General features: G+C 54.8%; 120 protein-coding genes, 1 tRNA gene and 1 pseudogene (1 of these 122 cut by a window edge). 58 read left to right on the top strand and 64 right to left on the bottom strand.

Annotated features, from left to right (window positions below):
- Positions 1-137: 137 nt before the first annotated feature.
- The gene (locus tag DS901_RS00925; protein ID WP_113775061.1) at positions 138-1031 is read right to left on the bottom strand and encodes an AraC family transcriptional regulator; all 894 of its coding nucleotides are present in this window, start codon (positions 1029-1031) and stop codon (positions 138-140) included.
- A 165-nt stretch (positions 1032-1196) separates the two neighbouring features.
- Between DS901_RS00925 and DS901_RS00930 the strand changes: the two genes are divergently transcribed.
- Positions 1197-2144 carry an SDR family oxidoreductase gene (locus DS901_RS00930; protein ID WP_113775062.1) on the top strand — a complete coding sequence of 316 codons (948 nt, stop codon included), beginning with the start codon at positions 1197-1199 and terminating at the stop codon, positions 2142-2144.
- Positions 2145-2335: 191 nt separating this feature from the next.
- On the opposite strand, the gene DS901_RS00935 is transcribed toward DS901_RS00930, so the two are convergent.
- Positions 2336-3088 (bottom strand): SDR family oxidoreductase, encoded by a 753-nt coding sequence (locus DS901_RS00935; RefSeq protein ID WP_181820700.1) that lies wholly within the window; start codon positions 3086-3088, stop codon positions 2336-2338.
- 83 nt (positions 3089-3171) lie between these two features.
- Here DS901_RS00935 and DS901_RS00940 point away from each other — a divergent pair, with 83 nt between their 5' ends.
- A complete protein-coding gene (locus DS901_RS00940) occupies positions 3172-3765 on the top strand; it encodes a TetR/AcrR family transcriptional regulator (RefSeq protein WP_258546630.1) in 594 nt (197 codons plus the stop codon).
- A 370-nt stretch (positions 3766-4135) separates the two neighbouring features.
- On the opposite strand, the gene DS901_RS00945 is transcribed toward DS901_RS00940, so the two are convergent.
- Both DS901_RS00945 and DS901_RS00950 read right to left on the bottom strand, forming a co-directional pair.
- Positions 4136-5551, bottom strand: coding sequence for a site-specific integrase (locus DS901_RS00945; RefSeq protein WP_258546615.1), 1416 nt, complete (start codon positions 5549-5551; stop codon positions 4136-4138).
- 203 nt (positions 5552-5754) lie between these two features.
- A tRNA-Cys gene (locus tag DS901_RS00950) sits at positions 5755-5828 on the bottom strand.
- A 171-nt stretch (positions 5829-5999) separates the two neighbouring features.
- On the opposite strand from DS901_RS00950, the gene neuC reads away from it, so the two are divergent.
- From neuC to DS901_RS00965, 3 genes are read left to right on the top strand one after another with little or no spacing between them, the layout of a single operon-like run.
- Positions 6000-7115, top strand: coding sequence for a UDP-N-acetylglucosamine 2-epimerase (gene neuC / locus DS901_RS00955; protein ID WP_113775065.1), 1116 nt, complete (start codon positions 6000-6002; stop codon positions 7113-7115).
- Positions 7108-8361 (top strand): 3-deoxy-D-manno-octulosonic acid transferase, encoded by a 1254-nt coding sequence (locus tag DS901_RS00960; RefSeq protein ID WP_113775066.1) that lies wholly within the window; start codon positions 7108-7110, stop codon positions 8359-8361. The genes neuC and DS901_RS00960 overlap by 8 nt, the downstream gene beginning before the upstream one ends.
- Complete coding sequence (locus DS901_RS00965) at positions 8354-9637, top strand: 3-deoxy-D-manno-octulosonic acid transferase (protein ID WP_113775067.1); 1284 nt, start codon at positions 8354-8356, stop codon at positions 9635-9637. The genes DS901_RS00960 and DS901_RS00965 overlap by 8 nt, the downstream gene beginning before the upstream one ends.
- Here DS901_RS00965 and modC read toward each other — a convergent pair.
- From modC to DS901_RS00985, 4 genes are read right to left on the bottom strand one after another with little or no spacing between them, the layout of a single operon-like run.
- Positions 9634-10695: a molybdenum ABC transporter ATP-binding protein gene (modC, locus tag DS901_RS00970; protein ID WP_113775319.1), complete on the bottom strand. Its 1062-nt coding sequence runs from the start codon at positions 10693-10695 to the stop codon at positions 9634-9636. The genes DS901_RS00965 and modC overlap by 4 nt on opposite strands.
- A complete protein-coding gene (modB, locus tag DS901_RS00975; RefSeq protein ID WP_113775068.1) occupies positions 10695-11387 on the bottom strand; it encodes a molybdate ABC transporter permease subunit in 693 nt (230 codons plus the stop codon). The genes modC and modB overlap by 1 nt, the downstream gene beginning before the upstream one ends.
- Entirely contained in the window at positions 11387-12115 is a 729-nt protein-coding gene (modA, locus tag DS901_RS00980; RefSeq protein WP_113775069.1) for a molybdate ABC transporter substrate-binding protein, read from the bottom strand. Before modA ends, modB begins: the two co-directional genes overlap by 1 nt.
- Positions 12116-12154: 39 nt before the next feature.
- Positions 12155-13312 carry an acetoin utilization protein AcuC gene (locus tag DS901_RS00985; protein WP_113775070.1) on the bottom strand — a complete coding sequence of 386 codons (1158 nt, stop codon included), beginning with the start codon at positions 13310-13312 and terminating at the stop codon, positions 12155-12157.
- A 35-nt stretch (positions 13313-13347) separates the two neighbouring features.
- Here DS901_RS00985 and DS901_RS00990 point away from each other — a divergent pair, with 35 nt between their 5' ends.
- The 4 genes from DS901_RS00990 to ptsP all read left to right on the top strand — a co-directional run bounded on the left by DS901_RS00990 (position 13348) and on the right by ptsP (position 17885).
- The gene (locus DS901_RS00990) at positions 13348-13821 is read left to right on the top strand and encodes an NUDIX hydrolase (protein WP_113775071.1); all 474 of its coding nucleotides are present in this window, start codon (positions 13348-13350) and stop codon (positions 13819-13821) included.
- 41 nt (positions 13822-13862) lie between these two features.
- Positions 13863-14267, top strand: coding sequence for a DUF1178 family protein (locus tag DS901_RS00995; RefSeq protein WP_113775072.1), 405 nt, complete (start codon positions 13863-13865; stop codon positions 14265-14267).
- A 101-nt stretch (positions 14268-14368) separates the two neighbouring features.
- Positions 14369-15607, top strand: coding sequence for an aspartate kinase (locus tag DS901_RS01000; RefSeq protein WP_113775073.1), 1239 nt, complete (start codon positions 14369-14371; stop codon positions 15605-15607).
- Positions 15608-15641: 34 nt separating this feature from the next.
- Positions 15642-17885: a phosphoenolpyruvate--protein phosphotransferase gene (gene ptsP / locus DS901_RS01005; RefSeq protein ID WP_113775074.1), complete on the top strand. Its 2244-nt coding sequence runs from the start codon at positions 15642-15644 to the stop codon at positions 17883-17885.
- On the opposite strand, the gene DS901_RS01010 is transcribed toward ptsP, so the two are convergent.
- Entirely contained in the window at positions 17876-18667 is a 792-nt protein-coding gene (locus DS901_RS01010) for an EcsC family protein (RefSeq protein ID WP_113775075.1), read from the bottom strand. The genes ptsP and DS901_RS01010 overlap by 10 nt on opposite strands.
- 25 nt (positions 18668-18692) lie before the next feature.
- Positions 18693-19187, bottom strand: coding sequence for a GNAT family N-acetyltransferase (locus DS901_RS01015; RefSeq protein WP_113775076.1), 495 nt, complete (start codon positions 19185-19187; stop codon positions 18693-18695).
- A gap of 69 nt (positions 19188-19256) precedes the next feature.
- On the opposite strand from DS901_RS01015, the gene DS901_RS01020 reads away from it, so the two are divergent.
- Entirely contained in the window at positions 19257-19859 is a 603-nt protein-coding gene (locus DS901_RS01020; protein ID WP_113775077.1) for a flavin reductase family protein, read from the top strand.
- Here DS901_RS01020 and DS901_RS01025 read toward each other — a convergent pair.
- Entirely contained in the window at positions 19856-20104 is a 249-nt protein-coding gene (locus DS901_RS01025; protein ID WP_181820702.1) for a peptidase, read from the bottom strand. The two genes, DS901_RS01020 and DS901_RS01025, sit on opposite strands and share 4 nt — an antisense overlap.
- A gap of 130 nt (positions 20105-20234) precedes the next feature.
- Positions 20235-21851 carry a SulP family inorganic anion transporter gene (locus DS901_RS01030; RefSeq protein WP_113775078.1) on the bottom strand — a complete coding sequence of 539 codons (1617 nt, stop codon included), beginning with the start codon at positions 21849-21851 and terminating at the stop codon, positions 20235-20237.
- A gap of 174 nt (positions 21852-22025) precedes the next feature.
- Between DS901_RS01030 and DS901_RS01035 the strand changes: the two genes are divergently transcribed.
- The 3 genes from DS901_RS01035 (at position 22026) to DS901_RS01045 (ending at position 23967) form a co-directional block, all read left to right on the top strand.
- Entirely contained in the window at positions 22026-22892 is an 867-nt protein-coding gene (locus DS901_RS01035) for an S-methyl-5'-thioadenosine phosphorylase (protein ID WP_113775321.1), read from the top strand.
- Positions 22893-22903: 11 nt separating this feature from the next.
- A complete protein-coding gene (locus DS901_RS01040) occupies positions 22904-23434 on the top strand; it encodes an adenine phosphoribosyltransferase (RefSeq protein ID WP_113775079.1) in 531 nt (176 codons plus the stop codon).
- Between the two features lie 62 nt (positions 23435-23496).
- A complete protein-coding gene (locus DS901_RS01045; protein ID WP_113775080.1) occupies positions 23497-23967 on the top strand; it encodes a hypothetical protein in 471 nt (156 codons plus the stop codon).
- A 75-nt stretch (positions 23968-24042) separates the two neighbouring features.
- Here the strand turns inward: DS901_RS01045 and DS901_RS01050 are convergent, their stop codons facing one another.
- The 10 genes from DS901_RS01050 to coxB all read right to left on the bottom strand — a co-directional run bounded on the left by DS901_RS01050 (position 24043) and on the right by coxB (position 32962).
- Entirely contained in the window at positions 24043-25455 is a 1413-nt protein-coding gene (locus DS901_RS01050) for an FAD-binding oxidoreductase (protein WP_113775081.1), read from the bottom strand.
- A 17-nt stretch (positions 25456-25472) separates the two neighbouring features.
- Complete coding sequence (locus DS901_RS01055) at positions 25473-26057, bottom strand: GNAT family N-acetyltransferase (protein ID WP_113775082.1); 585 nt, start codon at positions 26055-26057, stop codon at positions 25473-25475.
- Positions 26057-27325 (bottom strand): M16 family metallopeptidase, encoded by a 1269-nt coding sequence (locus tag DS901_RS01060; protein WP_113775083.1) that lies wholly within the window; start codon positions 27323-27325, stop codon positions 26057-26059. The genes DS901_RS01055 and DS901_RS01060 overlap by 1 nt, the downstream gene beginning before the upstream one ends.
- Before the next feature lie 2 nt (positions 27326-27327).
- The gene (thrC, locus tag DS901_RS01065) at positions 27328-28707 is read right to left on the bottom strand and encodes a threonine synthase (protein WP_113775084.1); all 1380 of its coding nucleotides are present in this window, start codon (positions 28705-28707) and stop codon (positions 27328-27330) included.
- A gap of 1 nt (position 28708) precedes the next feature.
- Positions 28709-29389 (bottom strand): SURF1 family protein, encoded by a 681-nt coding sequence (locus DS901_RS01070; protein ID WP_113775085.1) that lies wholly within the window; start codon positions 29387-29389, stop codon positions 28709-28711.
- Between the two features lie 94 nt (positions 29390-29483).
- On the bottom strand, positions 29484-30290 hold the full coding sequence (locus tag DS901_RS01075; RefSeq protein WP_113775086.1) for a cytochrome c oxidase subunit 3: 807 nt from the start codon (positions 30288-30290) through the stop codon (positions 29484-29486).
- Between the two features lie 25 nt (positions 30291-30315).
- Entirely contained in the window at positions 30316-30930 is a 615-nt protein-coding gene (locus tag DS901_RS01080; protein WP_113775087.1) for a cytochrome c oxidase assembly protein, read from the bottom strand.
- The gene (locus DS901_RS01085; RefSeq protein ID WP_113775088.1) at positions 30927-31127 is read right to left on the bottom strand and encodes a hypothetical protein; all 201 of its coding nucleotides are present in this window, start codon (positions 31125-31127) and stop codon (positions 30927-30929) included. Before DS901_RS01085 ends, DS901_RS01080 begins: the two co-directional genes overlap by 4 nt.
- On the bottom strand, positions 31127-32059 hold the full coding sequence (cyoE, locus tag DS901_RS01090; RefSeq protein ID WP_113775322.1) for a heme o synthase: 933 nt from the start codon (positions 32057-32059) through the stop codon (positions 31127-31129). The genes DS901_RS01085 and cyoE overlap by 1 nt, the downstream gene beginning before the upstream one ends.
- Positions 32060-32143: 84 nt before the next feature.
- Positions 32144-32962, bottom strand: coding sequence for a cytochrome c oxidase subunit II (gene coxB, locus DS901_RS01095; protein WP_113775089.1), 819 nt, complete (start codon positions 32960-32962; stop codon positions 32144-32146).
- A 169-nt stretch (positions 32963-33131) separates the two neighbouring features.
- On the opposite strand from coxB, the gene tldD reads away from it, so the two are divergent.
- The 7 genes from tldD (at position 33132) to DS901_RS01130 (ending at position 40609) form a co-directional block, all read left to right on the top strand.
- Positions 33132-34553: a metalloprotease TldD gene (tldD, locus tag DS901_RS01100; RefSeq protein WP_113775090.1), complete on the top strand. Its 1422-nt coding sequence runs from the start codon at positions 33132-33134 to the stop codon at positions 34551-34553.
- A gap of 1 nt (position 34554) precedes the next feature.
- The gene (locus DS901_RS01105) at positions 34555-34992 is read left to right on the top strand and encodes a hypothetical protein (protein ID WP_113775091.1); all 438 of its coding nucleotides are present in this window, start codon (positions 34555-34557) and stop codon (positions 34990-34992) included.
- A 78-nt stretch (positions 34993-35070) separates the two neighbouring features.
- Positions 35071-36204, top strand: a complete 1134-nt coding sequence (dprA, locus tag DS901_RS01110) for a DNA-processing protein DprA (RefSeq protein WP_181820704.1) — start codon at positions 35071-35073, stop codon at positions 36202-36204.
- A gap of 123 nt (positions 36205-36327) precedes the next feature.
- Entirely contained in the window at positions 36328-38952 is a 2625-nt protein-coding gene (gene topA / locus DS901_RS01115) for a type I DNA topoisomerase (protein ID WP_113775324.1), read from the top strand.
- 86 nt (positions 38953-39038) lie between these two features.
- Complete coding sequence (locus DS901_RS01120; protein WP_113775092.1) at positions 39039-39737, top strand: CoA transferase subunit A; 699 nt, start codon at positions 39039-39041, stop codon at positions 39735-39737.
- A gap of 9 nt (positions 39738-39746) precedes the next feature.
- The gene (locus tag DS901_RS01125) at positions 39747-39980 is read left to right on the top strand and encodes a hypothetical protein (protein WP_113775093.1); all 234 of its coding nucleotides are present in this window, start codon (positions 39747-39749) and stop codon (positions 39978-39980) included.
- A gap of 2 nt (positions 39981-39982) precedes the next feature.
- Entirely contained in the window at positions 39983-40609 is a 627-nt protein-coding gene (locus DS901_RS01130; protein WP_113775094.1) for a 3-oxoacid CoA-transferase subunit B, read from the top strand.
- A gap of 41 nt (positions 40610-40650) precedes the next feature.
- Here the strand turns inward: DS901_RS01130 and DS901_RS01135 are convergent, their stop codons facing one another.
- Positions 40651-41484 (bottom strand): lytic transglycosylase domain-containing protein, encoded by an 834-nt coding sequence (locus DS901_RS01135; protein ID WP_113775095.1) that lies wholly within the window; start codon positions 41482-41484, stop codon positions 40651-40653.
- Between the two features lie 349 nt (positions 41485-41833).
- Here DS901_RS01135 and DS901_RS01140 point away from each other — a divergent pair, with 349 nt between their 5' ends.
- From DS901_RS01140 to DS901_RS18930, 15 genes are all read left to right on the top strand, one after another.
- Positions 41834-42022, top strand: coding sequence for a Flp family type IVb pilin (locus DS901_RS01140; protein ID WP_113775096.1), 189 nt, complete (start codon positions 41834-41836; stop codon positions 42020-42022).
- A gap of 131 nt (positions 42023-42153) precedes the next feature.
- On the top strand, positions 42154-42330 hold the full coding sequence (locus DS901_RS18625) for a hypothetical protein (protein ID WP_181820705.1): 177 nt from the start codon (positions 42154-42156) through the stop codon (positions 42328-42330).
- 285 nt (positions 42331-42615) lie between these two features.
- Entirely contained in the window at positions 42616-43458 is an 843-nt protein-coding gene (cpaB, locus tag DS901_RS01145; protein WP_113775325.1) for a Flp pilus assembly protein CpaB, read from the top strand.
- 227 nt (positions 43459-43685) lie between these two features.
- Complete coding sequence (locus DS901_RS01150) at positions 43686-45062, top strand: type II and III secretion system protein family protein (protein ID WP_113775097.1); 1377 nt, start codon at positions 43686-43688, stop codon at positions 45060-45062.
- Positions 45063-45078: 16 nt separating this feature from the next.
- On the top strand, positions 45079-45726 hold the full coding sequence (locus DS901_RS01155; RefSeq protein ID WP_113775098.1) for an OmpA family protein: 648 nt from the start codon (positions 45079-45081) through the stop codon (positions 45724-45726).
- Between the two features lie 246 nt (positions 45727-45972).
- Positions 45973-47214: an AAA family ATPase gene (locus DS901_RS01160; RefSeq protein ID WP_113775099.1), complete on the top strand. Its 1242-nt coding sequence runs from the start codon at positions 45973-45975 to the stop codon at positions 47212-47214.
- A gap of 11 nt (positions 47215-47225) precedes the next feature.
- The gene (locus tag DS901_RS01165) at positions 47226-48680 is read left to right on the top strand and encodes a CpaF family protein (protein WP_113775100.1); all 1455 of its coding nucleotides are present in this window, start codon (positions 47226-47228) and stop codon (positions 48678-48680) included.
- 6 nt (positions 48681-48686) lie between these two features.
- Entirely contained in the window at positions 48687-49652 is a 966-nt protein-coding gene (locus DS901_RS01170; RefSeq protein WP_113775101.1) for a type II secretion system F family protein, read from the top strand.
- A gap of 9 nt (positions 49653-49661) precedes the next feature.
- Positions 49662-50624 (top strand): type II secretion system F family protein, encoded by a 963-nt coding sequence (locus tag DS901_RS01175; RefSeq protein ID WP_113775102.1) that lies wholly within the window; start codon positions 49662-49664, stop codon positions 50622-50624.
- 7 nt (positions 50625-50631) lie between these two features.
- The gene (locus tag DS901_RS01180) at positions 50632-51192 is read left to right on the top strand and encodes a tetratricopeptide repeat protein (protein WP_113775326.1); all 561 of its coding nucleotides are present in this window, start codon (positions 50632-50634) and stop codon (positions 51190-51192) included.
- A gap of 25 nt (positions 51193-51217) precedes the next feature.
- The gene (locus DS901_RS01185) at positions 51218-52072 is read left to right on the top strand and encodes a tetratricopeptide repeat protein (protein WP_113775103.1); all 855 of its coding nucleotides are present in this window, start codon (positions 51218-51220) and stop codon (positions 52070-52072) included.
- A gap of 2 nt (positions 52073-52074) precedes the next feature.
- Complete coding sequence (locus tag DS901_RS01190; RefSeq protein ID WP_113775104.1) at positions 52075-52563, top strand: prepilin peptidase; 489 nt, start codon at positions 52075-52077, stop codon at positions 52561-52563.
- A 133-nt stretch (positions 52564-52696) separates the two neighbouring features.
- Positions 52697-54007 (top strand): ATPase, encoded by a 1311-nt coding sequence (locus DS901_RS01195; protein ID WP_113775105.1) that lies wholly within the window; start codon positions 52697-52699, stop codon positions 54005-54007.
- 73 nt (positions 54008-54080) lie between these two features.
- Positions 54081-54569 (top strand): NAD(P)-binding domain-containing protein, encoded by a 489-nt coding sequence (locus tag DS901_RS18925; protein ID WP_258546616.1) that lies wholly within the window; start codon positions 54081-54083, stop codon positions 54567-54569.
- The gene (locus DS901_RS18930) at positions 54547-54867 is read left to right on the top strand and encodes an NAD-binding protein (RefSeq protein ID WP_258546617.1); all 321 of its coding nucleotides are present in this window, start codon (positions 54547-54549) and stop codon (positions 54865-54867) included. Before DS901_RS18925 ends, DS901_RS18930 begins: the two co-directional genes overlap by 23 nt.
- A gap of 27 nt (positions 54868-54894) precedes the next feature.
- On the opposite strand, the gene folD is transcribed toward DS901_RS18930, so the two are convergent.
- The 15 genes from folD to ruvC all read right to left on the bottom strand — a co-directional run bounded on the left by folD (position 54895) and on the right by ruvC (position 68405).
- Positions 54895-55788 (bottom strand): bifunctional methylenetetrahydrofolate dehydrogenase/methenyltetrahydrofolate cyclohydrolase FolD, encoded by an 894-nt coding sequence (gene folD, locus DS901_RS01205; protein ID WP_113775106.1) that lies wholly within the window; start codon positions 55786-55788, stop codon positions 54895-54897.
- Positions 55789-55971: 183 nt separating this feature from the next.
- The gene (locus DS901_RS01210) at positions 55972-56550 is read right to left on the bottom strand and encodes an MOSC domain-containing protein (protein WP_113775327.1); all 579 of its coding nucleotides are present in this window, start codon (positions 56548-56550) and stop codon (positions 55972-55974) included.
- A gap of 103 nt (positions 56551-56653) precedes the next feature.
- Positions 56654-58570: an ATP-dependent zinc metalloprotease FtsH gene (gene ftsH / locus DS901_RS01215; protein ID WP_258546618.1), complete on the bottom strand. Its 1917-nt coding sequence runs from the start codon at positions 58568-58570 to the stop codon at positions 56654-56656.
- 76 nt (positions 58571-58646) lie between these two features.
- On the bottom strand, positions 58647-59927 hold the full coding sequence (gene tilS, locus DS901_RS01220; RefSeq protein WP_113775108.1) for a tRNA lysidine(34) synthetase TilS: 1281 nt from the start codon (positions 59925-59927) through the stop codon (positions 58647-58649).
- Positions 59918-60736 carry a tol-pal system protein YbgF gene (ybgF, locus tag DS901_RS01225; protein ID WP_113775109.1) on the bottom strand — a complete coding sequence of 273 codons (819 nt, stop codon included), beginning with the start codon at positions 60734-60736 and terminating at the stop codon, positions 59918-59920. The genes tilS and ybgF overlap by 10 nt, the downstream gene beginning before the upstream one ends.
- Before the next feature lie 19 nt (positions 60737-60755).
- Entirely contained in the window at positions 60756-61274 is a 519-nt protein-coding gene (gene pal, locus DS901_RS01230; protein WP_113775110.1) for a peptidoglycan-associated lipoprotein Pal, read from the bottom strand.
- 74 nt (positions 61275-61348) lie between these two features.
- Positions 61349-62662 carry a Tol-Pal system beta propeller repeat protein TolB gene (gene tolB, locus DS901_RS01235; RefSeq protein WP_113775111.1) on the bottom strand — a complete coding sequence of 438 codons (1314 nt, stop codon included), beginning with the start codon at positions 62660-62662 and terminating at the stop codon, positions 61349-61351.
- Positions 62663-62767: 105 nt separating this feature from the next.
- Positions 62768-63892, bottom strand: coding sequence for an energy transducer TonB (locus DS901_RS01240; RefSeq protein WP_113775112.1), 1125 nt, complete (start codon positions 63890-63892; stop codon positions 62768-62770).
- Positions 63893-63895: 3 nt separating this feature from the next.
- Positions 63896-64375 (bottom strand): ExbD/TolR family protein, encoded by a 480-nt coding sequence (locus DS901_RS01245; protein WP_113775113.1) that lies wholly within the window; start codon positions 64373-64375, stop codon positions 63896-63898.
- 2 nt (positions 64376-64377) lie between these two features.
- Positions 64378-65052, bottom strand: a complete 675-nt coding sequence (gene tolQ, locus DS901_RS01250) for a protein TolQ (RefSeq protein WP_181820707.1) — start codon at positions 65050-65052, stop codon at positions 64378-64380.
- A 113-nt stretch (positions 65053-65165) separates the two neighbouring features.
- Positions 65166-65552, bottom strand: a complete 387-nt coding sequence (gene ybgC / locus DS901_RS01255) for a tol-pal system-associated acyl-CoA thioesterase (RefSeq protein ID WP_113775115.1) — start codon at positions 65550-65552, stop codon at positions 65166-65168.
- Complete coding sequence (locus DS901_RS01260; RefSeq protein WP_113775116.1) at positions 65549-66157, bottom strand: hypothetical protein; 609 nt, start codon at positions 66155-66157, stop codon at positions 65549-65551. The genes ybgC and DS901_RS01260 overlap by 4 nt, the downstream gene beginning before the upstream one ends.
- A 62-nt stretch (positions 66158-66219) precedes the next feature.
- Positions 66220-67239 carry a Holliday junction branch migration DNA helicase RuvB gene (ruvB, locus tag DS901_RS01265; RefSeq protein WP_113775117.1) on the bottom strand — a complete coding sequence of 340 codons (1020 nt, stop codon included), beginning with the start codon at positions 67237-67239 and terminating at the stop codon, positions 66220-66222.
- A 9-nt stretch (positions 67240-67248) separates the two neighbouring features.
- On the bottom strand, positions 67249-67902 hold the full coding sequence (gene ruvA, locus DS901_RS01270; protein ID WP_113775118.1) for a Holliday junction branch migration protein RuvA: 654 nt from the start codon (positions 67900-67902) through the stop codon (positions 67249-67251).
- Positions 67899-68405 carry a crossover junction endodeoxyribonuclease RuvC gene (gene ruvC, locus DS901_RS01275; protein ID WP_113775119.1) on the bottom strand — a complete coding sequence of 169 codons (507 nt, stop codon included), beginning with the start codon at positions 68403-68405 and terminating at the stop codon, positions 67899-67901. The genes ruvA and ruvC overlap by 4 nt, the downstream gene beginning before the upstream one ends.
- 307 nt (positions 68406-68712) lie before the next feature.
- Here ruvC and DS901_RS01280 point away from each other — a divergent pair, with 307 nt between their 5' ends.
- Positions 68713-68922, top strand: coding sequence for a DUF1127 domain-containing protein (locus tag DS901_RS01280; RefSeq protein WP_113775120.1), 210 nt, complete (start codon positions 68713-68715; stop codon positions 68920-68922).
- A 76-nt stretch (positions 68923-68998) separates the two neighbouring features.
- Here DS901_RS01280 and DS901_RS01285 read toward each other — a convergent pair whose 3' ends face one another.
- From DS901_RS01285 to DS901_RS01300, 4 genes are all read right to left on the bottom strand, one after another.
- Positions 68999-69343, bottom strand: a complete 345-nt coding sequence (locus tag DS901_RS01285) for a hypothetical protein (protein WP_113775121.1) — start codon at positions 69341-69343, stop codon at positions 68999-69001.
- Positions 69344-69440: 97 nt separating this feature from the next.
- Positions 69441-70319 carry a 50S ribosomal protein L11 methyltransferase gene (locus DS901_RS01290; RefSeq protein WP_113775122.1) on the bottom strand — a complete coding sequence of 293 codons (879 nt, stop codon included), beginning with the start codon at positions 70317-70319 and terminating at the stop codon, positions 69441-69443.
- 64 nt (positions 70320-70383) lie between these two features.
- On the bottom strand, positions 70384-71034 hold the full coding sequence (msrA, locus tag DS901_RS01295; protein WP_113775123.1) for a peptide-methionine (S)-S-oxide reductase MsrA: 651 nt from the start codon (positions 71032-71034) through the stop codon (positions 70384-70386).
- 34 nt (positions 71035-71068) lie between these two features.
- Positions 71069-72298 (bottom strand): MFS transporter, encoded by a 1230-nt coding sequence (locus tag DS901_RS01300; protein WP_113775124.1) that lies wholly within the window; start codon positions 72296-72298, stop codon positions 71069-71071.
- Positions 72299-72498: 200 nt separating this feature from the next.
- Here DS901_RS01300 and ccoG point away from each other — a divergent pair, with 200 nt between their 5' ends.
- The 9 genes from ccoG (at position 72499) to DS901_RS01345 (ending at position 81102) form a co-directional block, all read left to right on the top strand.
- Positions 72499-73914 carry a cytochrome c oxidase accessory protein CcoG gene (gene ccoG, locus DS901_RS01305; RefSeq protein WP_113775125.1) on the top strand — a complete coding sequence of 472 codons (1416 nt, stop codon included), beginning with the start codon at positions 72499-72501 and terminating at the stop codon, positions 73912-73914.
- Entirely contained in the window at positions 73911-74363 is a 453-nt protein-coding gene (locus DS901_RS01310) for a FixH family protein (RefSeq protein ID WP_113775126.1), read from the top strand. Before ccoG ends, DS901_RS01310 begins: the two co-directional genes overlap by 4 nt.
- A complete protein-coding gene (locus tag DS901_RS01315) occupies positions 74360-76507 on the top strand; it encodes a heavy metal translocating P-type ATPase (protein WP_113775127.1) in 2148 nt (715 codons plus the stop codon). The genes DS901_RS01310 and DS901_RS01315 overlap by 4 nt, the downstream gene beginning before the upstream one ends.
- Positions 76504-76659: a cbb3-type cytochrome oxidase assembly protein CcoS gene (gene ccoS, locus DS901_RS01320; RefSeq protein ID WP_113775128.1), complete on the top strand. Its 156-nt coding sequence runs from the start codon at positions 76504-76506 to the stop codon at positions 76657-76659. The genes DS901_RS01315 and ccoS overlap by 4 nt, the downstream gene beginning before the upstream one ends.
- Before the next feature lie 154 nt (positions 76660-76813).
- Positions 76814-77098 carry a co-chaperone GroES gene (locus DS901_RS01325; RefSeq protein ID WP_113775129.1) on the top strand — a complete coding sequence of 95 codons (285 nt, stop codon included), beginning with the start codon at positions 76814-76816 and terminating at the stop codon, positions 77096-77098.
- A gap of 71 nt (positions 77099-77169) precedes the next feature.
- Positions 77170-78813, top strand: coding sequence for a chaperonin GroEL (gene groL, locus DS901_RS01330; RefSeq protein ID WP_113775328.1), 1644 nt, complete (start codon positions 77170-77172; stop codon positions 78811-78813).
- 201 nt (positions 78814-79014) lie between these two features.
- Positions 79015-79503, top strand: a complete 489-nt coding sequence (locus DS901_RS01335) for a GNAT family N-acetyltransferase (RefSeq protein ID WP_113775130.1) — start codon at positions 79015-79017, stop codon at positions 79501-79503.
- Entirely contained in the window at positions 79500-80330 is an 831-nt protein-coding gene (locus DS901_RS01340) for a DMT family transporter (protein ID WP_113775131.1), read from the top strand. Before DS901_RS01335 ends, DS901_RS01340 begins: the two co-directional genes overlap by 4 nt.
- A 49-nt stretch (positions 80331-80379) precedes the next feature.
- Entirely contained in the window at positions 80380-81102 is a 723-nt protein-coding gene (locus DS901_RS01345) for an alpha/beta fold hydrolase (protein WP_113775132.1), read from the top strand.
- Here DS901_RS01345 and DS901_RS01350 read toward each other — a convergent pair.
- The 3 genes from DS901_RS01350 to DS901_RS01360 form a co-directional block, all read right to left on the bottom strand.
- Complete coding sequence (locus DS901_RS01350) at positions 81099-82169, bottom strand: 5-(carboxyamino)imidazole ribonucleotide synthase (protein ID WP_113775329.1); 1071 nt, start codon at positions 82167-82169, stop codon at positions 81099-81101. The genes DS901_RS01345 and DS901_RS01350 overlap by 4 nt on opposite strands.
- On the bottom strand, positions 82162-82650 hold the full coding sequence (gene purE, locus DS901_RS01355) for a 5-(carboxyamino)imidazole ribonucleotide mutase (protein WP_113775133.1): 489 nt from the start codon (positions 82648-82650) through the stop codon (positions 82162-82164). The genes DS901_RS01350 and purE overlap by 8 nt, the downstream gene beginning before the upstream one ends.
- A 68-nt stretch (positions 82651-82718) precedes the next feature.
- Positions 82719-82937 (bottom strand): YdcH family protein, encoded by a 219-nt coding sequence (locus tag DS901_RS01360; protein ID WP_113775330.1) that lies wholly within the window; start codon positions 82935-82937, stop codon positions 82719-82721.
- A 167-nt stretch (positions 82938-83104) separates the two neighbouring features.
- Between DS901_RS01360 and DS901_RS01365 the strand changes: the two genes are divergently transcribed.
- On the top strand, positions 83105-83518 hold the full coding sequence (locus tag DS901_RS01365) for an Hsp20 family protein (protein ID WP_113775134.1): 414 nt from the start codon (positions 83105-83107) through the stop codon (positions 83516-83518).
- A 3-nt stretch (positions 83519-83521) separates the two neighbouring features.
- Positions 83522-83746 (top strand): DUF1150 family protein, encoded by a 225-nt coding sequence (locus tag DS901_RS01370; RefSeq protein ID WP_113775135.1) that lies wholly within the window; start codon positions 83522-83524, stop codon positions 83744-83746.
- On the opposite strand, the gene DS901_RS01375 is transcribed toward DS901_RS01370, so the two are convergent.
- The 6 genes and pseudogenes from DS901_RS01375 to trxB all read right to left on the bottom strand — a co-directional run bounded on the left by DS901_RS01375 (position 83743) and on the right by trxB (position 88966).
- Positions 83743-84573 carry a glycosyltransferase family 2 protein gene (locus tag DS901_RS01375; protein WP_113775136.1) on the bottom strand — a complete coding sequence of 277 codons (831 nt, stop codon included), beginning with the start codon at positions 84571-84573 and terminating at the stop codon, positions 83743-83745. The genes DS901_RS01370 and DS901_RS01375 overlap by 4 nt on opposite strands.
- Positions 84574-84645: 72 nt before the next feature.
- Positions 84646-85263, bottom strand: a complete 618-nt coding sequence (locus tag DS901_RS01380; protein WP_113775137.1) for a hypothetical protein — start codon at positions 85261-85263, stop codon at positions 84646-84648.
- Between the two features lie 161 nt (positions 85264-85424).
- Positions 85425-85583 (bottom strand): hypothetical protein, encoded by a 159-nt coding sequence (locus tag DS901_RS18935; RefSeq protein WP_258546619.1) that lies wholly within the window; start codon positions 85581-85583, stop codon positions 85425-85427.
- Positions 85583-85693, bottom strand: a pseudogene (locus tag DS901_RS01390) (transposase domain-containing protein); the annotation flags it as partial. The pseudogene DS901_RS01390 and the gene DS901_RS18935, both read right to left, overlap by 1 nt.
- A 391-nt stretch (positions 85694-86084) precedes the next feature.
- A complete protein-coding gene (locus DS901_RS01395) occupies positions 86085-87794 on the bottom strand; it encodes a bifunctional sulfate adenylyltransferase/adenylylsulfate kinase (protein WP_113775138.1) in 1710 nt (569 codons plus the stop codon).
- A gap of 230 nt (positions 87795-88024) precedes the next feature.
- Positions 88025-88966 carry a thioredoxin-disulfide reductase gene (trxB, locus tag DS901_RS01400; protein WP_113775331.1) on the bottom strand — a complete coding sequence of 314 codons (942 nt, stop codon included), beginning with the start codon at positions 88964-88966 and terminating at the stop codon, positions 88025-88027.
- Between the two features lie 166 nt (positions 88967-89132).
- Between trxB and DS901_RS01405 the strand changes: the two genes are divergently transcribed.
- Together DS901_RS01405 and DS901_RS01410 are read left to right on the top strand one after the other, a co-directional pair.
- Positions 89133-89633, top strand: a complete 501-nt coding sequence (locus DS901_RS01405; protein ID WP_113775139.1) for an Lrp/AsnC family transcriptional regulator — start codon at positions 89133-89135, stop codon at positions 89631-89633.
- 304 nt (positions 89634-89937) lie between these two features.
- Entirely contained in the window at positions 89938-90456 is a 519-nt protein-coding gene (locus tag DS901_RS01410; protein ID WP_113775140.1) for a hypothetical protein, read from the top strand.
- Between the two features lie 196 nt (positions 90457-90652).
- Here DS901_RS01410 and ccoP read toward each other — a convergent pair whose 3' ends face one another.
- From ccoP to ccoN, 4 genes are read right to left on the bottom strand one after another with little or no spacing between them, the layout of a single operon-like run.
- On the bottom strand, positions 90653-91522 hold the full coding sequence (gene ccoP / locus DS901_RS01415) for a cytochrome-c oxidase, cbb3-type subunit III (protein WP_181820708.1): 870 nt from the start codon (positions 91520-91522) through the stop codon (positions 90653-90655).
- Positions 91519-91734 carry a cbb3-type cytochrome c oxidase subunit 3 gene (locus DS901_RS01420; protein WP_113775142.1) on the bottom strand — a complete coding sequence of 72 codons (216 nt, stop codon included), beginning with the start codon at positions 91732-91734 and terminating at the stop codon, positions 91519-91521. The genes ccoP and DS901_RS01420 overlap by 4 nt, the downstream gene beginning before the upstream one ends.
- 12 nt (positions 91735-91746) lie before the next feature.
- Positions 91747-92496 (bottom strand): cytochrome-c oxidase, cbb3-type subunit II, encoded by a 750-nt coding sequence (gene ccoO, locus DS901_RS01425; protein ID WP_113775143.1) that lies wholly within the window; start codon positions 92494-92496, stop codon positions 91747-91749.
- Positions 92497-92507: 11 nt separating this feature from the next.
- Positions 92508-94106: a cytochrome-c oxidase, cbb3-type subunit I gene (gene ccoN, locus DS901_RS01430; protein WP_113775332.1), complete on the bottom strand. Its 1599-nt coding sequence runs from the start codon at positions 94104-94106 to the stop codon at positions 92508-92510.
- Positions 94107-94303: 197 nt separating this feature from the next.
- Between ccoN and DS901_RS01435 the strand changes: the two genes are divergently transcribed.
- A complete protein-coding gene (locus DS901_RS01435) occupies positions 94304-95137 on the top strand; it encodes a universal stress protein (RefSeq protein WP_113775144.1) in 834 nt (277 codons plus the stop codon).
- A gap of 65 nt (positions 95138-95202) precedes the next feature.
- Here DS901_RS01435 and DS901_RS01440 read toward each other — a convergent pair whose 3' ends face one another.
- The 8 genes from DS901_RS01440 to DS901_RS01475 all read right to left on the bottom strand — a co-directional run bounded on the left by DS901_RS01440 (position 95203) and on the right by DS901_RS01475 (position 104350).
- Positions 95203-96471, bottom strand: a complete 1269-nt coding sequence (locus DS901_RS01440; RefSeq protein WP_113775145.1) for a reverse transcriptase family protein — start codon at positions 96469-96471, stop codon at positions 95203-95205.
- A gap of 236 nt (positions 96472-96707) precedes the next feature.
- The gene (gene fnrL, locus DS901_RS01445; RefSeq protein WP_113775146.1) at positions 96708-97427 is read right to left on the bottom strand and encodes a transcriptional regulator FnrL; all 720 of its coding nucleotides are present in this window, start codon (positions 97425-97427) and stop codon (positions 96708-96710) included.
- A gap of 174 nt (positions 97428-97601) precedes the next feature.
- On the bottom strand, positions 97602-98456 hold the full coding sequence (locus tag DS901_RS01450) for a fumarylacetoacetate hydrolase family protein (protein WP_113775147.1): 855 nt from the start codon (positions 98454-98456) through the stop codon (positions 97602-97604).
- 63 nt (positions 98457-98519) lie between these two features.
- Positions 98520-99464: an ABC transporter substrate-binding protein gene (locus DS901_RS01455; protein WP_113775333.1), complete on the bottom strand. Its 945-nt coding sequence runs from the start codon at positions 99462-99464 to the stop codon at positions 98520-98522.
- 43 nt (positions 99465-99507) lie between these two features.
- A complete protein-coding gene (locus DS901_RS01460) occupies positions 99508-100515 on the bottom strand; it encodes an ABC transporter permease (protein ID WP_220150198.1) in 1008 nt (335 codons plus the stop codon).
- A 1-nt stretch (position 100516) separates the two neighbouring features.
- Positions 100517-102031, bottom strand: coding sequence for a sugar ABC transporter ATP-binding protein (locus DS901_RS01465; RefSeq protein ID WP_113775148.1), 1515 nt, complete (start codon positions 102029-102031; stop codon positions 100517-100519).
- A 33-nt stretch (positions 102032-102064) separates the two neighbouring features.
- Positions 102065-102811: an SDR family oxidoreductase gene (locus DS901_RS01470; protein WP_113775149.1), complete on the bottom strand. Its 747-nt coding sequence runs from the start codon at positions 102809-102811 to the stop codon at positions 102065-102067.
- Between the two features lie 24 nt (positions 102812-102835).
- The gene (locus DS901_RS01475; protein WP_113775150.1) at positions 102836-104350 is read right to left on the bottom strand and encodes a UxaA family hydrolase; all 1515 of its coding nucleotides are present in this window, start codon (positions 104348-104350) and stop codon (positions 102836-102838) included.
- 108 nt (positions 104351-104458) lie between these two features.
- On the opposite strand from DS901_RS01475, the gene DS901_RS01480 reads away from it, so the two are divergent.
- The 7 genes from DS901_RS01480 to purU all read left to right on the top strand — a co-directional run bounded on the left by DS901_RS01480 (position 104459) and on the right by purU (position 113178).
- Positions 104459-105166, top strand: coding sequence for a GntR family transcriptional regulator (locus DS901_RS01480; RefSeq protein ID WP_258546620.1), 708 nt, complete (start codon positions 104459-104461; stop codon positions 105164-105166).
- Between the two features lie 19 nt (positions 105167-105185).
- Positions 105186-106214: an aldo/keto reductase gene (locus tag DS901_RS01485; RefSeq protein WP_113775151.1), complete on the top strand. Its 1029-nt coding sequence runs from the start codon at positions 105186-105188 to the stop codon at positions 106212-106214.
- 3 nt (positions 106215-106217) lie between these two features.
- Positions 106218-106634 (top strand): RbsD/FucU family protein, encoded by a 417-nt coding sequence (locus DS901_RS01490; RefSeq protein WP_113775152.1) that lies wholly within the window; start codon positions 106218-106220, stop codon positions 106632-106634.
- On the top strand, positions 106631-107446 hold the full coding sequence (locus DS901_RS01495; protein WP_113775153.1) for an amidohydrolase family protein: 816 nt from the start codon (positions 106631-106633) through the stop codon (positions 107444-107446). Before DS901_RS01490 ends, DS901_RS01495 begins: the two co-directional genes overlap by 4 nt.
- 54 nt (positions 107447-107500) lie before the next feature.
- Positions 107501-108727: a metallophosphoesterase family protein gene (locus DS901_RS01500; RefSeq protein ID WP_113775336.1), complete on the top strand. Its 1227-nt coding sequence runs from the start codon at positions 107501-107503 to the stop codon at positions 108725-108727.
- A complete protein-coding gene (locus DS901_RS01505) occupies positions 108727-112149 on the top strand; it encodes a YhaN family protein (protein ID WP_113775154.1) in 3423 nt (1140 codons plus the stop codon). Before DS901_RS01500 ends, DS901_RS01505 begins: the two co-directional genes overlap by 1 nt.
- A gap of 144 nt (positions 112150-112293) precedes the next feature.
- On the top strand, positions 112294-113178 hold the full coding sequence (gene purU / locus DS901_RS01510) for a formyltetrahydrofolate deformylase (RefSeq protein ID WP_113775155.1): 885 nt from the start codon (positions 112294-112296) through the stop codon (positions 113176-113178).
- On the opposite strand, the gene DS901_RS01515 is transcribed toward purU, so the two are convergent.
- On the bottom strand, positions 113175-113939 hold the full coding sequence (locus DS901_RS01515) for a DeoR/GlpR family DNA-binding transcription regulator (protein WP_113775337.1): 765 nt from the start codon (positions 113937-113939) through the stop codon (positions 113175-113177). The genes purU and DS901_RS01515 overlap by 4 nt on opposite strands.
- 257 nt (positions 113940-114196) lie before the next feature.
- Here DS901_RS01515 and glpD point away from each other — a divergent pair, with 257 nt between their 5' ends.
- On the top strand, positions 114197-114304 hold the start of the coding sequence (gene glpD, locus DS901_RS01520) for a glycerol-3-phosphate dehydrogenase (RefSeq protein ID WP_258546621.1). The gene runs 1482 nt beyond the window's last position; 108 of the gene's 1590 nt are visible here — the first part of the coding sequence; its start codon is at positions 114197-114199; the stop codon falls past the right edge of the window.

Consider the following 114304-nt stretch of genomic DNA (forward strand, 5'->3'; position numbering starts at 1 on the left):
GCATAGGGTAAAGAGGGCTCATAGCCGACTTTCGCTGCACCTGCCTCCAGATCGGGACATAAAAAACACCGTCGATGTCTGCTAAGCGGACTCAGTTAGCTTTCGCTGCGGCTGCGCCGATGTCCGCTGTTCCGGCTTCAAGCACCTCCAGCCAATACCTGATGCCCGTCGCTCCATTCTCGCGGCGACTGCCCATACATTCGTTTGAACTCTCGGCTGAACTGCGATGGGCTGACATATCCAACGTCTATCGCTGCCTCGTTAACGGTCATCCCTCCGGCAATCTTCATCGCAGCGTTGTTGAGACGCATTGATTTCACGAACTGGATTGGGGCCATTGTTGTGACTTGCTTGAACTTGCGATGAAACGCGGCGCGACTCATGCCTGCGCGGGTCGCCATGTCATCAATCGAAATCGGCGCATCCAGATGGGACGATACATGCGCGATAGACCGCGCAATGGCATTGCCAGCACCAAATGCCTGCCGCACGAATATGCCCGCCTCACCTTTCAGGATCGCATAATACAGCTCGCGCACCCGTGCCGTCCCTAGGACAGCCATGTCCGTTGGACTGGCTCCAAGCTGTAGCAGCCTCAGGAGCGCATCGGTGAAGGTCGCATCCCACCCGGTCAACCTGATTCCCGGCTCGCGCAAACCGCCCTTGACCGAAGGTAGGTCACCTCCGGCAGTCTCCATCTCAAGCGCCAGCTCCGTCATCACCCACAAGTCCAGTGAGATGAATACGCCATAGAGAGGGCTCTCGGCGGATGCGGTGGGTGTCCCGGCCTTCACCGGCATGGACATCGGGCAACACAAGTATCGGCTATCGTCATAGACATATCGGTTACCGTCCAGAATGGCCTCCTTGGCCCCGCTCACAATGGCCACGATGCAGGGTTCATACACAGCCGGAACGCAAGGGATCGCCTGTGTCGCCCGGAACAAGCGCACGCCCTCGATGCCGGTTTCTGTCAGACCGTCATGATCAGTGCGGTCTGCTATAAGCTTTTTGATTTGTTCTTTGCTCATGTCGCCAACCTAAAGCACTAAAATCCGCTGCCGCAACCCAACTGATACAATCAGGCAAGTTATTGCGACGATACCGCCTGTTTGTGCGGATCGGTGAGAGCTATCTACAGTTTAAAGATGAAACACGATACGTGCGGCTGCTGTGCCGCCAGAAGGAGCAACAAATTGGCAGATACGACTTTCGGACCCCTTGGCTGGACGCCTGAACGTCTCGGTTCACTCGCGGGCAAAACATTTGTCATCACAGGCGGCAACGCCGGTGCCGGATTTCAAGCCTCGCGCATCTTCCTGTCGAAAGGGGCAAAGGTTGTGATGCTGAACCGCAGCGCAGAAAAATCGACCGCCGCTGTCGAAGAGCTGAAACAGGAGTTTGGCGCGAGTGCCAATGTGAGCTTTGTGCGCATGGATCTGTCCGATCTGGCAAGCGTCCGCACTGCTGCAGATGAGGTGCTGAAAACCGTGCCTCGGATCGACGGGTTGATCTGCAACGCGGCCATCGCTCAGGTACCGACGCAGAAGCTGACCGTTGACGGCTTCGAAAGCCAGCTCGGCACCAACCACTATGGACATTTCCTGCTGTGCGGAATGCTGTTCGATCGGATTGAGGAAAGCAAAGGCCGGATCGTCGTTGTCGCCAGCCTTGGCTACAACATGGGGATAAAGACCATCCAGTTTGATGACATGAACTGGGACAAGAACTATAGCGCCAACCCGGTCTATAGCCAGAGCAAGCTGGCGCAGATGATGTTTGCTTATGAGTTGCAGGATCGACTGAAAGGAACAGAAAAGGACGTTCAGGTTTACGTCTGCCACCCCGGCGCTTCTGCGACCTCGCTCATAAGCACAAGCGGCGGGTTGATGACTCGGTTGACGTGGTGGCTGATGAGCAAAACGCCGATGGTACAGACTGCCGAAAGAGGTGCTTACCCTGAGATCATGTGCGCAACCGAGGACGGGCTGGAACAGCGCGCGCTCTATGGTCCGACCGGACTGATGCAAACCGGGGGGCCGGTTGGCAAAGGTACGTTGAATCCCCACGCGTACGACAAGGCGGTCATGGAAAGGCTGTGGAATGTGTCTGAAGAGGCGACCGGGTTTAACTGGAATATTTGATCGACTGTCGGCGAGCAGTGTTCAGCCGCAACGCGCCGCAGCGGACATTCGAGCCACACGCAGCATCCGTCACTTTGGGCTCATAGCTGACTTTCGCCGCATGTGCATCTACTTGAGCACGTCTGGAAGCGTTACAGATGATCGCTCTGCGGGATTTAGTTACCTTTCTACTAGAGTGTGTGAACGGCTGGTTAACGCAAAATGCGCCGGACAAGCCGTGGGCTAATGCGGGTGAGGAGTGGCAGAAGCGCTGATTTGCCGATCCAGATTTCCGGCTTTCCTGCGCTGGCGCCTTTCAATATGGCCACGGCGGCATCATGGCTCGACATTTTCCTTTTACCTCGACCAGATGTCATGTCTGTATCAACTAGGGTCATGATTGCCTCACTCACTTCAATGTGCGGGGCTGATGTTTGGCATTGGTAGCGAAGTGATTGTGTAAACGATCTTAATCCGGCTTTTGTTGCGCAGTAGACAGGTGATGCCTCCTTCGGCGCGATCGCAAGGCCCGTTGTGATGTTGATGATGAGCGCGTTGCGGTGTGTGCGCAAAACGGGAAGAAGTTGCGCTGTCAAAGTGATCGGAGCCACAAAGTTCAAGGCGACCTCATTGAAAACAGGTTGAGCAATTGAAGCGTAGGGATCGGTGAAAAGGTCCATTTCGACCTGCATACCAGCGTTGTTGATGAGGATCGAAAGCCCGGGGTGATCAGAGGTTACACGCTGGGTGAATTGGGTCACCTCTTCGGGGTGGGTCAGGTCAAGCTGGTACGTCGACACTTGATCGCCAAATTCAGCATGGATTTTGTTGAGGTCCGATTGATTGCGACCAACCGCGATAACGTGGGCACCGTGTGTCACAAGTTGTGACGTAAGTTCATGCCCGATACCACGCGCACCGCCTGTCACGAGGGCTGTTTTCCCCTTAAAGTTAGTCTTTGTCATGGTCGGTTTGTCCATTGCTTGTTTGCCATTTGCGGCAATTTATGAGCTATTGCTCACGTTTAATACTCGCATTGGGATGGAAGATGACGGAAGCAATCAATACGCGGAAAAAACCTCGTCAAATACGCGCTCAGGCCACTGTTGCCGCCATTTTGGAAGCTTCCGCTCACATTTTGGTGGACGACGGACACGATGCGTTGAACACCAACAAAATAGCAGAGCGTGCGGGCGTGAGTATCGGATCGCTTTATCAGTATTTCCCCAATAAAGAGGCGGTTATGACGGAACTCATCCGTCAAAAACGATCACGGATGCTGACAGCGGTGGACATGGCCTTGGATGATACCCGGTCGGATGTTTTTGACACGGCTTTGGATGCGGTTCTGGCCTCGATTATCCAACTGCACCTTAACTGGCCAAGATTGGCGTTGGCCTTGGATCAAGCCGAGGCATTCCTTCCGCTAGATGACGAGACGATACAATTCAAAGTGGCGCTGAATGGTAAGATCAAAGAGGTATTGGGGCGACAGGGATCTAAGGTTTCCGAACAAACCATCCAAGATGTCGTCGCAATCGCCAAGGGGATGATCGAGCAAGCAAGTTTGGCAAGGGAAACGGATGAAGTTGACCTTAGAAGGCGGATCATGAGGGCCGTTATTGGGTATCTTGGCCGTTAGAGACCTTGAAATTGCGCAATCTACGCGACCTCTGCGATTATCAATACTACTCACGCGTACCAGTTTCCGCGAAGCGCCCATTCGACCTCCCCGCAGCATTAGTTGCTCTGGGCTCGTTGCTGCCGAACGTCTGCTTTCTCATGCGGCGAACCTATACTTCGCAAATGCGGCGAACGACCGCTTCCCGCCCTACTCGACACTCACCGCACAGCACGCCTAACGACTTCCATTAGCTACTATTGTCGCTTTGATATTTTCTATGGGGGACGATACTAGGCCGTTATCCGCCACTACGCACCCCACTGTATCGTAGGACCTGTTCAATCGTCGCTAGTCACCACAAACTTAACAAGTGCGTCTGCTAGTTGCTTCAAGGTATATCCCTCTTTATATACACCTCTTGTGTTACACCTGAGCGTGCATGCCCAACTATGCACTGAATAACTGGCTCAGGCACACTTGCTTGACTAAGTCGTGTTACAACCGTGTGTCTGAAACTGTGAAATACTAGGCCCCGTTCCTTGATCCCAAGCTTCGTTAAGAAACTCTCATTACACCAACGGCCTAAGTTGCGGCCATACCCACCATTCTGATTATAATTATAGTCAGGAAACAATCTCGTACTTGCTTTGCGTTTGTTTACGAAGTCGATGAACCCAAGGGTAATTAGGTCTCTGTGCAGTGGAACTTTACGTCTTCCAGATTCCGACTTTATGCTTGTATTTTCGTCACCTTCGTCTGTGATATTCAGGAACCAGATTGCCCCCTCTTGTTGCACATCTGCAGTGTCTAGCTGACATATCTCATTTAGGCGCGCCCCAGTGTATAGACCTAGGAGCATGCCCCACTTGTGACTTTCGTTGCGGACTAAACCGGAAGTATTCTTTACAAGTTCTGTATAGATGAGATTAACCTGTTCTTGTGTGAACGGCTTGCGTGCATCCCCACTCTTTTTTGCCTTAGCGACCTTCATACCAACAAACAGCTTTTCTTTGGCATGGCCGTGGCGCTCTGCCCAGTCGAAGAAACTGGTAAACATCTGAATGTGACTATTGACCGTCCTCGGTGATATCTTCTTGTGTCCTTCGACCTTTATAGCCTCCATCAACGGCAAGTCTTTGAGCGCAGGCTTCGTATTACGCGAAGAAGGCATCGCTTGAAGGACCTTCTTCAGAGCACTTGCGTCCCTCTTAGTAATATCAGTTAGCGGCTTCTCTTTGCCAAAATATTCTAGCATCACGTTGAGATAAGCTTGGTTCTGTTTGGTAGTCTTGGGAGCCCATTGGCGAGACTGCTCAGAAATGAAGTCGGCAACCCCATCGCCCAGCGACGTACTGCCCGTGGGAGCCATACTGGGCGGCGACGGCGGCGTTCCGGCCTGAGAGCCAAAGGAATAACACTCTGACCGCTCAGCGGCCTTTATGACGGCCTTGAGCGAGTCCTTCCTACCTTTCCTCAGCTCCCGTCGAAGGTCAGCCTCGTTCTCAACCCATGACGCCTCATCAAGACCTGCAAATTCTCTAAATTTTCCGATTAGAGGCCCATCAAGATACAAGTCAGACATTTCGTCATCACCTGTTAGCCCATCTTGGTGAATAGCCAGCTCCTCTTTCATCACCTCAATGTTGCGCGGAGGTAAGCCTTTAGAGTTCATGACTTCGCTTAGTCTCTGGTAAGACCTCGCAAAGTAGCCCTGAACATACTCGCGAATTTCATCTTGTCTAAGCCGCGCCAATACTCTGTGATCCTTTAACAATTGCCCACATACTGCTAGATATCTAGCCAAGTCGCCAGCCTTATTGGCGCATTTTGTCCGCAATGACATTCGCACGGTTCTGCGAGGCTCACCCTCAATATAGGGTAACGGCCAGCGGAAATAGTAAACGCCATGTCGGGATACGGTAAGGTAGGATGATAACATCATTGGGTGTGTCTCCCTTTGTGTCGCACTCGACAGCAAAAGCTTTAACCCATTGATTTAGAAGAATATGGAGGCGAGTACCGGAATCGAACCGGTGTACACGGATTTGCAATCCGCTGCATAACCACTCTACCAACTCGCCTACCTGAGGCGGTTCACTAAGGATCGCGGGTGGCGTCGTCAAGCGGATAACGGGATTTGTGTTGAAATCCTGCATTTTTGTAGTGCCGCCGTTCTTGCGACCTTGCCCGTTTCCTTTCAGCCTTTGCACCGATAGTCTGCAAGTCAGGCTTAGATTGATTTGGAATGATACATGTCGCGCTCGCTATTATTTGTTACAGGAACCCGCGCTGATTTTGGCAAGCTGGAACCGCTAGCGATTGCCGCGCGTGACGCTGGTTTCGCGGTATCGTTTTTTGTGACGGGCATGCACATGCTCGACCGCTACGGCCTAACCAAGGTCGAGGTCCACCGCACCCCCGGCGTGCAGGTGCATGAATTTTTGAACCAACGCGCGGGCGACCCCCAAGATATGATCTTGGCCAAAACGGTTATCGGCTTTTCGGATTTCGTCAAAGAACACGCGCCTGATCTGGTTGTGATCCATGGTGACCGGGTTGAGGCCTTGGCTTGCGCCTTGGTTTGCGCCACAAACTACGTGCGTTGCGCCCATATCGAAGGCGGCGAAGTATCTGGCACGATTGATGAAATATACCGCCACTGCAATAGCAAGCTGGCGAGCAGCCATTTTGTTTCGTCGGATGATGCGGCCCGCCGTGTGATGTCGCTCGGTGAGGCAGCCGTGGATATTCACGCCATCGGATCGCCAGAGTTGGATTTTCATGCCGGCCCCTCTGGTGTCACGATCGCCGACGTCAAAGCGCGCTATGGCTTGCCCTTTGATGATTTCGGAATCTGTGTGTTCCATCCGGTCACGTCCGAGGCCGCGACAATGGGTGCGCAGGCGGATGCGCTGTTTGGCGCGCTGGACGCATCTGGCAAGAATTTCGTCGTGATCGCCCCGAATAACGACCCCGGATCTGCTGCGATCTTTGCGGCGATTGATCGGCTTCCTGCGGATCGGTTTCGGGTTCTGCCTTCAATGCGCTTTGCGCATTTTTCGGAACTGATGAAAAATGCCAGCGCGATGGTGGGCAATTCGTCAGCGGGGGTGCGCGAGGCGCCATTTATCGGTATCCCCTCGCTTGATATCGGCACCCGTCAGACCAATCGTGCAAAATCGCCGTCGGTGTTTTTTGCCGATGCCTCCGAGACCGATAAGATCGCAGATTTTCTGACGACTGCCTGGGGCACATCCTACCCACGCCATGATGCATTTGGAGGTGGCAGTGCCGCTGATCGCTTTGCAGCGGTGCTAAACGATGACGCCTTTTGGACCAGCGACCTGCAAAAGACATTCCATGAGTAAGATGCAGCGCGGCGGGCTTTTGCGGGCCTATCTTGCGGCCAGCTATTTGCTTGCTCCGCTGAGCACGCGCGTTTTACGCAAACGTCTGGCGCGCGGCAAAGAACACCCCAGCCGTTGGGTTGAAAAGCAGGCGCGTGGCTTGGCGCCCCGCCCCGATGGGACCTTGATTTGGTTGCACGCTGTCGGCTTGGGCGAGGTCCTGTCTCTGCGCGGCTTGATTGCGCAGATGGCCGCGCAGGCACCAGAGGCGCATTTTTTGGTCACCTCTAGCACCCGCGCATCAACAGAGGTATTCGCTCGCAACATGCCGCCGCGCACAATCCATCAATTTTTGCCGCTGGACGCGCCCCGTTTCCGCCGCATGTTCTTGGATCATTTTCGACCCGATCTGTGCATTTGGGCTGAACAGGATATTTGGCCGGGCTTTGTCAGCGACATGCAAAGGCGGGACATTCCACAAGCAATAATTGCGGCCCGGATGGGCGAAGCATCTTTTCATGCGCACCGTAAAGCCAAGGGGCTTTACCGGGATTTGTATCGCGTTATGAGGCTGATCACAGCACAAGACGAGATCACCGCCACACATTTACGTAGCCTTGGCGCTAAGGTTCGCGTGACCGGTTCGCTCAAACCCAGCGCCCCTGCCCTGATCTGCGATGCAGGCGAGCTTCAAACATTGCGCGCGACACTTGCCGGACGGTTGATTTGGGCCGTCGCCCCGTCTCACCCCGCCGACGAAGGCATTGCAATGGCGGCGCATGAAGTCGTGCGCAAAACGGACCCAAATGCGCTGCTGATCGTCGCGCCACGTTTTCCGGACCGACGCGATACCTTCCCCGCGCATATCCCGCGAAAATCATTAAAACAATCGCCCGGCCAAGATGATGCAATCTGGCTTTGCGATACCTTTGGTGATCTCGGCCTTATCTACCGTCTAGCTGCGTCAGTCATGGTCGGCGGCACAAATGACGCAACCCAAGGACACAGCCCGTGGGAAGCACTGATACTGCATACGGCGGTTTGTCATGGACCGCAGGTCGCCAATTTCGCATCCGATTACGCGCAACTTGCTGAGGCAAGAGCCGCAACAAAGGTTGCAAATGCCGCGCAGCTGGCCGATTTTGTTCTGAGCAACGAATTGGCTGCGCAAACACAGCGTGCCGATACCTGCGTGCAAGCCGCAAATGTGCAGATCGCGCAGTTGGCCATTGATTTGCTGAACCTGCAAGGGGCGTCTCATGTCTGAATTCCCGCCACCCAAACTACGCATTGCGCTCATCCTATACGGGGTGCTTTGGTGGCTGCTTTTGCCATTCGCATTGCTGTACCTGCGCAGGCGCGGCACCAAAGACCCCGACTATGCGCGCCATATCAGTGAACGGTTCGGTCGCTATCAACAGGGCGTCAAACATCCGGTCTGGGTGCATGCCGTATCATTGGGCGAAATGCGGTCAGCGACCCCGTTGATCCGGGCGTTGCTTGCGCGTGGCGAAGTGGTTTTGACGACCCATTTCACCCCCGCCGGGCGGCGCGAAGCCTTGCGGGAATTCGGCCCTGAGATCGCATCGGGTCAGGTGCAAACCGTCTGGGTCCCGTTCGAGCTTGGCTTTGCTTACCGCCGTTTCATCCGCCATTTTACCCCCAAGTATGGGCTCGTGATGGAGATCGAAATATGGCCTCGTATGATCATGGCCTGCCGCAATCACAGCGTACCGCTATTCATGTGCAATGCGCAATATCCACAAAAAAGCTTTGATAAAGACACCAAAGGGCTTGGGTTGCGCGCCGCGCTGTTGGCAGGGTTTGCCGGCGGGTTTGTAAAATCCGATGATCAGCGATCCCGCTTTGCTGCAGCGGGCATGACCAACATTCACATCACCGGTGAATTGCGGTTTGATCAACCTATCCCGCAAGCGCACCTTAACACGGGGAATGCCGCGCGTGCGGCACTGGCCAAAGGGCGGCCCAGCTTTACGCTGACATCGGTGGTTGAAGGCGAAGATGCGATTTACATCGACATGATCCAGCAGACCCCCGGTGTGTTTTTCACATATGTCCCGCGCGCGCCCGAACGGTTTGATGAAGTCGCGCGGATGCTGGACGATGCGGGAATCCGCTTTGCGCGCCGATCAGACATATTGGATGCCGATCTGAACCTGAAAGCTGACACCTCTGATATTGACGTGCTTTTGGGCGATAGCATGGGCGAGATGTATTTTTATCTTTCTCTTGCCGATCGTGCTATCGTCGGCGGTGGTTTTGTGACCAAGGGCGCGCATAATATCATTGAACCGCTCGCGTTGAAAAAGCCTGTCATCGTCGGCCCGCATATCTGGACCATTGCCTATCCCGCGCAAGAGGCGATTGCCGCAGGTGTCTGCGATAACGTTCAGACAGCCGACGATTTGCTCAAAGCCGTGCAGCACCCTGCCCCCGTCAGCGACGCGCAAATAACCCGATTCTATGATGATCACGCAGGTGGCGTCGACCGCACGATTGCCGCAATCGACCGCGCGCTTTAGCTACCAATGTCTTTGGGGCCGACTGCCGTGGCCTTGATGATCGCGAAAATCTGCATCCCCACAGCCAGTTCCATGCGTCCTGCACTGCGTTTGGTGACCCGCGCCAACAGTTGATCATCGCCCGCACGCAGCCCCACGGCCATCCCCGGCCCCCGGCCGGACACAATATCGGTTATGGTCACAGGCAAGACATTTAACGCACTGATCCCCTTGGGTGCTTCACGCGATAAGATCACGTCTTGGGCAGGTATGCGCAGGCGCAGCGCCTGTCCCAATGCGCCCAAATGACCCGGCATCAGCAACCGCCCGCCCGAAAACTGCAGTTCGGTTAAATCATCATCCAACAGCCGTCCGGCCACGCGCGTCTCTATCACCGCGCCCGCAGCGCGGGTCCCCAAAAGCGGCACCAAATCAGGGCGCGAAAGCACCTGTCCGACAGGCCCTGTGACGGCCACGCGCCCTGCCTCAAGCAGCACAACCGTTGTCGCCAAACGCGCGACCTCTGACACGTCGTGACTGACGTAGATGATCGGCACGCGAGTCTCATCACGCAACCGTGCAATATAGGGTAAAATTTCTGCCTTGCGCGGCGCGTCAAGTGCCGCAAGCGGCTCATCCATCAGTAAGATTTGCGGATCACACATCAACGCGCGCCCAAGTGCGACCCGCTGACGTTCCCCACCGGACAACCCCGCAGGGCGACGGTCAAGCAAGTCGCCAAGACCCAACATATCAATGATACGCTTTGCGTCGTAATCACCGCCATAGCTCAGATTGCGCTGCACAGACATATGCGGAAACAAGCGCGCGTCTTGGAACACGTATCCGACGCGCCGCTTGGCCACCGGGATGTTGATCCGCGTAGCATGATCAAAAAGCACCTGACCATGCACTGCAATGCGCCCCGCGTCCGGACGCGCCAGCCCTACAATAGCGTTCACCAATGTCGTCTTACCCGACCCCGATTTGCCAAATATCGCGGTCACGCCATCAGGGGCTTCGAACGTCGCATCGAGATCGAAATCCCCCATCCGCTTTTGCACTGCAATCTCTAGCATCAGCGCCCCACCTTTCGGGCCATCCTCTGTGCCAGCCATTCTGACAGCAGCAAAGCGCCCATCGCCAAAACGATCGACACAGTCACCAAGCCAACCACCGCAGGACCACTATTGGGCACCTGCAATAGACCGTAAATCGCCGATGGGATGGTTTGTGTTTGACCGGGGATCGCAGCGACAAACGTGATGGTCGCACCGAATTCGCCCAGCGCTTTGGCAAAACCAAGCACCACGCCAGCAAGAATGCTCGGAAGCGCAAGCGGCAGCGTCACTGTGCCAAAGACCCGCCAGCGCGACGCGCCCAAGGTTGCCGCGGCGTCTTCTAATCCCGGATCAATGGCTTCAAGCCCCAACCGGATCGCCCGTACCATCAGCGGAAACGCCATAATCGCCGCGGCCAGCGCAGCCCCCGTCCACCGAAATGCAAGGCTGAGGCCCAAGACCTGTTCTAGCACCCGACCAACAGGCCCTTGGGAACCAAAGAGCACAAGCAAGAGATACCCGGTCACAACAGGCGGCATGACCAACGGCAGATGCACCGCAACGTTCAACAATTGCCTCCCGAAAAACTGTTTACGCGCCAAAAGATAGGCAACCCCAATGGCAAAGGGCAATGCACAAATCACGGCGACCAGGGCAACGCGCAGCGACAAGAAAATCGCCGCCCATTCTTGTGGTCCCAAAGCCCCCATTAGTGGGTCACCGGGGGCAGAAAACCAGCTTCGGCAAAGACCGATTGACCATGCGCACCCACCAGCGCATCCAAGAACGCAACAGCATCATCATTCGCCCGCGCAGTAAGTGCACCTGAATAACGGATCGGTGCATGGCTGCCATCTGGGAAAGTCGCGATAATCCATGCTCTATCTGACACACGCGCATCGGTGGCATAGACAATGCCGAGACGCGCCTGCCCCCGGTCAACCAAAGCCAGGGCGGCACGTACGTTGTCGACTTCGGCCAAGCGATCCGCGAAAGCGTCCCAAAGTCCTAAGTGGATCAGCGCTTCCTTGGCGTAAATGCCCGCTGGCACCGCGCTTGTGAGGCCTGTTGCGATACGCCCTTGTCCCAAGAAATCGGAGATCGCCGCCTCAGTCAGCGGAATCTCATCCCCCTTTGCCGCAGTAACCATCACCAGCGTATTGCTCGCAAAATCGACAACTGTTTCAGCCCGCACGAAATCGCCATCGCGCAGGTAATTCATCCAATCTATATGCGCGAGCAGGATCACATCAGCGGGTGCGCCTTGGGCCACATGGCGTGCAAGCGTGCCGCTGGCCGCATAAGACACGACTACATCGGGAAACTCGACCGCGATACGATCCACGGGTTCTTTGAGACTGGCCGAGGCAAAAACCACGACCTGCGCTGACGCCGCCGTCGAAAGCAAAATCCAAATCAGAAAAACCCGTATCATCATACGCCTAGTTATCAACGCGTTCGCAAGGCGGCGCAAGCGTCAGACCCAATGACGCGCGCGTTGTGTCAGGTTTTGGACCCCACTGCGCGTGTCTTCGCTAATCGGACCACCGCGCGGAGCGTCGCGCAAGGTCGTAATCCAATGAGGCTCTGGAAGGCGCATCTTTTGCGGGGTCTCCCATCTTAGCGCGCGCAAAACATCCTGGCCGGCCTTGGGCAAGTCATCCGGAATCTCTGCACCTTGCAACGTCGCCCAAACACCAGTCCACAAACGACCAACCGACCACGGATTATACCCGCCTCCGCCCAACACCAGATAGCGCGGAGAAAGACCGCGCAATGCGGCGACAATCGCCCAATGCGCATTATTCGACAGCGATAGACGCGATTGCGGATCTTCGGTGACGGCGTCAGCACCACATTGCAACACAACTGCGTCTGGGCGAAAATCCGCAACCAACGGCAGGATCAGCGTATCCCGGATCAGCGCCATATCACCATCATGCAACCCTGCTGACACAGGCAGGTTATAGACTTGCCCGACACCGCAATCCGTCAGCGCCCCAGTGCGTGGCCATCGGTTCACCTCGTGCACGGAAATCAACAATGTGTCGGGATCATCGGCGAAGGCATGTTCAACCCCGTCCGCATGATGCGCATCAATATCGACATAGGCGATGCGCTGCGCACCTGCGCGCCGCAGAGATTGGATCGCCAGCACCGGATCATTGAGATAGCAAAACCCATTCGCGCGGTCGGGCATTCCGTGATGGGTGCCGCCTGCCGGGGAATAGATGACGCCACCCCTTGCCAAAAGCTCACCCGCCAGCAGCGACGCACCCGCACCGGTCGCGGGGCGGCGGTACATCTCTGCGAAAATCGGGTTAGACGGGGTGCCAAGCCCGTGCATTTTCCGCACCCCCTCCGACGCTGCTTGGGCGGCTTCAGCTGCCTGTAGTGCAGCAATATAGCGGGGCGTATGAAATCCGGTCAACGCCGCAGGTTTGGCGCGTGGGCTGGTGATATACTGCGCGCTTGGCAACCAGCCGAGCGCACGTGCCAAATCCATAACGGTTGAAACACGCGGCACCCGCAGCGGATGCCAAGGCCCATAACTTGAATGCCGATATATCTCGGATCCAATAAAGCGCGGGAAAGCGCTTGCTTGTGCATCTGCAGCATGGGTATCGTCGGCCATACACAAGGGGGTATCCCCATTTTTAGACCGGAACCATGACAAAAATCGCATTTCAGCAGCTGCCTATTCGCCTGCACGCAGGGAACAAAACTGACGTACGGGTCCAATTCGCAGCGCTTTGCTGGCGCATGCGTAAAGGCAAAGTCGAAATTTGCATTGTGACAACCCGCACGACGGGCCGTTGGATTTTGCCCAGAGGCTGGCCCATGCACAAACATACCCCGGCACAATCTGCGGCTACCGAAGCCTATGAAGAAGCCGGAATCAGGGGCGATGCGATTGATCGCTGTCTTGGCGCCTATAGCTATGTCAAGCCGCTCAAATCTGGCGACGCCCCGATCATCGTTATGGTCTATCCCGTGCGCGTGCGCAAAGAGCTACGCAAATGGCCAGAACACGGCCAGCGCAAACGCAAATGGCTGAGCCCGAAAAAAGCAGCGAAGAAACTGCAAGAGCCGGAGCTCAAGCAAATCGTCGCGACCTTCAAGCCAAAGGCGCTCCTACACTAACCGCTACTTGCAAGCGGCTGGAATTTGCCTATTTACAGCGCATGATCCGTTTTCATCTCAAATGTGACCAAGGCCATGCTTTTGAAAGCTGGTTTCAGTCCGGCGAGGCCTTTGACAAGCTAAGCCGCACGGGGCTGATCACCTGCGAAACATGTGGATCAACTGCAGTGAGAAAATCAATCATGGCCCCTGCCGTCAGCACGTCAGCCGACATTGCAGCCCCCAAACCTGCTGAAAACCCGATCGAAAAACTGCGCGACGAGGTCGAGAGCAAATCTGACTATGTGGGTGACACATTCGTCAAAGAAGCCCGCGACATGCATGATGGCGTCACACCAGAACGCCCGATTTACGGCGAGGCAAAACTGGATGAGGCCAAGAAATTGATCGATGATGGCATTCCAGTGATGCCTTTGCCGTTTATTCCGCGCAAAAAGGCCAATTAACGCAGGTCATTCATGCCCTTTGCGCATTGCCCTTGGCCGCGCGCGCCTTTAAGACACCTGCGGAATTGCTACAGGGGTGTGACACCCTAAGGGATACGACCATGCCAACGTTAGTTATGAAATTTGGCGGCACATCAGTTGCCAATCTAGACCGGATCGCGCGCGCGGCCAAACGCGTCGCCGTCGAGGTTGCCAACGGTTACGACGTTATCGTCATCGTTTCGGCGATGTCAGGCAAGACCAATGAATTGGTCGGCTGGGTGAATGAAACGTCACCACTGTATGACGCGCGCGAATATGACGCGATCGTTTCGTCCGGTGAAAACGTCACCGCCGGGTTGATGGCCTTGCGCTTGCAAGAAATGGAAATCCCTGCGCGCAGTTGGCAAGGCTGGCAGGTTCCTGTCAAAACCACCTCTGCACATTCGAACGCGCGTATCGAAGAAATCCCTACCGACAATATCAATGCCAAGTTTGGTGAAGGTATGAAAGTGGCCGTTGTGGCAGGTTTCCAAGGGGTCAGCCCCGAAGGCCGGATTGCCACATTGGGACGCGGCGGGTCGGATACAACGGCTGTTGCTTTTGCTGCCGCATTTGGCGCGGAACGCTGTGATATTTATACTGATGTTGACGGCGTCTATACCACTGACCCGCGCATCACCGATAAGGCCCGCAAGCTCGACAAAATTTCGTTTGAAGAAATGCTGGAATTGGCATCGCTTGGCGCAAAGGTTTTGCAAACCCGCTCGGTAGAATTAGCGATGCGCTACAAGGTGCGCCTGCGCGTGCTATCATCTTTTGAAGAACCATCAGACGCGGCTGGAACGCTTGTCTGCGATGAGGAAGAAATCATGGAATCCAATGTTGTGGCCGGTGTGGCCTATTCGCGTGACGAAGCAAAAATGACCCTAATCTCTGTCGCGGACCGCCCCGGCATTGCCGCCGCGATCTTTGGACCATTGTCCGAGGCCGGTGTGAATGTCGATATGATCGTGCAAAACATCTCTGAGGAAGGGCGTACTGATATGACCTTCTCTTGCCCGGTGGATCAGGTCGCGCGCGCTGAAAAGGCGATGCAGGACGCCAAAGATAACGGTGACATCAACTACCACGATCTGGTCGCGGACGAAGGTGTCGCAAAAGTCTCTGTGGTTGGAATCGGGATGCGGAGCCATACAGGTGTTGCAGCTAAAATGTTTGCCGTATTATCCGCCGAAAGTGTAAACATTAAGGTCATTACAACCTCAGAGATAAAAATTTCCGTGCTGGTTGACCGAAAATACATGGAACTTGCCGTGCAAGCCTTGCATGATGCATTCGAATTGGAAAAGGCAGGCTGATCAATTTTGATCGGTCCGTCATTTTGGGGGACCAATGCCAGAACGGATTGAAACTGAAAGCCGCAAACTGCTTGGCCGCCTGCGCGAAGCCTTAGCGGAAGATAGCGAAGGCCAAGAGCGGCTTGATGAGGTCGTAGACCTGATCGCCACCTCGATGATGACCGAGGTGTGTTCGATTTATCTATTCCGCGATGCCGAAACCCTAGAGCTTTGCGCGACCAAAGGTTTGCAAGCAGAAGCCGTCCACCAAACACGGATGCGCTTGGGCGAAGGTCTGGTCGGGCGCACCGCCAAAAGCCGTAACGTCATCAATACCGCGGATGCCCCTGCCGCCAAAGGGTTCCGCTATATGCCGGAAACCGGTGAAGAACGGTATTCGTCATTTTGTGGTGTGCCCATCCAACGTCTCGGTGACGCGATGGGCGTGCTTGTCGTGCAGTCAAAAGCCGCACGCGAATTCACCGCTGACGAAGTTTACGCCCTAGAAATTGTCGCCATGGTGCTGGCGGAAATGACCGAGCTAGGTGCATTTGTCGGCGAGGGTGCAGCCCTGTCTGCCCGGCACCAACAGCATGTGCTACTGCGCGGGTCCGTTGCCCAAGAAGGTGCGAGCGAGGGGCTTGTATTCCTGCACGAACCACGCGTGGTTGTGACCAACCCAATCTCAGACGACCCGGACGTCGAACTCGCGCGTCTGCGCGATGGCGTCGAAAACCTGCGTATTTCCGTCGACACTATGCTTTCGGGTGCCCGCTCCAACGACGCCGATCAGGTTGAGGTTCTTGAGGCTTACCGCATGTTCGCGAATTCCACGAGCTGGATGCGCCGGATGGAAGCGGATGTGAACAACGGCCTATCGGCAGAAGCCGCCGTTGAAAAAGAACAATCGCTCGCCCGGACCCGCATGAACCAATCGGGCGATCCATATTTGCGCGAACGGCTGCATGATTTGGATGATCTATCCAACCGATTGCTTCGCATCCTCACCGGCCAGGGTGCCGCCGCACGCGCCGATATGCCCGAAAACCCGATCCTTGTGGCCCGTAATATTGGGCCCGGCGAATTGCTGGAATACGGCAAAGTTCTTAAAGGGATCGTGCTAGAAGAAGGCTCTGTCGGGAGCCACGCCGCAATTGTCGCCCGCGCATGGGCGATCCCGCTGGTGATAAACGCCAAAGGCGTCACCTCTGAGGCGCTGAATGGCGACCCGATCCTTGTAGACGGCGACCAAGGGATCGCGCATTTGCGCCCTGATGAAACCGTGCACAGCGCATTTCGCGATAAGCTTGCGATGCAAACCCGCGCACAAGAACGCTACGCGTCTATCCGCGACCTGCCCGCGATCACAAAATGCGGCACCACTATATCGCTACAAATGAACGCCGGTTTGATCGCCGACCTGCCCTCGCTCGAAGGATCAGGTGCCGAAGGCGTGGGGCTGTTCCGCACCGAATTGCAATTCTTGGTGCGCAATAAAATGCCGCGCCGCGCCGAATTATCCGCGCTTTATTCACGGGTTGTAAAATCGGCTAATGGCAAACGGGTCGCATTCCGGACGCTTGATATCGGGTCGGACAAAGTCCTGCCCTATATGAAGCCCAACGATGAACCCAACCCGGCGATGGGGTGGCGCGCGATCCGAGTTGGGTTGGATAAACCCGGCGTGCTGCGGATGCAGTTACAGGCGCTGATACGCGCGGCTGATGGTGGGCCATTGTCCGTCATGTACCCATTTATCGCCCAACACGACGAATTCCGCACTGCAAAGTCTGAGATGGACAAAGCGATGGCGCGCGAAAAGAAGCTCGGGCATAAATTGCCATCGAGCCTAGAAGTGGGCGCAATGTTGGAAACCCCATCGCTCGCCTATGCGCCCAACGCGTTTTTCCAAGAGGTCGATTTCATCTCGATTGGTGGCAACGACCTAAAACAGTTTTTCTTTGCGGCTGACCGAGAAAATGAACGCGTGCGCAAACGCTATGACACGCTCAATGTAAGTTTTCTGGCCTTCTTGCGCCAAGTGATTGAACGTTGCGACGCCTCAGGCACGCCCGTGTCATTTTGTGGCGAAGACGCAGGCCGCCCGGTCGAGGCATTATGTTTTGCAGCACTTGGCCTGCGCAGTTTGTCGATGCGCCCAGCCTCTGTTGGGCCCGTCAAACATTTATTGCGCCGTGTCGATCTTAACGAGGTGCGCGCAATTATGGACGAATCCATCGCACGCGGTGATCAATCCGTGCGCCGGGCCGTGGCCGATTGGCTGGTCTATCAGGTCTGATCTGCGAGCGCTGCGTGAAACGCCTCTGTCACCTCTGCCTCACCGTGATCACGCGCAAGTTTACGCAGCCCAAAATGCACATGGGCAAGCGCCACGTAATAGTCAACGAACGCATAGTTCGTCCCTGCTCCGGCTGCGGCCCCTAAGATTGGCACGGTTTGTGTGGCCAGTTTCTGCGTCATCACAGCCGCAAACTTTGGCGCGACTTTGCTGATAAGCCCATGCACTGCCGCCCCTGACAGCCCCAAACGCGCACCGATAAATGCGGTATCAACGCCGTCATCTTCGGCCCCCGGACCACCGGCCCCAAAGACCGCCAGGCAAGCCATGCGGGTTTCAACCGAATGCGGGTCTTCGCCATAGTCTTCGGCGACATGTAAAACGGCGCGAAAAATAACGGTCGTCGCAATGGGTAATTCGACCAATGCCGTCGGCAGCCCACCGACCCCGCCCAGCGCGCCAGAAACCGTGCCCAATGCCTTGTGGGCGCGATCAGATCCGATGGATTTTCCTAGCCCACCGCGTGACTTCGCGGCCAGATCAAAGCTGCGCTCAAGCGCCTTGCGCGCGATGTCATCTACTTGGCCACGCACAGGTTTTGGCAGCAATTTCAAGCCGTCTTCGACCTGCCCACCGACAAAGGTGATCGCGGTCATCAAGACGCCGCGCGCCCGTTTTTGCTTGCGTGCCAAGGCCTGCACTTCGGCGCTAGCCGCCGCATCCAACGGAAGCAACGGTTCGGCGGGCAAAGGCGCAAGCAATGGGTCGTCAGATGTGGTCATAGACCTAAGATGGGGGTTCGGGGGGCTATTTACAATCCGAGGCCTTGGTGACAGCGCCCGCGATACCCTCCCAATCCCCAAGGCCAAGCACCCGATCTGGGTTCGTGGGTGGCGGCATTTCAACGCCCGTCAGCTTTTCAAATCCAAAGCGCCCGTAGTAAGGCGCATCGCCGACAAGCATCATGCGCTCCCAGCCATGTTGCTTAGCCAGCGCAAGACACTCACGCATCAGTAGCGCAGCAACCCCTTCACCTTGGCGGGTTGGGTGTACCGCAATCGGCCCCAGAAGCACTGCCATTTGCCCGCCAACACAAACAGGCCAGTTCCGCACGGCCCCAGCTAAAATCCCATCAACATCGCGCGCCGTGATACAAAGTTGCGCAATCGGCGACACCCCGTCACGCAATCGATACGACGATAAGGCCGACCGCCCCGGTGCAAAGCACAGATCGTAAAGGGCTTCGACCTCCCACCAGTCGTGGGCCGTTTCCTCGGCCATTGTTAGTGCGGCTTGTTGCATCGTTCTTTCGTCTGGCCAAGTTGGTCCGCGCAAGTTACCCCTAAGCAAACCTAAGGAAAAGGTAACACGATGTTTTATACCCCAGAAAATGGGCACGGCCTGCCACACAACCCGTTTAACGCTGTTGTCTCACCGCGCCCGATAGGCTGGATTTCAACGCGGGGTGCAAATGGGCAGGATAATCTCGCGCCCTATTCGTTTTTCAATGCTGTCGCCTATGAGCCGCCTCAGGTAATGTTTGCATCTACCAGCACCAAAGCTGACCGTGGCGATACAAAGGATTCGGTTGCGCATATCCGTGAAACTGGTGTGTTTGCAGTGAATATCGTTGATTATGCTTCCAAAGACCTGATGAATCAAACATCTGGCGCATGGGAAAAAGAGACCGATGAGTTTGAGCTCGCACAGATCGCCAAGGCAGAATGCAAAACCATTGCCTGCGCCCGTGTCGCGACAGCACCTGCGACATTGGAATGCAAGCTAACCCAAATCGTGCAGCTGCCCGGCGCGACCAATTTCGCGGTCTTTGGCGAGGTCACAGGCGTGCATCTGCGCGACGATTGCCTTGTCGACGGCAAATTTGATGTGACGCGGTTTGGGATGCTCGCACGGATGGGCTACCAAGATTACGCGGTGGTGCGTGATGTCTTTTCGATCAAACGCCCCGGCTAAGCCCCAATTAGAAAATACCTGCCGATCCCGTAGATATACAGCGCCGTAAACAGCATGTTGATGTATTTTAACTGCGGCTCCCGACGCAACCATGCGCAATACATCCAGATCAGGCAAAACGGTAAGCTGAACAGCATCGCCCCCAGATGATAGCCTTGCACAACGCAAACCGTACTGGCAACGCCCAGCACGAATGCGACCCATTTCAATTGCTGCTCATAGGCGGCAAATGTCATCAATGTCATTTAGATTTTTCTCGGTGGTGTCCGCCGTGGACCCGGCGTGTGACTTCGCATTTCTATCGCAAAAGCACTGCGCGCGCAAACAATAGGTTGCAACGACCGCGCCCGACAAAACCGGGCCCGGTCGTCATATCTAGTGACCGCCAAGAATGCCGGTTTTGACGCTGTAGTTCACAGCCAATGCATAGTCAGGATCATCGTCGCTATCGACAATCAAATGCCCCGCTTTACGCAGCAGTTTATGGCAGTCATGGCTAATATGGCGCAGTTGGATACGTTTGCCAGCAGCCTCGTATTTGCCCGCGATGGCTTCGATGGCTTGCAGCGCCGATTGATCGACCACACGGCTGTCCGCAAAATCGATGATGACCAGCGATGGGTCATTTTCAATGTCGAACAATTCGGTAAACCCATCAGATGATCCAAAGAACAGTGGCCCTTGAACTTGGTACACTTTGGCACCCTCAGGGGTTTCATGGGTCTTGGCATGAATGCGGCTGGCGTTGTTCCATGCATAGGCTAAAGCGGAAACAATCACACCAACAACCACCGCCGTAGCAAGATCAGTGGCCACTGTCACAACAGTCACAAGGATGGTCACAAAGGCATCCGTGCGTGGCACCTTGCGCAGGATCGTGAGCGAGTTCCAAGCAAAGGTCCCGATCACAACCATGAACATCACGCCCACCAGTGCGGCCAACGGAATTTGTTCGATCAAGCCACTTGCGAACAGGATAAACGCCAGCAAAAACAGCGCCGCCGCGATGCCCGCAACGCGGGTCCGCCCGCCGGATTTTACGTTGATCATGGATTGCCCGATCATCGCACAACCACCCATCCCGCCGAAGAAGCCTGTGACCGTGTTTGCTGCGCCTTGCGCGATACATTCCTGGCTCGCGCCACCGCGATTTCCCGTCATTTCCCCCACAAGGTTCAATGTCAGCAGGCTTTCGATCAAACCAATGGCTGCAAGGATCACCGCATATGGCCCAATAATTTCAAGTGTTTCCCAAGTCAGCGGCACCATCGGGATGTGGAATGGTGGCAAGCCACCTTCGATGCTGGCCAAATCGCCAACAACCGGCACATCAAGCCCTAAACCAATCACGATTGCCGCAACAATCCCAATCCCGGCCAAGGGCGCTGGGATCGCGTTGGTCAGGCGCGGAATGAAATAGATGATCGCCATCGTCAGCGCCACCAGCGCCAGCATCAACGCCATTGGGCCACCCGATAGCCATTCGCCGCCGCCGACGCCGTGACCCGATGCTTCAGCGGTACCGGGCACTTTGAACTGACCAAGTTGCGCCAAGAAAATGACAATCGCCAGCCCGTTTACAAAGCCCAGCATAACCGGATGCGGCACCAGCCGGATGAATTTCCCCCAACGCATGATGCCGACAAAAATCTGGATCAGCCCCATTAAAACAACCGTCGCAAAAAGATATTCAACGCCGTGCAACGCAACAAGGCTGACCATCACAACGGCCAATGCGCCCGTCGCCCCGGAAATCATCCCCGGACGCCCGCCAAAAATCGCTGTGATCAAGCCGACGATAAATGCCGCATAAAGCCCCACCAATGGCTGCACCCCAGCGACAAAGGCGAATGCCACCGCTTCGGGCACCAACGCCAGCGCAACCGTGAGGCCAGACAACACATCTATGCGCAGTTGCTTCGGGGTCAATGGTGCGTTTGGGTCGCTGATCGAAAGACTATCTGCGAAACTCGCTAGAAGAGCGCGGGGCATGTCGATTCCTGTCAAGATTGGGATGTTGTGCCTGCCCTAACCGACCTGCGTGCAATTGTCACCCCTCGGGGCGCAAGTGCCTTTTATTGGTGCGGTACGGGCTTTGACGCGGGGTTCACTTTTACGCGGTTCCCGGCCAGTGTAAAGCGAACGGATTCGACGCAGGTGACACATATGCAAACGAAAATCGGAATTATTGGCGGCTCTGGTATCTATGATATGGATGGGCTGGAAAATGCGGAATGGGTTACCGTCGACAGCCCATGGGGCACACCCTCGGACGCAATTTTGACTGGCACGCTCAATGGGGTCGCGATGGCCTTTTTGCCGCGTCATGGGCGCGGCCATGTGCATTCGCCAACAACCGTGCCATATCGCGCGAATATCGATGCACTAAAACGGCTGGGCGTAACCGATATCATCAGCGTCAGCGCCTGCGGGTCATTCCGCGAAGACCGCGCGCCGGGTGATTTTGTGATCGTGGATCAATTCATTGACCGGACTTTCGCGCGCGAAAAATCATTCTTTGGCACGGGCTGTGTGGCGCATGTCAGCGTGGCCCACCCAACCTGTGACCGCCTTTCGGACGCCTGCGAAACCGCCGCGCGCGATGCTGGAATTACCGTCCACCGTGGCGGCACCTATCTTGCTATGGAAGGGCCGCAGTTTTCTTCGGTCGCCGAAAGCAAAATGTATCGGTCTTGGGGGTGCGATGTGATCGGCATGACCAATATGCCCGAAGCCAAGCTCGCCCGCGAAGCTGAAATTTGCTATGCGTCTGTCGCGATGATCACTGATTACGACAGCTGGCACCCGGATCATGGGGCCGTTGATATCACCGAAATTATCGCGACATTGCAGGGAAATGGCACCAAGGCACGCGATCTTGTCGCGCGACTGCCTGCCCTGCTCGGGGCAACACGTGACGCCTGCCCGCACGGCTGTGATCGGGCGCTTGAATACGCGGTCATGACCGCCCCTGACAAACGCGACCCGGCACTGGTTGCCAAATTAGACGCCATCGCTGGCCGTATCCTTTAGAAAGCCCACAAATGAAAACCGTCCAAGACTACATCCGCACGATCCCTGATTTTCCACACGAAGGGATCATGTTCCGCGATGTCACCACATTGTTCAGCGACCCGCGCGGGTTTCGGATAGCAATTGACCAATTGCTTCACCCCTATGCCGGGCTTGATATCGACCGGGTTGTCGGACTTGAGGCGCGCGGGTTCATCCTTGGCGGGGCCATCGCGCATCAGCTGACCAAAGGCTTTGTGCCGATCCGCAAAAAAGGCAAACTGCCCGGTAAAACGATTGAGCAGGCCTATACGCTCGAATACGGCGAAGCCGTGATGGAAGTCCACGACGACGCGCTGCAACCGGGCGAAAAAGTCTTGATCGTTGATGACCTTCTGGCCACAGGCGGCACTGCCGAAGCTGGCATCAAACTGGTTGAACGCATGGGCGCCCAAGTCATCGGCTGCGCCTTTGTCATCGACCTGCCCGATCTTGGAGGACGCAAAAAGCTGGAAACCTTGGGCATGGACGTACACGCGTTGTGTGCGTTTGAAGGGGAATGATTTGAGACTGGATGTCTACTATTTAGGCAAACACAAATCAGCAATCGCAGTGGAGTGACACCATGGGCAACGATTTTGAGAATGCGGTTAAGGCCGAATTTATTGAGTACCGTATAGGAAATCGCAAAGACGAAATTGCAGACGTAGACCTGCATTTTGTGCTACCACTAAAAGTATACGCGAAATACGAAGCCTTGATCGCAAAAATTACAAACGGCGAATTCAAAGTAAACGCAGGGTATAATCTGGCACTGCTATATACCAACCCTCAAGATGCCCGGCGCGCAGGAACGGTGACGTTTAGCAAAGACATAGATTGGCTAATTGTGAATTGGTCAGGACTGTTGGACGAAATCGCAACGGATCCGGACAAATCTTCGCAACTTGATAAATTTAGGGGCCTGCACTCATTTTTTCGTAGCGCCCTATGGTTAGAGGAAAACGCGTCCGACGACCCCTGCGCTGGCGCAAATACGTTAATACTGAAGTCTGCCCGCAAAAAGAAACCGTTTTGGAGGCGAATTTTAAACTAACATATACCCCTCAATAGAGGTCTCCTAGCAGCGCTGGAAAGCATTTATGCCTCCGTGTTTTCGCTATCGTTAACCTTAAGATGACACTATCACCGCGCCCGGGTTCATAATACCTTTTGGATCAAGCGCATCTTTTATGGCGCGCAGCATCGCGAGCTTGGCGGGGTCACCATATTTTTCAAGGTCAGCGACCTTGAGCCGCCCAATTCCGTGTTCCGCGCTGACGGACCCTTCCATTTGCGCGACAATATCGTGCACGGTGCGTTTCACATCTGCGGATAGCCCATCGTATTCGTCGCGGCTGCGCCCGCTTGCGGGAAATACGTTGTAATGCAGGTTGCCGTCGCCGAGGTGCCCGAAACAATTGATTCGAAAATCGCCCAAGGCGGCCAGTGCCGCGCCTGCCTTTTCGATAAATTCGGGGATAATGCTTAGCGGCAGCGCGACATCATGTGAACTGATCGATCCGATCAACCGGTTTGCTTCGGGAATGTTTTCGCGAATATCCCACAGTTCTTGGCGCTGTGTGTGGCTTTGGGCGATGACACCATCGGTGACAAGTTCTTGCTCAAACCCAGCTTCAAACAGCCCTTCTAGCGCGGCCTCGGGGCTTAGACCTTCGGGCAGGCCAACATCGATCAACACCGACCATTCAGGGATCTCATCAAGTGGCTCGCGCTGTTGCGGGCCGACTTCGGCAAGAAAATCCATGCCTTGGCGGTGCATAATCTCAAATGCAGAAATCCCATCCCCGATACGCGCACCCGCAAGCGCCAATAGGTCAAGTGCGGCCTTTGGTGACGGCACAGCCATCAATGCCGCACCGATCCCCACCGGGCGCGGCGAAAGTTTTAGCGCGGCCCCCGTAATGACCCCAAGTGTTCCCTCTGCCCCGATCATCAGATCACGCAGATCATAGCCGGTGTTATCTTTGCGCAGCCGGGTGAGCCCGTGCCAAATGGTGCCGTCAGGGCGCACGACCTCTAGCCCCAGACAAAGCGCGCGCGCATTGCCATAGCGCAGCACATTCACACCACCTGCGTTTGTAGATAACACCCCACCAATCCGCGCCGAACCTTCAGAGGCCAACGACAGCGGAAACAAACGATCCACATCTTCTGCCGCCTTTTGCACATCTGCAAGAATCACGCCTGCATCACAGACGAGAACATTCTCAGTAGGGTAGACCGCGCGGATTTTATTCATCCGCTCGAGCGAAAGCACAACGGGTTTCGACCCTTCGTCGCTGAGCTGCCCACCGACAAGACCGGTGCCGCCACCGTAAGGAATGATCCCGACAGATGCCTCTGCACAGGCTTTGACCAGCGCTGCGACCTCCTCGGTCGTGGCGGGAGCAACGACGATACCGTGGCCTGAGCGACGCCCACGCGGTTCGGACATATAGGGCGCGGTGTCTTCTTTGAACGCTGCGGCGGGCAAAAGGCTGCGTAGCCTATCTTCAAATACAGGAGTGACAGGGTTCAGCATAGTTTGCTCCTTTGACGTTAACCGACGTCGGTTTTCCCGCGCCGATCATGGCGCAAGTTGGCGTACAGCACATGATTGCGCCAACGCCCGTTGATCTGCAAATAGCTTTGCGCGACGCCTTCATATTTATAACCACATTGTTCTAGCAGACGGCGTGATGGATTATTTTCAGGCAGGCAGCCTGCCTCAACCCGGCTTAGATCCATCGCAGTGAATGCATGGTTCACGACGGCCTGTAACGCCTCGCGCATATAACCTTGGCGCGCGAAAGGTTCGCCGATCCAATACCCCGTCGTGCCAGCCTGTGCAGGTCCGCGCCGAATGTTGTCGAGCGTGATCGCCCCAACCAGCCCCTGGTCATTGCGGCGGACCAAAAACAGCGGCAAGGCAGATCCATTCGCAATGGACCGCTGCGCCCAATAGACCCGGTTGGTAAAGGCCTTACGTGTGAGATGATCTGTCGCCCAGGTCGGTTCCCACGCGGTTAGAAACGCGGCGCTGTCATAGCGTAGCGTGGACCAAGCCCGATAATCACCATGCACAGGCGGACGCAGGATTAGCCGTTCTGTTTCGATCCGGACCTTGCGTTTGGCCCCAAGCATCACGCCGCCAGCCGTTCTTTCAACGCATCCAACGTCGGTGCGGCATCCGTCGGACCATAAAGCGCTAGCCCCATCCCGGTTTGCCCCGCCATTTGACCTGCAAAGGATTTAACATCGCCTGTGGTCACCGCATCGATTTGCGCGATGGTTTCATCAAGGCTTGGGATACGTCCCCAGATTTGCAGCAAACGCGCCAGACGCTCAGCCCGGTTGGACGGGCTTTCTAATCCCATCAAAAGCCCTGCTTTCATCTGGGCACGCGCGCGCGCCACTTCTGACGCAGTCATATCATCTGCGGCGCGTTTCATTTCATCGATGGTGACGGTAGCCAGTTCTGCGATTTGTTCGGCACTTGTACCCGCGTAAATCGTGGTCATCCCGGTGTCTTCATAGGCGCCTGTTTGCGCAAAGATCGAATAGCATAGCCCACGGTTTTCGCGAATTTCTTGGAACAGGCGCGAGGACACGCCACCGCCCATGACTGAGCTATAGATTTGCGCGGTGTAAATCTGTGGATCACGGTAATTCGGCCCTTCCAGACCAAGCGCAAAATGCACCTGTTCGAGATCTTTGACGTTGCGGATTTCACCACCGCCAAACCGGGCGGGCTGGATCAAATCAGTGCCACGATCCAACGCGGGCAGATGGCCAAACAGCGCCTCTGCTTGCGCAACAATCGCGTCATGATCCACCGCGCCTGCCGCAGCTAAGATCATCTGGTTAGGGCCATAATGTTGGCCAACAAACTGCTGCAAATCATCACGGTTAAATGCGCTAACCCGCTCTGCCGGGCCCAAAATCGTACGGCCAAGCGCCTGATCGGGAAAGGACACTTCTTGCAGCCAATCAAACACCATCTCATCAGGGGTATCGATGGTCATGCCAATTTCTTGCAAGATCACACCGCGTTCAATTTCGATATCTTCGGGCGCGAATACCGGGTTCAACAGAATATCTGCAATCACATCCAGCCCAAGTGGCACATCATTTTCCAACAGGCGCACGTAATAGGCAGTCGCCTCGCGACTTGTGTAGGCGTTGATATAGCCGCCCACATCTTCGATGCACTCCGCGATCTGCAGGGCGGTCCGCTTTTGCGTGCCCTTGAACGCCATATGTTCAAGAAAATGCGCGATACCGTTTTGCGCAGGCTTTTCGTGCCGCCCGCCCGCTTCGACCCAGATGCCGATACTGGCGGATTTCAGCGTTGGCATATGCTCTGTCACGATCCGAAAACCGTTCGACAGGGTGTGCAGTTGAATTGTCAAAGTCAGATCCGTTCTTTGATGACGGCTTGCAATGCCGCCAAATCATTGGCCACGCGTGTGACACGTTCGGGGCGCTCATATAGGTCGGCCATCCGCGGGGGAAGTGGTGCCGCGACGCCAGAGGCTTCTTTTACCGCATCCGGGAATTTAGCAGGGTGCGCGGTCGCCAAGGTGATCATCGGTGTTGCCCCCAAATGCGCCTGTGCAACATGCACCCCAACCGCACTATGTGGACACAACAATTCACCGCTATCCGCACGACACGATTTGATCATCGCTTTTGTGTCATCCTCGGACGCGCGTCCCGACTTAAACGTGTCTTGCAACATCTGGAAGGCCCCTTGCGAAATATCAAAGCCGCCGTTTTTCAGATCATCCATCTGTGCTGCGACCGTCGCACCATCGCCGCCGTAAGCGTAAAACAACGCGCGTTCAAAGTTAGAACTCACCTGAATATCCATTGATGGGCTGATGGTTGGGGTGACGCCTTCTTTGGTGTAGGCGCCGGTTTCCAAGGTGCGGTGCAAGATATCATTGCGATTGGTCGCAACGACCAAATCGGCAATCGGCAGCCCCATTTTCTTAGCGATATAGCCCGCAAAGATGTCACCAAAGTTGCCTGTCGGGACGGTAAAGCTAACTTTGCGGTGCGGTGCGCCAAGGCTCACTGCCGCGGTGAAATAATAGACTACCTGCGCCAAAACGCGGCCCCAGTTGATCGAATTCACGCCCGCCAATTTCACATCTTCGCGGAAGGTGAAATCGTTGAACATGTCTTTTACAGCCGCCTGACAATCGTCAAAATCGCCGTCCACTGCCAATGCATGCACATTGGATTCGCTTGGCGTGGTCATTTGGCGGCGTTGCACTTCGGAGACACGCCCATGTGGGAACAAGATGAAGACATCGACGTTCGACAGCCCGCGAAAAGCTTCGATTGCGGCGGAACCCGTGTCGCCCGATGTGGCACCGACGATGGTGACGCGGTCGCCTGAACGCGACAACGCGGCTTGGAACATCTGCCCGATTAGCTGCATTGCGAAATCTTTGAACGCCAATGTTGGGCCGTGGAACAATTCCAACAAGAAATGGTTTGGGGCCAATTGCACCAAGGGCGCGCGCGCCGCATGCCCAAAACCAGCATACGCCTTGGCAATCAATTCGCGAAATTGCGCATCACTAAAGGTATCGCCAATAAAGGGGCGCATCACGTCGAATGCCACCTCTTCGTATGATTTTCCTGCCATTGCGGCGATCTGCGTTGGGGTCAGCGTCGGAATGTCTTCGGGCACATAAAGCCCGCCATCACGGGCAAGCCCGGTCAACATGGCTTCTTCGAAGGTCAGCGCGGGGGCGGTGCCACGGGTTGAGATATAGCGCATTTTAGACGTCCTTTTGGCGGGTCGTGCGGAAGATAAGAAAAAGTGTCATAACAGCCCAGACAAAGGCCAGCGAAAACCAAGTGATCGCATATTCAAGGTGATCGTTCTTGATGCCTGATGTTGCCACTGGCAAGGGGGTCAGGCGCGGATCGGCCGGGGTTGCGGTGCTCGCTACGATCATAAACGGCTCTGTCGCAAGTTCTGCGGCCATAATTTCAGTGTTGCGGGCAAACCAAATATTTTTAGCAAGATCCGGATCAGGGGTGCTGTTGTTTTGATCATCAGGCCACAACAACGTGCCCGTGATCTGCATTGGCGCGATCAGCGGGGCTGCATCTTTGGCAACTAAAGGTAGCAACCCCAAATCAACAAGGATTGCGCTGCCGTCATCTAGAATAAATTTAGAAATCACCCGGTAGCCTGTCCCGGCAGCGGTGCCCGATGTCAGCACATGGAGCTCTTCTCCAGTTGGTGCACCAGCCAATGTTACCCGCGTATATTCATCGTCAATTTCGGTCGCAGTCTGGGTAAGTGGTGTCGGAGCACCAGTGAGCCGCGAGTCGAGCTCTGCCAAAATATTTTCTTTCCAAGAAAGGCGCTGTACCTGCCAAACCCCAAGGCTCACAAGAACCCCGCAGCCCGCAATTCCCAGAAGAAGTGGAAAGATCAGTTTACGCAGCATTTTGCGCCCTTAATTAGAAAAACGCGCGAGAGGTCCCCGCGCGCTTAGATCAGGGGTGGTGGATCAAGATCCACCCTACGAACCTGCGTTTGGCTTAGCCGCCCCAGACGTACACGGCTGCAAACAAGAACAACCAAACCACATCCACAAAGTGCCAGTACCAAGCGGCAGCTTCGAACCCGATGTGCTTTTCAGGGGTGAAGTCTCCCTTTTGCAGACGGATCAGGCAGACCAGCAAGAAGATGGTCCCGATAAAGACGTGTGCGCCGTGGAAACCTGTCGCCATAAAGAAGTTCGCGCCATAGATGTTGCCGCCGAACCCAAATGCTGCGTGGCTATATTCGTATAGTTGGAACACGGTGAAAATCCCGCCCAAGACAACAGCAAGGATCAGCCCCCATTTCATGTCTTCACGGTTGTTTTCATGGACCAGCGCGTGGTGCGCCCAAGTCGCGGCTGCACCAGAACATAGTAAGATCAACGTGTTGATCAGCGGCAGGTGCCACGGATCAAACGTTTCGATCCCGGCAGGTGGCCAAACGCCGTCTTGCAGTGGGCTCATTGGCCCCATTGGGTACATCGCGTGTTTAAAGAACGACCAAAACCACGCCGCAAAGAACATGACTTCGGACATGATGAACATGATAAATCCATAGCGCAGGCCGATCCGTACAACGGGGGTATGATCGCCAACCCGACTTTCGGCGACAACGTCAGCCCACCACGCGTACATGACATAAAGCACCATCGCCAAACCGACGAGGAACATGTATGGGCCCCCGTCATCTACGGACATCCAGACTACGGCACCAAAGAGCATAATAAATGCCCCGAGGCTACCCAAGAACGGCCAGATCGAAGGTGGCAGGATGTGATAATCGTGATTCTTTTCATGCGCCATGTGGTGCGTCCCTATCGTCTTATCGTTAGTTCAATTCTATGGCGTCTTGCGACGCCGTTGTCAAAGTCGAGGGCGCAAGCGCAGCTTGCACCACGTCCTCTGGTAGGTCGATTTGGTAGAAAGTATAGCTGAGCGTGATTGTATGCACGTGTTTCCCTTCACGATCGTCAACAATCGCGGGGTCAACAAAAAAGCTCACTGGCATCATCACGGTTTCGCCCGGTTGCAAAACCTGTTCGGTGAAACAAAAACACTCAATTTTGTCGAAAAACGCACCTGCCTCATAGGGGGTGACGTTATATGCAGCTTGGCCTGCGATCGCGACATCAAGCGGGTTGTGCGCTTCGTAGTAGGCCAGCCCGGTTTCCCCGATCCGCAATTCCATCTCGCGCACTTCAGGTTTAAAAGTCCACGGCATATCCCGGTCAAGCGAGGCATCAAAGCGCACGGTGATCGTTTGATCCAAAACCACATCGCTACCGGCCTCGGCAACATTTGTGATTCCGCCAAATCCGGTCACCCGGCAGAACCAGTCATAAAACGGCACGGAGGCATAAGCCAAACCGCCCATCGTCACCACAACCGCACTTGTCATCAGTGCAGTCCGGTGCGGGCCTGAAAGGTTTGGAAAAAGCTTCATTCTGAGCCTTCCTCCGGAATGATTTGAGGGCGCGCGACATGATCAGTAGCTTCGAATTTGCGCGCATCGCCAAGCTGGATAACCTTTACAACGGTCAATCCCAAGACGATTCCCACAAAACACAGCAACAAGATCAAGACACCGTAGTTGCGGTTCTTGCGGCGGCCGTGCACCTCATGTTCAACTTTCATTGTCATCACCAGCCCCCCAGCCCGTATTGACGCAACGCAGCCTCAAACAAAAGTGCTAGGAAATGAGCGAAGAGGTAGTAGAGCGACACCTTAAAGACGTTAATTTCGACTTTATGTTTATCAGTCTCACAGGCGGCATCGTCACGGCGCGAAATATCGATGGCCCCCTTGAGGAACCAAAGGTTCATCACCACGGCAACAGCCATGTAGACAGGGCCGCCAATAGACGTCAGCCCGAGCCCAAGCGCGACGGGCACCAAAGCAATTGTGTAGATCAGCACATGACGGCGCGTGGTGTCGCGCCCATGTGTTTCCGTCAGCATCGGAACACCAGCGCGGCCGTAATCGGACTTCACAAACAGCGCGAGCGCCCAGAAATGCGGGGGGGTCCACATAAAGATCAACGCGAACATCAGAACGCTTTCAATGCTCACACCACCGGTCGCAACCGCCCAGCCTATCATCGGAGGGAATGCCCCTGCGGCCCCACCAATCACGATGTTATGTGGTGTCGAACGTTTGAGGTACATCGAATAGACGACCGCATAGAAAAAGATCGTGAATGCCAGTAAGAAAGCTGCCAGAAAATTCGTCGCAAGCGCTAACAGTACAACTGCAAAGCCAGAAAGCGCCAGCCCGATGCCCAATGCTTCACCCGGTTCAACACGACCTGAAGGAATTGGACGTGTTGCGGTGCGCTTCATCAATTGGTCGATATCAGCGTCCCACCACATGTTCAGCGCACCAGAGGCACCAGCCCCAACAGCGATACACAAAATGCCCACGAACCCGATGAACGGATGAACGGGCACGGGCGCAACCAACAACCCAACCAAGGCGGTAAACACCACCAACGACATGACACGCGGCTTAAGCAAGGCGAAATAATCGCCCATGCTTGCCTCATAGCTGCTATCCTGCATGCTGATGTCACTCATATCGGTTCTTTCCACGATGGGAGGATCAAGGTCCACCCTACAGGGTTGCTTTGACGTAGGGTGGATTTCAATCCACCGCCCCGCTTAGGACTTCGCCGCTGCCAGCCACTCATCGTAAGTTTCTTGGCTTACAACTTTTACAGTGATGGGCATATAGGCGTGGTCTTTACCGCAAAGCTCTGAACATTGCCCAAAGAAGATGCCTTCGCGCTCAGCTGAAAACCAAAGCTGTGACAAACGCCCTGGAACGGCGTCTTGCTTGACCCCAAAGGCCGGCATCGCCCATGAATGAATCACATCCGCACCAGTCAATTGCATCACAACCGTTGTATTCACAGGCACAACAACAGACGTGTTGGTCGCAAGCAAGTATTCATCTTGGCTATAGCCATATTCTTCCAGCTCATCACGGCCCAACAAGAAGCTATCAAACGCGACATCTTCGTCGACATACTCATAACCCCAATACCACTGGTATCCAGTGACCTTGATGTTAATTTCGCCTTCAGGGATGACCTGCTGTTTGAACAGCACAGGCAAGGAAAATGATCCGATGATCACAAGAATGACAATTGGGATAACGGTCCACGCGATCTCCAGCGGAGAGTTATGCGTAAATCCAGCAGGTGTCGGTTGGCGCTTTTGGTTATAACGGATCAGAACCCATGCGAGCAGCCCTGTCACAAATAACGTAATTACGGTAATAATCACGAGCAACAGATGATCCAAATCTTGTACATCACGTGCCAGTTCGGTCGCCGCTGGCTGAAACCCGGTCGCGCCATCAACGGGCATCCCAATAATTTCCAGCTCTTGGCTGACTTCTTGCGCTGTCGCAGCCGCCCCAGCCATGATCAGGCCGGCACCGGACAAAAGTGAGGTCGCAAAGGTTTTCAGTCGCATATTCTACCCTAACATCGTTGCGCCTCAGGCGCGTCTGGAACGGTACCCAAGAAGGAATCCCGTTGTATCTGACCGTCCATGTCCCATATCTTGATGCACAACTCAAGAACTGCTGTTGCGGCAAAGAGCCGCTTTTGCCGATAATTTGCGCAGACCTAAGGAATTTTGCATGTCCACTGATCCATTTCGCCCGTTTGAAACCAACCTTGATCAAGATCGCGCGCTCACCTTGCTGCGCGACGCGACGCAAGGCGCTGATGACGGTGAACTTTTCCTAGAGCGCCGCAAATCAGAAGTGTTGTCGTTTGACGATGGTCGCGTCAAGACCGCCAGTTATGATGCATCCGAAGGGTTTGGGTTGCGTGCGGTACGTGGCGAAACTGCAGGCTATGCGCATTCCACAACGATTGACGAACATGCGTTAAAACGCGCAGTAGCGACTGCCCGGCTAGCCGTCGGCGACGGCGGCGGCACCATGGCCCCCTGCCCGATAGGCACGAACCGCAAACTTTATTCGGACGCTGATCCGATGCTGCAAGCAACGTTCCCGGCCAAAATTGACGTATTGCGCGAAATCGACGCCTTTGCCCGCGCGCTCGACCCGCGAGTCGTACAAGTGTCGGCCACCCTTGCCGCCTCACACCAAGAGGTACTGATCTTGCGCCCCGAAGGCACATTGGTCACGGATACTCGCCCCATGTCGCGCCTGAATATCAGTGTTATCGTAGAAAAAAACGGCGTACGCGAAAGCGGATCGATGGGCGGCGGCGGGCGGGCTGGGTTAATCGGGTTGATCGGGCGCGACCACTGGGAACCGGTCGCGCGCGAGGCGTTGCGCATCGCCCTTGTAAACTTAGACGCGGAACCAGCCCCCGCAGGCATGATGGATGTGGTCCTTGGCCCGGGTTGGCCCGGCATCCTTCTACACGAGGCCATCGGGCATGGGCTTGAAGGTGATTTCAACCGCAAAGGATCATCCGCCTTTGCCGGACTGATGGGTCAACAAATCGCCGCGAAAGGCGTCACCGTGCTTGATGACGGCACCATCCCTGATCGGCGCGGATCGATCACCGTCGATGATGAAGGCACGCCTAGCGCGAAGAACACATTGATCGAGGACGGCGTACTGGTCGGCTATATGCAAGACCGCCAAAACGCGCGCCTGATGGGAGTCGCCCCAACGGGCAACGGGCGCCGCGAAAGCTATGCCCATGCGCCGATGCCGCGTATGACCAACACCTATATGTTAGGCGGGAACGCGGCCCCCGAAAGCCTCGTCGCCGATCTGAAAGACGGGATTTACGCAGTTGGGTTTGGCGGTGGTCAGGTTGATATTACCAACGGCAAATTTGTGTTTTCCTGCACCGAAGCCTACCGCGTCAAAAACGGTATCGTTGGGGCATCTGTCAAAGGGGCCACCCTGATCGGCGACGGCGCAACCGCGTTGAAACAAATTCGCGGGATCGGCAATGACATGCAACTTGATCCCGGGATCGGCAATTGCGGGAAAGCCGGGCAATGGGTGCCCGTCGGCGTCGGACAACCCAGCCTGCTGATTGGCGGGCTAACGATTGGCGGAGCTGCAGCGTAGTATGTTTCGCTCCGCGCCAGTCCGATTGCTTGATGCGCTCAAGATGATTGGGATTGCGATACTCATCGTTGAGCTCATACTTCCGGCACTGTTGCTCGCCGTTTGGGCCGCAGTAACGTATACGCCAACGCTGACCGATAGCTTAGGGTATTTTTGGGATACAAGCGCGTTTATTCTTAATCTCTTTATTTTTGCGTTTGTGACAACCTTGCTGATTGTGCCGGTCGCTGTGGCTCTGCTTATGACTGGGATTGGCGGATGGGCCGTTGGCTTTGTATTGGGCGGGATTGTTAGCCACGCAGCGTTTCTTGTGCTTGTTGGCCTAAAGGAAGCCGCGTATGACTTCGGCTTCGTCGTAATGACTTCACTGCCCGGCGTTGGCTTTGCCGGGGCGCTTTGGTTCTGCGCACAACTTGCGCGGCCAAAGCAAAACCTTTGATCGACAAAACATGCAAAGATTCACATCTCGTTAACTGCGTAGGCCTAAAACTGACCACGCAATAGGCGGAGAATCAGGATGACCGGAAAACGCAAAACTTCCAATCACCCCCCACTCCTACCCACCACGGAAGGTGATCTGGTTGACCGGCTTCGTCTATTGCGTTCACGCCGGGTTGGCATTGTGACCTACCGGCGGCTGATGGCGGAACATGGCACGGCGCAAAACGCGTTGGACGCATTGCCGGAGATTGCCCGTGAAGCGGGTGTAAAAGGGTATGAAACATGCCCCATTGGCGTGGCGCGCGCGGAACTTGACGCGGGTCACGCCAATGGCGCGGTATTGATGACGGATGACGACCCGCGCTATCCAACCAATCTGCGCGATATTGCAGACGCCCCACCATTATTGTGGGTCTTGGGTGATCTCGCATTTTTGACCCGTCCGATGATTGCATTAGTGGGTGCGCGCAACGCGTCATCGCTTGGCACCCGCATGGCAAAAAAGCTGGCTGCGGATCTGACCGATTCGGGGTTTGTCGTTGTGTCTGGTCTTGCCCGTGGGATCGATACCGCTGCGCATCTCGCCGCACTTCCCGGTGGAACAGCCGCCGTGCAGGCTGGCGGGGTCGATACTATCTATCCCATTGAAAACACGCAGCTTGCGCACGACATTGCCAAACAGGGCGTACGCCTGTCCGAGATGCCGATGGGGATGCAACCACAAGCCCGGCATTTTCCGGCCCGCAACCGTATTATATCCGGCATGGCACAGGCTGTGATCGTGGTCGAAGCTGCCGCAAAATCAGGCAGCCTGATTACCGCGCGAAATGCATTGGATCAGGCCCGCGACGTTTTCGCAGTTCCCGGCCACCCGTTCGATGCCCGCGCGGCTGGATGCAATATGCTGCTGCGCGACGGGGCAACACTGATCCGCAATGCGTCTGATGTGATCGAAGCTATTTCTCCGGTCCTTCCCGAAGCCCCCGAACTGGACCTCACACCGCCACCTGCACCGCGCCCGTTGCAGCAAACCGCAGCGCTGCACGATGAAATCTTGGCGCGGCTCGGCCCAAACCCCATTGCCGAAGATCAATTACTGCGCGATGTGGATTCGCCCGCTGCAACGGTGGCCCCTGTTTTGGTCTATTTGGAACTTGACGGCAGGATCGCACGCCAACCCGGCGGGCTATGGGCCGCGGTCGTCAACTAGCAGCACTTGAACGCGCAACAATTGGAAGAAAATGGCCCTGTCGTAATGGGCGCATTGACAATCCGGCGCGACACACCACATCTTGCGCACCTAAATCGCTCCTCATCCGCCCAAAGGATTCTCATGCCAGTTGTCGTCGTCGAATCACCGGCCAAAGCCAAGAAAATTGAAGGTTATCTAGGCAAAGGTTACACAGTTTTGGCATCCTACGGCCACGTCCGCGACCTGCCACCCAAGAACGGATCGGTCCTGCCTGACGAAGACTTCGACATGAAATGGGAGGTCGCAAGCGACAGCAAAAAGCATCTCAAAGCAATTATCGACGCGTTGAAAAACGACAACGAACTGATTCTCGCGACCGACCCCGACCGCGAAGGCGAAGCCATTAGCTGGCACCTGACCGAAGCTTTGACCGCGCGTAAAGCGATCAAAAAAGATACGCCCGTCAGCCGCGTTGTGTTCAACGCCATCACCAAAACCGCAATTCTTGATGCGATGAAAAATCCGCGCCAAGTCGATGCGCCCCTGGTCGAGGCGTATCTTGCGCGTCGCGCACTCGATTATTTAGTTGGCTTCAACCTGTCGCCCGTCCTTTGGCGCAAACTGCCCGGCGCGAAATCCGCAGGTCGGGTGCAGTCGGTGACACTACGCTTGATTTGCGAGCGCGAGATGGAAATCGAAGCCTTCCGCAACCAAGAATATTGGACCATCAAGGCACTTTTAACGTCTCCGCGCGGTCAAACATTTGAAGCACGGTTGACGACGCTGGCGGGCAAGAAGCTCGACAAATTTGATCTGGGCAATGAAACGCAGGCCGAAATGGCCGTGCAGGCGATCAATTCGCGCGATTTAACCATCAAATCGGTCGAAGCAAAGCCCGGCACCCGCAACCCATCGCCGCCATTCATGACATCGACCCTGCAACAAGAGGCCAGCCGCAAATTCGGCATGGGCGCGCGTCAAACCATGAGCGTCGCACAGCGTTTGTACGAGGCTGGATTGATCACCTATATGCGGACCGACGGCATCGACATGGCGCCAGAGGCGGTGACGGGCGCACGCGATGCAATCAAAGCCAAATTTGGCGAAAAATACATGCCCGAATCGCCCCGCGTCTACAAAAACAAGGCAAAGAACGCCCAAGAAGCCCACGAATGTGTGCGACCAACAGATTTAATGCTGGGCGCAGATGAGGCGAATATTAAAGACGCCGACCAACGCAAACTTTATGATTTGATCTACAAACGCACCCTCGCCAGTCAAATGTCTGCCGCGCGTTTTGAACGGACCACTGTTGATATCGCCAGCGCCGACGAACAGGTGATCTTGCGCGCCAACGGCCAAGTCATGGTGTTTGATGGCTTTATCGCGATCTATGAAGAAGGCAAGGATGACACTGTCGTCGATGATGACGACAAACGCCTGCCCCAACTGGCAGAGGGCGAAGACGCCGCCAAGCAATCGGTCACGCCAGAGCAGCACTTTACTCAACCGCCGCCCCGCTACACCGAAGCCACGCTCGTCAAGCGCATGGAAGAATTGGGCATCGGCCGCCCGTCAACCTATGCGTCAATCGTGACCACGATTCAGGACCGCGGATATGTTGAAAAAGACAAAAACCGTCTGATCCCGCAGGATAAAGGCCGTTTGGTTACCGCGTTTTTGACGAATTATTTCCGCAAATACATCGGCTATGATTTCACCGCAGATTTAGAAAACCAGCTTGATGAGGTCAGTGCTGGTGACGCTGAATACAAAAAAGTACTTGAACGGTTCTGGCGCGATTTTTCTGCAGCGATTGCGGAAACCGCTGATCTACGGATCACCGAAGTACTTGAGAAAATTAACGAAGTGCTTGAACCGCATCTCTTTCCGCCGACGGAAGATGGCAGTGATCCACGTCTTTGCCCCAACTGCGGCAAAGGGCGCTTGTCCATGCGCACCGCCCGCTCTGGTGGGGCCTTTATTGGCTGTTCGAACTATCCAGAATGCCGCTACACGCGCCCCTTTGGTCCCCCAAACCCAGAGGCCGAAGCATCTGCAATTCCTCCCGAGGGCAAGCTGCTCGGCGAAGACGCTGGCGATCCGATCCGCGTATTCAAGGGGCGGTTTGGCCCCTATGTGCAGCGTGGCGAAGTGACCGAAGACAATAAAAAGCCACCGCGCCAAGGTGTGCCCGAAGGTTGGAATCCCGAAGAAATTGGGCTTCCAGACGCGTTGCGTTTGCTTGAACTGCCGCGTTTGATCGGCCCCCATCCCGAAGACGGTGTGAATGTATGGGCCAATCTTGGTCGCTATGGGCCCTATTTGAAACACGCTGAACACACTTCGTTTAAGGGCGGCACAAACGCCAATCTTGAAGGCATCGAAGACGTCTGGACCGTGGGCATGAACCACGCCGTACAATTGCTTGCGGAAAAAGTCGCGAGCCGTGGCCAACGTGGCAAAGCGGCCGTGCCGATCCATGAATTGGGCGAACACCCCGAAGCAGGCGGACCGGTGAACGTCTTTGACGGCAAATACGGCCCCTACGTCAAATGGGAAAAGATCAACGCGACGATCCCCGAAGACATTCCACCAGCCGAGCTGACGATGGCACAGGCTGTACATCTGATTGATGAGCGTGCGGCGAAGTCGGGTAAGAAAAAACCGGCACCTAAGAAAAAGGCCCCGGCAAAAAAACCTGCCGCGAAAAAGCCCGCCGCCAAGAAGCCAGCAGCAAAAAAGAAACCTGCTATCAAAAAATAGCATGTGCTGCATCGCAGCATGCACGTTGACTTTCCCTGTTTCGCGGGTCAGGCTTTGGCCGATTGCGAAACGGGGGAACACCATAAATGCAGAAAATATATCCGAATGCCGCCGCGGCCCTTGATGGGTTGTTGTTCGACGGTATGTTCATTGCCGCCGGGGGTTTTGGTCTATGCGGCATCCCTGAATTATTGCTCGCTGCGATCAAAGACGCAGGCACCAAAGACCTTACGTTTGCATCCAACAATGCGGGCGTCGATGATTTTGGCATCGGTATTTTGCTGCAGACCCGTCAGGTCAAAAAAATGATCAGCTCTTATGTTGGTGAAAACGCGGAATTTATGCGTCAATACCTGTCCGGCGAACTTGAGCTGGAATTCAATCCCCAAGGCACATTAGCCGAACGCATGCGCGCTGGCGGCTGCGGTATCCCAGGGTTTTACACCAAAACCGGCGTCGGCACAGTAATTGCCGAAGGCAAAGACCATAAAGATTTCAATGGTGAAACCTACATTATGGAGGAAGGCATCTTTGCTGATCTGGCCATCGTCAAGGCGTGGAAAGCCGATGAAACAGGTAACCTGATTTTCCGGAAAACCGCCCGCAACTTTAATCCGCCAGCCGCAATGTGTGGCAAGGTTTGTATTGTTGAGGTGGAAGAAATCGTTCCAACTGGCAGCCTTGATCCAGACCATATCCACCTGCCCGGCATTTATGTGCATCGCATTATTCAAGGCGACCACGAAAAACGCATTGAGCAACGTACAACGCGCCCTGCAGCCTAGGGGAAAAGCATGTCAGATCATAACTCATCTAAGGCCGAACAAGATCGAGAAATATTGCGCGATTTCCATCATTGGATCGTGATTGCCCGCGCAATGGTTCACGATACATTTGTTGGTGATGACACCGAATTACAGCGCATGACGCTGAGCACCGCACATAGTCTCATGCTGGAACACCAATTGAGCGAAATCAAAACAAGTCTTGCAGAGATCAAGACCTCTCTTAACTCTGGGAAGGATTAATCATGTCTTGGGATCGCAACCAAATGGCCGCGCGCGCGGCGCAAGAACTGCAAGATGGCACCTATGTAAACCTCGGCATCGGTATCCCGACGCTGGTTTCCAACTATATCCCCGAGGGCGTCGAAGTCACGTTGCAGTCAGAAAATGGCATGCTTGGCATGGGGCCGTTTCCGACCGAAGAGGACATCGACGCGGACCTGATCAACGCAGGCAAGCAAACCATCACCGAATTGCCCCAAACCGCATATTTCGACAGCGCGCAGTCTTTCGGCATGATTCGCGGTGGCAAGATCGCGATGGCGATTTTGGGCGCGATGGAAGTCGCAGAGAACGGGGATCTCGCAAATTGGATGATTCCCGGCAAGCTTGTCAAAGGCATGGGCGGCGCGATGGATCTTGTGGCTGGCGTCGGTCGTGTCGTTGTCGTGATGGATCACACATCCAAACACGGCGACAGCAAATTGCTGAAATCCTGCACCTTGCCACTTACTGGTAAAGGGGTCGTCGACCGTATCATCACTAATCTTGGTGTGCTTGATGTTGTTGAAGGCGGGCTGCACATTGTCGAATGCGCTGACGGCGTAACCGAAGATGAACTACGCGCCGCTACCGAAGCGACAATCGTCTAATCAGATTGGGCGACACGATATAATAGAGTGTCGCCCAATACTTAAATTCCGTTCACGTTGAACACGCAGCCATCAGTGATCAATTCTGGTGGCGTATTGCAAAGCCCCTTCGCAACCTGCCACGCCGCCAATACCTTTGGCACGTAGGCCCGTGTTTCCGAGAACGGCGGAACGCCAGCGTGACGCATGACATTGCCTTCGCCCGCATTATACCCTGCAAGCGCCAGAACCGGGTCATTCCCGAATTCATTGAGCAACCAACCAAGGTAGGCAACGCCGCCCTTAATGTTTTGGGCGCCATCAGTACTGTCGGTCACGCCAAAACGCGCGGCCGTCGCCGGCATTAATTGCATTAACCCAGTTGCGCCCGCGCTGCTCACGGCATCGGTGCGCCCCGCGCTTTCCACCGAAATCACGGCCAGCACCAATGCCGGTGACACGTCCGTGCCAACAGTCTCGGTCAAAATCGCGAGACCATGTGCATTTGCAATATCTTGTAAACTTTGCAGACGCGGTGCAGAAACTCCTTCGCCTGCGGGTGGGTTGTTGATTTGCTTAAGCGCGCTTTCGAGCCGCGCCGGAGAGGAATCGTTGATCCCGTAAGATACGTTGTTCCAAAACCAGTCAGTTCCCGCAGATTGCGGCACGGTAATCACCGCGGATGCCTCTTCCACTTCAGGCTCCTCTGAATAGACAGGACCCAGACGTGGCGCATTCGGATCAATCTGTACGTCAATCCGTACCGTCGACCCTGCAGTCGGTACCGAAACCATCCGAAATGTGAAATCCGGTTGTAGCCGCTCTACCTCTGCAGTGGCGTTAGAACTGCTGACCGATAGCGCCAAGGCCACTAAAAAAGGAATCTTACGATTCATGATCTGTCCTGCTCTTCATTTTTATTACCCTAATCATGGCAGAAAACCGCCAAAACTCCAGATTCCGGAAAACAATTATGTCATTTAGGCCCTATTGCCGACCTTTTAGCAACGGACATCAAAACACCGAAACACCGAGTACATTAATTAATACTATTAATACAAATAGTTACGACATTGTATCGCAAAAAAATTGGCTGTCCGAAAAAAAAATGAAAGGCGTCAAACTCCCGCCCCATTCTACAGGCTATATAGGGGCATCCAAGACAGGGGCTTTGCTAAACACCTAGTAACGCTGACCTGGCGAGGAACGAAATAAACCCTAATGATACCCTGAGGAGGGAATTCAATGCTTAACTTTATCAAAAACTTCCGCAACGACGAAGACGGTGCTGTAACAGTTGACTTCGTAGTTCTGACTGCTGCGATCGTTGTTCTTGGCCTGGCTGTTGGTGGCGCTATTTCTAGCGGCGCAGAAAACCTTGCCAACGAAATCGAAACCAATCTCGACAGCCAAGCAACCAACCTGAACCCGTAAGCGCTTCTTGGCTGGTTGAGTAGTGCGTTAGCGCTACTCAGCAAGATGGCTAAAAGTTTGAGGGCGCGCCACATTTTGTGGCGCGCCCTTTTTTAAGATTACTCCAAACGCTGACACAGACAGGACACAGGATGAAGCAGATTTTGAAACGTCTCGCCGCCGAAGAGGACGGTGCTGTTACCGTAGACTTTGTGGTTCTTACCGGCGCTATTTGTACGCTCGGTTTGGTCGTGGTCACCACATTTTCTCCCGGCGCAATCAACCTTGCGAACGAAATCGAAAACACTCTTGATAATGTGAATCCCTAATAGGCGTCAGGGTAAATCCGACGTCTTTATCATGCAGACCACTGCTGGACACAAGTTAGAGCAAGTCAGAACTCGTTTGTGCCTCCAGTTGGCAACGGTGAGCTTCTCAATACTGTGTCAAATGCACACCCCCAAGTTGGCATGTTTACCGGGCATGCACCTCGCGCATTGAAATCCCCTTTCCAAATGGTCTAAAACGCGGCAAAGCTAATAGCCTGTCAGGGTATGGGGTTACAGTGCCAGCCACAATGCTCGATGGCACTCAAAAAATCGAAGGATGCGATAATGCGTGGAGTTTTTGGACTGGTTTTATTGGTCGGCATGGGCCTAGCTGGCTTTGCCGTCTATATGGTGAACCAACAAATCGAACAAACGGCAAGTCAACTCGCGCGTGCCGAAGCGCAGCGCGACGGTGCTGTGCAAACGGTTGACGTTTACACGGTGAACAAAGCGTTCACATATGGCGAAGTGCTGACAGCAGACGATGTCATACTAATAAAATACGCCCGCGACTCGCTACCAGAAGGTATCTTGCGGGAAGAAGAAGTCCTGTTCCCCCCAGAATATGCCGCGAAATCACGCGTGGTAATCCTGCCGATTATTCCGAACGAGCCTTTGACGCAGAGCCGCCTCGCCGCCCCAGGTGCGACGCGAGGCCTGACTGCACTCCTTGATCCAGGCATGCGCGCATTTCCGATTCAAGGTCGGGTAACAGGTAGTTTTGGCACTTTGCGCCCGGACGATCGCATCGACCTATACTGGAGCGGCGAACTGCAGTCTGGACGCCGCGTAACAAATCTTTTGAAATCGGGCTTGGAGATTATCGCAGCGCCAAACGAGGATCGTTCAAACGGGATTGATCAAGTCATCGTCCAAATTACCCCCCAAGAAGTCGCCGAGCTAACGCAAGCGCAGTCCAGCGGTACTATCACGATATCGCTCGTAGGTTCTGGTGATTCAGCCGCCATCACCGGAAATATTTCCGCAGACAACCTAACGGTGACCGGCGAGATCATCGAAGAAGTCGTTGAAGAAGACGTCGTTGAAGAGGAAGAAATCTGCTATCGTTATGTTCTACGTGGGACAGAACGCGTGCAGACAGATACCGTTATTCCTTGCGAAAACTGATCCCTTTTCAGATAAAACCATTACTATGATGGCAATTTCAATGAAGATCAGCGCCCGGTCAAGTCCGGGCGCTTTTGCGTTCTGAGGCATAGTGTTGCGCGATGTCCACATTCGCTTTGCCTTCCAACCTATTGATTATTGCAATAAATGCGCGAGTGACGCATGGTCGCTGCATCATGGGCATTAAGACCCTAGCAACGAGGCGTGATCGGAGAGGCAGGTCACTTATGAAGTATGACAGATTTATCAAAGCCGCACTTACCGGCTTAACGTTGTCGCTTACTGCGACAGCACCAACAATGGCACCGGCTGAAACGTTGCGCGTCTTGCGCGGCGCGGCATCCAGTGCACTCAGCGTCCCAATGAACCGGGCCGTGGTTGTCGAAAGCGACGTTCCTTATACGAACGTTTCTATCGCTAACCCTGGCATCGCGGATATTTCTTCGCTTTCAGAACGCACATTGTACGTTTTGGGCAAAGAGCCGGGTCGCACAACCCTAACCCTATTGGGCGCTGATGGGCGTCTGATTACCAACGTTGAGATCCATGTCTCACCTGACATGGGCGAGTTCAAAGAGCGCTTGTCCCAGATTCTTCCAGGTGAAAACATCGAAGTACGCACGGCCAATGATGGCATCGTACTTTCTGGACAGGTCAGCTCAATCGCGCGCCTTGAGCGTGCTCTTGAATTGGCGAACCGCTACGCACCTGATCGGGTTTCAAACCTGATGGTCGTCGGCGGCACGCAACAGGTAATGCTGCAGGTGCGTTTTTCAGAAATGAACCGCTCTGTAAGTAAATCGTTTGGCACCAACTTCTCCGTACTCGGTACATCGAATGGGCTGAGTGTCAACGGTGGAACTACTCCTGCCGCAGGTGCCGGGTCTAACGGCGCGGTTACCTTTGGTTTCGGCGCAGGTGCAATGGATGTAAGTCTAACGCTTGAAGCGCTTGAATCGCGCGGCCTTGTACGGACATTGGCAGAGCCGAACCTTACAGCGCTAAGCGGTCAAGAGGCATCGTTCTTGGCTGGTGGTGAATATCCAGTACCAGTAGCACAAGACGAAGATACGATCACGGTAGAGTTTAAACCTTTCGGTGTTGAACTCAACTTTATCCCAACCGTTGTCGATGATGATATTATCAACCTTGAACTTAGTGCGGCGGTATCGGCGATCGACACGACCAATTCGTTTACGTCTGGCGAGTTCTCAATTAACGCGTTTTCACGCCGCGAAACCAACACAACAGTCGAAATGCGCGATGGCGAAAGCTTTGCGATTGCGGGTTTGTTACAAGACGACTTTAACGATCTAACCGAATCGGTTCCATGGATCGGGGATGTACCCGTCTTGGGCGCTCTGTTCCGGAGTGCGGCCTATGAGCGCGAGCAAACTGAGCTTGTTATCATTGTGACTCCGCACTTGGTATCGCCAACTCGTGGCGCGGCTTTGTCGCTTCCAACCGATCGTGTGCAGCTGCCAAGCGAAGCCGATCTGTTCTTGCTCGGCAAAACATCCGCCGGCACCCAAATCCCCGGCGCAGCCGGTGAAGTAGCGCGTCAGGACTTTACCGGTTCTTACGGCTACGTCATGGACGAATGAATAGGAGCACAGGTCAATGAAAAAACTTATGACAACAGCAATGGCCGCTGCGCTCCTTGCGGGCTGCTCGGCAACCACTGATGACTTCCCTCAACTTCAATACGAAGCAGGGGCTGTCGTCGACGGCGGTGGTTTTGGTAACGCGACGATGAACAACGTGATGGTTCAATCTGCGCAAGAAGACTACCGCGTCAATCTAGCGCGCCGTTTCGCGTCCGAGATTGATTCAACAGTCACATTCGAGTTCAACTCGACTGTTCTTGATGCAGATGCCCAGCGTATTCTTTCGCGCCAAGCAGATTGGATTCGTCAGTTCCCAGAAGTCCGCTTCCGGGTCTACGGGCACACCGACCTTGTCGGTAGCCAATCGTACAACCGTAGCCTTGGCCTACGCCGCGCGCAAGCAGTTGTTGCTTATCTGACGTCGCAAGGCATTGGACGGGATCGACTCGAAGCTGTCGCGTCCTTCGGCGAAACGCAGCCGTTGATTGCAACAAACGATCGTGAGCGCCGCAATCGCCGGACGGTTACTGAAGTATCAGGGTTCGTTGAAACCGATCCATTGGTGCTTGATGGCAAATATGCGCAAGTTATCTATCGCTCGTATATCGAACGCGCGGTACCAGCTACCGCCCTCGAAGGCACAACGATCGCTAGCGAATAACTGCCTACCAAATATGTCCACGCCGAACACAGTTTCGGCGTGGACATTCTCTTTTTAGTTACATTTTTCGCAACACTGACCTGAAATGTGGGTCTTTGGTCCAAAATTCGACACGATTGCCCCCAATATTATCTCCGAACACAGTGCGCCACTGCAACGCGGCCGCGCCTTATATTCTATCGCTCTAGCGCTTGCACTTGCTGGTGGGCTAAGATGGAATCACAACACCGATGAGGACGACAAAGAATGACTGATACTACGGCCGTACAACACGATGCGCCCCCGATTGTAGCGTGTACGATCAGCCGCGATGTACAGATTTTTGATCTGTTAATCGAAGACATGGAAGCCGCACTTGGCGACGCATGGGGCGACCTGAGCTTTGAAGACGCTGTCGCATTTTTGGGGCAAAAAGAGGCGCGTAGCCTCCAGTTTGTCACGATCGCAATGGACGTCAATGACGAAGACAACTTGCCGTTGGTGTCCGAAGTGATCGCTGTCGCCAAAGCCGCCAAAATCAAAGTTATTCTTATCGCAGAAGATGTTAGCCCTACCGCGTTGCACCAATTGCTCCGCGAAGGCGGCGACGAATTTGTGCCCTACCCGCTCCCTGAAAATGAACTCGCGCGCGCGATTGAACGCGTCCTGACCGCACAAGAACCAGAAGAACCCGCCGAGGGTACCAAAGGCTTTAACGCAACGGGGAATCACTCTGGCGTTGTTGTGCCAATCCACGGCATTGCTGGCGGCACCGGTGCGACGATGTTTGCCGTCAATCTTGCTTGGGAACTTGCCAACATTGACAAGGAAAACCCACCCAAGGTTTGCTTGCTTGATCTCGATTTTCAGTTCGGGTCGGTGTCGACCTACCTTGACCTGCCCCGCCGCGAGGCCGTGTTGGAAATGCTGACCGACACAGAATCAATGGATTCGGAAGCCTTTTTGCAGTCAATGCTGACCTATGAGGACAAACTGCACGTGCTGACGTCACCAACGGACATGATTCCGTTGGACATGATTACGCCCGAAGATATTGCGCGTGTGATCGAAGTCGCACGGGTCAATTTCGACTATGTCATCATCGACATGCCAACGACGATGATCGAATGGTCGCAAACTGTTCTTGAAACCGCGCATATCTATCTCGCGATGATCGAACTGGATATGCGATCTGCGCAGAACACTTTGCGCCTGAAACGCGCACTGCAGTCAGAAGACCTGCCGTTCGACAAAATCCGCTTCATTCTCAACCGCGCACCTGGGTTTACCGATATGAACGGCAAAAGCCGGGTCAAACGCCTTGCGGATAGTCTGGGGATTTCAATTGACGTGCTAATGCCTGACGGCGGCAAGCCCGTCATGCAAAGCTCTGACCACGGATCGCCAATGGCTGTTGGTATCCCCAAGAACCCATTGCGCAAAGAAATTACTAAATTTGCGAAGTCACTACATGAAGTCAACCAAGCTGAAGCTGACGCGAGAGCTTAAGAGGCAACAATATGTTTTCGAAATATAAAAAACCCAACGCACCCAAAGATACTCCTGCCGCGGCGGGCCGCCCAAAGGTAAACGTCGCCCCAGCGGCGGCCCCAAAAGTGGATGAGGCACGTAAATCGCTGATGAAGGCGATGCCCGAAAAGCGGGCCGGCGAAGCGGGCCCCGTCGATAAGGACAAGCGCCGCAAGGAACGTCTGGGCGAGATCAAGCTCGAATTGCACAAGTCGCTGCTCGACAATTTGAACCTCGCCGCATTGGAATCCGCGTCAGAGGCCGAGCTACGTAACGAGATCAACTCAATTGCGAATGAATCGCTTGAGGAAATGGGCATCGTCTTGAACCGGGACGAACGGCAAGCGCTTAGCCAGGATCTGTTCTTCGAGGTCACGGGGCTTGGTCCGCTCGAGACATTGCTTAAAGACGAATCTGTAAACGATATTTTGGTCAACGGGCCGCAGCAGATCTTTGTGGAACGCGACGGTAAACTGCAACTCACCGACATCACGTTTAAAGATGAAAAACACCTGCTGCGGATCATCGATAAAATCGTTTCCGCCGTCGGTCGCCGCGTCGATGAAAGTAACCCTTACGTCGATGCGCGCCTTGCAGACGGCTCGCGTTTCAACGCCATGGTACCGCCTATCGCAGTCGACGGGTCACTCGTTTCTATTCGTAAGTTTAAGAAAGATAAGCTTGGGATCGAAGAGCTGGTCAAATTTGGCGCATTTACCGAAGAAATGGCCGCCTATCTTCAAGCCGCCGTTTCAACCCGCCTAAATGTCATCGTATCTGGCGGTACGGGTTCTGGTAAAACGACCACATTGAACGCGCTTTCGGGCTTTATTGATGACGCCGAACGTATCCTAACGATCGAGGATACGGCCGAACTTCAACTCCAACAAACGCACGTTGGTCGGATGGAAAGCCGTCCACCGAATGTCGAAGGTAAAGGCGGCGTATCCCAGCGCGACTGTCTGAAAAACGCCCTGCGGATGCGTCCAGATCGCATCATCGTGGGGGAGACGCGTGGCGAAGAAGTTATCGACATGCTGCAAGCCATGAACACCGGCCACGATGGGTCAATGACCACGATTCACGCCAACTCTGCACGTGATGGCGTGTCCCGTTTGGAAAACATGATCGCGATGGCCGGGATCGAAATGCCGCTGAAAGCGATGCGGAGCCAGATTTCATCAGCGGTGAACTTGATCGTGCAGGCCTCTCGTCTGCAAGACGGGTCGCGCCGCATGACGTCAATCACCGAAATCACCGGGATGGAAGGCGACGTTATTTCGATGCAAGAAATCTTCCGGTATCAGCGTGTCGGCCTAACCCCCGACAACAAGATTATCGGGCACTTTACAGCGACAGGCGTGCGCAGCCACTATTCTGACCGCTTCAAACTGTGGGGATACGATTTGCCTCCTGCTATCTTTGAACCAATGGTTGCGGAGTAACGACGCATGATTTCGGCTGCCCCAGTAATTTATATCCTGATCTTTGTCGCCGTTGTCGCGATGGTTCAGGGTGTCTACCTTGTGATTTTCGGCAAATCTATCAGCATGGACGGGAAGGTTAACCGTCGTCTTGAGATGCTTGATAAAGGCGGGAACCGCGAACAGGTTCTTGATCAGCTGCGCAAAGAAATGTCGCAGCATATGCGTTCGCAGAGCATTCCGATCTATTCGATTTTGGCGAACAAAGCGCAGATGGCGAACATCGTGTTTACCCCGCCACAAATCATCATGCTGATGGGCGTCATTAGCGTTGTCGCCTTTGTGATGCTGACTTTCCTGACCCAGCTTGGCGTGCCTGCGCGTGCTGCTGTCGCGGTTTTGATGGGCGTTGGCGGCGTCTACGTTTGGATCAGCCGCAAGGCAAACAAACGCATGTCAATGATTGCTGAGCAGCTTCCAGAAGCCGTTGAACTTATGGTCCGTTCGCTGCGCGTGGGTCACCCGTTCTCAAACTCGCTGCAGATTGTTTCAACGGAAATTGCTGACCCGCTGGGCACGGAATTTGGGATGATCTCGGACGAGGCTGCATATGGGCGCGATATGGGGGAAACCCTCAAATCAATGGCAGAACGCTTGGATAACCAAGATATGCGCTTCTTGGCCGTTGCTGTCAGTATTCAACAGACATCCGGCGGTAACTTGGCGGAAATTCTAGATGGTCTTGCAAAGGTTATCCGCGCACGGTTTCGCCTTTTCCGCCGTGTTAGTGCGATTACTGCAGAAGCAAAATGGTCTGGCAACCTCTTGTCGGCCTTCCCAGTTCTTGCATTGATCCTGATCACTTTGGTCAAACCCGACTATTTCGATGAGGTCATGGAAAGCTCTGCCTTCATTCCGGCATGTTTTGTGATCAGTGCCTTTCTCGTATTGAACATGATCGTCATGCGTTCACTTGTGAACATTAAAGTCTAAGGGGGCACCATGGAAAACATTCAAGCACAGCTTACCGAACTTCTTGGACCAAACGCACTGATCATCCTTGTCGGTCTTATTGGTTTCTTTTTGGTTCTGGTGACCCTGCCCGTTCTGCTCAAGAAAGACGATGACCCGCTTAACCGCTTAAAAGCGAGTACACACAGCACAGATAAGAAAACCGCGAAGGGCGAAAAACTCCGTACTGCCTCGAGCAAAGACAAGCTCGAGAAATATTCGAGTTTCCTCGAACCACAAAACGAAGATGAATATTCAGCCGTCAAGCTAAAGCTATTGCAAGCGGGCTACCGTGGCAAAACAGCGGTGCGTACATATAACTTCTTGCAACTCACACTGGGTATCTTTGGGCTGGCACTTGGTGGCATGTATGCTGTTTTCAAAATGTCGCAAGGCGAAGTATCATCGCAAGATCTAGCGCTCATGATCTTGGGACCTGCCGGGGCGGGTTATTTTCTGCCCAAATATTGGGTCACTCGTAGACAAGCCGTGCGCCAAGAAGCAATCACAAACGGCTTTCCCGACGCGCTCGACTTGATGCTGGTCTGCGTTGAAGCGGGGCAATCACTTGATCAATCGATTATGCGTGTGGCAACTGAACTTCGTTCTGGATTTCCTGATATTTCTGATGAATTTGAAATGGTTGGGCAAGAAACCAAAGCGGGTAAGGACAAAACGACCGTGCTGAAAGATATGGCCGAACGCTGCGGCGTGCAGGACATCACCAGCTTTGTCACCGTGCTGGTCCAATCGCAGCAATTTGGTACATCGATTTCAGATGCGTTGCGGGTCTATTCACTTGAAATGCGCGACAAACGCGTCATGCGCGCCGAAGAAAAAGCCAACAAACTGCCAACAAAAATGACATTGGCGACCATGATGTTGACTGTGCCGCCGCTAATGGCGATTTTGATTGGCCCATCGATCTATGCGATCGCCAAAAACTTGGGCTGATCGGAAAATGAAACCTCGGCTCGCCCTTCTGGGGATCGTTTTCACCACGTTGACCGCCTGTGCCAACGACGGGTTAGATAATTCGGGCGATGGGGTATTTGCGCCCGGTGTGTCTGGTGAACGCAATGTTGACGGGTTGATTGTAGGCCATCGTTTGATGGCAGCAGGCGAATACGAACTGGCGCTCAAAGCCTATAATCGCGCGGCAATCCAGCACGGGCTCAACGTCGACACGCTATCGGCAATTGGGTCCGCAAACCTGCATATCGGGCGTCTTGGACAGGCTGAACGTCGGTTGCGTGATGCTGTTGAATTGGATGCCAGCTTTCCACCCGCATGGAACAATCTTGGCGTCGTTTTGATGGAGCGTGGTAAAATTGCAGAAGCAAGTGAGGTTTTCCGACGCGCATATGCCGCAGATAACGGAAATTCGGACGAAATCCGCGACAATTTACGCTTAGCGCTCGCAATGTTGGAAAACAACGACAATACTGTGGTACAAGATTACCAGAACTTCAATTTGATCCGACGCGGCACAGGTGATTTCGTGCTGATGTCTGATCTCTGAGTATGAGCAGCAAAAGGACGCTAAAATGCGCCACCCAATTATTCTTTCGCTTTGCCTAGCAACGCTTACCCTGTCGGCCTGTGCAAAATCGACAGAAGAGCAAATTCAAGAAGCCATCAACGACATCAACGCCAGCGATGCGCAAAACGTCAACGAACTCATGATGACAATGGGCGACCCCAACGAAGCGGTCCAACATTTCTCTGCCTCGCTTGCCGCCAACCCGGACAATATCGAACTGCAGCGTGGCCTTGCAACATCACTGATCCGTGCATCCCGTGTGACTGAAGGGATTGCAGCATGGAATACCGTTGTCGCACATCCTGAAGCCACGAGTGAAGATCGCGTTGAACTTGCAGGCGCGCATATACGGGCAAGTGCTTGGGACGATGCTGCCGCCACGCTGAACACAGTGCCGCCAACCTTTGAAACGTTCAAACGCTACCGGTTTGAGGCCATGGTCGCCGATAGCCGCCAACAATGGGACAAGGCGGATAGTTTCTATCAAACTGCCGCGGGCCTGACAACGCGCCCGGCCTCGGTCTATAACAACTGGGGGTATTCCAAATTAACCCGCGGAGATTTCCGTGGTGCTGAACGGCTGTTCCTCGACGCTTTGCGCCATGACTCAACCCTGTTTACTGCCAAAAACAACCTCGTGCTTGCACGCGGTGCACAGCGCAATTATGCGCTGCCCGTTGTAGACATGAACCAAGTTGAACGTGCCCAACTGCTTTACACCCTCGCGCTCGCGGCAATTAAACAAAATGATGTCTCGATTGGTAAATCACTGTTAGCCGATGCGATCGAAACTCACCCGCGTCACTTTGAAGAAGCCGTGCGCGCGTTGCAGGCCCTTGAAAACAACGCGACAAACTAGCTATGGGACTGACAGCACACGCAGCGTTTTGGTTTTTGCCTGCGGTTATCCCAATCGCAGTTTTCGTGGCCTGGAACGACATGCGGGTCATGAAGATCCCCAATCTTGCGGCAGGCGCGCTTTTGCTCAGTTTTGCCGTCCTTGGGATTTTTGCACTGCCCTTTGTCACCTACCTGTGGCACTGGACCCATTTTGCGGTGGTGCTTGCGGTCGGAATCCTGTTTTGGATGTCTGGGGTCATTGGCGGTGGCGATGTGAAATTTATGGCTGCGGCGGCCCCTATGGTTGCTGTTGCCGATCTGCGCATGTTTATGTTGATCTACGCCTCATGCCTTTTGGCCGCCTTGGTCACACACCGCTTGGCCAAACATAGCCCGCTGCGTAAAATCGCGCCTGATTGGCTTAGCTGGGACAACGACCGTTTTCCAAAAGGGCTCGCTTTAAGCGGGACGCTTTTGTTTTATCTACTAGTTGTTGCGATTACGCGTTAAACAAAGACAACATAGGCCGTGCCCCTTACAGGCACTTGTTTGTTCACTATTTCGCCACAATAGGCTGTAATCTTAGTTAAAACCGCCGCAGATTCTGCGGAATTCGAATCTTTTTACGATAGGCAAGAATGTCATGAACGTGCAATCCTCTGGTGTAATGGCCCCCCCGGCGCCGCGTAGTCTTGAAGGCATGCTGCTGCCTATGTCGATGATGCGCGATATTTTGATCAAAACAATGTTCCGGATGAACCTTGATCAGGTCTCGCTGATCAGCCGCGCCATTTGCCTGCCCGTCCCCGTCACCCAAGAATTGGTCGACATGGCACGCAGCCAGCTCCTGCTTGAGGCGCGCGGCACGCTGAACGCCAACAGCGGCAATGAGATGGGTTATCAATTGACCGACGCCGGACGCGCGCGCGCGCTGGATGCGCTTAGCCAGTCTGAATATTACGGTGCGATGCCCGTCCCGCTTGATATCTACCGCGAACAGATTGAACGCCAGTCGATCCGGAATATCCAGATCACACGTGAACAGCTATCGACCGCGATGGGGCACCTTGTGTTGCCGCCAGACCTGTTATCAAACCTTGGCCCCGCCATCAGCGCAGGCCGTTCGATCCTCATGTATGGTCCTCCGGGTAACGGGAAATCATCCATCTCAAATGGTATCCGCGATGCGTTGGGCGATAAAATCTATGTCCCACGTGCGATTGAATATTCCGGTCAGGTGATCACCGTTTACGATCCGATTGTGCATTCCGCCGCCGAAGACGATGTGGACGATCCCAACAGCCTGCGACGGACTTCTGGCCGGTTCGACACCCGCTATGTGCGCTGCGAACGCCCGACCGTAATTACGGGTGGTGAACTGTCACTATCCATGCTTGATCTTGTCTATAACCCCACCGCGCGGACTTATCAGGCGCCTTTGCAGTTGAAATCAACTGGCGGCATCTTCATCGTGGACGACCTTGGCCGTCAGGCAGAACCACCACAAACCCTCGTCAACCGTTGGATTGTTCCGCTCGAAGAAAACAAAGATATTCTTGCGCTGCAATCGGGTGAAAAATTCGAAGTTCCCTTTGACACGCTTGTGATTTTCTCAACCAACTTCCACCCGAACGCGATCTTCGATAAGGCGGCTTTGCGCCGGATTTTCTATAAGATTAAGATCGACGGCCCGCACCAAGAAGACTTCCTTAAGATTTTCGCAATGGTCGCACGTAAACGTAAAATGCCACTCGATGAGGATACGCTGGTTCACCTGTTGAACACGCGTTACCCAGAAATCGACAATGTCTACGCCAACTATCAGCCGATTTTCTTGATCGATCAGATGATCTCGATCTGTGAATTCGAAGGCATCCCCTATCAAATGACACCGGATCTGATTGATCGCGCATGGGCCAACATGTTCGTGAAAGAAGAAGAAATCATTCACTAGTGACATTTTAAATTCCCAAGCAACTGACTTCCCTTTACCCAAAGGGAAGTCTTTTTCTTTTGGGGGGTACAAAATGACAAAAATTATTGGGGTGGCTGGATGCGGCCGCATGGGCGGGCCAATGTTGGCCAACCTACAATCGGCTGGATTTGATGCTCGTGGCTATGATCCGCGTGCCTCTGCCGGGGTTGGCACAGATGTTGATACCTTTTGCGAGGGGCTGACAACGCTGATCACGGTCGTCCGCGACGCGGCAGAAACCGATGCATTGCTCTTTGAAGATCAAAATGTCGTCGCCAGCGCCCGCGCTTTGCAGACGATTGTGATCAGCTCGACCCTTTCCCCCAATTACGTCAAATCCCTGCGCGCACGTATCCCTCCCCATATCACTATCATCGATGCGCCGATGTCCGGAGCGCAAGTACGTGCCCGCGCAGGGGCATTGACCTTTTATGGTCGGTGGCGATTCAACGCCGATTATGCCGCTTTTGCAGACGATGGGTGCAGCGATCCATCCGATGGGCAACTTCGGCGCCGGAATGACGGCCAAGGTTTTGAATAATATGCTGGCCGCGTCACATACAGCAATGACCCGGTTGGTGCTGGACTGGGGAGATACACAGGGCGTGGATGAGGACAAGTTGCTCGCATTGATCGCAAGCGCCTCGGGCCAAAACTGGTTGGCCTCAGGCTTTGACGCTATTGAATTCGCACGTGACGGGTTCGGCGATGACAACAGCATTGGAATTTTGGCCAAAGATGTCAGCGCCGCACTCTATATCGCGCCCGACAGCAACACCGCTCTACCCGAAGCCGTGCAAACGGCGATCAGGCAGCTTAAGCCGCGCGTCAAATCGTAAGGTGGATCTTGATCCACCCTACCTCAGTTAGGCAGTCAGCCCTTCGGGTTCTTTCAACCCGTTGGCGCGACTACAGGCGGTGACAGTATTCGCCAGAAGGCAAGCAATCGTCATCGGCCCAACCCCGCCCGGTACCGGGGTTATCGCCCCAGCCACAGCGGCGCAGCTATCGTAGTCGGCATCACCCACCAGCCGGGTTCCGCCCTCTGGCTTATCAATACGGTTGATACCCACATCAATCACCGTGGCACCCGGTTTGATCCAATCACCTGGGATCATCTGCGGGCGGCCCACGGCTGCAACCACGATATCAGCTTGGCGCACCACGGCGGGCAAGTCTTTCGTGCGGCTATGCGCGATAGTCACTGTGCAGCTATCACCGAGCAGCAACTGCGCCATCGGTTTGCCAACAATATTCGAACGACCTACAACGACAGCATTCATGCCAGAAAGTGACCCATGATGGTCGCGCAACATCATCAGACACCCCAGTGGGGTGCAGGGGACCATGCTTTTTTGTCCTGTGCCTAGAAGGCCCACGTTTGAGACATGGAACCCATCCACATCCTTGGCTGGGTCAATGCTATTGATCACCAAGTCACTGTCCAAATGCCCGGGCAGTGGCAGCTGCACCAGGATGCCATGGACATCCGGGTCCGCATTCAACTTCGCAATCAAAGCAAGCAATTCCGCTTCCGATGTCTGCGCATCTAATTTGTGTTCAAAGCTGTTCATGCCAACTTCGACAGTCATTTTCCCCTTGGAACGCACGTAAACTTGGCTGGCAGGGTCTTCGCCCAAAAGCACCACGGCGAGCCCTGGTGTAATCCCATGCACTTCTTTGAGACGGGTGACGTGCTCGGCGACTTTCGTGCGCACTGTCGCGGCAAAGGCTTTTCCGTCAATTACTGTTGCTGTCATTGTATATCCCCGGCGTTGGTTACGTATGAAGGCTCCGCTGCCCGACCGCCAACTCCAACGGTAAGCAAATACACAGCCTCATTGGCGTCAACTTATCCATGCAATACGGGATGTAATCCCCTAATCCGACATAATTTCGCGGTTTTTCGGCACCGGGTACGGCTCGCGTTTCTGATCAGAAACCTATGGCTGCCATGCGCGTTGGTCGGGCACATGCAGGCGCACAGCGTCGCCAACCTCGACCTTCCCCTCACGCTCCACCCAGGCCGTCACGCCACGTTTGTCCTTAGCCGCAGCCTTAAACTTGCGCCCAGCTTCTGGATTATCTTCTGCGATGACCTTAGCGGGCAGATGGCAGGGGCGATTTTCCATATCCACCACGATGGCAGAGCCGTCCGGGAATTGCAGCCGCGACGATGGGGGGAGGTGCGTGAAATCAGGAATACCTTTGATCACCATCGATGCGCCAACATCTGCGGGGTCTAGCTGGTCAAGCCCACACGCCGCAGCGATCAATGTCAATTCTTCGGCCGCGAGAACCGTCAACTGCCGCACATTACGGATCGGCGTGTCACGGGGATATTGGCTGACCACGCGCGAACATGCTGGGCGTATCTCACCCCCATGCGCCTCACCCGGAATGCCCGCAAATGTTAGCACCGCCTCCGCTTGGTTTGTAGCGCGCAGCGACGCGTCGCGATCTGGCACATGGCCAATCCATACGACTTCGCCTGTGATTTCGGTCGGTTTGAGGGCTGGCAAGGCGCGTTCCTTTTGTCGGACGGGTGTTTGCGACGAATGCACCACGTGCGGTCAATCTATTCAAGCAAAAACGCCGCCCCAAATGGGACAGCGTTTTCTTGAATTATGCTGATGGTTCGGGTTCTAGCCCGGCATCCGGTGTTTTGGGCTTTTTCGGCTTGGTCTTTGGGATCGCCGTCACCGAAGGCGTTTCAGATTTTGCGGCATCGCCGTCATCATCTTCGCCCGCATGGGGTGGTTCGCCTGCCATAACGCGCTTAATCTCTGCACCTGTCAGCGTTTCATATTCAAGCAAGCCCTGTGCAAGACGTTCAAACTCATCGTTCTTATCGATCAAGATTTCACGCGCGCGCTCATATCCATTTTGAATAAACTCGCGGACTTCTTCTTCGATCAGCTCTTTGGTATGGGCCGACACGGACAGGCCCGCCGTATTGCCTTGATAGCCTTCGTGGGCTTCGGAATAGTCGATATTGCCAACTTTATCCGACATGCCCCAGCGCAAGATCATCGCGCGCGCCAATTGGCTGGCTTGCTGAATATCGCCCGCAGGGCCGTTGGATACCTGATCTTCACCGTATTTGATGATTTCAGCAGCCTTACCTGCCATCGTCATCGCAAGCCGCTGATGGCATTCGTCTTTGAACATGTTCAACCGGTCCATCTCAGGCAGGCTCATCACCATGCCCAACGCACCCCCGCGTGGAATGATCGTTGCCTTATAGACCGGGTCACATTTTGGCAGGCTGATGCCCACAATCGCGTGCCCCGCTTCATGGTAGGCAGTCATTTCTTTTTGCTCGGCGGTCATCACCATTGACCGGCGTTCCGCGCCCATCATGACCTTGTCTTTAGCACTTTCAAAGTCGACCATCGTCACGAAACGACGTCCTATACGGGCGGCCATCAGCGCCGCCTCGTTCACAAGGTTCGCGAGATCGGCACCAGAAAATCCGGGAGAACCACGCGCAATAATGCGTAGATCAACATCTGGACCCAATGGAATTTTGCGCGCATGCACGCCCAAAATTTTCTCACGGCCTTTGATATCCGGGTTCGGCACGGTGACCTGGCGGTCAAAGCGGCCAGGACGCAGCAACGCTGGGTCTAGCACGTCACGACGGTTGGTCGCGGCCACGATGATCACGCCTTCGTTGGCTTCGAACCCGTCCATTTCAACAAGCAATTGGTTCAAGGTCTGTTCGCGTTCGTCGTTACCGCCACCGTGGCCAGCGCCACGGGCACGGCCAACAGCATCGATTTCATCGATAAAGACGATACAAGGAGCGTTCTTTTTGGCTTGTTCAAACATGTCGCGCACACGCGATGCGCCCACCCCCACGAACATTTCAACAAAATCAGACCCTGAAATTGTGAAAAATGGCACACCCGCTTCGCCTGCAATTGCACGCGCAAGCAAGGTTTTACCCGTACCGGGGGGGCCAACAAGCAGCGCACCTTTTGGGATTTTCCCGCCAAGGCGGCTAAATTTTTGCGGGTTGCGCAAAAACTCGACGATTTCTTCAAGCTCTTCCTTGGCTTCATCGATGCCTGCAACGTCGTCAAACGTGACGCGCCCATTCTTTTCAGTCAGCAGCTTGGCCTTTGATTTACCAAAGCCCATCGCCCCGCCTTTGCCGCCACCTTGCATCCGGTTCATGAAATAGACCCAAACGCCGATCAACAACACAAAGGGCAGCAAGCTAATTAAGAAATTTTGCAGCAGCGAAGTCTCTTGACTGATAGCGGTGACAGGCACGTCTGCTTCAACCAAAAGCTCTGTGATTTCAGCATCTTCTGGCTTGATAGTCGTAAAGTTTGTACCGCTCGCGGTGTAACGCACGTTCTCGCCGTCGATTGTCACATCGGTCACTTGTCCTGCTTCGACAGCCTCAACAAATTGTGTGTAACTTTGGCTGTTTCCACGTGCCGACGGTGGTGTGCCGCTAAAGATTTGGAAAAGTCCAAGAACCATCAAAAACAAGACGATCCAAAAGACCATATTTCGCGCGTTGCCCAAGGGGAGCTCCTTTGAAGTCGGGGAATGAAAGCGACAGAGTCGTTTCAAGCGTTTCATCTAAAATAGAGCCTATTACTCAATCTTCAATGCCAAACGCCCTAGAATGAAAATCCGCGACAATCTGCGCCGACCAACCGTTCGACAGGCCAGCCAACGGCGCCGCAATCAGTGTGTCGCCTGACCAGACCGACGGTGACGCCATAAGCGACACTTGCGGCATGGATGCCTGCCGCCAATCAGGACAGTCGCGCAGCCCTTCGCCCAATGCCTGCACCCGCAACCCGTTCCGCACGGGCCCATCCAGATGCCAGCGTTGATCCCAGCGCAGCCCCGTCGCCGCAATGTCCAATCCATCGGGTCGTGTATATGGGTTCGTTGCCGACGCCTCGCGCAGGATGCGCGCGCCACCACCGGGCAGCGGCAGCAGGACACACCCGGCCAATGTCACCTTGTGACCTTTGCGCAGCTGGTCGACACGTGCGAGCAGGCTTTCAAACCGTGGTCTATAGGTGCGGCTCGCCACCCATGAAATCGCTGCGGCCATCACCCGACGCGGCGCATCGTCATTGCTGAGGTCGAGCGCGACGGGATCAAAAATCAAATCTCCGGCGTCTTGTCGTACATGCAAGCGTGCAAAATCACGCGCAGCCCGCCGCAAGGATCGCTGCGCGGCCTGCATGTGATCGACCGTTTGCAAAAGACGTTTACGGGTAAGCCCAAGGGTTTCGAGCTGCGCATACATTTTGCGCGCCCGTACCCGGTCATAGCGCGGGTCATCGTTGCTCGGGTCATCGCACCACGCAATCTGTTCAGCGCGCAACCAATCCCGCAAAGCATCGCGTGATATCCCCAACAACGGGCGCCCGACCCGCAGCCCATCACGCAGATCGACACGGCTCATCGCGGTCAGCCCATCAATACCAGACCCGCGCGCAAGCCGCATCAACACGGTTTCAAGCTGGTCGTCTTCAGTATGACCAAGCAAAAGCGCGTCTACACCCGCCTGCCCGGCCCATGCATGCATCGCCTCCCAGCGTCCTTGGCGCGCAGCCCCTTGCAAATTGCCTTTGCGGTCCCAATCCCAACCAAGAGCGACATGGGCGATCCCGAGGTCTTTGGCTTGGTTCGCGACCAATGCGATTTCGTCGCGCGCTTCAGGGCGCAGCCCATGATCAACAGTGACAGCCCGCAACCGCTTAGGGTCAACCGCCCGCGCGGCCATATGCATCATCGCGATTGAATCGCCGCCACCCGACACCGCAAGCCCAATTACCGCCCGAGGCGTGACGACCCCAAGCTCGTGCAAGGCGCGGGTAAACTGGTCGGAAAGGTCAGAATGGGGTGCCGCTACTGGCATCCCAAATTCTGCATCGCAAACTGCGCGTCATTGACCGCCGGGTTGCCCGGAAAGCGCACATTGACTTCGGCAAGCGTCAAACACGCGTCTTGAGTCTGTCCAATCGCACCCAAGGATGCCCCCAATTTATACAGTGATGCAGGGGCATGTGCGCCCGTCGCATCGGCGGAAAACGCCTCCAAATAGGCGCGTGCAGCGTCAGTTGGCTGACCAAGCCCTTCAAGCGCCTCACCGCGCATATAATTGACTTGTGCCGCTAGCGGGCTTCCCGGATAGGTCGTGCCAAAGGTCTCAAGCTGGTCCAAGGCGCCGCGAAAGTCACGGTTCGCGAGCGCCTCCCGCGCCCGCTCAAAATCTGTCTGCTCACCAATGGCGAGTGCGGGGCCACCTGTCGCAGGTGGTAAGTTCGGCGCGGGCACATCGGCCCCATTATCAACGCCACCAAGACTAGGCGTGTCGCCAAGCTGGGCAATGTCGCAATTGGCTTCAAGTTCACACAGCCGGAATTCAAGATCGCCCACACGGTTGGTGCCATCCACCGTGATCCGGTTCACCCGAAATTCAAGCTGCTCGGTCTTTGAGGTCAGGCGTTGCAATTCTGCTTCGATCGCATTGAGCCGGTCAAGCGGTGTATTGCCCGCGATCCCGCTGTTTAGACCACCAGTGGTTGACAGCTCGCGGCGCAACAGTTGCACGTCACCATAAAGCCCGGTCAATTGCTGTCGAATATCGGCCAATGTTTCCTCTTGGGCAACGGCAGGCAGCGGCGACAACAAAATGGCGCAAAGAACGACAATACGGTGCAACATAGGGGGTCCTTTGGGCTGGTTAGCTAGTAATGGCAGAGAATGAAAGAACAGTTACCGCGCGACGGTTTTGCGAATAGCAGGCCTCGTTTGAACAGACCTCAATCGGGCGCAATTTGCCGTAGCTGATCACCTCAAGCCGGGTCGTTGGAACCCCGCGTGACACCAAATACTCGCGTACAGCATTGGCGCGGCGTGCACCCAGTGCGATGTTATATTCGCGCGTACCCTGCTCGTCCGCGTGGCCTTCGACCACGGCGCGGTAATCGGCATTGGTTAACAACCATTGCGCCTGGCCATCCAAAATGCGCTGACCTTCGGGGGTAAGCGTCGACGTATCCACTGCAAACAGCACCCGGTCGCCAATCGCCTGATTGAAATATGCGGGGCTGGTCGGGTCACTTGCTGATCCTGCCAGAGCGCCGTCGGCGCCTGCACCACCTGCGCCTGCGCCACCGGCACCACCTAAGCGGTCGGGATTGGTACAGGCTGCCGTGCCCAATACCAAAAGCAGCATCGTCGCTTTTGTCATCATATTCATTGGTTCAATCCTGTTTTTATCTGCTCGTTTTCATCAGCATAGCATGGCTGAATGGTTCTGGGAATGTACTTTGACTAGGGCTGCAAGGGGCCCCATGATGGATCCGATGCGGCCCCTTGGACCGGGACAGCCTTCAGGTTACGGCCCGAAATATCAATGGAATACAGCGATGATGTGCCGCTTTCGCCTTGTGTTTCTCGGCTAAACATAATCACCCGGCCATTCGGGGACCATGTTGGACCTTCGTCCAAGAACGACGCCGTCAGCAGGCGTTCTTCTGAGCCATCCGTGCGCATCACGCCGATATGGAACCGTCCTGCGTTTTGTTTGGTAAAGGCAACCAAATCCCCCCGAGGCGACCAAACCGGCGTTGAATAACGCCCCTCGCCAAAGGAAATCCGGCGCGCCTCGCCGCCATTGGCGGACATAATGTAAAGCTGCTGCGTGCCGGAACGGTCGCTTTCAAAAACGATCTGCGTGCCATCAGGCGACAGGCTTGGCGCGGTTTCAATCGAAGGCGCAGAGGTCAGCCGCGTATATTGCCCCGACGCAAGGTCCGAACGGAAAATGTCCGTGTTCCCGCCATTGGAAAGACTATAAATCACTGATCCACCATCGCGCGAAAACCGGGGGCTGAACGCCATTTCGCCAGGGGCCGTCTGCAACTGCTGACGCCCGACATTGGCGACGTTCAAAAGGTTGATCCGTGGGAAACCGCTTTCATAGCTGGTATAAAGTATCCGGTCGCCGGTAGGTGAAAACCGTGGTGCCAGCACAATGGCACTGCTATCGGTCAGATATTGTGTATTTTCACCGTCAAAATCCATCACGGCCAAACGCATTTGGCGGTTATCTTTAGGGCCGCTTTCCGCGACATAGACAACGCGGCTATCAAAATAGCCGCCTTCGCCCGTGATCCGGCTATAGACTGCATCCGCAACCTTATGGCCCATGCGCCGCCAGCCAGCGGTGGTGCCTGCAAGCTGCAAACCGCCGCCCAATTCTTGGCCAGAATAGATATCATACAGCCGGAATTTCACAGTCATCTGGTTGCCATTCACCGCAACCGCGCCTGTGACCAAAGCCTGCGCATTGATCGCGCGCCAATCGGCAAAGGCAATCGGCTGCGAGAACGACGTGATCTGCGAGATATACGCATTCGCCGGAATTTCGCGGAACAACCCGGTGCCGGACAGGTCTTGGGCGACCAAGCGGTTTAAATTGTTTACGACCTGTGCGGCTTCGGCGTTTTCAGCCTGAAATACGGGGGCTGCAAAGGTAATCGGTTCGATCACCCCATCGGTGATGGTCAGCCGCAACGGGCCGTTTTGAGCAGCGACAGGTCCTGCCAAAATTAGGGCCACCAAAAGTGTCAGAATTTTTTTCATCTTCTTCGCCTCATTTCGCATCGTCAGGTTGCCCCTGATCCGCGTCTCTCTTTATTTTCATAGCAGATGGATGAAACCATTTCACCTCACCTGCGCGTGTTCTTTTTACCGTAGCCGCATCTGACTTGGGTCAAATGTGATTACGATGTCTTTCCAGTGTTCAAACTTCTCGGATGGCAAATTGTACCCCCCACGTTCGACCGAGCAACGCAAAATTGCGCGACGAGCTGCATCAAATGCAGTGCGCGTGGCAGCTTCATCCCCGCCGCTACTTGAAATCAGTTCGACATCATTGCCGACGACTCTGCGGTTGGCATCCAAGCTAAACCCAACTTCGACGACGACGTTCGCGGCTTGCGAGCCCGTATTTACGTTCCAACACGCGCTTATCGCCAAACGAAAACTCGACTCCTCTAGCGACGTTAAGGCTGGGCCTACAGCAACCGCTGGCGCTTCAGCAGCCAAAGCCGCTGCAAGGGCCGCTTCGACAGCGTCATCGCTGGGTGTTTCCACCTCGGTAGGCGCCTCTGCCGTTTCGGTTGGCGTATCAGGCTCCGGCGCTGGTGGCGTCGGGCGGCTAGGCCGCGAAACGGGGCGCAACGAGGTTTCAACCAAGCCTGACGGCTTTTCATCCTCAATCGCGATTTCAGTTGCCGTTACTTCGGGCGCAGTTGGGGTGTCGTCTTCGATTGGCACATCTGCGGTTGTTGTTTCATCTGGCACGACTACTTCGCGCACGGTATCATCGATCTGCGCATCCGGTGGAGGTGGCGCAGTTGGAACCGTCGCGACACGCGGCGCTTGCGTTGGCGCAGGCTCTGCATTGACGTCAACATTCGGCGACGATGGGAGCGATTCAGGCACATCGGGTGTCTCAGGGGGAGTGTCTTCTGCCTCGGTCACCAGCATCTCTGGCGGCGGGGGTGGTGGAAGCTCATCATCAGGTGGATCAACTGGGTCTGGGGGCGGCGTATGCTCTGCCGGGTCCTCTGCCGATGGTGGCGGGGGCGGTGTGTCGTCAATTTCCGGCTGCACTGGCGCAGTGGGGTCGGCTTCACCCGGCTCGGGTGTGCGGGCAGCCCTCAATTCTTCAAAGGCTTCGCCACTAATGACGGATACATCCATCGCGTCAAAGTCCAGCGGGTCCGCATTGAACCCCCAGCCAAAGAACAGCCAGCCAATCAAAGCAACATGGCCTGTGGCAGAAATATACGTGCCCGGCGTGCGCATGCCCTACCCGTCCGACCCCGCGAATGATGGACCACCAACATCAGTCACCAGACCAATGTTAGAAAACCCTCCTGCGTTCAACGCGCCCATAATTTCGGCAACAGCGTTCCACTGGTTCGTGCCATCGGCGCGCAAGAAAATGCGGTCAGACGTGCGTTCGGCGGCGATAGCCTGCAATTTTGCGACCAGTTCATCGGGCGATGTTTCTGTCTCCTGGATCATCACGATACCTTCGGCGGTGATCGTGACCGTTAGCGGTTCTTCGTCATCACCCGGCAGAGCATCAGCGGCAGTTTTTGGCAGATCCACTGGCACACCCACCGTCATCAACGGGGCTGCCACCATAAAGATAATCAAAAGCACCAACATCACGTCCACAAACGGCGTGATGTTGATTTCAGCCATCGGCTGCGTGCCGCCACCACTACGCCGCCGTCTACGCCGTCCGCCGCCGCCACCTGATTTGGTTACACCTGCGCCCATAATTAGCTATCCAGCTGGCGACTAAGGATTGTCGCGAATTCATCCGCAAAGGCTTCATAGCCTGCGATGATGCGATCACTATCTGCGGACAGTTTGTTATAGAATATCACGGCGGGAATCGCTGCCAAAAGTCCCAAACCCGTCGCCAAAAGCGCCTCGGCGATCCCAGGTGCGACAACGGCAAGGTTCGTGTTTTGGGCTTCGGCGATTTCGATAAACGCGTTCATGATGCCCCAAACCGTCCCGAACAGACCGACAAACGGCGCTGTCGATCCGACGGTCGCCAAAACAGGAAGACCCTTTTGCAGCCGCGCGGCCTCTTTCGCGATGGCGACATCCATAGAGCGATCAATGCGTGCAGTTGCCCCTGCGATCAGGCCACCGTCTTGGCGGTGCGATCTGCGCCATTCCAACATACCTGCCGCAAAGATCTTTTGGCTGGCGCCCTGTGGGTCAGCGCCGATCTGATCAAACAATGCATCCAAGGGCTCACCCGACCAGAACTGTTGATCAAAAGTATCAGCCTCTGTCCGGGCGTTACGGTATTGCACGATCTTGTCCACGATCACGGCCCAGCACCAAACGGATGCGGCCATCAGTAAGATCATAACAAGTTTTACGGTAATTGTTGCGCGCGCAAATAGCGCCCACATCGTGAAGTCGGTTGCTGCTTCCATTGTGCCTGCTCTGCCTGTAGGCCCGGTTTTGGGCTCTGATTAAGGCGAGATATAACGCATTCGAAATCGAAAAGCCAATCAAACCCGTATTACAAGGCTGAAACCCACACGAATTAACGCGTGGATTGGCGGATCTGTGCCGGAAGCCGGGCCACGGCCCCCGTTTCATCCATGCAAATAATTGTCACAATCGCACGAAAAATAAGTGTTTCGCCGCGTTTGATGTCTTGCGACACGGTCAGACGCACACCGGTGCTTTTGCTGACAGAGGTTTCAACGATCAAATTATCGTCAAATCGGGCCGGCGATAGGTAGTCAGCCTCGACACGGCGCACTGCAAAAACCACTCCTGCGGCCTTCATCGCAACCTGATCAATCCCCAATTCGCGGACCCATTCAGAACGGGCGCGCTCAATGAACTTCAGATAATTGGCATAGTAGACGATCCCGGCAAGGTCGGTATCTTCGTAGTAGACGCGGACGGGGAACTGATGGGTCATGGCAAGCGCGCGCCGATACGCATGGCGTGGCTTGCATCACGCGCGGCAACTGGCATCACCGGATCATAGGCCGCGCGAATAACGTCGCCGATCTCGGGACGCAGGGCAACTACCCCGTCGATCATCGCAAGCGGCGGCACTTCCGAAAACGCCGTATCCGACCAAAGCAAAATCACCTGTACCGCTTGCGACAGAGCCAGCGTATCGGCTGGGGCCTGCGCCATTTGGTCATCCATGCGCATAAATACAAAAGCGGCTTGAATGGCGCCAGCATCATCAAAACGAAAAATACGGTACTGATTGGCCTCAGCAACCTGCAAACGCGCAACCAGAGGGCCCAACTCTGGCAACATCTTATCCAGATGCGGCACGTCCAAGAGTTCTGCCCAATCATTGCAAAAAAACATCATCAGGTTGGCACCTAATTCCATGTCAGTCTCGTCCATTTTGTGACTGGCCAATGTCACAACGGCCTCGATAGCCCCTTTGAACAGCGCCAGTGTCGCATCATCAACACCAAACACCACTGGCACAATCGGGCGGCCCCAACGGGCGAACACATAATCACCGTCAGACCGCGTGAACAAAGGCGCGACATCATACATCATCTTGCTCCAAATACTCCCGCCGGAGGCGATCAAATTTCTCGAAAATTTGATCTACGCCCTCAGCCAAATAAATCATCTCGTGACTTTGGTTGATCCAACCCCAAATGCGCCCAAGAAGCTTGTGCAAGCATCCGCCCGCGTGGGGTGCGCTGGATCAGGCCCTTTTGTAACAGATAGGGCTCAATCACATCTTCCAAACTATCGCGACTTTCGGACAGGGCCGCCGACATCGTCTCAATGCCAACGGGACCACCGCCGTAGCTTTCTGCGACCAAACGCAAATAGCGGCGGTCGGCATTATCCAAACCCAGATGATCAACACCAAGCCGGGTCAACGCGCGATCAGCAATTTCTTGGGTCACGGTGCCGTCACCTTCAACAATCGCGAAATCAACAACGCGGCGTAGCAACCGGCCTGCAATCCGTGGGGTGCCACGGGCGCGGCGCGCAATCTCGCGCGCCCCACCGTCGGATGCCGGCGCCCCCATCATCCGGGCTCCGCGCGTCACGATCTGATGCAGCTCATCTTCGGTATAAAACTCAAGCCGGGTCGGAATGCCAAACCGGTCGCGTAAAGGCGTCGTCAGCAGCCCCATGCGCGTGGTCGCCCCAACAAGCGTGAAGGGTTGCAATTCGATGCGCACGGTCCGCGCGGCTGGACCTTCGCCAATCACCAGATCCAGCTCAAAATCTTCAAGCGCGGGATAAAGAACCTCTTCAACAGCCGGGTTCAGACGATGAATTTCGTCGATAAACAAAACATCGCGCGCCTCTAGGTTGGTCAAGATAGCAGCCAAATCACCTGCTTTGGCCAGCACCGGCCCAGATGTCATACGAAAGCTCACGCCCAATTCGCGGGCCATGATCTGTGCAAGGGTGGTTTTCCCCAACCCCGGCGGGCCGTGAAACAATGTGTGGTCCATCGCTTCACCACGACGGCGCGCGCTTTCTATAAAGACCTTGAGGTTCGCACGCGCATCCGCCTGCCCGACAAATTCATCAAGCACCTGTGGACGCAGCGCGCGGTCCGCATCTTCGGGCTGAGGCGCTGCGCGCAATGTCGGGTCTGGCTCATTCATGGGCCATCTCTACTCTTTTGGAGCCAAAAGCTTCAAGGCCGCACGGATCAAGCGCGATGTATCCGCATCTGGATCGGCGCCTGCGGCTTCGGCCACAGCACTTGCCGCGTCGCCGGGCGCATAGCCAAGATTTCCCAGCGCCGAAAGCGTTTCAGCCTGTGCCGGGTTCGCCTTTTTCGTAGGCTTCCGACGCACGGGTGCCGCTTCTTCGATCACCGCAGTATCAACAGGTTCGGCGACCGCCCCATGCAACGCCATGACGCCCGGCGCTTTATCTTTGAGATCAAGAATGACTTTTTGTGCGGTCTTCGGGCCAACGCCTTTGGCTTTTGCAACGGCATTCCAGTCACCCAGCGCAATCGCGCGGCTGACGCCGTCTTCGCCCAAAGTACCCAAAATCGATAGCGAAGCCTTGGCCCCGATCCCTTGCACCGACATGAGCATCCGATGCCATTCTTTTTCGACCAAAGTCGTAAACCCGAACAGCTGCAAATTATCTTCGCGCACCAACAGATCCGTATATAGCGCAACCGCCTCACCGTTGCCCGGCAAACCGGCCATCACACGGTCGGACACATAAATAATGTAGCCCACACCGCGCACATCGATCAAAACGTGATCGGTGCTACGATATTCAAGCCTACCTGCAATCTTACCAATCATGCCCCTGCCCTCGCCAATGCTTTGGCCAATGTACCCGCTGATTGCAGGTGGTGCGAATGACAAATCGCTATCGCAAGCGCATCTGCGGCATCCGCACCGGCAATTTTCACGCCGGGCAGCTGGAGCTTTACCATATGTTCAACCTGATGCTTTTCCGCATGACCAACGCCGACAACTGCCTTTTTGACCGCATTCGGCGCATATTCACCAATGACCAGCCCAGCCTGTGCCGGGACCAGCATCGCGATGCCGCGGGCCTGCCCAAGCTTCAGCGTCCCCACGCCATCCTTGTTTACAAATGTTTGCTCGACTGCGGCAGCGTTAGGTGCCCATGCATGAATAACATCGGTGAGCTGCATATGCAGTGAAAGTAGCCGTTCACCAAGATCGGCGCCCTTAGAATGACAAATGCCATTTGCGATATGCGACAGGCGTGAACCCGCGACTTCGATCACGCCCCATCCCATATTTCGCAGGCCGGGGTCGATTCCCAATACACGCATTGCTCGCCTCGTTTTTATTTTTGTAAAAACCACATAGCACAAAACGCGAACATAAACCAAGCCACATTCGAATCACAGGCTTTGACCCCACCAAAAATCTCGCTTGGCTTAAAGAAAACCATGCTAAATCAGGGCCCTAGTAATCCCTTAAAAACAAGGAGATTTTACAGGCAACTGCCTAAAACGTAGGCATTCTAAAAACTCATACGAGCTATGCAAAAAATGGGGTACCGCCGGATCCGAATCCCCCCTAAATGCCGGTCATCAAGTCATTTCTGCAACGCAGATCAACACAAGGAACGACCCAATGGCCAACGTCCAAACAAACCTCGCAACGTCCAGCATCCTTGCAGGCCGCGTTGCATCGTTTTTTCACCACACATTAAACAACGCCGTGCAATGGAATGCCGCACGTATCACACGCAACTCGCTGTCCAAACTCTCAGCGCGCGAGCTGGATGATATCGGACTCTCATTTGGCGACATCCACGCCGTAGCGACACGCAAAGCACGCTAATCTTACCGCCACTCACACACACGAAAGGCCGCGCTGATCCAGCGCGGCCTTTTCGTTTTCGCTCCGTAAAGAGTGACTATGGCATGATCGTTTTGACTTGGCCTGCGATAAACACAGTTGCAACGTCAGGCTGCATAACCCAAGCACCAGCCTGCTCAACAAATGAACCGCTGCTCAAACCGGCAACGCGCTCTTCATAAGCTTCGGCACCCAGTGCTGCAAAAAGAAAGCCTTTAAACAAAAAGCCTGTAACGACCAGCGCGATAAGGCCTTTGAGCGGGAAGCGCGGGCGATAGACACGTGGGCGGGCGACGATCAGACCATCGGCATTAACTGAAGTCACAACACCGTTAGCCATACGGTCATGACGACGTACGATACGCTTCAGTCGTTTATCAAAAGGGACATTTGCCTGTGCCATACTAAACTCCAAAAAAATACACGGATTAACTCCGTATAGGCTTACTACCCATGTGATCAGAAACAAGGATTTTCACAAGAAACATATAAACGATTCGTCAAATTGGAATATTCTTGCTCATTGTTAACGTTGTCCATTCAACAATGCTACTACTTTTGACAAGATTGAACCCATTTTTAGCATAAGCCGCAATCACCTCATCGGCCTGCTCGTTCAATATCCCCGAAAGAATCACGTGCCCACCATTTACAATATTCTGCCCCATTGCGGGTGCCAGCCCAATAAGCGGGCCCTTTAGAATATTAGCAAATATCAAATCATAGGGCGCGCCGGCTGCCAGTTCAGGCGCATCAAACCCAGCAGCAACAACGCAATCCACCTGCCCCGAAAGCCCGTTTGCAGCGACATTCGCCGCTGCAACTTCGACCGCGACGGGATCAATGTCGCTGGCAAGCACGACGTCAGGGATAACTTTGGCCGCGGCCATCGCAAGCACTGCGGTGCCGCAGCCCACATCAATCACCCGCCCACCGGTAAACCCGGCGTTACAAAGCGCATCAAATGCCTGTAAACAACCTAGAGTTGTTCCGTGATGACCTGTTCCGAACGCCATCGCGGCGTCAATCAGCAGTGGGATTTTGTCGGTTGGCACCGTATCCGCATCATGGCTGCCATAAACGTAAAACCGCCCTGCCGCGACAGGTGCCAATTCGCGCTGCACTTTGGACACCCAATCTTGATCGGGAAGCTCGGAAATATTGAACGGTTTCGCGTCATGCAGCGCCGAATAAACGGCCAATGCGCCTGCGTCTGGATACTCTAAGAAGTAGGCCGCGACCTCCCACAGGCCGGACCCATCCTCGATTTCAAAAACACCTACCCCGGTGGGTTCTGGCACCAAATCTTCAAGCGCTTCCGAAAGCTGATAGGCCGCGTCTTCGCCCAAGATGGTGGTTAACGCTGTAAACGTGGTCATATCCGTTGCCCTTTTCCGGTGATCCCCCGAGTTAGGCACAGACCCTCGCCGCGTCAAGCCGCGCTTAGGCGCCTGTCCCGATCGGGCAAGTCACCCCTGTCCCGCCGATGCCGCAATAGCCGTTGGGATTCTTGGCCAGATATTGCTGATGATAGGTTTCAGCAAAATAGAACTGAGGTGCGTCGATGATTTCTGTCGTGATAGCACCAAGCCCCGCTGCTGCCAGGCGTGGCGCGAAGGTTTCTTTTGAAGCCTGCGCCGCTGTCTTTTGCGCGGCAGAGGCTGTATAGATGCCAGAACGATACTGCGTTCCCGCATCATTGCCCTGACGCATTCCTTGCGTCGGGTCGTGGTTTTCCCAAAACACCTGCAACAGTTGATCGTAGCTAATTTTTGCGGGATCAAAGACCACGCGCACGACCTCATTATGGCCGGTTTTCCCTGTACAGACTTCTTCGTAGGTGGCGTTCGGCGTATAGCCCCCCGCATAGCCAACCATTGTCGAGACCACACCATCAAGGGTCCAAAACATCCGCTCGACACCCCAAAAACAGCCCATGCCAAAAACGGCGACATCCATGCCGCTGGGTACATCCACCATCAACGGCGTACCAAAAGTAAAATGGGGTTCAGTGAGTAGCATCGCAGTGTCGCGGCCAGGTAACGCGGCATCGGGCGTGACCATTTCTGATTTAGCACGGTTGGCAAAAAACATCGGCGAACTCCTTTATCTGATGAACATATATGGGTTATTCGGCTGGTGCCAAAAGTCGCCCTTGAAACACGGTTTCGTGACCGGGGCCGGGGTGACGCGGCACCAAAAGTGCCAGCGCGAAGGATGTTGCCGCCATGCACGCCGCAACAATAAACACCGCCGCAGGCGAAATCAGCCACAAGTACCCAAGCCCAGCGGGCAAAAACACAGCCGCGATATGGTTAATCGTAAAGGCCACAGCAGCCGTCGGCGCGATATCCCCCGGATCCGCAATTTTTTGGAAATACGTTTTTAGCGCCAAAGCCAGTGCAAACAGCATGTGGTCGATCACGTATAGCGCAGACGCGATAACGACACCCCAACTGAAGAAATATAGCCCCCCATAGGCCACGAACACGGCGATCAACCCGGCATATTCGAACAGCAATGCGCGCCGTTCGCCAAAGATCTGCACGATCCGCCCCATCAAGGGCGCGATGATGATATTAACAACAAGGTTGATCGTATAAAGCGCCGTGATTTCATGGACCTTAAAGCCAAATTTCTCGACCATCATAAAGCCTGCGAATACCACAAAAATTTGCCGCCGCGCCCCTGCCATGAACTGCAAGGCGTAATAAAGCCAATAGCGCTTGCGCAGCACAAAAGTTTTCAGCTGCGGATGTGGGGCTTCGAACTGCGGATAGGCAAACAGACAAAACAGCGCGACAACGGCGGTAAACCCTCCCGACACCATATAAACGAAATTGTAGCTCAGATCATATGTGCGCCATGTTGAAACGATCAAGATATAGGCAACCAACGTCGCCCCCGACCCGGCCGCCATAAGCCAACCAATCGTTTGTGGCGCCCGCTTTTTGTCGATCCACTGCAACTGCAACGACTGGTTCACCGTTTCATAGTAATGGAACCCTATCGACGACAGCATCGTCAGTGTCAAAATCCCACCCATCGTGGGGAATTGTGCGGTCAACGCAGTGGCCACACCCAGCATCGCCAGCGCAACCATTCCCAAGACTTGTTCACGCACGAACATGATAATTGCGATCACCCCAATCGCTAGGAAACCCGGGATTTCGCGTACTGTATGCAGCCAGCCGATATCACTGCCATCAAAATTGGCGACATCAATGACAAAGTTATTGAGCAGCGCCAACCACGTCGAAAACGCGACAGGCATCGCCATCGCTATCAAAAACAAAAGCGCAGCAGGGCGACGCCAAAATGGCAATGCGGGTGTATCTTCGAGGCGGATAGTTTTCATTCGCGAATCCTTACGCGCATTCAACTCCCTTGGCGAGACCGATCAGACCACAACACACGCACAATCGTGGTACCAACGGCGCACAATTGCTGCGGCACCCCACCGCAGGGTGCGACTGCTGCGTTTGATCCATATCAAAGATATATTCCAGACATCTAATACAAGCGATCCTGCGAACAGACCGATTCATTGGAAACACTATGTCTACGACACCCCCTCCGTCCCTATATGCCGCGCGCGAGCCAATCTTTCCTAAGCGTGTGAAAGGCTACTACCGCAACCTGAAATGGGCGATTATGGCTGTCACCCTTGGGATTTACTACCTGACGCCGTGGATCAGATGGGACCGAGGGCCAAACCTGCCCGATCAAGCCGTGTTGATCGACCTTGCGCATCGCCGTTTCTATTTCTTCTGGATCGAAATCTGGCCGCATGAATTCTATTTCGTCGCGGGTCTGCTGATTATGGCCGGGCTCGGGCTGTTTTTGTTTACCTCTGCCTTGGGCCGTGTCTGGTGCGGCTATACCTGTCCGCAAACGGTTTGGACCGATCTGTTCATCCTTGTCGAACGTTGGATCGAAGGCGACCGCAACGCGCGTGTGCGCCTGTGGAAATCCAAATGGGACATGAAGAAATGGCGGCTTCGGATCACTAAATGGGTGGTTTGGTTTGCAATTTCGGTTGCGACAGGCGGGGCTTGGGTCTTTTACTTTGCCGATGCGCCAACACTGGCTGCCGGGCTCTTGACCTTGCAAGCGCCCTATATCGCGTGGGCGACTATCGGCGTGCTCGCGTTGACGACATTCGTGTTTGGCGGATTTATGCGCGAACAGGTCTGCAACTACATGTGCCCATGGCCGCGCATCCAAGCAGCGATGATGGACCCTGAAACGCTGACCGTCGCTTACCGGGACTGGCGTGGGGAGCCGCGCGGCAAAAAGCGCGACGCCAATGCAGGTGATTGTATCGACTGTATGGCTTGCGTGAACGTCTGCCCTGCGGGCATCGACATCCGCGACGGGCAGCAGATGGAATGTATCACTTGCGCGCTTTGTATTGATGCCTGCGATGATATCATGGCTAAAATCGGCAAGCCGCGTGGCTTGATCGACTATCTGGCGCTCTCCGACCAAGAGGCCGAATCAAAAGGCAAACCGGCCAAACCGATCTGGCAGCATATTCTGCGGCTGCGCACGGTGATCTACACATCCCTATGGTCACTCATCGGGGTCGGGCTTGTCTTTGCACTGTTTATCCGCGCTGACATCGAAATGACCGTCTCGCCGGTCCGCAACCCAACATTTGTGACCCTCTCGGACGGGACAATCCGCAATATCTATGATATTCGTCTGCTGAACAAAAACGGCGAAGATCGGGCGTTTCATCTGTCGTTGGTATCGGATGACATTCTACGAATTGAGCTGGAAGGCACGGCAGAACGCTCTATCGTGGTTCCAGCGAATGAAACCTTGCTGCAACGGGTCTATGTATCTGCGCGGCCCAGTGACGCGGCAGCAACCGTAGACCGGACCGAATTGCGGCTTTGGGTCGAAGATATGACATCAGGCGAACGCGCCTATAAGGATACAATATTTAACGGAAGGGCTGCACAATGACCCGCGAATTTACTGGCTGGCACATGCTTGGGATTATGGTCGTGATGTTTGGCACGATCATCGCCGTCAATCTGACGCTGGCCTATAAGGCTGTCAAAACCTTTCCGGGTCTTGAGACACGTAATTCATATGTCGTGAGTCAAAGTTTTGATGCGGACCGGGCCGCACAAAATGCACTGGGTTGGACGCTTGACAGCACGTTGACACATACGCAGCTGACGGTCGCAATTACCGATGATGCAGGTGTCGCAGTGATCCCCAGAATTGTCAGTGCAACTTTGGGCCGGGCAACAAACGTTGCCCAAGACATGACGCCTGAATTCACCGTTTTTGATGGTGTGATGTATGCTGATGTCGATGCGGGCGCTGGCTATTGGAACCTGCGTATCGTGCTTGAGGCCGAAGATGGAACAGTCTTTCGTCGCCGAGTGCAGCTAACGGCACAATGACCCAAGCCGCCGCGTGTCCGGCCTGTATCGGCCTTCCCGAAGGGACGCTTGAAAAAGCGGCCTCGAACGGCAGCAGTGAGATCTTGCTATCACTGCCTGCCATTCACTGCGTCGCTTGTATCAACGGGGTCGAACGCGCCCTGCGCGGGATGGACGGCGTGGCCAACGCCCGTGTTAACCTGTCGATGAAACGGGTCACTGTTGGGCTAGATGCGCCCATCGCGGCCGAGGCGCTGATTGATACGCTTGAGTTGGCCGGGTTTGAAGCACGGGTGCTGGATACTTCACTGCTTGGCGCTGAAAGTGATAGCTACGGCAGCGGATTGATGACGCGTATCGCGGTGTCTGGCTTTGCGATGATGAACGTGATGTTGCTGTCAGTCGCAATTTGGTCTGGTGCGGTTGGGGCAACCCAGCATATGTTCCATATGATCAGCGCAATGATCGCCCTGCCCGCACTGATCTATGCTGCACAGCCGTTTTTTCACAATGCTTGGACCGCGCTGTCGGTGCGCAAGCTGAACATGGATGTGCCAATTTCACTCGCGATCATTCTGGCCGCCGGCATGTCGCTATTTGAAACATTTGTCGGCGGTGCGCAGGCCTATTTTGATGCGGCATTATCGTTGACGTTCTTCTTGTTAATCGGGCGTTATCTTGATCATCGCAGCCGCAAAGCCGCAGCATCCGCCGCGGCACAGCTGTCAGCGCTTGAAGTCCCACGCGTCATGCGCCTGCGCGACGACACGCGCGAGATGGTTGATTTTGCCACGCTAGAAGTTGGCGATTTGATCCAAGTCCTACCCGGCGGACGCATCCCTGTCGATGGTGTCGTCACCGAAGGAAGCAGTCAAATTGACCGTTCCTTGCTGACCGGCGAAAGCCGCACGGCAGAAGCGAACCCTGACACGGATGTCACCGCAGGCGAGGTCAATATGACCGGGCCGCTAACCATTCGCGCAACAACTGTCGGCGCGGATACGACGCTGCGCAAAATGGTGACCATGGTCGATCAGGCCGAAGCCGTCCGTAACCGCTACACCGCCATCGCCGACCGCGCCGCCGCGATTTATGCGCCTGTTGTTCACCTACTGGCGCTGGCCGCGTTCTTGGGATGGGTGTTCTATTCGGGCGACGTCAGATTGTCGCTGAATATAGCTGTGGCCGTGCTGATCATCACCTGCCCCTGTGCGCTTGGGCTGGCTGTTCCGGCCGTATCAACCACAGCAGCAGGCCGGCTGTTTCGCGCCGGGCTTTTGGTGAAAGATGGTACAGCGCTCGAACGGCTGGCCGAAGTCGACACCGTCGTTTTCGACAAGACAGGCACACTGACCATGCCTGCCGCAGCGCGTGATACGCTTGATGCGCGGGCGCAATCGATTGCGCTGGCACTCACCAAAAATTCGACCCATCCGGTCGCGCAGGCGATTGCCGCTTCGTTGGATGGGGTCACGCCAGAAATAATCACTGACCAAGAGGAATTGTCCGGGCGCGGGTTACGCGCCCAATGCGACGGGCAGCTCGTGCGGCTTGGGTCTGGTGCATGGCTGGGCGCAAAGGCTGGCACTTATCTGCAAATTGGCGATGCCCCCGCCCAAAAAATCGCACTGCGATCGGAACTGCGTGAAGGTGCCGCGCAATTGATCAGCGGTTGGCAAGACGCTGGGCTTGATGTGCATTTGGTATCAGGTGATGACGCTGACGAAACCGCCAAGATTGCCGGCACGCTTGGGGTCAAAAACTGGCAAGCGCAGACCAAACCGGCAGAAAAAATCGCCTATATCACTGCATTATCCGAGAACGGTGCAAAAGTGCTGATGGTCGGTGATGGGCTGAACGATACGGGTGCGCTCGCTGCGGCCTACGCATCGGTGTCGCCCGCGACGGCCGCAGATGCATCGCGTGCCGCATCGGATATCGTTTTACTGAATGATAGCCTGACGCCGCTGATCGAACTGCCAAAGGTCGCGCGCGCCGCCAAACGACGAATCTTAGAAAATTTTGCGATCTCAGCCAGCTATAACGCGATCGCCATTCCAATTGCATTGCTGGGCTTTGCGACTCCGCTACTGGCCGCGATTGCGATGTCATCATCGTCGATTACAGTGTTGCTTAATGCGCTACGCTTGCGGGGACGGGTATGAATATTTTGGTGGTTTTAATCCCTGTTTCACTGATTTTGGGCGGACTTGGACTCGCGGCGTTTCTTTGGAGCTTGCGCAGTGAACAATACGATGACCTTGATGGCGACGCTTGGCGCATCCTGTCAGAAGACGAAGACAAGCCGCGCGAGTAGACTGCTCCAGCCCTCCCCTTTCCATTTTGAAAATTTAGATGTTTGCACCTTGCCGCTGTTGACTCGGGGATTTTGCGTGCCTAACTATGCTACGTTATCACTCGGACGGACTGAGTGCTAACATAAGAGAAACCCGAACTGGAGAAGTTCTGAAATGGCATTTACACCACTTCACGACCGCGTACTCGTTCGTCGCATCGAAGGCGACGAAAAGACTGTTGGCGGCTTAATCATTCCTGACAGCGCAAAAGAAAAGCCTGCTGAAGGCGAAGTTGTGAGCACTGGCGAAGGCGCACGTAAAGACAGCGGTGAGCTGATCGCGATGGCTGTTAAAGCTGGCGACAAAGTGCTGTTCGGCAAATGGTCCGGCACAGAAGTTAAGATCGACGGCGAAGACCTGTTGATCATGAAAGAAAGCGACATCCTGGGCATCATGTAAGCCCGCGCAGGCGTGGATTGAAATCCACCCTACATTTGTCACGCAATTAGAAATTTAAGGAGCACATGAAAATGGCTGCTAAAGACGTCAAATTCGGCACCGACGCACGCAATCAAATGCTGCGCGGCGTCAACATTCTTGCAGACGCTGTCAAAGTAACATTGGGCCCAAAAGGCCGTAACGTTGTTTTGGACAAGTCTTTCGGCGCACCGCGCATCACCAAAGACGGTGTATCTGTTGCCAAAGAAATCGAACTTGAAGATAAGTTCGAAAACATGGGCGCACAGATGGTTAAGGAAGTTGCTTCCCGGACCAACGACGAAGCTGGTGACGGTACAACGACCGCAACAGTTTTGGCCCAAGCTATCGTGCGCGAAGGCATGAAATCTGTCGCTGCTGGCATGAACCCAATGGATTTGAAGCGCGGTATTGATCTTGCGACTTCAACTGTTGTTGAAGCGATCAAATCTGCAGCGCGCCCTGTGAACGACAGCGACGAAGTTGCACAAGTCGGCACAATCTCTGCAAACGGCGAAGCAGAAATCGGTCGTCAGATCGCAGACGCAATGCAGCGCGTTGGCAACGAAGGTGTTATCACTGTTGAAGAAAACAAAGGTCTGGAAACAGAGACCGATGTTGTTGAAGGCATGCAGTTCGACCGCGGTTACCTGTCACCTTACTTTGTGACCAACACAGAGAAAATGACAACAGAGCTGGAAGACGCGATCATCTTGCTGCACGAAAAGAAACTTTCGTCGCTACAGCCAATGGTTCCACTGCTCGAATCTGTGATCCAATCTGGCAAGCCTTTGCTGATCATCGCTGAAGATGTTGAAGGCGAAGCACTGGCAACTCTCGTGGTTAACAAACTGCGCGGCGGCCTGAAAATTGCGGCTGTTAAAGCACCTGGTTTCGGCGATCGCCGCAAAGCCATGTTGCAAGACATCGCCATCTTGACTGGCGGCCAAGTGATTTCCGAAGACCTCGGCATGAAGCTTGAGAACGTCACAATCGACATGCTGGGTTCTGCTAAGCGCGTTGCGATCACCAAAGACGAAACAACAATCGTTGACGGTGCAGGCGACAAAGCTGAAATCGAAGCACGCGTTTCACAAATCCGTGGCCAAATCGAAGAAACATCTTCTGATTACGACCGTGAGAAACTGCAAGAACGCGTTGCCAAATTGGCTGGTGGTGTTGCTGTTATCCGCGTCGGCGGCATGTCCGAAGTGGAAGTGAAAGAACGCAAAGACCGCGTTGACGATGCTCTGAACGCGACACGCGCCGCGGTTCAAGAAGGCGTTGTTGTTGGTGGTGGTGTTGCTTTGATCCAAGGCGGCAAAGCGCTTGACGGTCTGTCTGGTGACAACTCTGATCAAGATGTTGGCATCAACATCGTACGCAAAGCTATCGAAGCACCTCTACGTCAAATCGCTGAAAACTCTGGCGTTGACGGTTCTGTCGTTGCTGGCAAAATCCGCGAAAGCGACGACAAGTCATTCGGCTTTAACGCACAGACTGAAGAATATGGTGACATGTTCGCATTCGGCGTTATCGACCCTGCGAAAGTTGTGCGCACAGCCCTGCAAGACGCAGCATCTGTGGCTGGCCTTTTGATCACAACCGAAGCAATGGTTGCAGACAAGCCATCCAAAGACGGCGGCGCACCTGCTGGCGGCATGCCCGACATGGGCGGCATGGGCGGCATGATGTAAGTCAAAACGCTTCGCGTTTTGACGCGGGCAGCAAAGCGGTAGTCATTTCGACAGAAACGATGAGAGCTTTGACCTCGCATCAGCTTTTGAAGGGCGGTTCCTATTGGGGCCGCCCTTTTACATTGAAACGCCGATCACGAAACCTCTATCCCGTTTCGTCTTCGCTAGACGTCACCGTCCACCGCGACTAACGTCCTGCCAATGAACTTGTTCCAAACACCCGACTTTGCCCGTGATATGAAACGCGGCGAAGAACCTGCAGTTGATGCACTGCTAGATCAGGCTTTTGCAAACACCGCAGAGTCGCGGCTCGTGGGCAAACTACGCAAATCTCGCGCCATCGCAGGCGAAACGGTCTTGCCGATGGATGGGCAGATCATCGGGTATTACGCGCTATCATACATGGTGAAACCCAAAGGCTGGTTATGCCTCGCGCCTGTTGCGATCCACCCTGACGTACAAAACCGTGGCTACGGCAAGCGGATGCTGGGTGTTTTAACAGAATGGGCACGTCTAACGAAGACACCTGTTGTGGTCCTCGGAGAACCCAATTTTTATCAACGTGCCGGGTTTTCATCTGACTACGCCAAAAATATGACCTCACCATACCCGATCAAAAACACGTTGATCGCCGGCGTCGATCACGCACCAAAGCAAAGCTTGGCCTATCCGGCGGCATTCCAATCATGAAGCTCTTCTTATTCGTAGCGCTGGCCATGACCGCCTTTGCCGCAAATTCTGTGTTGAATAGGATCGGCATTGCTCAATATGGCATGAGCCCGATGAGCTTTGCCGCAATTCGTGTGATCGCCGGGGCAGCCATGCTTTGGGTGCTGATAGCCGCCAGAACGCAATCCGCCCCCACCATTTTTAACCCGAAACGCTTTGCTGGGGCTGCGACACTGGCCACCTATATGATCGGGTTTTCTGTAGCCTATCAGAATCTTGACGCTGGTGTTGGGGCGTTGATCTTGTTTGGCGCACTTCAAGTTGTCATTTTTGGGTGGGCCATCGTCGAAAAACAGTCGATCCCGCCACTGCGCTGGCTGGGTGTCGCGACTGCATTTATTGGGCTTTGCGTTTTGTTGTGGCCGACCCAAAGCATACCGATGCCGCTCGGCAGTGTTGCAGCAATGATCGCGGCGGCGGTTGGCTGGGGTGCATATACGCTGCTTGGGCGCGCAGAAGAGGATCCGCTGGGGGCGACGGCAAGCAACTTCTTACTTTGTGTGCCTTTGGTAGGGATCGGGTTGATCGGTGCGGGGCAATTGCCGCTCATGGGGGCGATCACTGCGGTGGTGGCCGGGGCGCTGACATCTGGGTTGGGCTATGCGCTGTGGTATCAACTTTTGCCCAAACTTGCGACGACCGTCGCCGGCACCGCGCAATTGACTGTACCCGTAATCGCGGTCGCCTTTGGCGTGGCGTTCCTAGCCGAGCCGCTAAGCCTGCGCTTGGTGATCGCTGGTGCATTGGTCCTTGGCGGTATCGGCCTTTCGCTACTGGTAAAAAGATAACGTAAATTTCCCCCTTTTCCTGCGGCGACACGATGCTATCTTTAGCTGTATGAAAGCCTTTCTCATTACCGCGTTTTGCCTCTTTGGCACCGCATCGTCAGCACAAGACTGTGTTGTCTTGCTGCACGGGCTTGCCCGCTCTGAAATGTCATTGACCCCGATGCAATTGGTGCTCGAAGACGCGGGCTATAGGGTCATCAACCGCGGTTACCCATCGACTGAGGCCCCTATTGAAACGCTCGTCCACGATCATCTGACCGAAGATGTCGCCGCCTGTGGTGACACCCGGATCAACTTTGTCACCCATTCGATGGGCGGAATTTTGGTGCGGTTGTGGTTGACCGAAAACCGCCCCGAACAGATGGGCCGCGTGGTGATGCTTGGGCCACCCAATGGTGGATCAGAACTGGTCGATATTTTCGGTGAATTTGAGCCATTTCAGTGGGTTAACGGCCCGGCGGGTCTGCAACTTGGAACTGAGCCTAGCAGCGTTCCGAATTCAATCGACTATCTTCCCTATGAAATCGGGATTATCGCCGGGGATCGCACCCTGAACCTTGTCTATTCCGCGCTCATCGAAGGGCCTGACGACGGCAAAGTCTCAATTGCATCTGCCCGCTTAGATGGGATGGCGGATATGATTATCCTGCCCGTCACCCATACGTTTATGATGAACAACCCGCTGGTGATGGAAGAAGTGCTTACCTTCCTCAAAAATGGCAGTTTTGACCATGATCTAACCCTGACGGATGTGATCTTGGGGCTTGATTAAGCCTTTGTGACGATCTTATTCACATGGCCCATTTTCCGGCCCGGCTTTACTTCTGCTTTGCCATAAAGGTGGATCGCCGCATCCGTGCGCGCCAAATCAGGCACACGGTTCATGTCGTCACCGATCAGATTTTCCATCACAACATCCGTATGGCGCGCACCGCTGCCAAGTGGCCAGCTTGCCACGGCGCGAATATGCTGTTCGAACTGACAAATCGTGCAGCCATTTTGGGTCCAATGCCCTGAATTATGGACGCGCGGGGCGATTTCATTCACGATCAACCCATCTGAGGTGACAAACAGCTCAACCCCCATCACGCCAACGTAATCGAGCGCATTTAAGATGTTCGCCGCCAAAAGCACGGCATCAGTCCGCTGCGATGGCGTCAGGTTTGCTGGTACTGTCGTTGTCCGCAAAATTCCGTCTTCATGGACATTTTCGCCGGGATCATAGCAGGCAACAGCCCCATCAACCCCGCGCGCGCCGATGATAGACACTTCGTGGCTAAAGTTGATGAACCCTTCCAAAACCGCAGGCGCACCCGCCATATCGGCAAGTGCCTGATCCGCATCAGCCGCAGCCATGATGCGCGATTGTCCTTTCCCATCGTAACCCATCCGCCGGGTTTTCAGGATCGCGGGACTGCCTATTTCGGCAATCGCCTTGGCCAGATCATCCGCATTTTCGACATTGGCAAAAGGGGCGGTTTGCAGGCCAAGCCCTTGCAAGAACGTCTTTTCGGTCAATCGGTCTTGGCTGGTGGCCAACGCCTGCCGCCCCGGGTGGATCGGCGCGAGAGATTCGAGCAGATCCAGTGCAGACGTTGGGATGTTTTCAAACTCATAGGTGATGACATCAACCGCATTGCCGAACGCCGTCAGCGCGGCTTGATCTTCATAGCTGGCCGTGGTGACGGTATCGGCCACTTCGGCGGCAGGCGGGTTAGCACCGGGTTCAAAGATATGGGTTTTCAGCCCCAGACGCGATGCCGCAACAGAGAGCATCCGGCCAAGCTGACCGCCACCCAAGATACCGATTGTGGCCCCAACGGGCAGTGCATTAGTCATCAGTTGGTTCATCCGGAATTGAGGCGGACAAAGCCGCGCGCCATGCATCCAACCGCGCAGCCAACGCCGGGTCTTGTAAAGCCAAAATTCCTGCGGCCATCAGCCCGCCGTTCTTTGCGCCAGCGGCCCCGATGGCCATTGTCGCTACCGGAAAGCCGCGCGGCATTTGCAGAATAGAATAGAGGCTATCAACCCCAGACAGCGCCTTCGTTTGCACCGGGATACCAACAACAGGCACCCGGGTTTTCGAGGCCATCATGCCCGGCAAATGCGCCGCACCGCCAGCACCGGCAATAATCACCTGTAATCCGCGATCCACGGCTGTTTTGCCGTAATCCCACAACCGATCCGGGGTACGATGGGCCGAGACGATTTTGGTCTCATAGGCGACCCCTAATTCATCAAGGACATCCGCCGCCTCACGCATCGTGGGCCAATCGGATTGGCTACCCATAATTATGCCAACAACAGGTTGCGTCATATGTTCTTATCCTCGGTTTCAAAAGGAAGCGGCACTATAGCCAAGGCGGACAAAGCTGCAACGCCATATCACGCGATAATATCTGGAAAAATGCGGTCTTCGAGCCGGACAATCTTGTCCTTGAGCATCAGTTTTTGTCGTTTAAGGCGTTTCAGCGTCAGCATATCGGGCGCCCCGGTTTCATGCAGCGCCGCAATCGCCGTATCAAGATCGCGATGCTCTTGTTTTAGAACGGCAAGTTCGACGCGCAGTACGTCGTCTTGATCCATTTTCGAAGAGTTATTCATCAACACTGCACCCAATTCCATTCGTTACGCCGACTATAGAACATGGCTTAGCATAAGACATCTTAATACTTGCCACTTGATCAATCGGTCCGCACCCCCCATATTTTTACAAAGGTCGCCGAAACGGGGCCGCAAACGCGACAGTCGCTTAGCAAAGGACATGTCTTATGACAAAATTGGCTTTGGGAACCCATCCGTTCCTTCTTGGATTTGAACAGCTTGAACGGCTGGTCGAACGCACCGCGAAAACCGGCAATGACGGTTACCCCCCTTATAACATCGAACAGACTTCGGAAAATTCGTACCGGATCACACTAGCGGTGGCAGGATTCGCCGAAAGCGATCTCGCGATTACGGTTGAGGATAGCTCGCTTGTTATCCGCGGACGCCAAAACGATGACGCCGACGGGCGCGTGTATCTGCACCGGGGTATTGCAGCGCGTCAGTTTCAACGCTCTTTCGTGTTGGCAGATGGGGTCGATGTTGGCGAAGCAACCATCGAAAATGGACTGCTGCATGTCGATCTAACGCGCGCTGTGCCCGACCGTGTCGTGCAAACAATCAACATCCGGAAAGGGTAAGCCATGGAAACCAAAATAGACCTTAACGCATTTGCGTCTGACATCGCTTACGTCAAACCCGTCTTGGCTGCTGATCTCCCTGATGAGATACGCGATCAAGTTGGCGATCTGGAAACGTTGTTTTCAGTGCACAATGCCGAAGGTGAACAGCTTGCACTGGTCGCCAACCGCAAGTTGGCCTTTCATCTGGCGCGTGAAAACGACATGACACCCGTCACGGTGCACTAAAGCCAAATACCGTAGGTATCTTGCATATATTTCACACAGGCGCTGTCCGCTTCAACGCGGTTGGCGCCCTCGATTACGGAACGATGAAGTGCGGCCTCATCCGCGGCCCCTGTTTCTGGCGGAATGCCAAAACCAGCAGCGCAAAGGATGCCGATCCCTTTGCGTTCCAAATGCCCCGATAGCCAAATGTCATCGACAGTCCAAAGAACTGGCGGGATATCAAACATCGTTTCGTCAAAGAAATCCGGCTTAATCAACACCGCGCCCAGACCTTCGGCGATATGATCAAACCCGGCCCGGCGAAATTGCATCGCGCGGTGGGGTTTCGGGTCGATGACCCCTGTGGTGATCTGTTTTACTTTGCGGCGCAGCAGCTTGTAGACATGTAACGGCGTCGTCCGATGGCGCGGGCTTTTGCCGTGGCGCGAAGGCACCTTGATCCCGATCTTGTCAACATGGTTCAGCACAGAGGTCGCAACTGCGATATCGGTACGGTCACCACGTGCAGCAATCATATGTTCAAACCATTGCGGATGATAAATGCGATCGTCATCACAATAGATCAGGTCCGTATCGGTTCCAGCTAAATCACGCGCGGCAAAAAGAACCTTTGTTGCCGGGCCAATATCTTCGTCAGGTTGGATGATTGTGATCCCCTGCGGCACGTCCGGCAATTGACCATCCCAATCAGGAAAGCGGCGATACTTCTTTGGAATATACAGCCGGATTTCATCGCTTTGTACAGTTTGCTTAAGCAAACCTTCAAGCGCGGGCTGCAATTCTGAAAACCGTGGCGGGATCGCGGACAGGGAAACGACGAGGCTCATGTATTTCTCTTAGGTTGGCGACAGTCATATCGCTTGTTTTGTCTATGAATTGCTTGCGATGCATCCATCGTGCTAAATCCAAACACCATAGGTTTCCTGCATGTACTTGATACACGCGAGATTTGCGTCGACTCTATTCACACCCGCGACCGTCGCTTTATAAAGCGGCGAAGTTTCGCTGCTGCCGGTAATAAGCGGGTCTGCAAATCCGGCGCCCTGCCAGATCGCGATACCTTTACGCGCCATATGGCCTGACAACCAGATGTCATCGACGCTCCAGATAACGGGAGGGATGTCATATGCTGCGGCATCAAAGAAATGCGGTTTGACTAACACAGCCCCAAAACCTTCGGCGATGGATGCAAATCCGGGTCGACTAATCCTTCCACGTCTCAGTTTCGGTTGATCTTCACCAGTGTGCAGCTTGCGAATGATTTGTCTAAGCCGTTTCGCACGATACCTCAGATCTTTACGAAAAACCTGTGGCCCTTTGTGCGGCGGAAAACTCGGTACAATCTGCACCCGACGAAACACCAACTCGCGGTCCAAAGTGGCTGTCGCAACGCAGCGATTGTGATGCCGTTTTCTGGCACGCAGCATCCGCGCAAACCAATCAGGTTCATAGATCCTATCATCGCCACAATAGATGATATCGCAATCAGTGCCCTGCAAATCATCCGCATCAAACAAGACTTTACTATAACCGCTCCATTGTTACCGCGGTGATTTGGCCTTGATGCGGGCGACAAGTTCAGCGTCATCTACGAAGTCTTCAAGGAACTCATGCCAGGTTTTGGTGGTTATGCGGGCATCGCGGATCATGTCCGTCAGCTCCGCGATGCCGTCCTCGGTCAGTGCATCGACGGTTTCGTCAGCACCGGCATAGACGCTGACGATGTTGCCATAGGCATATGATCATCATTGGAGATGATGGCTTGGAGAAGCGCGACATCCTCGCCCAGCTTTGTGGCGACGTAGTCGATGGTGCAGGCATGTGTCACCGCAGCCATTAGGCAGCCTCTGAGTGGACGGTGGTTTGCGGCACCCAATTCCACGGCAACAACTCATCCAGCCGGTTGATCTTGTGGTCGTGGATGCGGTCGAGAATGTCCGCGAGATACCCGCCGGCGAAATACACGCATCCGGGTGCCGCAACCCCGCCTCGATCATTCGTGCAAACCGCGTAGGTTCGTAGACCATATCGTCGTCGCAATAGATAATATTGCAGTCACTTCCGCGTAGATCGTCGACTGCGAATAGCACCTTACTCGCAGGGCCGAGATCATCATCAGTTTGGATAACGCGCACACCTTTGGGGACATCTGGCATCTCGCCGGCATACCCTGGAAAGCGCCGAAATCTTTTAGGCAGGTAAAGACGTATCTCATCAATCTTCGCCGTTTGCGCGATGAGGCTTTCAAGAACCGGCCCAAGATGGCCAAATCGGGGAGGAATCGCTGCAAGCGAAACAATCGTAGGCACACCGCTTCTCCAGTTTGTGGGGTTGTTCGCTACCCTTTAATAAGCCCCATGCTTTCGAGCTTCAAGATCACTTGGTGCGCGCAATTGTCGACAGCTACACTTTCTGTTTCAAGGCTCAACTCTGGGGCCTCAGGCACATCGTAAGGATCCGAAATCCCCGTGAATTCTTTAATCTTGCCTTCGCGCGCCAGCTTATACAGGCCCTTACGGTCCCGGCGTTCACATTCTTCGATTGTGGTGGCGACGTGTACTTCGATGAATGCGCCAAATTGTTCGATATCTTCACGTACTGCTCGGCGGGTTGTCGCGTATGGAGCGATTGGCGCGCAGATCGCGATACCACCGTTCTTGGTAATCTCAGACGCGACATAACCGATACGGCGGATGTTCAGATCGCGGTGTTCTTTGCTAAAGCCCAATTCGGACGACAGGTTTTTGCGCACGATATCGCCATCCAACAGCGTCACCGGGCGGCCGCCCATTTCCATCAATTTAACCATCAACGCGTTGGCAATTGTGGATTTCCCAGAACCCGAGAAGCCAGTGAAGAACACGGTAAACCCTTGGCTCGCCCGTGGGGGGCGGGTTTTACGCAGTTCTTCAACCACAGTTGGAAAGCTGAACCATTCAGGAATTTCCAGCCCTTCGGCCAAACGACGGCGCAATTCGGTGCCCGAAATATTCAAGATGGTCACATCGTCTTTGTCAGTGATTTCATCTGCGGGTTCGTATTGGGCGCGATCTTGCACATAAACCATGTGCTTAAAATCGACCATTTCGATGCCCATTTCTTCTTGGTACTCGCGGAACAAATCCTGCGCATCATAGGGGCCGTAAAAATCTTCACCGGCAGAGTTTTTGCCGGGGCCGGCGTGATCACGGCCAACGATAAAGTGGGTACAACCGTGGTTTTTACGGATCAGACCATGCCAGACCGCCTCACGTGGGCCAGCCATGCGCATTGCGAGGTTCAGCAGTGACATCGCGGTAGTGGACGCTGGGTACTGGTCAAGCACCGCCTCATAGCAACGCACACGGGTAAAGTGATCAATATCGCCCGGTTTCGTCAGGCCGACGATAGGATGGATCAGCAGGTTGGCTTGCGCTTCACGCGCGGCGCGGAATGTCAGTTCTTGGTGCGCGCGGTGCAGCGGATTGCGAGTTTGGAAGGCCACAACTTTGCGCCAGCCCATCTTACGGAAATAGGCGCGCAATTCGTTTGGCGTATCGCGACGTGCACGGAAATCATAGTGCACAGGCTGCTGGATACCCGTAACAGGGCCACCCAAGTAAACGGCACCCGCGTGGTTATGCAGATAGTTCACCGCCGGGTGGGCGCTATCATCAGCGCCAAAAACCTTTTCGGCTTCGCGGGCTTTGTTCGGCACCCATTTGTCCGTGACAGTCATCGTCGCGAGGATCACACCCTCTTGGTCGCGCAGCGCAATGTCTTGACCAACCGTGATGGTTTCTGCGAATTTTTCGGTCACATCCAGCGTGATCGGCATCGGCCATAGCGTGCCATCAGCCGTGCGCATGTTTTCCACGACGCCGTTGTAATCAGCCTCGGACAAGAACCCTTTGAGCGGGTTGAAACCGCCGTTCATCAACAATTCAAGATCGCAAATCTGACGCGGTGTCAGATCGTGGCTGACCAAATCGCCAGCCTCTGCCTTAAGTTTTTGGGCGCTGTCATATGAAACGAAGAGTTCGGGGATCGGGGCCAGGTCTTGGGTCATGAATGCTCTCTGACTATGATGTGTAATTTCGGGCGGGGATAGCCCCGCATCAGGGCCAATGTCTAGCACAACAAAGCAGAAAAGACAGGTGTTCGCGTGTTCATCCCATCCGCAGAACCAAATCGGCACCAATGCGCCGCAATTGGTCTATGTGTATGCGCGGCGCATAGCGTAAACTAGAAAGGCCAGCCGCACCGCAGCTGACCTCTAACCATAATAAATCGCAGAATTTATTCTTGTTCGGCGATAAACCGTTCAGCATCCAGCGCCGCCATGCAGCCCATTCCGGCAGACGTCACCGCCTGACGGTAGACGTGGTCGGTCAAATCGCCTGCGGCGAAAACGCCGGGAATTGCCGTGCGCGTGCTGCCCGGCTCAACTGCGACATAACCGCCGCTGTGCAATTCCAGTTGATCTTTGACCAGTTCAGATGCAGGCGCATGGCCGATCGCGATAAACACGCCTTTGGCCGGGATATCTGTAATTTCACCGGTCTTGGTGTGCTTGACCTTCACGCCTTCGACACCCAGCGGCATATCGGTGCCATAAACCTCGTCAATTTCATGAAACCAAAGCGTTTCGATCTTGGGGTTCTTTTCCAAACGGTTCTGAAGGATCTTTTCCGCGCGTAATTCGTCGCGACGGTGCACAAGCGTCACTTTGGAGGCAAAGTTGGTCAGAAAGAGCGCCTCTTCAACAGCCGTATTACCACCGCCGACAACAACGATCTCTTGGCCGCGGTAAAAGAACCCGTCACATGTCGCACAGGCGCTGACGCCAAAACCTTTGAACTTTTCTTCGGTGGGCAGGCCAAGCCATTTGGCACGCGCGCCAGTACATAGGATCACAGCATCGGCTGTATATACCGTGCCACTGTCGGATTGCGCCGTGAAAGGACGGTTTTGCAGGTCCAGTTCGGTGATGATGTCACCGATAATCTCACACCCCATTGCACGCGCATGTGCCTCTTGGCGGATCATCAGATCGGGGCCTTGGACTTCGGTATCACCAGGCCAGTTTTCAACTTCGGTTGTTGTTGTCAACTGACCACCTGGTTCAATCCCTTGCACAAGGATCGGTTCCAGCATTGCGCGCGCGGCATAGACCCCAGCGGTATAGCCCGCGGGGCCAGAGCCGATGATCAGAACTTTGGTATGGCGGGTCTCGGACATGGTGGGGCTCTCTTTATGCGATTTGTTTACGATATAGCGGCGCAGCCCGCCGGATGAAAGACCACGCATAACGGGCATGCAGACATCAATAGTTACCAGAACTTGAAATAATATTGCGCCCACCCGCACAGTTGCGTAGTATTTGGAAAAACACAAAGGATCCCCGATGCCCGGCACGAAACTTGATGAAATCGATCGCATGATTCTTGCCGAATTGCAGGCGGACGGGCGCATGACCAATGTTGAACTTGCCAAGCGCGTCGGAATTTCCGCCCCGCCTTGTCTGCGCCGCGTGCGCACGCTTGAAGAGCAAGGGTTTATCCACGGCTACCATGCGGATGTGAATGCCCGAGAACTCGGCTTCGAAGTGCAGGTCTTTGCGATGGTCGGTCTGGTCAGTCAGGCCGAAGTGGACCTGAGCGCTTTTGAAAAGCGTTGCGAGGGCTGGCCGCTGGTCCGCGAATGTCACATGCTGAACGGCGAAGTTGATTTCATCTTGAAATGTGTGGCGCCTGATCTGCGCAGTTTTCAACGGTTCCTGACAGAAGAATTAACCAGCGCCGAAAACGTGGCGTCGGTGAAGACGTCGCTGGTGATCCGCGGTGCCAAAGACCAACCCGGCGTACCATTTGATGTGCTTGAGGCGCGGCTGGCGCAGCAGGCTTAGTTGCGCACAGCCCACAACCCTCAATCGCATCAAAGGCTTTCGATTGTATTGGTGGCCGGAGCACCAATTTAGACAAAGACAATGGTGTGGTTTTTCACTCAATCCTTAGGGGTCTTGGTGTTAATTTTCTATCGATGCTGGGCGGCTGGCATCCTTTTTTTTGCAATATACAATAAGCCCCTAGCGCCAATACGAATGACAAAATTGCCCCGCCTGCCAAGCTTGCGACCTTAGGGTTGGACAGGAACCCTTAAAGTTGCAATAAACCCTTCATAAACTGTAATTAATGTTCCGGAGGTAATATATGTTATCGAACACTCCCCTAAAAATTTCTACCCTCATTGCCGCCCTGTCTCTGACAGGTTGCGTCGAAACAACGAGCTCGCAAAGCACCGCAGTTGAGGCACCGGAAGCTGTGGCAACTGCTCCGGCAGCCGCGGCTACCATCGAAGACACCCCCATCGTCACTGCAAACTTCGGTAGTGGTGGCGGAAGCTGGGAAGGGTTTGGCAACATCCTGTTTCGCTATGCTGTAATTGAGCAAAACAATGAGGTTTACATCTGCGGCGCCTACACTGGGCGAGGGTCCACAAACATACGCAAGCTCTCACGCGAGGTGATGCGCCAGGCGACGGCAACTTCAAACGGCCAGACAATTTTGCGTAATATGCGCTTCTTCAAGGAAGTCTCAAATTCGCATTTGTCCACTTCGCTGGTCGGTGTCGAAACGAATTGCCGCTCAACTGGACAATCCGTTGATGCAGTTCCATTGAATAGCATCCGCGTCCAAACCCACGAAGGCCGCTATCGCGTCAGGACCTAAGGGCGGAGCGCGCGTAGGCTTTACCCGATGTGGCGGGCCATGCTGACTGAGTTCATCAGTTGCGGATCAAAATATCCGCGCGTTATTATAAACTCTAATTTTACAATACGAAAAAGGGCACCTACTTGCGTAGGTGCCCTTTCCTTCACTGGGTACGTACCGTTGCGCGAACAGATGGTACGGTGCCTTGTGATTCCTATTCGCCGCCACCCAATTGGTGGACATAGGCCGTCACCGCTTGGATTTCGGCCTCTGTCAGACGTGTGCCCCAGTTGGGCATGACCCCAAATCGGGCGTAGCGCACGGTTTCTTCCAATGTGTCGGCATCGCCACCATAAAGCCAGATCGCGTCGGTCAGATTTGGCGCTCCGAGGTCGCGGCTCCCGGTACCGTCATCGGCGTGACAGGCAGCGCAGTTATCATAGAAGATCGTTGCCCCCGCTTCGGCCAATGTGGCGTCGTGTTCTTGGTTCGAGATCGACCGTACATGCTGCACAACCGCGTCGATTTCATCATTCGTTAGAATTTCGTCAAAAGCCGTCATTTCAGAATAGCGCGCATCCCAATCATCTTCGTTGCGGATACCGTGGCGCACTGTGTAGCTGATGTTTTCAAAGTCACCGCCCCAGAGCCAATCATCATCCAAAAGGTTCGGATAGCCTTTGGCCCCTGCCGCACCCGACCCGTGACAAGTCGAACAATTCGTACGGAAAACGGCCGCACCTGCAGATGTCGCATAGCGCATCAGCTCTTCGTTCTCGGAAAGCGTATTGAGATCCGCCGCCGCAAGCTGTGCTGAAATCTCGGCGTTTGCCTCTTCGAAACGGGCAATGTCTGCCGCCACTTCACCCCGAGTGGAATATCCCAGCAGACCCTTGGTCGCGCCTGAAATCATCGGCCAAGCAGGATAGGCAATCGAGTACGCGACCGCCCAGACGATACACATATAAAGCGTATACAGCCACCAGCGCGGTAACGGGTTGTTCAGTTCTTTAATCCCGTCCCAGTCGTGGCCTGTGGTGTCGGTGCCTGTGACCTCATCAATGTCTTTATGTTCGCTGCTCATGATTGCAGCTCCTTGATACTAGTGTTTTTGCTGGTGGGCGTCTCAACGCTACCGGGCGCAACTTCGTTACGAAACGGGATGTTAGCAGTATCGGCATGCACCGACTTACTGCCAGGGCGGAATGCCCAAACGATTACCCCAAGGAAAAATAGGGTCATCGCCAGCAAAACCCAGCTGTCGGCGATTTCACGCAGGATAGAATAGGTATCCATGATCTGTCTCCTTTACCGGCTTGCGTCTGGGGTGAAGGTCGAGAAGTCGACCGTTGTACCCAGCATTTGAAGATAGGCCACAAGCGCATCCATTTCGGACACACCCGGTGCGCCGTCAAAGTTACGGACTTGCGCGCCGGGGTAACGTTCCAGCAGATCATCATATGAATCGCTATAAGGATCGATCTGCGCCAAGACGTCAGATTCCGCGGCTTCGATCATTTCATCAGTGTATGGCACACCAACGACCCGGTGTGTCGCCACAACGTCAGCCGCATATTCTGCGTTGACCTCAACATCCAACAAATACCCATAGCCCGGCATAATGGATTCAGGCACAACCGATTGCGGGTCCGTCATATGATCGATATGCCAAGCGTCCGAATACTTACCGCCGACCCGGGCCAGATCAGGCCCGGTCCGCTTTGATCCCCACTGGAACGGGTGATCATACATCGATTCCGCAGCCAATGAATAATGGCCGTACCGCTCAACTTCGTCACGCATTGGGCGGATCATTTGACTATGGCAGACGTAGCAGCCTTCGCGAACATAGATGTCACGCCCCGCCAATTCGAGCGGCGAATATGGGCGTACCCCTTCGACCTCCTCAATCGTGTTCTCGAGATAGAACAGTGGCGCGATTTCAACGATCCCACCAATGCTCACGACCACAAGCGATGCAACCAATAGCAAGGTTGGGCTCCGCTCAAGGACGCCATGTTTGGCCAGGAAGCCTTTGTTTTCTTGTGTATCAGACATATTCCTGATCCTTATGCTGTTGGGACGCCGACAAGGGCTTTTTGGCGTGCGCCACCCTTGATGGTCATGAAGATGTTCCACGCCATGATTAGCGCACCAGTCAGGTACAAGACCCCACCCAATCCGCGCACAACGAGCATCGGAAATTTGGCGGAAACAGTGTCAGCAAAGCTGTTCACAAGGAACCCATTGGCATCAACTTCACGCCACATCAGGCCTTCCATGATGCCGGTGACCCACATTGAAGCGGCATATAGAATGATGCCGATTGTGGCCAACCAGAAGTGCCAGTTGATCGCGGACATCGAATACATTCCTTCTTTACCCCAAAGACGTGGCGCCAAGAAATACAGAGCCGAGAAGGTAATCATCCCGTTCCAACCAAGCGCACCAGAGTGCACGTGACCAATGGTCCAGTCGGTATAGTGAGACAGGCTGTTAACTGCACGGATCGACATCATCGGGCCTTCAAATGTAGACATACCATAGAACGCGAGGCTGATCACCATCATCCGAATGATCGGATCTGTACGCAGCTTGTCCCAGGCCCCTTGCAGGGTCATCAGACCGTTAATCATCCCGCCCCATGAAGGCATCCAAAGGATGATCGAGAACACCATGCCCAGTGTCGATGCCCAATCAGGCAACGCAGTGTAGTGCAAGTGGTGCGGACCCGCCCAGATATAAAGGAAGATCAGCGCCCAGAAGTGAATGATCGACAGCTTGTAGGAATAGACCGGACGACCCGCTTGCTTGGGCACAAAGTAGTACATCATCCCAAGGAAACCAGCGGTCAAGAAGAAGCCAACCGCGTTATGGCCATACCACCACTGCGTCATGGCGTCTTGGACACCCGCAAAGAGCTGCACAGATTTGCTGCCCCAAATGCTGACCGGAACGGAAAGGTTGTTCACAAGGTGCAACATCGCGACGGTGATGATGAAAGAGAGAAGGAACCAGTTCGCAACGTAGATGTGTTTTTCTTTGCGCTTGAAAATGGTTCCCAAATAAACCGCCAAGAAGGCGACCCAGACGATAGTTAACCAAATATCGACATACCATTCGGGTTCGGCGTATTCTTTCGACTGCGTCGCCCCAAGCAGGTAACCTGTCGCGGCAAGCACGATAAACAGATTATACCCCCAAAACACAAACCACGACAGGTTTCCGCCCCACAACCGCGCGCCGCAGGTACGTTGCACGATGTAGAATGACGACATGATCAGCGCGTTGCCCCCAAAGGCAAAAATTACCGCACTTGTGTGCAGTGGGCGCAACCGACCAAAGTTCCCGTAAGGTTGAAGAAACTCAAAGTTAAGCGCAGGAAAGGCAAGCTGGAAGGCGATGACGACACCGACTAAGAACCCCACAACACCCCAAAAGGTCGTTGCGATGACACCCGCGCGGACGACATCGTCCATATAGCCATCGGTTGCCACTGGCTTGATCGGTTCATCTGTTTGGCGCAACGTGCGTAAAAACAAATAGCCTGCAACAAGCATAATAATGACCGCATGCACCACGTAGGCGATATCACGCCCCCAGTTTGCCGCGATGGCCGCGAACAGGGTGATTATCCCCAACACGACCAGCTTAACATAGTTCCCCATCCGAGAATCCCCTTCGTTTGCCGCGCCCAACACCGGGCACAACATTTGCTTACGACTCTCGTAATGGTGAACGGGCTGTGTTTCGTCTTTGACATGGATCAAGACACCGCGATCCAGATTAGCCGATGGTAGTGCCTAGGTGCGGCTTGCGCGAACGGTCGCCCTACCGTCGAAACCGAAAAGGGAACCGCCAGTCAATGGATTACAAAATCATTGCAACCGTTCTGACCAGCCAAGATGACGCGCCCGACGCGTTGAATGCAGCAATCGCGCTTGCAACTGATATGAACGCGCATCTGGATATTTACATCGCCACCATCAGCCACACCGAAACCAATAATTACTATTTGGGCGCAGAGGCAATCTTGGTCGCTGAGCAAACCCGCGACGCGATGGCCGCGCGCGAAGAAATCGAGGCGTGGCTTGAGGAGCGGATGAAAGGCGAAGTCATCCGCTGGTCGTCAAAGGCTGCGACAGTGCAAGGCCCAGCCCTGACAGGGTATTTGGCACGCAGCTTGCGGTTTTCTGATTTGGTCGTGCTCCCACGCCCCTATCAAGACAACCCAGAAACCGCCGCAGTCGTCGAAGCCTGCCTATTTTCTGCAGAACGCCCGGTTTTGATGATCCCTGAAGGTTGCGAAATGCCAGCGCATGGCGGGCGTATTCTTATGGGGTGGAATGATGGTGCAGAGGCGCTTGCCGCCGCTCGGGCAGCGTTGCCATTGCTCGAAAAATCGGACCAAACGGACATCTGTATCATCGATCCGCCCGTCCACGCGGCTGACCGTTCTGACCCCGGCGGGGCAATGGCACAGTTTTTAATGCGGCACGGAACAAAGACTCAGGTTGACGTTTTGGCAAAAACAGAGCCACATGTCGGCGAGATACTGCTGCGTCATGCTCGGGAGGTTGGCGCACAGATGATCGTATCCGGTGCTTATGGCCATTCCCGCCTGCGCGAAGCCGTCCTTGGCGGCGCCACGCGCAGCCTATTGGAAATGGCGGACCGGCCGATCTTAATGTCGCGCTAAGTCTTGCGACATATGTAAGGTGGGCGTGCTTGTGTTTTGGGAGGATCGCAAGCAACGCCCATCTTTCAACCACAGGTCATAGCAGACTGATACAACTGCCACAGTTTTTGCCCGCGCGGCGGATTTAGCCTGCAGACCCAATCGATTTGCCCTTCCAAGGACAAACAATGCACGTGGTCCAAGCGACGTGAAACATCAGCATGGCGCAATGCATGAATTTTGGCTTTGATCAGATCATATTGGGCGCGCGGCACATTGAGGTGCTGGTTCACCACAATCCCGGTTACCACCTGACGCTGCGTTGCATTGCGCACTCGCGTCTTTCGCGGATTAAGAACGAATCCTTCCTCCTGTAGAATTTGTGGGACTGCCCTAGTCAGCACGGGCGCGATTCCTGCGTCACCCGAAAATGTGAGATCATCGGCATAACGGCTGTATCGCGCATCCAATGCACGCGCGAGCCCAGCCAAACGGCGATCTAGCGTAAATGCAATCAAATTCGCTAATGCAGGTGACGACGGCGCGCCCTGCGGTAAATGCGGGGTCCGCATCGACTGACCTTGCAGATGGGGTAACCGTGCGCGGACCCGCTGTGGCGTCGTGCTCGTACAAAGCCCCGATAAGGTTCTCGCGACCGCATCCGGATATCCTAATCGCCGAAACAGGCCAAAAACCCGCGCGGCCCCGATCCGCGGGAAGAAATCGCGTAGATCAAAGCTGACCACGGTTTGCGCCCCGCAGTGACGGTTCGCCGCTTGGGCACATGACTTTCCACGCACAAAACCAAATGCATCTGGATGAACTGGAACTTTGTCCAATATCCCGCGTAAAATTTGACGTTGTAACGCCTTGAGCCCCGACTTCGGGGCTTCGATCACGCGGTACCCGCCTGCTGGTTTGGGGCGGAGCCCATACAAATAGTGATGTACTGGCGCATCCGGATGCTCGTTGTGGCGGTTCGTGACATCCGCCATATACGCGAGCCGCGCGCCATCAATCACCAACCAATCTGCAAGCGCTGCGAGTGTCGGGATATTGGGCAAATCCAACACTGCGAACGGAAACAACGGGAGCATTTTACCGGAATTCAAATCTGGGTCCGGCCAAACTCCTAGTCGCAAGCATTCACTGTGCAATCGGACAAATGCATCACATGCGCACAAGGCCTTAGAAATCGCGCCCGCGTTCGGTGAAGTCATCGCCTGTAATAACGCCACAAGGTCTTCGGCGATCAATCGTGCTTCGCTGTGAAACTGTGTTGGTATGCGGCGCTTTAATGCGCTGGTGACATCAGGAACCGCCCAACGCCCCTTGGCCAGGCTTGGCGCGATCAACCTCGCAAAGATTTTTAGCGAATTTCTTTTGTCAGGGTACAACGAACGATCTCTGCCTTTCTTGGTCGCGCATCACCCGGACTGGGTAACACCCAGTTACGGTGATGCCGTGTATGCAAAGGTCGTTTGGTCAGACGGGGATACCCCGCCCCATGGTATCAAAGACACCAGCCAGAGATCGCCGTTGCCCCTAAGGCTTAACGCCAAAAAACCGCTGAGACAACACGCCCAATGCGCTAGTCGGCCTCACCGGTTTCATCCTTAAGCGCTTCAACATCGGGCACCGTGATATCGCGGCGGTCGGTAAATGAAATCAGCCCATCGCGCTTTAGCGCTGACATCTGACGGCTCACCGTTTCGATCGTGAGGCCAAGATAATTTGCCATTGTTTCGCGGGTAATTGGCAGGGTGAACGTCGTGCTTTCTGACCTTTGCGCCGACAGCTTCGCCATCCGCGTAGCGATCATATAGAGTAGCGAAGCAATTTTCTCACGGGCGGTTTTACGCCCCAACACCAGCATCCATTCACGCGCCGCATCCAATTCATCCAACGTCATTTCCAAAAGGCGTTGGCCGACATGAGGCGTGTGATCAATCAAACGCTCAAACGGTTTGCGCCGAAAACAGCAGAGCATCACTTCCGTCTCAGCAACCACATCGCAATCGATCGTATCCCGGTTGGGACGACCCAGAAAATCACCGGGCAGCAGCAGCCCAACCATTTGAACGCGTCCGTCCGGCATGGTTCGCGTCAGGCTCGACACACCCGAAACGATGGATCCGACAAATTCCAGTGGATCACCCGCAAAAAAAATCGGCTGGCCGGCGGCAAAGGAGCGATAATACTTGATCGCTTCCAGCTCTTGCATTTCATCAACATCACACTTTGAACAAACCGCATTGTACCGAATGGGGCATTCTTCACAGGAGTTCATCGACGGGACAGAGAGTTTCATAGTTCAAAACCTTGCGGCGGCTGGTCGGTGCCAGTATCGCGCAATCGAACCTAAAGCGCCACTATAAACGCGAGGGAAAGCACGTCGGCAAACCATGCAACCCGACGCTACTCATTACCCCACGCTTAGGATACCGTGCGGTCACAGCTTCAATCCAAAGCTGTGACCGATAATTTAGGCGTTCCCAACTTTTTGTTGCTGCTCGCCAAGCCCTTGAATACCAAGGCGCATCACTTCGCCCCCCTTCAGGTATACCGGGGGATTTTGGCCCATACCAACACCTGGAGGTGTACCAGTTGAAATGACGTCACCCGGTTGGAGCGACATAAAACGGCTGCAATAGGCCACCAAGAAAGGCACTTTATAGACCATCGTCGCGGTGCTGCCGTTTTGATAACGCTTGCCATCGACATCCAGCCACATCGACAAGTTATCGTAATCGCCGACCTCATCGGGGGTCACAAGCCACGGGCCAGTGGGGCCAAACGTATCACAGCCTTTGCCTTTGTCCCAAGTGCCCGCACGTTCGATCTGATATTCGCGTTCTGACACATCATTGACGACACAAAACCCCGCGATGTGGTTCATTGCATCGGCTTCGTCGATGTATGATCCACCCGTACCGATCACGATTCCCAGTTCTACTTCCCAGTCAGTCTTTTCAGAACCACGCGGGATTAAAACATCATCATTCGGCCCGACAACCGCAGATGTCCATTTATTAAAAATCACTGGCTCTGGCGGTACCTCGAGCCCGCTTTCGGCAGCGTGATCTGCATAGTTCAAACCAATGCAGATAAATTTCCCAATATCACCAACGCAGGCACCAAGGCGTAGGTCGTCTTGCGGCGTGCCGGGGACCAGGGGCAACGTCGTGATATCAACGCCGCGCAGTTTGCCGATGCTTTGCGCCGTCAGCGCATCACCTGACAGGTCGGGAATAATTTCTGATAGATCACGCACCTGTCCTTGATCGTCCAAAAGACCGGGTTTTTCCTGACCCGCAGGTCCATAACGCAACAGTTTCATTTTCGCCCTTTCGACATAAAAATAACGGCCCGCCAATTATAACGGGCCGTCGGTTGACCGCAATCAATCGTAAAGAACGGCCTGAATTTCAGCGTCGTCAATGTTGGATTGATCATAGTAGTAGAAACCTGTGTCGATGATCGCAGGTAGCTCTTCACCATTTGTCGCCGCAATCGCGGCCATCACGGTTTCATAGCCGATCCCAACTGGGTTTTGCGTAATCGCACCAGCCATCAGGCCATCGCGGATTGCATCAGTTTGGGCTTTGCCGGAATCGTAACCAATAATGGTCACGCCTTCAGAGCCAAGCTCGCGCACAGCGTTCACAACACCAATTGCAGACCCTTCGTTGGTGCCGAACAGACCGTTCAGACCTGGGTTTGCGATCAGAATGGCTTTGGCAACTTCGGTTGACTGCAACTGGTCGCCTTGACCGTACTGTACGCTGACGACTTCGATGTCAGGATAGTTAGCTTCCATTTGCTCAAGGAACCCATCACGGCGATCGATACCGGTCCGGCTGGTTTGGTCATGTGCAACCACGGCAACAGTCCCAGATCCACCGATCAGTTCCGCCATTTTATCAGCGGCAAGTGCTGCTGCAGCGCGGTTATCTGTGGTGGCAGTTGTCACAGGGATGTCACTGTCGACGCCGCTGTCAAAGGCAACAATCGGGATGCCTGCCTCATGTGCTTGACGCAGCAAAGGAATAGCAGCTTGGCTATCAAGTGCGGCAAAACCAATTGCAGCTGGGTTGTTGGCCAAGGCGGCGGCTAACATATCGATTTGGCGATCGACCATAGCTTCGCTGTCTGGACCTTCAAATGTAATACGCACACCTGCTTCGGCTGCGGCTTGCTCTGCACCGGACTGAACCGCCTGCCAGAACTGGTGTTGGAACCCTTTGGATACAAGCGGGATGTACATTTCTTCCTGCGCCATCGCAGGGGTGGTGCCCATCAGGGCTAGGGCGCTGATTGCACCCATTAGAGTACGGCGTGACAACATGTTTTTCTCCTCCACAGTTGTTTTTGGTCGTATCGTTTCGTGATTAGTTCGATTTGCGGCGGCGCATCATATCTGCGTAAACCGCCAGAATAATAATCGCCCCGGTGACAACGGTTTGCCATTCTTGGGCGACAGAAAGGACACGCAGGCCATTGGTCAGCACCGCCATGATCAGTGCACCGATCAGCGTGCCAATGATTGTACCGCGTCCACCTGACAGCGACGTGCCCCCGATGACGACAGCGGCAATCGCTTCAAGTTCGTAACCAAGGCCAAGTGCGGGCTGCGCGGAATTCAGACGTGACGCAATCAACAGACCACCGATGCCAACAATGGCACCCGACAACGCATAGATCGCGATCTTCCAGCGGTCGGTGTTCACGCCGGATAGGCGCACGGCCTCTTCATTCGATCCCAGCGCAAAGCAATACCGCCCCAGGACTGTCCGGCTTAGGATATAAGACGCGATGCCTGCCACAATGAATAATATCAGCACGCCATTCGGGATCGGCAGGAATGGCAGAACCTCACCAATTAATGACCCCCGCGAAATGAGGTCAAAACCCGGCGTATCATTGAAATAGATCGGACGGGTCCCCGAGATCACGAGGCTCAACCCCTTCAGGATCAGCATCATACCGAGCGTGGCAATAAACGGCGGAATTTTCAGCTTGGCGACGAAAGTGCCCGAACACAGCCCGCAGAACGCGCCAGCCCCAATCGCCGCCACAACGCCCAATGGCAACGGCAGCCCGGCCTTGGTCAACACGACCCCGGCCATGACGGCACAAAACGTCATCATCGTGCCGACAGACAAATCAATCCCGCCTGTGATAATCACGAGCGTCGCAGCGATTGCCAGCACGCCATTCACGCTGGTCGCTTGCAAAATCGCGATCATGTTGGATGTTTGCATAAAGTTTGGCGATGCGAGCGAAAACACGATAAGCAAGACGATCAGCGACGCAAACGCCAGCAATCTTTGGTGCATCAACGCGCCAATCAGCTTGGACGCCATTGTCTGCGCGGGGCCTGTGGTTAACGTTGTCATCTTATTCTCCCACTGGGGCGGCTTCACGCCGGGTCGCCAGTTCCATGATTTGTTCTTGTGCGGTGTCTGCCCCGCCTGGCAAAATCCCAGTCAACCGCCCTTCACACATCACCGCGATACGGTGGCTGAGGCGCATGACCTCGGGCAATTCCGAGCTGATCACGATAATCGCACGCCCTTGGGCAGCGAGGTCTTCGAGAAGGCGATAGATTTCAGATTTTGCGCCGACATCAATGCCGCGCGTGGGTTCATCGAAGATCAAAATATCACAGTCGCGTAGCAACCATTTTGCGATCACAACCTTTTGCTGGTTGCCCCCCGACAACAGACCGACGTCTTGTGTGTCTGATGGGGTCCGAATGCCAAGCTGTTCGATGAACCCATCCGCCGTTTGCTTCATCGCAGCTTCGTTCAAGACACCTGTCTTGCTCGTAAACTTGCCCATCGCGGCCATCGCGATATTGGCGCGTACGCTCATATCCAGCGCGAGACCAAAGTGTTTACGGTCCTCTGACAGATACCCGATGCCTGCGCCAACGGCGTCATAGGGGCTGCGGATGTTGCAGGCCTGCCCGTGTACCAAAATGTCACCGCCATCACGCCGGTCAGCACCAAAAATGATCCGCGCTACTTCAGTCCGTCCAGCGCCCATCAAACCTGCAAACCCAAGGATTTCGCCTTTTTTGACACTAAAACTGACATCGTGAATTTCACGGCCTCGGCGCAACCCTCGTACTTCAAGCGCGATTTCCGCACCCGAGGTGTCAGGGATAATTGGCGGCTCTTCTTTGACTTCACGCCCGACCATCAGTTCAATAATCTTGGCAAGCGGCGTCTGCGCGGCATCAAGCGTGTCAATCCACGCGCCGTCCCGCATCACAGTGACGCGGTCCGCAATGCGCTTAATCTCATCCATCTTATGGCTGATATAGATAATGCCCACACCGTCTGCCTTGAGTCGGCGAATGACTTCGAACAGTTCCGCGATTTCGACATCATTCAAGGCCGCTGTCGGTTCATCCATGATCAAAACGCGCGGCTTGTAGGACAGAGCCTTGGCGATTTCGATCAACTGCTGACGGGCGATAGTTTGATCGCCGGCATGCGCACGTGGGTCCATGTCGAGGTTCATTGATGCGAAAATTTCGGCAGTTTGGGCGTTTAGCGCGGATTCATCCAAGCGGCCAAAGCTGCGGCGCGGTTCGCGGCCGATGAACACATTTTGGGCGGCGGTCAGATCGTTCATCAGGCTCAGTTCCTGATGGATAATGCCGATCCCCATATCTTGGGCGGCGCGCGGGCTATCAGGTGGGTTGTCGAAGCCATCGATCGCCACGGTGCCCCCGTCGCGCGTGTAAACACCTGACAGGATTTTCATCAGAGTCGATTTGCCCGCACCGTTTTCACCCATCAGCGCGTGGACTTCGCCACTGTGCAGGTCGAACTGCACGTTTTTCAGCGCATGCACGCCCGGAAACCGCTTTTCGATGCCCGTCATATCGACAAGTTTTGTCATTGTGCTGAGATCCTCCCAAACCTTGGCGCGATACTAGATCGTCACACCGCCATCGACCAAGGACGCTTGCCCTGTGACATAGCTGCTGTCGTCGGACAGCAAATGAACGATTGTCGGTGTCATGTCGTCGACCGTCGCCAGCCGCCCAATAGGTTGACGCGCAGCAAAGTCTTTTTCGGCTTGTACAGGATCATCAAAAGCATCGATCCGACCACGCAAGGACGGGGTATCGACCGTCCCCGGGCACAGCGCGTTGCAGCGCAGACCTTGACCTACGAAATCGGCGGCAATCCCCTTGGTCAGGCCCAAAACGGCGGCTTTGGTTGCGCCATATGCAGTGCGCATCGGGAACCCTTTGATCGATGACGCCATAGACGACATGTTTAAGATTGATGCGGTACCCGTGATCTTCGCACGGCGTAGCATACCCGGAATAAACGCACGGCAAATCCGCAGCATCGACGTCACATTTACATTCAACGACAGCTCCCAATCGGCGTCAGAAATGTCTAGCACCGTGCCGTTGTGGACCATGCCAGCACAGTTAAATAGCCCATCAAGGTCAGGCAGGTCATCGGCAAGAGCCAAAATTGCAGCAGCGTCGGTCACGTCAAAATAACGCGTTTCAATGCCGTCGATATCACCAAGTGTCGCAAGCGCATCGCGGTTCACATCCGTAGCAATGACGTTCGCGCCTTCTGCAGCACAGGCAATCGCGGCGGCACGCCCCATTCCTTGGCCCGCGGCTGTAATCAGGATCGTTTTGTCTTTTAGTCGCATTATGGGCTCCTCCCGTAGTATCGCTTACATCACTGCGCCAATTTGCCATGGCACGAATTCAACGCCGCCAAAGCCAAGTTCTTCGCTTTTTGTTTTTTCGCCAGAGGCGACACGAATGAACAATTCGAACAGATCGCGCCCCTTGTCTTCGATCGACACACCTTCAGAAACGATATCTCCGCAATTCATGTCCATGTCTTCGGATAGGCGCGCATACATTTCGCTATTGGTGGCAATCTTGATGCCGGGCGTCGGCATATAGCCAGACACAGACCCGCGCCCCGTGGTAAACGCAATCAAGTTTGCGCCTGATGCCACTTGCCCGGTAACAGAGCACGGGTCAAAGCCGGGGCTATCCATAAACACGAAACCCGGCTGCGTGATTTTTTCGGCAAATTTGTAAACGTCAGCCAGTGGCGCACTGCCGCTTTTGGCGACCGCCCCCAGTGATTTCTCTAGGATCGTGGTCAGCCCGCCGCGCTTGTTACCGGGGCTTGGATTATTGTCCATTTCGCCGCCATTGCGAGCGGTATAATCTTCCCACCAGCGCACCCGGTCGATCAGTTTTTCGCCCACTTCCGCAGACACAGCACGGCGCGTTAGCAGATGTTCAGCGCCATAAATTTCAGATGTTTCAGACAGGATCGTGGTGCCGCCATGCTGCACAACCAGATCAGACGCCACGCCCAGCGCTGGATTTGCCGTAATGCCCGAATACCCGTCGGATCCACCACACTGCATGCCAACCATGATTTTTGAAATCGGGGCCGGTTGGCGTGTTGCTTGATTGGCAATTGCTGCGACGCCTGCCAATTCGGCCAGACCTTTTTCAATCGTTTTGCGTGTTCCGCCCTCTTGCTGGATCGTCATATAACGCAGCGCGCCATCGGCACGAATGGGCCGCCCGTCGACCAAAGCTGATACTTGCATGACTTCGCAGCCCAGCCCGATCAGCAAGATGCCACCAAAATTCGGATGACACGCATAACCGGACAGGGTGCGGAATAGCGCGTCATAGCCTTCATTTTCGCCGGACATGCCACAGCCGGTGCCATGGGTGATCGGCACGATCCCGTCGACGTTCGGGAACGAATCCAACAGGCCCGACTTTTCAGCGGCCTCGGCGATGAACTTCGCGACGGACCCAGAACAGTTCACTGACGTCAGAATGCCAATATAATTGCGCGTACCGACACCACCGTCGGCGCGATGATAACCATCAAATGTGCGCGAATCGCTGGCATGCACAACGGGCTTTGCCTCGCTCGCAAACGCATAATCCTGGGTATGATCCCCCATGCCAAGGTTATGCACATGGATATGTTCGCCAGCCGCAATGTCTGCCTTCGTCTGGCCAATTGTTTGGCCGTAACGAATCACATTGGCCCCTTTTGCGATGGCGTCACGAGCAATTTTATGGCCGCGCTTGATCGATCCAATCAGCGGCACCGCAACCCCGTCAACGACAGTGCCCGCGTCCAAATCTGCAAGCGCGATAACGATATTATCGTCGTCATGAAGGCAGATAACGTCAGGCATATGGGCATCCTATCTTGGTGCGAAACAATTCGTTAAGAAGTGAAATCACAATTAGCTTTACATGGTTCATATGTCAACTAACATGTCAGTTGAGATCGGAGAAAAGATTTGGCGAACATTACGAATATCTACAGCGGCGCTCTCGCGGACATTGAACAGCTTGACGGCCCCTTGTCGCAACGCGTCTACACAGCGCTGCGCGAAGCCATTCTAGACATGAAGATTTCACCCGGTGAGGTGTTACGCAAATCGACGATCTGCGAACAATTTGGTGTCTCGCGTTCGCCCGTCGCCGAAGCCCTGACCCGGCTTTCAGGTGATGGTCTGGTGGATGTCATTCCTCAATCGGCCACACGGGTCACCCGGTTTTCGCTCGATGAAATTCGCGAAGAATGTTTCTTGCGTGATGCCGTAGAGGTCGCCGCAGTCAAACGTGTCGCGCTCACCCGCACCGACGACCAATTGTTACAACTCTCGCGCAATTTGCGTTTGCAAGGTCTGCTTGTTGAAGACAAGGATTTCCACGGGTTCTTTGAGGCCGACGAAGCCTTTCACGCGATGCTGCTTGAATTTACCGGCTTTCGGTCTGTCGCCGCAATTTCAAATCAATTGTCGTTGCAATTGCGCCGCGCCCGCGTGCTGATCCTACCCGAAGAAGGCCGTCCAGCGGAAACGGTCATTGAACATACCGCCGTGCTGGACGCCATCCGCACAGGCGACGAAGACGGCGCGGCGCACGCCATGCGGCACCATCTTGGGCAGTTGATCGTGCGTATTGAGCCGCTTGAACAACAATACCCCGACTTTTTTCGCTAGGACCTAAAAGGATCACAAAATGCGCGTTACGCAAAAAAACCTGCTCAACAATCGGACAAAAACGCCGGTCGCGTTGACCGCCATGGGGTTTGGGGCCGCCCCTTTGGGTAATCTTTACACTGCGATGTCCGATGCGCAGGCTGACGAAACCCTAGATGCCGCGCTGAGCGCTGGTTTCGCGTATTTTGATACAGCTCCGTTTTACGGGCTAGGCTTGTCTGAACAGCGGGTTGGCAAAGCCCTATCCGCGCACAAGGATATCGTCATTTCGACAAAGGTTGGCCGCCTATTGCACGACTGCCATCCAGATGACGCTACGCCGGAAATGTATGTTGATGTGCCATCGCGCCGGATCACGTTTGATTATTCTTATGACGGGATCATGCGCAGTTATGCCGCCAGTTTGAACCGTTTGAACGGTGCGCGCCCCAATATTTTGTTGCTGCACGACATTGATCCGGGCACCCATGGCCAAGCCGTATCCGACAGGCATTTACGCGATCTATTTGAACACGGCGGCTACCGTGCGTTGCAAGAGTTGCGCGAAAACGGTGATATCGCGGCCATTGGTGCTGGCGTGAACGATTGGAAAATCTGTGAAAGGCTGCTGGGCGAGGCAGAGTTTGATTGTTTCTTGCTTGCCGGACGCTACACGTTATTAGAGCAAGAGGCGCTGGATAGTTTTCTGCCGCTTTGCGAAAAACGTGACGTGGGGATCATCCTTGGTGGCCCTTATAATTCCGGCATTCTCGCGACAGGTGCCGTGCCCGGTGCGCGGTATAATTATATGCCAGCAGAACAACCCATCCTTGACCAGGTCGCCAAGATCGAGGCAGTCTGCGCCAGTCACAACGTGCCCCTGATCGCAGCGGCATTGCAATTTGTGATGGGCCACCCTGCCGTGCGCAGTGTCATCCCGGGCGCTGCGAACCCGACAGAGATCGCCAGCAATGTCGCCGTTTTCAACACAAAAATCCCCGCCGATCTCTGGTCAGACCTACAGGCCGAGGGGTTGATCCGTACCGACGCCCCCTGCCCCAAGGAGTAACACATGCTGCACAACATCCCCCCAATCTTATCGCCTGATTTGCTATGGACGTTGCGCGCGATGGGCCATGGCGATGAGATCGTGATCGCCGATGCGAATTTCCCGGCAGAGGGGCTTGGCCCAAAAACTATCCGCCTTGATGGAAACAGCGCCACGGATACCTTGGCCGCTGTCGTACAGTTGCTGCCGCTCGATATTTATGTGCCGACGCCCGCCCACACGATGAAAGTTGTGGACGCACCAGATACAGTACCTGAAATTGTGACCGCGTTCCAAACGCTGCTCCCCGACCATAAAATCGGGTCGATTGAACGGTTTTCATTCTATGAACGCGCCGCCAAAGCCTTTGCCATCGTGCAAACGGGTGAAACCCGGCTTTACGGCAATATCATCCTCACCAAAGGCGTCATCGGTTCATGAAGATCGACGCACATCAACATTTTTGGGTGCTCGCGCGGGGTGACTATGGCTGGTTAACGCCTGACCTTGCGCCGCTGTACTGTGATTTTCAGCCCTGCGACCTACAACCGCTTTTGACTGCCTGTGACATCGACGGTACGGTTCTTGTTCAAGCAGCCCCGACCGATGCCGAAACCACATATATGCTGTCGCTTGCCGCGCAAAATGATTTCATCCTTGGCGTAGTGGGGTGGGTTGATTTTGACACCACGGACGCCGCCGCACAAATCGCAACGCTTGCAAAGCACCCGAAACTTGTTGGGTTGCGCCCCATGATTCAAGACATCGCAGATGATGATTGGATGCTGCGGCCCGACTTTATGCCGGCGTTTGACGCGATGATCGCAAATGATCTGACGTTTGACGCGCTTGTTCTGCCGCGACATTTGAAAAACCTCGGGACATTGCTTGGCCGCCATCCCAACCTTCGCACTGTGATCGACCACGGCGCGAAGCCTGAAATCCGCGATGGCAAATTTGATGACTGGGCCGCCGATATGACCATGCTTGCGCGCGACACACATGCTTATTGCAAGCTGTCGGGCATCGTCACCGAAGCACACGCTGAATGGGCCCCGGCAGATATTGCGCCTTATGTGAACCACCTCTTGTCCAGTTTCGGGGCGGATCGTATCATCTGGGGCAGCGACTGGCCCGTCTCAAAGCTGGCCGCGACCTATGAACAGTGGCACGATGTAGCGCTTGCATTTGCGGGTACGGATCACGCCGCAATATTTGGCGGCAACGCACAAAAGGCTTACCGCTTGCCGTGATCTGATTGCGCTTTGCGCGAAAACCACGCAAGTTCGCAACAAGGGGGGCGCGCTTTGATCCGCATCTTGCATACGGCCGATTTACATTTGGATTCGCCGCTCAAATCGCTGGCACTGCGTGATCCATATATGCGCGACAGCGTGCAAACGGCTACGCGCACAGCCTTGGTTCGGCTTGTCGACACAGCCCTGTCCGAAAATGTCGCCGCCTTGCTGATCGCAGGGGACTTGTTTGATGGGGCTGCGCGCAGCGCCAAAACCGCAGCATTTCTTGTCACCCAGTTTGATCGCTTGGCCGCCGCCGACATCCCTGTCTTTTATATCAAAGGCAATCATGACGCTGAAAACCCAATCACGGGCGAGGCCGCTTTGCCTGCAAACGTCCATATTTTTGACGGGCGCGGTGGAAAAACCCAGTTGCCGAACACCGATATCTGGATTCACGGTGTCAGCTTTCGCGACAGGCACGCGCCCGACAGCCTATTGGATAAATTCAGCGCGCCCGTCGCGGACGCAATCAATATTGGCATGTTGCATACCTCGCTTGCTGGGGCTGCGGGGCATGACACCTATGCGCCTTGCACCGTCGCTGATCTGCAAAAGATGGGGTTCGACTATTGGGCGCTTGGGCACATTCACAAACGCCGCGTTTATTGCGACGCACCGTGGATCGTAATGCCCGGCATCCCCCAAGGCCGCGATATCGGCGAAGCAGGGCCACAATCGGCCACGATGTTAGAAATCGTTGACGGCGCCATTACGCTGCGCGAAATCCCCACAGCGGCGGTAATTTTCCACACTGCCGAAATCGATGTCACCACGCTCACGGGTGACGATCAACTACGCGGCGCGATCCGAACCGCTCTGCGTGACAATACAACGCCCGACAGTACCCGCATTCTGCGCCTCAGATTGACCGGACAAAGCGACCGCTATTGGCAAATTCTACGCGATCAGTCGCTTTGGGAGGAAACCATTCGCACTCTCGCCCACGAGACCGGGCAGATTTGGATTGATAAGGTCCGCTTTGATCTGAGCCCACCCGCGACGGCGACACATAGCGCCACCGATGAACTCGCCGAGATCATGCAGGCGATGCGCGGTGAACCCGGTATCGCGGCGAGGCTGACCGATCTGCTTGAAACCACTTTATCGGAACTGCCCGCGCAGGCGCGCGCGGCGCTTGTGCCGACCCCTGATGCGCTAGCCACATTGACGCAAGAGCTGACCGGCCAAGGCACCGCGCAAATGATCGCCCTGATGAAAGGGGCCAGCGAGTGATGCGGTTGCGCAGCTTGAAACTTGATCTATTTGGGCATTTTTCCGGGAAATCTTATGATTTTGGTGACGCGAAACCCGGCACCCCCGATTTCCACATCATCTACGGCCCCAACGAGGCCGGGAAAACCACCACGATGGAGGCCTACCTGCGCCTGCTTTATGGGTTTGACGCACGCGAATCCTATGATTTTCAACATCAGCGCAAGAACCTGCGGGTCTCCGGCAGCTTTGAAACTGGGCAAGGCGATCTATCCCTGAGCCGACTACCGACAAGGAACGCATCCTTGCAAGATGCCCAAAGCGCGCCGCTGCCCGAGGCCGCTATTGCCGCGCATTTGGGCGGGCTGGGGGCGGATGACTACCGCAGCTTACTTTGTCTCGATGACGACACGATTGAACGCGGCGGCGAAGAAATCGCCAATAGCCAAGGCGACATCGGGCGGTTGCTGTTTTCCGCAGCCGCAGGTGTCAGCGATCTGTCGCAGGTGCTCGATAGCGTTGACGCCGAGGCAAATGCGCTGTTCTTGAAACGGTCCAGCAAAACGGAAATGGCGCAGCTGAAGAAAGAATTGGCCGATGTCAGCGCCCAAATCAAAGCCCAAGATGTGCCAGCCAGCACCTATCGCAAGCTGCGCCAGACGTTGGCCGCTGCCGAGATAACGCAAGTTCAGGTCAACACGCAACGCACTGCATTGATGGCGCAATTAGCGCAGGTCAAAGCCCAACAAAATGCCCTGCCGCTTTTGCTAAAACTGGACCAATTGGATGCGGTTTTAGCAAAAATGCCTGACTACCCGTTGCATCTTGACGTCTCTCCAGAAGACTTGGTGCAGCTTTTGACAACGCAAAATCAAGCCGATCACGACCTGTCCCGGCTGACCCAAGAACGCGATACACACAAAGCCGCGTTGGCGCAGATAGATATTGATCCCGACCAACTTAGCTTGCGGCAGGTATTGGATGATCTTGATGGTGCGCGCAGCCGCTTTGCGTTGGCGCAGCTTGATCTGCCGCGCCGCATTGAAACCCGCGACGCCATCGTCAAGGACATGCAGCGCGCCGCGGCCGAACTAGGCGCGACCTGCGATCCGGTCCAATTGATCATCTCTCCCGCCGCGCTTACCGAGCTTGAAACTGCACGCGACCTGTTACGAGCAAGCGCGCATGACCTAGACACCGGGTCACGCGAATTGACCCGACTTGCCGATCGGGTGGCGCTTGCCGAAGGCAGCACGGCACAATCCGCACGCCCAAACGACACCGAAATCAACGAGATTCTGGACAGGTTTTCAATCGACAGCTTCGCCCCAGTCTATGCGACGGCTTTGCAGGCCACCAGAAGCGCAAAGCGTGACCTTGCAAAAGCGCTCGCAGCGCTTTCAATCAATGGGCAGGAATTTACTCAGGTCCCGACATGCGCAGCTACTGTTCCTGAGATCACCGCGCACGCGGAGAAGCACGCCGAGCTGGACCGTAAGATCACCCAAACCAAGGATGATCTCGACCAGATGCGCGCAGATCACGCCGCGCAAAATACCCAGATCAATACGCAACGCGGCGCTGGCGCGCTAATCGATGATACACAGGCGCAAGCTGCGATCACATTGCGCGACACAGCATGGATAGCCCACCGTGCGTCAATGACGGATGCGAGCGCAGATGCGTTTGAAGCCGCACTGAAGAAAACAGATGCCAATGCAACACAACGACTGTCGCAGGCTGATGAGATTGGGCAGCTTCGGCAGTTGTCGCAAAATGCTGCACAAGGCGCGGCACGCATCACGCAACACACGGAGCGGCTAGCGCGGCTGACATCTGAACAGGCGGCGATTACGACCCAACTCGCGACCATCGCCAACGACATGGGATTAACGGTAGCGCCTGTACCTTTGGCCCTTGCGCAATGGGCAAACTTGGTAGCAGTTGCAGAGGCGGCGGCGCGGCACCGTCGCCTCATGGAACAAGACCACGCCGCGACATGGGATAAAGCTGATCGGCTGATCGGCGCACTGAGCCAACATATCGTGCAAGATGCGCCCGACTTTGAAACGTTGGTCGCGGCTGCCCGGCAACGTGCAAAAATTGCACGCGATCAAGATGCGGATCAAAAGTCCAATCAGCGCGCGCTTGACGATTTGCGCGCTGATTTAAAGAAACGACAGGAACAAAGTGCCGCACTGACGAAAACCGCACAAGACGCCCAAACAGCATGGCACGACTTGGTTGCGGAACACCTGCACGCACATGTGCAGGCAGATCGACTTGCACTTTCGTTTGAACCCTTACGCACCCTGCGCGAGCTGGACGCCCGTCACAGTACGGCGGCACGCCAAGTCGCATCAATGCAAGAGGATCAGGCAACGTTTGCTGCCGCCATAAATACATTGGGCACGCAGCATGTTGTGAACGTTGATGATCCTCTTACAGCTTTTTCAACGCTTGCCAGCGTCGCCGATGCGGCCCGCGCCCAAAAAGAGCACAGCGCCATGCTCGGGCAAAAAATCGCTGTAGGCGCAGAACAAATCGCACAGGCACAACGCATCATTGACAGGGTTGCAGGCGAAGTCGCGGCGCTTGGCGCACAGTTCCCCGCCGACATCCCAACCGCGTCAATCGATGACCTGCGACGCGCTGTTGCGGGGACGCATGACGCGGTCGTCGCACATAGAGATAGGACAGAGGTCGTCGCACAAATAACGCTGCAGCTAGGGACATCAGATTTAACCCAAGCACGAGACGTATTAACCGAACAAACCGCGACAACCCTCGCGGCGACTGCTATGCGGATCCAAGGCGACCTGGACGCCATTGAGGCCCAGTATCGCGCAGCCATTACGGCCCGCGCAGAAGCCGCGCGCGATCTGAATGCAGTCACAGGTGACGACAGTGTTGCGGCGTTGGTCGCGCGCAAAACGACGCTTGAACTGGCGATACAAGACGTGGCGCTCCGCTATGTCAAATTGCGCGCTGGCCATATGTTGGCCCAAGAAGCAATCCGGCGTTACCGCGACAAGCATCGCAGCGGTATGATGGAAGCGACGCAAATCGCCTTTGGCGAACTTACCAATGGAGCCTACACCGCGCTACAAACGCAAACCCAAGGCAACAATGAAACGCTAATCGCAATTGACGCGTCAGGGCGAGCGAAACACGCGCAGGACATGTCAAAAGGTACGCGGTTTCAGCTATATCTTGCACTACGGGCAGCCGCCTATGAACAGCTTGCCGATCAGGGTACTTGTTTGCCGTTCTTTTGCGATGATATTTTTGAAACCTTCGACGAAGCCCGCACCAAATCAGCTTGCAAAATGATGGCACGGATCGGACGGCGCGGACAGGCGATCTATCTCACCCATCACCAGCATGTCGTTGATATCGCGCGCGCAACCTGCGACGACGGCGTTCGGGTACACGAAATATGACAACATCCGCGCCATAAGTGTCGGATCGGAAATTCGCAAGTGTCTATTCCGGCATCTGAGGCGTCGCTTTGATCTAGTCAAAGGCTGATCAAGGCCATTATCACTCAAATGAAACAGGTTCACCATGCCAGGAAAGTTGACGCCATGAACAATTTTGCCCTTCGCGTGCAATGCAAATCCACCCGCGGGATCGTTGCTGAAACATCGACGTTTTTGACCGAGCAAGGCTGTAACATTACAGACAGTTCTCAGTTCGACGACACGGACACCGGTAATTTCTTTATGCGCAACAGCTTTAGCTCCGAAGAGGGCGTAACGCTGGCCGAAATCGAAGAACGCTTTGCAGGCATCGCCGCAAAATACGAAATGAAGGCTGAGTTCTTTGACGAAACATCCAAACCCAAAGTGATCATCATGGTGTCCCGCTTTGGACATTGCTTGAATGACCTTTTGTATCGCTGGCAGATCGGCGCGCTGCCTATTGATATCGTGGCGGTCATTTCCAATCACATGGATTATCAAAAGGTTGTCGTGAACCACGACATTCCGTTTCACTGTATCAAAGTGACCAAGGAAAACAAACCCGAAGCCGAAGCCCGCATCATGCAGGTTGTCGATGACACGGGTGCCGATTTGATCGTGCTTGCGCGCTATATGCAAATCCTGTCAGACCAAATGTGCACGCAAATGTCAGGCAAGATCATCAATATCCACCATTCATTTCTGCCGTCCTTCAAGGGTGCAAACCCTTATAAGCAAGCGTTTGAACGGGGCGTTAAGCTGATCGGCGCGACATCGCATTACGTCACCGCTGATCTGGACGAAGGCCCGATTATCGAACAAGATACTACCCGCGTCACTCACGCGCAATCGCCCGCCGACTACGTGTCACTGGGCCGCGATGTCGAGGCGCAAGTGCTTTCGCGCGCGATCCACGCACATATCCACGGACGGGTTTTCTTGAACGGTAATAAAACCGTTGTTTTCCCCGCATCACCAGGGTCCTTTGCGTCTGAGCGGATGGGTTAACCCTGCCCGTAAACCACGCGCGTGCCCCATGCGTCACATTCAGCGCGCAACCTGCTTGCAATGGGTCGGTCGGTGAAAAACACATCGACCGACGCCAATGACCCGATCCGTGCCGGGGCCGAACGCCCGAATTTCGTATGGTCGGCAACAACGAACACATGACGGGCTTGGGCGATGATTGCCTGGCTGACGCCGACTTCATGGATGTCGAAATCCAGCAGATCACCATCATTGTCGAGCGCCGAACAACCGATAATCGCGTAGTCGAATTTGAATTTTCGGATCGTGTCGGTGGTAATACTACCCACCAAACCACCGTCTGACCGGCGCAGGCTCCCGCCTGTCACGATAACCTGACAATCTGCATTTCCGGCCAGAATATTGGCCACATTCATGTTGTTTGTCACGGCCATCAGGTTGCGGTGGTTCAACAGCTCAGCCGCGACCGCTTCGGTCGTGGTGCCAATATTGAGAAACACAGAACAATCTTCGGGTAATTCGCGCGCGCAAGCCCGGGCAATATCCACCTTTTCTTGACTGTTGAGGGCGCGCCGATCCTCGTACCCGATGTTTGTCGTGCTAGAAGGCAAAATTGCGCCGCCGTGGACGCGTTCAAGGCGGCCAGCGTCTGCGAGTTCGGTCAAATCGCGCCGGATCGTCTGCAAGGTCACACCGAAGCGCTCAGCCAATTCTTCGACTGTCACCTTACCCTCACGGCGCGCAATTTCGACAATTTCAGGAGCTCTAAAGGTTTGCGCCATCGATTTACCCACGTTCATTTACACTCAGCTACGCTCAATATTTAGTTCGCTTCTCACACACTTACCATATAAAATGTTCGATTTTGTTCGTTTATACGAAAAATTTGTCAATTCCGTCAGCACGAGGTTCCAAAATTAGTGTTCAATTTCAATATAATATGTAATTTCGAACCAAAACGAACAGAAACATCTTCCAATCATACGCGACTCACCGCATTAATTTTCGACAACTCATGCACCTTGGGAAGGAAAGCCCGTTGCAAACGCAGCAAACATCAGATGAAATCTGCGATCTATTTGTGATCGGTGGCGGCATCAATGGCTGTGGCATCGCCCGTGATGCGGCGGGTCGGGGGCTATCTGTG

This window comes from Loktanella sp. D2R18, assembly GCF_003318235.1.
Taxonomy (GTDB): domain Bacteria; phylum Pseudomonadota; class Alphaproteobacteria; order Rhodobacterales; family Rhodobacteraceae; genus Yoonia.

Bases quoted from the DNA above. Each gene is read 5' to 3' on its own strand.
- DS901_RS01160 (WP_113775099.1), top strand. From the start codon at position 45,973: ATGACTGATACTACGGCCGTACAACACGATGCGCCCCCGATTGTAGCG.
- DS901_RS01315 (WP_113775127.1), top strand. From the start codon at position 74,360: ATGACCCAAGCCGCCGCGTGTCCGGCCTGTATCGGCCTTCCCGAAGGG.
- DS901_RS01190 (WP_113775104.1), top strand. From the start codon at position 52,075: ATGGGACTGACAGCACACGCAGCGTTTTGGTTTTTGCCTGCGGTTATC.
- ruvA (WP_113775118.1), bottom strand. From the start codon at position 67,902: ATGATTGGTAAGATTGCAGGTAGGCTTGAATATCGTAGCACCGATCAC.
- DS901_RS00985 (WP_113775070.1), bottom strand. From the start codon at position 13,312: ATGGCCGACGATACCCATGCTGCAGATGCACAAGCAAGCGCTTTCCCG.
- DS901_RS01350 (WP_113775329.1), bottom strand. From the start codon at position 82,169: ATGACTAATGCACTGCCCGTTGGGGCCACAATCGGTATCTTGGGTGGC.
- DS901_RS01490 (WP_113775152.1), top strand. From the start codon at position 106,218: ATGCTGCACAACATCCCCCCAATCTTATCGCCTGATTTGCTATGGACG.
- DS901_RS01420 (WP_113775142.1), bottom strand. From the start codon at position 91,734: ATGGATACCTATTCTATCCTGCGTGAAATCGCCGACAGCTGGGTTTTG.
- tilS (WP_113775108.1), bottom strand. From the start codon at position 59,927: ATGCCAGTAGCGGCACCCCATTCTGACCTTTCCGACCAGTTTACCCGC.
- DS901_RS01025 (WP_181820702.1), bottom strand. From the start codon at position 20,104: ATGACATTGATGACATTTGCCGCCTATGAGCAGCAATTGAAATGGGTC.
- DS901_RS01370 (WP_113775135.1), top strand. From the start codon at position 83,522: ATGGAAACCAAAATAGACCTTAACGCATTTGCGTCTGACATCGCTTAC.
- DS901_RS01195 (WP_113775105.1), top strand. From the start codon at position 52,697: ATGAACGTGCAATCCTCTGGTGTAATGGCCCCCCCGGCGCCGCGTAGT.
- DS901_RS01120 (WP_113775092.1), top strand. From the start codon at position 39,039: ATGCAGAAAATATATCCGAATGCCGCCGCGGCCCTTGATGGGTTGTTG.
- DS901_RS01475 (WP_113775150.1), bottom strand. From the start codon at position 104,350: ATGCCTGACGTTATCTGCCTTCATGACGACGATAATATCGTTATCGCG.
- DS901_RS00940 (WP_258546630.1), top strand. From the start codon at position 3,172: ATGACGGAAGCAATCAATACGCGGAAAAAACCTCGTCAAATACGCGCT.
- topA (WP_113775324.1), top strand. From the start codon at position 36,328: ATGCCAGTTGTCGTCGTCGAATCACCGGCCAAAGCCAAGAAAATTGAA.
- ybgF (WP_113775109.1), bottom strand. From the start codon at position 60,736: ATGTTGCACCGTATTGTCGTTCTTTGCGCCATTTTGTTGTCGCCGCTG.
- DS901_RS01070 (WP_113775085.1), bottom strand. From the start codon at position 29,389: ATGCTGCGTAAACTGATCTTTCCACTTCTTCTGGGAATTGCGGGCTGC.
- fnrL (WP_113775146.1), bottom strand. From the start codon at position 97,427: ATGAAACTCTCTGTCCCGTCGATGAACTCCTGTGAAGAATGCCCCATT.
- DS901_RS01285 (WP_113775121.1), bottom strand. From the start codon at position 69,343: ATGGCACAGGCAAATGTCCCTTTTGATAAACGACTGAAGCGTATCGTA.
- modB (WP_113775068.1), bottom strand. From the start codon at position 11,387: ATGGGGGCTTTGGGACCACAAGAATGGGCGGCGATTTTCTTGTCGCTG.
- ccoN (WP_113775332.1), bottom strand. From the start codon at position 94,106: ATGGGGAACTATGTTAAGCTGGTCGTGTTGGGGATAATCACCCTGTTC.
- DS901_RS01515 (WP_113775337.1), bottom strand. From the start codon at position 113,939: ATGGCGCAAACCTTTAGAGCTCCTGAAATTGTCGAAATTGCGCGCCGT.
- modC (WP_113775319.1), bottom strand. From the start codon at position 10,695: ATGCTAGAGATTGCAGTGCAAAAGCGGATGGGGGATTTCGATCTCGAT.
- DS901_RS01340 (WP_113775131.1), top strand. From the start codon at position 79,500: ATGAAGCTCTTCTTATTCGTAGCGCTGGCCATGACCGCCTTTGCCGCA.
- ccoG (WP_113775125.1), top strand. From the start codon at position 72,499: ATGTCTACGACACCCCCTCCGTCCCTATATGCCGCGCGCGAGCCAATC.
- DS901_RS01040 (WP_113775079.1), top strand. From the start codon at position 22,904: ATGAAAACCGTCCAAGACTACATCCGCACGATCCCTGATTTTCCACAC.
- DS901_RS01080 (WP_113775087.1), bottom strand. From the start codon at position 30,930: ATGAAGCTTTTTCCAAACCTTTCAGGCCCGCACCGGACTGCACTGATG.
- DS901_RS01485 (WP_113775151.1), top strand. From the start codon at position 105,186: ATGCGCGTTACGCAAAAAAACCTGCTCAACAATCGGACAAAAACGCCG.
- DS901_RS01170 (WP_113775101.1), top strand. From the start codon at position 48,687: ATGATTTCGGCTGCCCCAGTAATTTATATCCTGATCTTTGTCGCCGTT.
- dprA (WP_181820704.1), top strand. From the start codon at position 35,071: ATGACCGGAAAACGCAAAACTTCCAATCACCCCCCACTCCTACCCACC.
- DS901_RS01000 (WP_113775073.1), top strand. From the start codon at position 14,369: ATGCCAACGTTAGTTATGAAATTTGGCGGCACATCAGTTGCCAATCTA.
- DS901_RS01365 (WP_113775134.1), top strand. From the start codon at position 83,105: ATGACAAAATTGGCTTTGGGAACCCATCCGTTCCTTCTTGGATTTGAA.
- DS901_RS01240 (WP_113775112.1), bottom strand. From the start codon at position 63,892: ATGCGCACGCCGGGCACGTATATTTCTGCCACAGGCCATGTTGCTTTG.
- DS901_RS01185 (WP_113775103.1), top strand. From the start codon at position 51,218: ATGCGCCACCCAATTATTCTTTCGCTTTGCCTAGCAACGCTTACCCTG.
- DS901_RS18930 (WP_258546617.1), top strand. From the start codon at position 54,547: ATGACGGCCAAGGTTTTGAATAATATGCTGGCCGCGTCACATACAGCA.
- tolQ (WP_181820707.1), bottom strand. From the start codon at position 65,052: ATGGAAGCAGCAACCGACTTCACGATGTGGGCGCTATTTGCGCGCGCA.
- DS901_RS01375 (WP_113775136.1), bottom strand. From the start codon at position 84,573: ATGAGCCTCGTCGTTTCCCTGTCCGCGATCCCGCCACGGTTTTCAGAA.
- DS901_RS01125 (WP_113775093.1), top strand. From the start codon at position 39,747: ATGTCAGATCATAACTCATCTAAGGCCGAACAAGATCGAGAAATATTG.
- DS901_RS01140 (WP_113775096.1), top strand. From the start codon at position 41,834: ATGCTTAACTTTATCAAAAACTTCCGCAACGACGAAGACGGTGCTGTA.
- DS901_RS01495 (WP_113775153.1), top strand. From the start codon at position 106,631: ATGAAGATCGACGCACATCAACATTTTTGGGTGCTCGCGCGGGGTGAC.
- DS901_RS01450 (WP_113775147.1), bottom strand. From the start codon at position 98,456: ATGAAACTGTTGCGTTATGGACCTGCGGGTCAGGAAAAACCCGGTCTT.
- tldD (WP_113775090.1), top strand. From the start codon at position 33,132: ATGTCCACTGATCCATTTCGCCCGTTTGAAACCAACCTTGATCAAGAT.
- DS901_RS00935 (WP_181820700.1), bottom strand. From the start codon at position 3,088: ATGACAAAGACTAACTTTAAGGGGAAAACAGCCCTCGTGACAGGCGGT.
- DS901_RS01280 (WP_113775120.1), top strand. From the start codon at position 68,713: ATGGCCAACGTCCAAACAAACCTCGCAACGTCCAGCATCCTTGCAGGC.
- DS901_RS01290 (WP_113775122.1), bottom strand. From the start codon at position 70,319: ATGACCACGTTTACAGCGTTAACCACCATCTTGGGCGAAGACGCGGCC.
- ccoP (WP_181820708.1), bottom strand. From the start codon at position 91,522: ATGAGCAGCGAACATAAAGACATTGATGAGGTCACAGGCACCGACACC.
- DS901_RS01035 (WP_113775321.1), top strand. From the start codon at position 22,026: ATGCAAACGAAAATCGGAATTATTGGCGGCTCTGGTATCTATGATATG.
- DS901_RS01030 (WP_113775078.1), bottom strand. From the start codon at position 21,851: ATGCCCCGCGCTCTTCTAGCGAGTTTCGCAGATAGTCTTTCGATCAGC.
- DS901_RS01260 (WP_113775116.1), bottom strand. From the start codon at position 66,157: ATGTATGATGTCGCGCCTTTGTTCACGCGGTCTGACGGTGATTATGTG.
- DS901_RS00965 (WP_113775067.1), top strand. From the start codon at position 8,354: ATGTCTGAATTCCCGCCACCCAAACTACGCATTGCGCTCATCCTATAC.
- ccoO (WP_113775143.1), bottom strand. From the start codon at position 92,496: ATGTCTGATACACAAGAAAACAAAGGCTTCCTGGCCAAACATGGCGTC.
- ruvC (WP_113775119.1), bottom strand. From the start codon at position 68,405: ATGCGTGTATTGGGAATCGACCCCGGCCTGCGAAATATGGGATGGGGC.
- DS901_RS01130 (WP_113775094.1), top strand. From the start codon at position 39,983: ATGTCTTGGGATCGCAACCAAATGGCCGCGCGCGCGGCGCAAGAACTG.
- DS901_RS01435 (WP_113775144.1), top strand. From the start codon at position 94,304: ATGGATTACAAAATCATTGCAACCGTTCTGACCAGCCAAGATGACGCG.
- DS901_RS01410 (WP_113775140.1), top strand. From the start codon at position 89,938: ATGTTATCGAACACTCCCCTAAAAATTTCTACCCTCATTGCCGCCCTG.
- DS901_RS00995 (WP_113775072.1), top strand. From the start codon at position 13,863: ATGATCCGTTTTCATCTCAAATGTGACCAAGGCCATGCTTTTGAAAGC.
- DS901_RS00925 (WP_113775061.1), bottom strand. From the start codon at position 1,031: ATGAGCAAAGAACAAATCAAAAAGCTTATAGCAGACCGCACTGATCAT.
- DS901_RS01050 (WP_113775081.1), bottom strand. From the start codon at position 25,455: ATGCTGAACCCTGTCACTCCTGTATTTGAAGATAGGCTACGCAGCCTT.
- DS901_RS01075 (WP_113775086.1), bottom strand. From the start codon at position 30,290: ATGGCGCATGAAAAGAATCACGATTATCACATCCTGCCACCTTCGATC.
- DS901_RS01165 (WP_113775100.1), top strand. From the start codon at position 47,226: ATGTTTTCGAAATATAAAAAACCCAACGCACCCAAAGATACTCCTGCC.
- modA (WP_113775069.1), bottom strand. From the start codon at position 12,115: ATGATGATACGGGTTTTTCTGATTTGGATTTTGCTTTCGACGGCGGCG.
- DS901_RS01020 (WP_113775077.1), top strand. From the start codon at position 19,257: ATGTTTTATACCCCAGAAAATGGGCACGGCCTGCCACACAACCCGTTT.
- cpaB (WP_113775325.1), top strand. From the start codon at position 42,616: ATGCGTGGAGTTTTTGGACTGGTTTTATTGGTCGGCATGGGCCTAGCT.
- msrA (WP_113775123.1), bottom strand. From the start codon at position 71,034: ATGTTTTTTGCCAACCGTGCTAAATCAGAAATGGTCACGCCCGATGCC.
- pal (WP_113775110.1), bottom strand. From the start codon at position 61,274: ATGAATATGATGACAAAAGCGACGATGCTGCTTTTGGTATTGGGCACG.
- groL (WP_113775328.1), top strand. From the start codon at position 77,170: ATGGCTGCTAAAGACGTCAAATTCGGCACCGACGCACGCAATCAAATG.
- DS901_RS01455 (WP_113775333.1), bottom strand. From the start codon at position 99,464: ATGTTGTCACGCCGTACTCTAATGGGTGCAATCAGCGCCCTAGCCCTG.
- purU (WP_113775155.1), top strand. From the start codon at position 112,294: ATGAACAATTTTGCCCTTCGCGTGCAATGCAAATCCACCCGCGGGATC.
- ptsP (WP_113775074.1), top strand. From the start codon at position 15,642: ATGCCAGAACGGATTGAAACTGAAAGCCGCAAACTGCTTGGCCGCCTG.
- DS901_RS01135 (WP_113775095.1), bottom strand. From the start codon at position 41,484: ATGAATCGTAAGATTCCTTTTTTAGTGGCCTTGGCGCTATCGGTCAGC.
- coxB (WP_113775089.1), bottom strand. From the start codon at position 32,962: ATGCGACTGAAAACCTTTGCGACCTCACTTTTGTCCGGTGCCGGCCTG.
- DS901_RS01155 (WP_113775098.1), top strand. From the start codon at position 45,079: ATGAAAAAACTTATGACAACAGCAATGGCCGCTGCGCTCCTTGCGGGC.
- thrC (WP_113775084.1), bottom strand. From the start codon at position 28,707: ATGCGCTATATCTCAACCCGTGGCACCGCCCCCGCGCTGACCTTCGAA.
- purE (WP_113775133.1), bottom strand. From the start codon at position 82,650: ATGACGCAACCTGTTGTTGGCATAATTATGGGTAGCCAATCCGATTGG.
- DS901_RS01015 (WP_113775076.1), bottom strand. From the start codon at position 19,187: ATGCAACAAGCCGCACTAACAATGGCCGAGGAAACGGCCCACGACTGG.
- DS901_RS01300 (WP_113775124.1), bottom strand. From the start codon at position 72,298: ATGAAAACTATCCGCCTCGAAGATACACCCGCATTGCCATTTTGGCGT.
- DS901_RS18935 (WP_258546619.1), bottom strand. From the start codon at position 85,583: ATGGCTGCGGTGACACATGCCTGCACCATCGACTACGTCGCCACAAAG.
- DS901_RS01470 (WP_113775149.1), bottom strand. From the start codon at position 102,811: ATGCGACTAAAAGACAAAACGATCCTGATTACAGCCGCGGGCCAAGGA.
- DS901_RS01505 (WP_113775154.1), top strand. From the start codon at position 108,727: ATGCGGTTGCGCAGCTTGAAACTTGATCTATTTGGGCATTTTTCCGGG.
- DS901_RS01460 (WP_220150198.1), bottom strand. From the start codon at position 100,515: ATGACAACGTTAACCACAGGCCCCGCGCAGACAATGGCGTCCAAGCTG.
- DS901_RS18925 (WP_258546616.1), top strand. From the start codon at position 54,081: ATGACAAAAATTATTGGGGTGGCTGGATGCGGCCGCATGGGCGGGCCA.
- DS901_RS01465 (WP_113775148.1), bottom strand. From the start codon at position 102,031: ATGACAAAACTTGTCGATATGACGGGCATCGAAAAGCGGTTTCCGGGC.
- DS901_RS00960 (WP_113775066.1), top strand. From the start codon at position 7,108: ATGAGTAAGATGCAGCGCGGCGGGCTTTTGCGGGCCTATCTTGCGGCC.
- ybgC (WP_113775115.1), bottom strand. From the start codon at position 65,552: ATGACCCATCAGTTCCCCGTCCGCGTCTACTACGAAGATACCGACCTT.
- DS901_RS01055 (WP_113775082.1), bottom strand. From the start codon at position 26,057: ATGCTTGGGGCCAAACGCAAGGTCCGGATCGAAACAGAACGGCTAATC.
- DS901_RS01325 (WP_113775129.1), top strand. From the start codon at position 76,814: ATGGCATTTACACCACTTCACGACCGCGTACTCGTTCGTCGCATCGAA.
- ccoS (WP_113775128.1), top strand. From the start codon at position 76,504: ATGAATATTTTGGTGGTTTTAATCCCTGTTTCACTGATTTTGGGCGGA.
- folD (WP_113775106.1), bottom strand. From the start codon at position 55,788: ATGACAGCAACAGTAATTGACGGAAAAGCCTTTGCCGCGACAGTGCGC.
- DS901_RS01245 (WP_113775113.1), bottom strand. From the start codon at position 64,375: ATGGGCGCAGGTGTAACCAAATCAGGTGGCGGCGGCGGACGGCGTAGA.
- tolB (WP_113775111.1), bottom strand. From the start codon at position 62,662: ATGAAAAAAATTCTGACACTTTTGGTGGCCCTAATTTTGGCAGGACCT.
- DS901_RS01360 (WP_113775330.1), bottom strand. From the start codon at position 82,937: ATGAATAACTCTTCGAAAATGGATCAAGACGACGTACTGCGCGTCGAA.
- DS901_RS01310 (WP_113775126.1), top strand. From the start codon at position 73,911: ATGACCCGCGAATTTACTGGCTGGCACATGCTTGGGATTATGGTCGTG.
- DS901_RS01335 (WP_113775130.1), top strand. From the start codon at position 79,015: ATGAACTTGTTCCAAACACCCGACTTTGCCCGTGATATGAAACGCGGC.
- ruvB (WP_113775117.1), bottom strand. From the start codon at position 67,239: ATGAATGAGCCAGACCCGACATTGCGCGCAGCGCCTCAGCCCGAAGAT.
- DS901_RS01105 (WP_113775091.1), top strand. From the start codon at position 34,555: ATGTTTCGCTCCGCGCCAGTCCGATTGCTTGATGCGCTCAAGATGATT.
- DS901_RS18625 (WP_181820705.1), top strand. From the start codon at position 42,154: ATGAAGCAGATTTTGAAACGTCTCGCCGCCGAAGAGGACGGTGCTGTT.
- DS901_RS01150 (WP_113775097.1), top strand. From the start codon at position 43,686: ATGAAGTATGACAGATTTATCAAAGCCGCACTTACCGGCTTAACGTTG.
- DS901_RS01345 (WP_113775132.1), top strand. From the start codon at position 80,380: ATGAAAGCCTTTCTCATTACCGCGTTTTGCCTCTTTGGCACCGCATCG.
- DS901_RS01405 (WP_113775139.1), top strand. From the start codon at position 89,133: ATGCCCGGCACGAAACTTGATGAAATCGATCGCATGATTCTTGCCGAA.
- DS901_RS01395 (WP_113775138.1), bottom strand. From the start codon at position 87,794: ATGACCCAAGACCTGGCCCCGATCCCCGAACTCTTCGTTTCATATGAC.
- DS901_RS01045 (WP_113775080.1), top strand. From the start codon at position 23,497: ATGGGCAACGATTTTGAGAATGCGGTTAAGGCCGAATTTATTGAGTAC.
- cyoE (WP_113775322.1), bottom strand. From the start codon at position 32,059: ATGAGTGACATCAGCATGCAGGATAGCAGCTATGAGGCAAGCATGGGC.
- DS901_RS01010 (WP_113775075.1), bottom strand. From the start codon at position 18,667: ATGACCACATCTGACGACCCATTGCTTGCGCCTTTGCCCGCCGAACCG.
- DS901_RS01085 (WP_113775088.1), bottom strand. From the start codon at position 31,127: ATGACAATGAAAGTTGAACATGAGGTGCACGGCCGCCGCAAGAACCGC.
- neuC (WP_113775065.1), top strand. From the start codon at position 6,000: ATGTCGCGCTCGCTATTATTTGTTACAGGAACCCGCGCTGATTTTGGC.
- trxB (WP_113775331.1), bottom strand. From the start codon at position 88,966: ATGTCCGAGACCCGCCATACCAAAGTTCTGATCATCGGCTCTGGCCCC.
- DS901_RS00990 (WP_113775071.1), top strand. From the start codon at position 13,348: ATGACAAAAATCGCATTTCAGCAGCTGCCTATTCGCCTGCACGCAGGG.
- DS901_RS01180 (WP_113775326.1), top strand. From the start codon at position 50,632: ATGAAACCTCGGCTCGCCCTTCTGGGGATCGTTTTCACCACGTTGACC.
- DS901_RS01175 (WP_113775102.1), top strand. From the start codon at position 49,662: ATGGAAAACATTCAAGCACAGCTTACCGAACTTCTTGGACCAAACGCA.